At 43.3% G+C, this 115,343-nt stretch carries 105 protein-coding genes (2 of these 105 cut by a window edge); 50 read left to right on the top strand and 55 right to left on the bottom strand.

What is annotated here, in order from left to right; genetic code table 11:
* The 3 genes in view from lpxD to lpxA are tightly spaced (at most 48 nt apart) and all read left to right on the top strand, a layout consistent with a single transcriptional unit that may run on beyond the window.
* Positions 1–894, top strand: the 3' portion of a protein-coding gene (lpxD, locus tag FHS68_RS13455) for a UDP-3-O-(3-hydroxymyristoyl)glucosamine N-acyltransferase (protein WP_167270809.1). 147 nt of this gene lie to the left of the window's left edge; the window shows 894 of its 1,041 coding nt (coding positions 148–1,041); the start codon falls outside the window, past its left edge; the stop codon is at positions 892–894.
* 48 nt (positions 895–942) lie between these two features.
* Complete coding sequence (locus FHS68_RS13450) at positions 943–2,334, top strand: bifunctional UDP-3-O-[3-hydroxymyristoyl] N-acetylglucosamine deacetylase/3-hydroxyacyl-ACP dehydratase (RefSeq protein ID WP_167270807.1); 1,392 nt, start codon at positions 943–945, stop codon at positions 2,332–2,334.
* A complete protein-coding gene (lpxA, locus tag FHS68_RS13445; protein ID WP_167270805.1) occupies positions 2,331–3,143 on the top strand; it encodes an acyl-ACP--UDP-N-acetylglucosamine O-acyltransferase in 813 nt (270 codons plus the stop codon). The genes FHS68_RS13450 and lpxA overlap by 4 nt, the downstream gene beginning before the upstream one ends.
* On the opposite strand, the gene FHS68_RS13440 is transcribed toward lpxA, so the two are convergent.
* The 4 genes from FHS68_RS13440 to tsaD are packed head-to-tail and all read right to left on the bottom strand — an operon-like array spanning position 3,140 to position 7,930.
* Positions 3,140–3,937 (bottom strand): MOSC domain-containing protein, encoded by a 798-nt coding sequence (locus FHS68_RS13440; protein WP_167270802.1) that lies wholly within the window; start codon positions 3,935–3,937, stop codon positions 3,140–3,142. The two genes, lpxA and FHS68_RS13440, sit on opposite strands and share 4 nt — an antisense overlap.
* A gap of 14 nt (positions 3,938–3,951) precedes the next feature.
* Positions 3,952–5,280 carry an IPT/TIG domain-containing protein gene (locus FHS68_RS13435; protein WP_167270800.1) on the bottom strand — a complete coding sequence of 443 codons (1,329 nt, stop codon included), beginning with the start codon at positions 5,278–5,280 and terminating at the stop codon, positions 3,952–3,954.
* On the bottom strand, positions 5,277–6,908 hold the full coding sequence (locus tag FHS68_RS13430) for a T9SS type A sorting domain-containing protein (protein WP_167270798.1): 1,632 nt from the start codon (positions 6,906–6,908) through the stop codon (positions 5,277–5,279). The genes FHS68_RS13435 and FHS68_RS13430 overlap by 4 nt, the downstream gene beginning before the upstream one ends.
* 23 nt (positions 6,909–6,931) lie before the next feature.
* Entirely contained in the window at positions 6,932–7,930 is a 999-nt protein-coding gene (gene tsaD, locus FHS68_RS13425) for a tRNA (adenosine(37)-N6)-threonylcarbamoyltransferase complex transferase subunit TsaD (RefSeq protein ID WP_167270796.1), read from the bottom strand.
* A 69-nt stretch (positions 7,931–7,999) separates the two neighbouring features.
* Here tsaD and FHS68_RS13420 point away from each other — a divergent pair, with 69 nt between their 5' ends.
* Positions 8,000–12,595, top strand: coding sequence for a translocation/assembly module TamB domain-containing protein (locus FHS68_RS13420; RefSeq protein ID WP_167270794.1), 4,596 nt, complete (start codon positions 8,000–8,002; stop codon positions 12,593–12,595).
* On the opposite strand, the gene FHS68_RS13415 is transcribed toward FHS68_RS13420, so the two are convergent.
* The gene (locus tag FHS68_RS13415) at positions 12,585–13,112 is read right to left on the bottom strand and encodes an acyl-CoA thioesterase (RefSeq protein ID WP_167270792.1); all 528 of its coding nucleotides are present in this window, start codon (positions 13,110–13,112) and stop codon (positions 12,585–12,587) included. The genes FHS68_RS13420 and FHS68_RS13415 overlap by 11 nt on opposite strands.
* A 22-nt stretch (positions 13,113–13,134) precedes the next feature.
* The gene (locus tag FHS68_RS13410) at positions 13,135–13,527 is read right to left on the bottom strand and encodes a hypothetical protein (protein ID WP_167270791.1); all 393 of its coding nucleotides are present in this window, start codon (positions 13,525–13,527) and stop codon (positions 13,135–13,137) included.
* A gap of 211 nt (positions 13,528–13,738) precedes the next feature.
* Here FHS68_RS13410 and FHS68_RS13405 point away from each other — a divergent pair, with 211 nt between their 5' ends.
* The 3 genes from FHS68_RS13405 (at position 13,739) to pafA (FHS68_RS13395) (ending at position 19,979) form a co-directional block, all read left to right on the top strand.
* Positions 13,739–16,522: a M16 family metallopeptidase gene (locus tag FHS68_RS13405; protein WP_374757510.1), complete on the top strand. Its 2,784-nt coding sequence runs from the start codon at positions 13,739–13,741 to the stop codon at positions 16,520–16,522.
* Between the two features lie 126 nt (positions 16,523–16,648).
* Positions 16,649–18,313, top strand: a complete 1,665-nt coding sequence (gene pafA / locus FHS68_RS13400) for an alkaline phosphatase PafA (RefSeq protein ID WP_167270968.1) — start codon at positions 16,649–16,651, stop codon at positions 18,311–18,313.
* Between the two features lie 13 nt (positions 18,314–18,326).
* Positions 18,327–19,979 (top strand): alkaline phosphatase PafA, encoded by a 1,653-nt coding sequence (pafA, locus tag FHS68_RS13395; protein WP_374757509.1) that lies wholly within the window; start codon positions 18,327–18,329, stop codon positions 19,977–19,979.
* 25 nt (positions 19,980–20,004) lie between these two features.
* Here pafA (FHS68_RS13395) and FHS68_RS13390 read toward each other — a convergent pair whose 3' ends face one another.
* The 3 genes from FHS68_RS13390 to FHS68_RS13380 form a co-directional block, all read right to left on the bottom strand.
* Entirely contained in the window at positions 20,005–20,439 is a 435-nt protein-coding gene (locus tag FHS68_RS13390; protein ID WP_167270787.1) for an NfeD family protein, read from the bottom strand.
* A gap of 1 nt (position 20,440) precedes the next feature.
* The gene (locus FHS68_RS13385) at positions 20,441–21,355 is read right to left on the bottom strand and encodes an SPFH domain-containing protein (RefSeq protein ID WP_167270785.1); all 915 of its coding nucleotides are present in this window, start codon (positions 21,353–21,355) and stop codon (positions 20,441–20,443) included.
* A 124-nt stretch (positions 21,356–21,479) separates the two neighbouring features.
* Positions 21,480–22,646: an acyl-CoA dehydrogenase family protein gene (locus FHS68_RS13380; RefSeq protein ID WP_167270783.1), complete on the bottom strand. Its 1,167-nt coding sequence runs from the start codon at positions 22,644–22,646 to the stop codon at positions 21,480–21,482.
* Positions 22,647–22,859: 213 nt separating this feature from the next.
* Between FHS68_RS13380 and FHS68_RS13375 the strand changes: the two genes are divergently transcribed.
* Together FHS68_RS13375 and FHS68_RS13370 are read left to right on the top strand one after the other, a co-directional pair.
* A complete protein-coding gene (locus tag FHS68_RS13375) occupies positions 22,860–24,176 on the top strand; it encodes a UDP-glucose dehydrogenase family protein (protein WP_167270781.1) in 1,317 nt (438 codons plus the stop codon).
* Positions 24,177–24,213: 37 nt separating this feature from the next.
* Complete coding sequence (locus tag FHS68_RS13370) at positions 24,214–25,206, top strand: UDP-glucuronic acid decarboxylase family protein (protein ID WP_167270779.1); 993 nt, start codon at positions 24,214–24,216, stop codon at positions 25,204–25,206.
* A 57-nt stretch (positions 25,207–25,263) separates the two neighbouring features.
* On the opposite strand, the gene frr is transcribed toward FHS68_RS13370, so the two are convergent.
* From frr to dusB, 4 genes are all read right to left on the bottom strand, one after another.
* Positions 25,264–25,824, bottom strand: coding sequence for a ribosome recycling factor (frr, locus tag FHS68_RS13365; protein WP_167270777.1), 561 nt, complete (start codon positions 25,822–25,824; stop codon positions 25,264–25,266).
* A 30-nt stretch (positions 25,825–25,854) separates the two neighbouring features.
* Positions 25,855–26,574: a UMP kinase gene (pyrH, locus tag FHS68_RS13360; protein ID WP_167270963.1), complete on the bottom strand. Its 720-nt coding sequence runs from the start codon at positions 26,572–26,574 to the stop codon at positions 25,855–25,857.
* A 61-nt stretch (positions 26,575–26,635) separates the two neighbouring features.
* Entirely contained in the window at positions 26,636–27,169 is a 534-nt protein-coding gene (locus FHS68_RS13355) for an acyl-CoA carboxylase biotin carboxyl carrier protein subunit (RefSeq protein ID WP_167270775.1), read from the bottom strand.
* Positions 27,163–28,152: a tRNA dihydrouridine synthase DusB gene (dusB, locus tag FHS68_RS13350; protein ID WP_167270773.1), complete on the bottom strand. Its 990-nt coding sequence runs from the start codon at positions 28,150–28,152 to the stop codon at positions 27,163–27,165. The genes FHS68_RS13355 and dusB overlap by 7 nt, the downstream gene beginning before the upstream one ends.
* A 118-nt stretch (positions 28,153–28,270) precedes the next feature.
* Here dusB and FHS68_RS13345 point away from each other — a divergent pair, with 118 nt between their 5' ends.
* The 4 genes from FHS68_RS13345 to FHS68_RS13330 all read left to right on the top strand — a co-directional run bounded on the left by FHS68_RS13345 (position 28,271) and on the right by FHS68_RS13330 (position 31,167).
* On the top strand, positions 28,271–29,236 hold the full coding sequence (locus FHS68_RS13345) for a CPBP family intramembrane glutamic endopeptidase (protein ID WP_167270771.1): 966 nt from the start codon (positions 28,271–28,273) through the stop codon (positions 29,234–29,236).
* A 24-nt stretch (positions 29,237–29,260) separates the two neighbouring features.
* Positions 29,261–29,482 (top strand): putative signal transducing protein, encoded by a 222-nt coding sequence (locus tag FHS68_RS13340; protein WP_167270769.1) that lies wholly within the window; start codon positions 29,261–29,263, stop codon positions 29,480–29,482.
* Positions 29,454–30,287, top strand: a complete 834-nt coding sequence (locus FHS68_RS13335; protein ID WP_167270767.1) for a phosphatidate cytidylyltransferase — start codon at positions 29,454–29,456, stop codon at positions 30,285–30,287. The genes FHS68_RS13340 and FHS68_RS13335 overlap by 29 nt, the downstream gene beginning before the upstream one ends.
* A gap of 127 nt (positions 30,288–30,414) precedes the next feature.
* On the top strand, positions 30,415–31,167 hold the full coding sequence (locus FHS68_RS13330) for a carboxypeptidase-like regulatory domain-containing protein (RefSeq protein ID WP_167270765.1): 753 nt from the start codon (positions 30,415–30,417) through the stop codon (positions 31,165–31,167).
* On the opposite strand, the gene FHS68_RS13325 is transcribed toward FHS68_RS13330, so the two are convergent.
* Positions 31,168–31,971, bottom strand: coding sequence for a UDP-2,3-diacylglucosamine diphosphatase (locus tag FHS68_RS13325; RefSeq protein ID WP_167270763.1), 804 nt, complete (start codon positions 31,969–31,971; stop codon positions 31,168–31,170).
* A 156-nt stretch (positions 31,972–32,127) separates the two neighbouring features.
* Here FHS68_RS13325 and FHS68_RS13320 point away from each other — a divergent pair, with 156 nt between their 5' ends.
* Positions 32,128–33,510 carry an OmpA family protein gene (locus FHS68_RS13320; RefSeq protein ID WP_167270761.1) on the top strand — a complete coding sequence of 461 codons (1,383 nt, stop codon included), beginning with the start codon at positions 32,128–32,130 and terminating at the stop codon, positions 33,508–33,510.
* Between the two features lie 63 nt (positions 33,511–33,573).
* Positions 33,574–34,317, top strand: a complete 744-nt coding sequence (locus tag FHS68_RS13315; protein WP_229211879.1) for a hypothetical protein — start codon at positions 33,574–33,576, stop codon at positions 34,315–34,317.
* A 33-nt stretch (positions 34,318–34,350) separates the two neighbouring features.
* On the opposite strand, the gene FHS68_RS13310 is transcribed toward FHS68_RS13315, so the two are convergent.
* Complete coding sequence (locus FHS68_RS13310; RefSeq protein ID WP_167270759.1) at positions 34,351–34,857, bottom strand: DUF4494 domain-containing protein; 507 nt, start codon at positions 34,855–34,857, stop codon at positions 34,351–34,353.
* Between the two features lie 142 nt (positions 34,858–34,999).
* Here FHS68_RS13310 and FHS68_RS13305 point away from each other — a divergent pair, with 142 nt between their 5' ends.
* From FHS68_RS13305 to FHS68_RS13275, 7 genes are all read left to right on the top strand, one after another.
* The gene (locus tag FHS68_RS13305; protein WP_167270757.1) at positions 35,000–35,632 is read left to right on the top strand and encodes a hypothetical protein; all 633 of its coding nucleotides are present in this window, start codon (positions 35,000–35,002) and stop codon (positions 35,630–35,632) included.
* Between the two features lie 30 nt (positions 35,633–35,662).
* Complete coding sequence (locus FHS68_RS13300) at positions 35,663–37,486, top strand: hypothetical protein (protein ID WP_167270755.1); 1,824 nt, start codon at positions 35,663–35,665, stop codon at positions 37,484–37,486.
* A 16-nt stretch (positions 37,487–37,502) separates the two neighbouring features.
* Positions 37,503–38,267, top strand: coding sequence for an exodeoxyribonuclease III (locus FHS68_RS13295; RefSeq protein ID WP_167270753.1), 765 nt, complete (start codon positions 37,503–37,505; stop codon positions 38,265–38,267).
* Between the two features lie 98 nt (positions 38,268–38,365).
* Positions 38,366–38,971 carry a Uma2 family endonuclease gene (locus FHS68_RS13290; protein ID WP_167270751.1) on the top strand — a complete coding sequence of 202 codons (606 nt, stop codon included), beginning with the start codon at positions 38,366–38,368 and terminating at the stop codon, positions 38,969–38,971.
* Between the two features lie 48 nt (positions 38,972–39,019).
* Positions 39,020–39,580: a pseudouridine synthase gene (locus FHS68_RS13285; protein ID WP_229211878.1), complete on the top strand. Its 561-nt coding sequence runs from the start codon at positions 39,020–39,022 to the stop codon at positions 39,578–39,580.
* Positions 39,581–39,671: 91 nt separating this feature from the next.
* Entirely contained in the window at positions 39,672–42,335 is a 2,664-nt protein-coding gene (gene mutS / locus FHS68_RS13280) for a DNA mismatch repair protein MutS (protein WP_167270747.1), read from the top strand.
* A gap of 45 nt (positions 42,336–42,380) precedes the next feature.
* On the top strand, positions 42,381–43,571 hold the full coding sequence (locus FHS68_RS13275; RefSeq protein ID WP_167270745.1) for a nucleoside permease: 1,191 nt from the start codon (positions 42,381–42,383) through the stop codon (positions 43,569–43,571).
* Between the two features lie 140 nt (positions 43,572–43,711).
* Here the strand turns inward: FHS68_RS13275 and rbp are convergent, their stop codons facing one another.
* The 7 genes from rbp to FHS68_RS13235 form a co-directional block, all read right to left on the bottom strand.
* Positions 43,712–44,359, bottom strand: a complete 648-nt coding sequence (rbp, locus tag FHS68_RS13265) for an RNA-binding regulator (RefSeq protein WP_167270743.1) — start codon at positions 44,357–44,359, stop codon at positions 43,712–43,714.
* A gap of 39 nt (positions 44,360–44,398) precedes the next feature.
* Entirely contained in the window at positions 44,399–45,232 is an 834-nt protein-coding gene (locus FHS68_RS13260; protein WP_167270741.1) for an ATP/GTP-binding protein, read from the bottom strand.
* 90 nt (positions 45,233–45,322) lie between these two features.
* Positions 45,323–45,778, bottom strand: a complete 456-nt coding sequence (locus tag FHS68_RS13255; protein WP_167270739.1) for an RES family NAD+ phosphorylase — start codon at positions 45,776–45,778, stop codon at positions 45,323–45,325.
* A gap of 14 nt (positions 45,779–45,792) precedes the next feature.
* Positions 45,793–46,308 carry an Xre family toxin-antitoxin system antitoxin gene (locus FHS68_RS13250; RefSeq protein WP_167270737.1) on the bottom strand — a complete coding sequence of 172 codons (516 nt, stop codon included), beginning with the start codon at positions 46,306–46,308 and terminating at the stop codon, positions 45,793–45,795.
* A gap of 90 nt (positions 46,309–46,398) precedes the next feature.
* A complete protein-coding gene (locus tag FHS68_RS13245; RefSeq protein ID WP_167270735.1) occupies positions 46,399–49,839 on the bottom strand; it encodes a DUF1080 domain-containing protein in 3,441 nt (1,146 codons plus the stop codon).
* A gap of 73 nt (positions 49,840–49,912) precedes the next feature.
* Positions 49,913–51,187 (bottom strand): Gfo/Idh/MocA family oxidoreductase, encoded by a 1,275-nt coding sequence (locus FHS68_RS13240; RefSeq protein WP_167270733.1) that lies wholly within the window; start codon positions 51,185–51,187, stop codon positions 49,913–49,915.
* Positions 51,188–51,268: 81 nt separating this feature from the next.
* Positions 51,269–52,828, bottom strand: coding sequence for an acyl-CoA carboxylase subunit beta (locus tag FHS68_RS13235; protein ID WP_167270731.1), 1,560 nt, complete (start codon positions 52,826–52,828; stop codon positions 51,269–51,271).
* A 104-nt stretch (positions 52,829–52,932) separates the two neighbouring features.
* Here FHS68_RS13235 and FHS68_RS13230 point away from each other — a divergent pair, with 104 nt between their 5' ends.
* Positions 52,933–54,426, top strand: coding sequence for a PhoX family protein (locus tag FHS68_RS13230; protein WP_167270729.1), 1,494 nt, complete (start codon positions 52,933–52,935; stop codon positions 54,424–54,426).
* On the opposite strand, the gene FHS68_RS13225 is transcribed toward FHS68_RS13230, so the two are convergent.
* The 5 genes from FHS68_RS13225 to pyrF form a co-directional block, all read right to left on the bottom strand.
* Positions 54,427–55,920, bottom strand: a complete 1,494-nt coding sequence (locus FHS68_RS13225) for an ATP-binding cassette domain-containing protein (protein ID WP_167270727.1) — start codon at positions 55,918–55,920, stop codon at positions 54,427–54,429.
* 120 nt (positions 55,921–56,040) lie between these two features.
* Positions 56,041–56,592, bottom strand: a complete 552-nt coding sequence (locus FHS68_RS13220; RefSeq protein WP_167270725.1) for a type 1 glutamine amidotransferase domain-containing protein — start codon at positions 56,590–56,592, stop codon at positions 56,041–56,043.
* 209 nt (positions 56,593–56,801) lie between these two features.
* The gene (clpB, locus tag FHS68_RS13215) at positions 56,802–59,405 is read right to left on the bottom strand and encodes an ATP-dependent chaperone ClpB (RefSeq protein WP_167270723.1); all 2,604 of its coding nucleotides are present in this window, start codon (positions 59,403–59,405) and stop codon (positions 56,802–56,804) included.
* A gap of 136 nt (positions 59,406–59,541) precedes the next feature.
* Positions 59,542–60,771 (bottom strand): diaminopimelate decarboxylase, encoded by a 1,230-nt coding sequence (gene lysA / locus FHS68_RS13210; RefSeq protein ID WP_167270721.1) that lies wholly within the window; start codon positions 60,769–60,771, stop codon positions 59,542–59,544.
* Positions 60,772–60,781: 10 nt separating this feature from the next.
* Complete coding sequence (gene pyrF / locus FHS68_RS13205) at positions 60,782–61,609, bottom strand: orotidine-5'-phosphate decarboxylase (protein ID WP_167270719.1); 828 nt, start codon at positions 61,607–61,609, stop codon at positions 60,782–60,784.
* A gap of 108 nt (positions 61,610–61,717) precedes the next feature.
* Here pyrF and rfbC point away from each other — a divergent pair, with 108 nt between their 5' ends.
* Entirely contained in the window at positions 61,718–62,263 is a 546-nt protein-coding gene (rfbC, locus tag FHS68_RS13200) for a dTDP-4-dehydrorhamnose 3,5-epimerase (RefSeq protein WP_167270717.1), read from the top strand.
* Positions 62,264–62,272: 9 nt separating this feature from the next.
* On the opposite strand, the gene FHS68_RS13195 is transcribed toward rfbC, so the two are convergent.
* From FHS68_RS13195 to FHS68_RS13180, 4 genes are all read right to left on the bottom strand, one after another.
* The gene (locus FHS68_RS13195) at positions 62,273–62,953 is read right to left on the bottom strand and encodes a type 1 glutamine amidotransferase domain-containing protein (protein ID WP_167270715.1); all 681 of its coding nucleotides are present in this window, start codon (positions 62,951–62,953) and stop codon (positions 62,273–62,275) included.
* Between the two features lie 78 nt (positions 62,954–63,031).
* Positions 63,032–63,691, bottom strand: coding sequence for a response regulator transcription factor (locus FHS68_RS13190; protein ID WP_167270713.1), 660 nt, complete (start codon positions 63,689–63,691; stop codon positions 63,032–63,034).
* Positions 63,692–63,696: 5 nt separating this feature from the next.
* Positions 63,697–64,542: a sensor histidine kinase gene (locus FHS68_RS13185; protein WP_229211877.1), complete on the bottom strand. Its 846-nt coding sequence runs from the start codon at positions 64,540–64,542 to the stop codon at positions 63,697–63,699.
* 722 nt (positions 64,543–65,264) lie between these two features.
* On the bottom strand, positions 65,265–65,675 hold the full coding sequence (locus FHS68_RS13180) for a hypothetical protein (RefSeq protein ID WP_167270709.1): 411 nt from the start codon (positions 65,673–65,675) through the stop codon (positions 65,265–65,267).
* Between the two features lie 410 nt (positions 65,676–66,085).
* Here FHS68_RS13180 and FHS68_RS13175 point away from each other — a divergent pair, with 410 nt between their 5' ends.
* From FHS68_RS13175 to FHS68_RS13165, 3 genes are all read left to right on the top strand, one after another.
* On the top strand, positions 66,086–66,361 hold the full coding sequence (locus tag FHS68_RS13175; protein ID WP_167270698.1) for an Rdx family protein: 276 nt from the start codon (positions 66,086–66,088) through the stop codon (positions 66,359–66,361).
* Between the two features lie 249 nt (positions 66,362–66,610).
* A complete protein-coding gene (locus FHS68_RS13170) occupies positions 66,611–67,033 on the top strand; it encodes an Hsp20/alpha crystallin family protein (RefSeq protein ID WP_167270696.1) in 423 nt (140 codons plus the stop codon).
* 268 nt (positions 67,034–67,301) lie between these two features.
* Positions 67,302–67,637 (top strand): hypothetical protein, encoded by a 336-nt coding sequence (locus tag FHS68_RS13165; RefSeq protein WP_167270694.1) that lies wholly within the window; start codon positions 67,302–67,304, stop codon positions 67,635–67,637.
* A 3-nt stretch (positions 67,638–67,640) separates the two neighbouring features.
* Here the strand turns inward: FHS68_RS13165 and metG are convergent, their stop codons facing one another.
* Positions 67,641–69,713, bottom strand: a complete 2,073-nt coding sequence (gene metG / locus FHS68_RS13160) for a methionine--tRNA ligase (RefSeq protein WP_167270692.1) — start codon at positions 69,711–69,713, stop codon at positions 67,641–67,643.
* 163 nt (positions 69,714–69,876) lie between these two features.
* Here metG and FHS68_RS13155 point away from each other — a divergent pair, with 163 nt between their 5' ends.
* From FHS68_RS13155 to FHS68_RS13140, 4 genes are all read left to right on the top strand, one after another.
* Complete coding sequence (locus FHS68_RS13155) at positions 69,877–70,035, top strand: hypothetical protein (RefSeq protein ID WP_167270683.1); 159 nt, start codon at positions 69,877–69,879, stop codon at positions 70,033–70,035.
* Between the two features lie 105 nt (positions 70,036–70,140).
* Positions 70,141–70,887, top strand: coding sequence for a hypothetical protein (locus FHS68_RS13150; RefSeq protein ID WP_167270681.1), 747 nt, complete (start codon positions 70,141–70,143; stop codon positions 70,885–70,887).
* A 113-nt stretch (positions 70,888–71,000) separates the two neighbouring features.
* The gene (locus FHS68_RS13145; protein ID WP_167270679.1) at positions 71,001–72,005 is read left to right on the top strand and encodes an NAD-dependent epimerase/dehydratase family protein; all 1,005 of its coding nucleotides are present in this window, start codon (positions 71,001–71,003) and stop codon (positions 72,003–72,005) included.
* Between the two features lie 71 nt (positions 72,006–72,076).
* Complete coding sequence (locus FHS68_RS13140) at positions 72,077–73,483, top strand: tetratricopeptide repeat protein (protein WP_167270678.1); 1,407 nt, start codon at positions 72,077–72,079, stop codon at positions 73,481–73,483.
* 6 nt (positions 73,484–73,489) lie between these two features.
* On the opposite strand, the gene FHS68_RS13135 is transcribed toward FHS68_RS13140, so the two are convergent.
* A complete protein-coding gene (locus FHS68_RS13135) occupies positions 73,490–74,608 on the bottom strand; it encodes a glycosyltransferase family 4 protein (RefSeq protein WP_167270677.1) in 1,119 nt (372 codons plus the stop codon).
* An 88-nt stretch (positions 74,609–74,696) separates the two neighbouring features.
* Here FHS68_RS13135 and FHS68_RS13130 point away from each other — a divergent pair, with 88 nt between their 5' ends.
* Positions 74,697–75,989 carry a M16 family metallopeptidase gene (locus FHS68_RS13130; RefSeq protein ID WP_167270675.1) on the top strand — a complete coding sequence of 431 codons (1,293 nt, stop codon included), beginning with the start codon at positions 74,697–74,699 and terminating at the stop codon, positions 75,987–75,989.
* Positions 75,990–76,064: 75 nt separating this feature from the next.
* Here the strand turns inward: FHS68_RS13130 and FHS68_RS13125 are convergent, their stop codons facing one another.
* Complete coding sequence (locus tag FHS68_RS13125) at positions 76,065–77,321, bottom strand: M16 family metallopeptidase (protein WP_167270674.1); 1,257 nt, start codon at positions 77,319–77,321, stop codon at positions 76,065–76,067.
* 144 nt (positions 77,322–77,465) lie between these two features.
* On the opposite strand from FHS68_RS13125, the gene FHS68_RS13120 reads away from it, so the two are divergent.
* The gene (locus FHS68_RS13120) at positions 77,466–78,581 is read left to right on the top strand and encodes a tetratricopeptide repeat protein (RefSeq protein WP_167270673.1); all 1,116 of its coding nucleotides are present in this window, start codon (positions 77,466–77,468) and stop codon (positions 78,579–78,581) included.
* 3 nt (positions 78,582–78,584) lie between these two features.
* Here the strand turns inward: FHS68_RS13120 and FHS68_RS13115 are convergent, their stop codons facing one another.
* The 5 genes from FHS68_RS13115 to FHS68_RS13095 form a co-directional block, all read right to left on the bottom strand.
* Positions 78,585–79,718, bottom strand: coding sequence for an amidohydrolase family protein (locus FHS68_RS13115; RefSeq protein WP_167270672.1), 1,134 nt, complete (start codon positions 79,716–79,718; stop codon positions 78,585–78,587).
* 19 nt (positions 79,719–79,737) lie between these two features.
* Entirely contained in the window at positions 79,738–80,262 is a 525-nt protein-coding gene (gene ispF / locus FHS68_RS13110; protein WP_167270671.1) for a 2-C-methyl-D-erythritol 2,4-cyclodiphosphate synthase, read from the bottom strand.
* A 25-nt stretch (positions 80,263–80,287) separates the two neighbouring features.
* Entirely contained in the window at positions 80,288–80,425 is a 138-nt protein-coding gene (locus tag FHS68_RS13105) for a hypothetical protein (RefSeq protein WP_167270670.1), read from the bottom strand.
* Positions 80,426–80,602: 177 nt separating this feature from the next.
* Positions 80,603–81,055 carry a hypothetical protein gene (locus FHS68_RS13100; RefSeq protein WP_167270669.1) on the bottom strand — a complete coding sequence of 151 codons (453 nt, stop codon included), beginning with the start codon at positions 81,053–81,055 and terminating at the stop codon, positions 80,603–80,605.
* Between the two features lie 12 nt (positions 81,056–81,067).
* Entirely contained in the window at positions 81,068–81,529 is a 462-nt protein-coding gene (locus FHS68_RS13095) for an RNA polymerase sigma factor (protein WP_167270668.1), read from the bottom strand.
* A 242-nt stretch (positions 81,530–81,771) separates the two neighbouring features.
* On the opposite strand from FHS68_RS13095, the gene FHS68_RS13090 reads away from it, so the two are divergent.
* Positions 81,772–82,428, top strand: coding sequence for an HAD family hydrolase (locus tag FHS68_RS13090; protein ID WP_167270666.1), 657 nt, complete (start codon positions 81,772–81,774; stop codon positions 82,426–82,428).
* A gap of 7 nt (positions 82,429–82,435) precedes the next feature.
* On the opposite strand, the gene FHS68_RS13085 is transcribed toward FHS68_RS13090, so the two are convergent.
* The 3 genes from FHS68_RS13085 to FHS68_RS13075 form a co-directional block, all read right to left on the bottom strand.
* Complete coding sequence (locus tag FHS68_RS13085; RefSeq protein ID WP_167270658.1) at positions 82,436–84,100, bottom strand: DUF8832 domain-containing protein; 1,665 nt, start codon at positions 84,098–84,100, stop codon at positions 82,436–82,438.
* The gene (locus FHS68_RS13080) at positions 84,097–85,320 is read right to left on the bottom strand and encodes a hypothetical protein (RefSeq protein WP_310588550.1); all 1,224 of its coding nucleotides are present in this window, start codon (positions 85,318–85,320) and stop codon (positions 84,097–84,099) included. The genes FHS68_RS13085 and FHS68_RS13080 overlap by 4 nt, the downstream gene beginning before the upstream one ends.
* Before the next feature lie 107 nt (positions 85,321–85,427).
* The gene (locus tag FHS68_RS13075; protein ID WP_167270656.1) at positions 85,428–86,072 is read right to left on the bottom strand and encodes a C40 family peptidase; all 645 of its coding nucleotides are present in this window, start codon (positions 86,070–86,072) and stop codon (positions 85,428–85,430) included.
* Between the two features lie 205 nt (positions 86,073–86,277).
* Between FHS68_RS13075 and FHS68_RS13070 the strand changes: the two genes are divergently transcribed.
* The 8 genes from FHS68_RS13070 (at position 86,278) to FHS68_RS13035 (ending at position 93,006) form a co-directional block, all read left to right on the top strand.
* Positions 86,278–86,889, top strand: a complete 612-nt coding sequence (locus tag FHS68_RS13070) for a fumarylacetoacetate hydrolase family protein (protein ID WP_167270654.1) — start codon at positions 86,278–86,280, stop codon at positions 86,887–86,889.
* A 52-nt stretch (positions 86,890–86,941) separates the two neighbouring features.
* Positions 86,942–88,900 carry a M23 family metallopeptidase gene (locus tag FHS68_RS13065; RefSeq protein WP_167270652.1) on the top strand — a complete coding sequence of 653 codons (1,959 nt, stop codon included), beginning with the start codon at positions 86,942–86,944 and terminating at the stop codon, positions 88,898–88,900.
* A 2-nt stretch (positions 88,901–88,902) separates the two neighbouring features.
* Complete coding sequence (gene bcp, locus FHS68_RS13060; RefSeq protein WP_167270650.1) at positions 88,903–89,364, top strand: thioredoxin-dependent thiol peroxidase; 462 nt, start codon at positions 88,903–88,905, stop codon at positions 89,362–89,364.
* Positions 89,365–89,456: 92 nt separating this feature from the next.
* Positions 89,457–90,314, top strand: coding sequence for a transketolase (locus FHS68_RS13055; RefSeq protein ID WP_208408292.1), 858 nt, complete (start codon positions 89,457–89,459; stop codon positions 90,312–90,314).
* Between the two features lie 11 nt (positions 90,315–90,325).
* Positions 90,326–91,279: a transketolase family protein gene (locus FHS68_RS13050; protein WP_167270648.1), complete on the top strand. Its 954-nt coding sequence runs from the start codon at positions 90,326–90,328 to the stop codon at positions 91,277–91,279.
* 211 nt (positions 91,280–91,490) lie between these two features.
* Positions 91,491–92,033 carry an RNA polymerase sigma factor gene (locus tag FHS68_RS13045; RefSeq protein ID WP_167270647.1) on the top strand — a complete coding sequence of 181 codons (543 nt, stop codon included), beginning with the start codon at positions 91,491–91,493 and terminating at the stop codon, positions 92,031–92,033.
* 54 nt (positions 92,034–92,087) lie between these two features.
* Positions 92,088–92,528 (top strand): hypothetical protein, encoded by a 441-nt coding sequence (locus FHS68_RS13040; RefSeq protein WP_167270645.1) that lies wholly within the window; start codon positions 92,088–92,090, stop codon positions 92,526–92,528.
* A gap of 19 nt (positions 92,529–92,547) precedes the next feature.
* Positions 92,548–93,006, top strand: coding sequence for a hypothetical protein (locus FHS68_RS13035; RefSeq protein ID WP_167270643.1), 459 nt, complete (start codon positions 92,548–92,550; stop codon positions 93,004–93,006).
* A 62-nt stretch (positions 93,007–93,068) separates the two neighbouring features.
* Here the strand turns inward: FHS68_RS13035 and FHS68_RS13030 are convergent, their stop codons facing one another.
* The 3 genes from FHS68_RS13030 to hisB all read right to left on the bottom strand — a co-directional run bounded on the left by FHS68_RS13030 (position 93,069) and on the right by hisB (position 97,118).
* Entirely contained in the window at positions 93,069–94,640 is a 1,572-nt protein-coding gene (locus FHS68_RS13030) for a SulP family inorganic anion transporter (RefSeq protein ID WP_374757508.1), read from the bottom strand.
* Between the two features lie 51 nt (positions 94,641–94,691).
* Positions 94,692–95,339, bottom strand: coding sequence for a carbonate dehydratase (gene can, locus FHS68_RS13025; protein ID WP_167270639.1), 648 nt, complete (start codon positions 95,337–95,339; stop codon positions 94,692–94,694).
* Positions 95,340–95,993: 654 nt separating this feature from the next.
* Positions 95,994–97,118, bottom strand: coding sequence for a bifunctional histidinol-phosphatase/imidazoleglycerol-phosphate dehydratase HisB (gene hisB / locus FHS68_RS13020; RefSeq protein ID WP_167270637.1), 1,125 nt, complete (start codon positions 97,116–97,118; stop codon positions 95,994–95,996).
* 180 nt (positions 97,119–97,298) lie between these two features.
* Between hisB and FHS68_RS13015 the strand changes: the two genes are divergently transcribed.
* From FHS68_RS13015 to FHS68_RS13000, 4 genes are all read left to right on the top strand, one after another.
* Positions 97,299–97,892 (top strand): riboflavin synthase, encoded by a 594-nt coding sequence (locus tag FHS68_RS13015; RefSeq protein ID WP_167270957.1) that lies wholly within the window; start codon positions 97,299–97,301, stop codon positions 97,890–97,892.
* 68 nt (positions 97,893–97,960) lie between these two features.
* Entirely contained in the window at positions 97,961–98,758 is a 798-nt protein-coding gene (locus FHS68_RS13010; protein ID WP_167270635.1) for a PASTA domain-containing protein, read from the top strand.
* The gene (locus FHS68_RS13005) at positions 98,733–100,598 is read left to right on the top strand and encodes a T9SS type A sorting domain-containing protein (RefSeq protein ID WP_167270633.1); all 1,866 of its coding nucleotides are present in this window, start codon (positions 98,733–98,735) and stop codon (positions 100,596–100,598) included. The genes FHS68_RS13010 and FHS68_RS13005 overlap by 26 nt, the downstream gene beginning before the upstream one ends.
* A gap of 26 nt (positions 100,599–100,624) precedes the next feature.
* Entirely contained in the window at positions 100,625–100,924 is a 300-nt protein-coding gene (locus FHS68_RS13000; RefSeq protein ID WP_167270631.1) for a rhodanese-like domain-containing protein, read from the top strand.
* Between the two features lie 47 nt (positions 100,925–100,971).
* Here FHS68_RS13000 and miaA read toward each other — a convergent pair whose 3' ends face one another.
* Positions 100,972–101,895, bottom strand: coding sequence for a tRNA (adenosine(37)-N6)-dimethylallyltransferase MiaA (gene miaA / locus FHS68_RS12995; protein ID WP_167270629.1), 924 nt, complete (start codon positions 101,893–101,895; stop codon positions 100,972–100,974).
* A 247-nt stretch (positions 101,896–102,142) separates the two neighbouring features.
* Between miaA and FHS68_RS12990 the strand changes: the two genes are divergently transcribed.
* Positions 102,143–102,739: a hypothetical protein gene (locus FHS68_RS12990; protein ID WP_229211898.1), complete on the top strand. Its 597-nt coding sequence runs from the start codon at positions 102,143–102,145 to the stop codon at positions 102,737–102,739.
* Positions 102,740–102,808: 69 nt separating this feature from the next.
* Here FHS68_RS12990 and porN read toward each other — a convergent pair whose 3' ends face one another.
* The 8 genes from porN to sucD form a co-directional block, all read right to left on the bottom strand.
* The gene (gene porN, locus FHS68_RS12985) at positions 102,809–103,873 is read right to left on the bottom strand and encodes a type IX secretion system ring subunit PorN/GldN (protein ID WP_208408291.1); all 1,065 of its coding nucleotides are present in this window, start codon (positions 103,871–103,873) and stop codon (positions 102,809–102,811) included.
* Positions 103,874–103,910: 37 nt separating this feature from the next.
* Positions 103,911–105,503: a type IX secretion system motor protein PorM/GldM gene (gene porM / locus FHS68_RS12980; RefSeq protein WP_167270627.1), complete on the bottom strand. Its 1,593-nt coding sequence runs from the start codon at positions 105,501–105,503 to the stop codon at positions 103,911–103,913.
* Positions 105,504–105,602: 99 nt separating this feature from the next.
* Positions 105,603–106,418 carry a type IX secretion system motor protein PorL/GldL gene (gene porL, locus FHS68_RS12975; protein ID WP_167270625.1) on the bottom strand — a complete coding sequence of 272 codons (816 nt, stop codon included), beginning with the start codon at positions 106,416–106,418 and terminating at the stop codon, positions 105,603–105,605.
* A gap of 117 nt (positions 106,419–106,535) precedes the next feature.
* Positions 106,536–107,609, bottom strand: a complete 1,074-nt coding sequence (porK, locus tag FHS68_RS12970; RefSeq protein WP_167270623.1) for a T9SS ring complex lipoprotein PorK/GldK — start codon at positions 107,607–107,609, stop codon at positions 106,536–106,538.
* 356 nt (positions 107,610–107,965) lie between these two features.
* Positions 107,966–108,943: a PorP/SprF family type IX secretion system membrane protein gene (locus tag FHS68_RS12965; RefSeq protein ID WP_167270615.1), complete on the bottom strand. Its 978-nt coding sequence runs from the start codon at positions 108,941–108,943 to the stop codon at positions 107,966–107,968.
* Positions 108,944–109,076: 133 nt separating this feature from the next.
* Positions 109,077–109,859, bottom strand: coding sequence for a uroporphyrinogen-III synthase (locus FHS68_RS12960; protein ID WP_167270613.1), 783 nt, complete (start codon positions 109,857–109,859; stop codon positions 109,077–109,079).
* A 44-nt stretch (positions 109,860–109,903) separates the two neighbouring features.
* Entirely contained in the window at positions 109,904–111,085 is a 1,182-nt protein-coding gene (locus tag FHS68_RS12955) for a DUF4271 domain-containing protein (RefSeq protein WP_167270611.1), read from the bottom strand.
* A gap of 59 nt (positions 111,086–111,144) precedes the next feature.
* Positions 111,145–112,023, bottom strand: coding sequence for a succinate--CoA ligase subunit alpha (sucD, locus tag FHS68_RS12950; RefSeq protein ID WP_167270609.1), 879 nt, complete (start codon positions 112,021–112,023; stop codon positions 111,145–111,147).
* 103 nt (positions 112,024–112,126) lie between these two features.
* On the opposite strand from sucD, the gene FHS68_RS12945 reads away from it, so the two are divergent.
* Positions 112,127–112,729 (top strand): DUF6962 family protein, encoded by a 603-nt coding sequence (locus FHS68_RS12945; protein WP_167270607.1) that lies wholly within the window; start codon positions 112,127–112,129, stop codon positions 112,727–112,729.
* Positions 112,730–112,831: 102 nt separating this feature from the next.
* On the top strand, positions 112,832–113,329 hold the full coding sequence (gene azu / locus FHS68_RS12940; RefSeq protein ID WP_167270605.1) for an azurin: 498 nt from the start codon (positions 112,832–112,834) through the stop codon (positions 113,327–113,329).
* Positions 113,330–113,395: 66 nt separating this feature from the next.
* Here azu and FHS68_RS12935 read toward each other — a convergent pair whose 3' ends face one another.
* A complete protein-coding gene (locus FHS68_RS12935; protein WP_167270603.1) occupies positions 113,396–113,938 on the bottom strand; it encodes a TlpA family protein disulfide reductase in 543 nt (180 codons plus the stop codon).
* 198 nt (positions 113,939–114,136) lie between these two features.
* On the opposite strand from FHS68_RS12935, the gene FHS68_RS12930 reads away from it, so the two are divergent.
* On the top strand, positions 114,137–115,343 hold the 5' portion of the coding sequence (locus tag FHS68_RS12930; protein ID WP_229211876.1) for a tetratricopeptide repeat protein. The gene runs 137 nt beyond the window's last position; 1,207 of the gene's 1,344 nt are visible here — the first part of the coding sequence; the start codon lies at positions 114,137–114,139; its stop codon lies beyond the right edge, outside the window.

Here is a 115,343-nt window from a genome sequence, read left to right as displayed (position 1 = left end):
ATCTACTCAACACAATCTTCTGCGGTAATTGTTAGCAGGGATTTTGCTCCAAAAAAGGAAATATCTGCTACCCTCATCTACGTTGACAACGCCTACACTGCTTTCACTATCTTATTGGAGGAATACCAAAAACGCATGTCTAATAATAAATCTGGCATTGAGCAGCCCAGTTTTATAGGTGAAAATAGTCAGATCGGAGAGGATTGCTACCGCGGTGCCTTTTCTTATATAGGTAAAAACTGCCTGATCGGAGACGATGTAAAAGTATATCCGCACGTTTACATCGGCGACAATGTGACAATTGGCGATTATTCCATTATTCATCCCGGCGCCAGAATTTATGACAACACGGTCATAGGTAAGAATTGCTCCATTTTTGCAAATACTGTCATAGGAAGTGACGGATTTGGGTTTGCCCCTCAGTCTGACGGCACTTACAAAACCATCCCGCAGCTTGGTAATGTGATTATTGAAGACGATGTAAGCATTGGATCCAATTCCTCCATCGACTGCGCTACAATGGGCTCAACCATTATCCGGCAAGGTGTTAAAATTGACAATCTTGTACAAATAGCACATAATGTAGAGATTGGAAAAAATACCGTTATTGCGGCACAGTCGGGTATCTCAGGGTCAACTACCATTGGCGAGCAATGCATTATTGCGGGCCAGGTTGGAATTACAGGGCATATCACCGTTGCAAACAATACGAAGATCGGGGCACAAAGCGGATTGGGGAAATCCATTAAAAAAGAAGGCCTTTCCCTATCAGGCTCGCCGGCAAGAGACCTTAACGAACATTTGCGATCCATGGCCCTCACAAGAAGGCTTCCAGAAATGGAAGACAGGCTGAAAGATCTCGAAAGTAAGCAGGAAACCTCTGACTTTCAGTAATAAGACCGACAGCACCCAACGCGCCTTTACCTAGAAAAGGATTTTATAATGAACGAAAAACAACAAACCATTTCCAAGTCAGTATCCGTAACGGGAGTTGGTTTACATACAGGAGTAATTGCAACAATGACTTTTGTTCCTGCTGCGGCCAATCACGGATACAAATTTCAACGAATCGATTTACCAGGCCAACCTATCGTAGATGCTGATGTTGATAATGTAGTAGATCTTTCCCGCGGTACAACTATTGAACAGAACGGCGCCAGAGTGCACACAGTTGAACACACGCTGGCTGCCCTTGTAGGATTGCAGATTGACAATGTGCTGATCCAACTTGATGGTCCTGAACCCCCAATCATGGATGGCAGCTCTATCAATTTCGTGGATGCCCTTCTGGATGCAGGAATAGAAGAACAAAATGCCTATCGTAACTATTTCGAAGTTCCGGAATACGTACATTATATCAATAAAGAAAAGGATACCGAACTGGTAGCCCTTCCACTTTCCGATTACAGGATGACGGTAATGGTGGATTATAATTCCACCGTGATTAGCAGCCAGCATGCTTCCCTTAATGATATAACCTTATTTAAAGACGATATCGCGCGCTGCCGGACATTCGTTTTCCTCCACGAGCTGGAAGCATTATACGGACAAAACCTCATCAAAGGTGGAGACCTTACCAATGCCATTGTGATTGTGGACAGAGAAGTTCAGGATGGAGAACTGGATCATCTTTCCCAGCTTTTGAATAAACCGAAAGTAAGTGTCAACAAATCTAAAGGGATATTGAATAATGTAGATCTGCATTATCCCAATGAGATGGCAAGGCACAAATTGCTGGACCTTGTTGGTGACCTCGCCCTGATCGGACGTCCCATCAAAGCACAAATCCTTGCAGCAAGGCCCGGACACGCCGCAAATGTGGCTTTGGCTAAGAAAATCAAAAAGCTGATCAAGTCAGGAAAAGGCGATATCCCACAATACGATCCCAATAAAGCACCAGTTTTTGATATTAATCAGATTGGTCAATTGCTTGCGCACCGTTATCCTTTCCAGATGATTGATAAGATCATTGCATTGGACGAAAACAGTGTGGTAGGAGTGAAAAACGTAACCATTAACGAGCAGTTTTTCCTTGGGCATTTTCCTGGTAACCCTGTTATGCCGGGCGTTTTGCAACTGGAAGCGATGGCACAAACAGGCGGTATCCTGGTATTGACCAGCGTTCCTGATCCCGATAATTACTGGCCATATCTGATTGGTATCGATGCCTGCCGTTTCAGGAGGAATGTTTTCCCAGGGGACACGGTGATTTTTAAATGTGAATTTACATCTCCAATGAAAAGAGGAATTGTAAAAATGAGCGGCCGGGGGTATGTTGCCGGTCAACTCGTGTGTGAAGCGGATATGATAGCAAGCCTCGTAAAGAAAAAATGACTCAATCGTTAGCTTACGTTCATTCAAGCGCTAAGATCGCTCCGAATGTAGAAATTGAACCATTCGCAATGATACATTCCGATGTTGAAATTGGCGAGGGTACCTGGATAGGATCGCATGCAGTGATTAATTCCGGCGCAAGGATCGGAAAAAACTGTCGGATTTTTCCAGGCGCAGTCATTTCGTCCACCCCACAGGATTTAAAATACAATAATGAGTATACGCTAACCATCATTGGCGATAATACCACGATCAGGGAGTATGCGACGATCAGCAGAGGCACGGAAGAGCATTGGAAAACTGTCATCGGTTCGGATTGTCTGATAATGGCCTATGCCCACGTAGCGCACGATTGTCGCGTAGGAAACAGCTGCATCATCGGGAATAACGTGCAAATGGCCGGTCATGTCCATGTGGGCGATTGGGCTATTATCAGTGCATTGAGTGCGGTACACCAATTTGTCAAGATCGGGCCTCACGCGTTTGTTTCCGGGGCAACATTGATCCGGAAAGACGTTCCTCCTTTTACCAAAGCTGCCCGCGAACCGATTTCCTATGTCGGGATCAATTCGGTAGGTTTAAGGCGCAGGGGTTACAGCAATGAGAAAATTGTAGAAATTCAGAATATTTACCGTTATATCTATATGCGCGGGCTTAATAACGCTGAGGCATTACAGAAAATAGAATTGGAATTGCCACCTTCCAATGAAAGAGATGAGGTAATCAACTTTATCCGCAATTCGGAAAGAGGAATCATGAAAAGCCCATTCCAAACCAGCGGAACCACGGAATCAGAGGCGCAGACTTAATCCAAAACTTTAAGCAAATCACCTTCTTTCACTACCCCGAAATCCCTTGCAACAACGTTTTGGCCGAAGAGTATTTTGTTATTTACCTTCCGGAAGGTTGCTAGGGTTTTTAGTGGTTCCACACCCTTTTCAGCAGTTTCAGGATTAATTGTTGTCAAAACGCAGCGGGCGCAGGGTTTTAGGATTTCAAAGTGCAAGTCCCCGATAGTGATTTTTTTCCATTGATCTTCTTCAAAAGGCATTGTGCCCGTGATCACAAAATTCGGGCGAAAACGGGTCATGGTAATGGGTTCTGCCAGGCGGGAATTCAGGTTGTCCAATGATGCCTGGGAAATAATCAGATAAGGATATCCGTCTGCGAAACTCACGAATTCATCATTCTTGGCGTATTTTGTATCCACCAAACGGATGGATGTTTGCGGCATCATCACCAGGCGCAAGTCCTGGCCGAGTTCCCTGCTTAACCATCGATCCACCTCATCGCTGACCGTAACTGCCTCAACTGCATCGTTCCAAATGGTGACCATAACTGGTTTTGTTGTGATGGGCTCAAATGGCACCAGAACTTCGTTTCCTGGTTCCAGGCGGTTTGAGATTTTCAGACTATCTTCCAGCAAAGCCACATCGATCAATGCCATTTTAGTGAAAAATCGCTGGGTCACGAACCGATCGTTTTCGTCTATAATCAACCACCGGCGGTCGTATTGCAAACCTTTTTCCTCGGTTAAAGCTTCGTTAAGCCTAATCCCGCCAAGCGACTTTATAGGATATATCCAAATTTCTGAAAGTAGCATAGAGCGCTATTTTATCACTCAATAATTAGTTTTCTAACGCGATTGTTAAAAGAATCAGTCACAAACAGATGGCCGTCATTGTCAAAAGTGCTGCCTTGCGGATGGTAGAATTTGGCTTCCGGGCCGGTTCCTTCGGCGTAACCAAAGGTTCCTGGCTGACCGGCTAGTGTGGTTACCATTCCGTCGGGATAAATCAGTCTGATGCAATGATTGTATAAATCTGTGACATATAAATTCCCCACCTTATCAATCTGAACATTGCTGGGCTGATTAAACATTGCGTCTTTTGAAGTACCATCTTTAAAGCCGTTTTGTTCCGGTTTACCCGCAAATGTGCTCACAATGCCATTGGCACTTATTTTACGGATGCAGTGATTATGTTTATCTGCAATGTAAATGTTCCCGGCTTCATCAAATGTCATGTGAGCGGGAAAATAGAATTTTGCTTCCCGCAGTTTTCCATCGGCATACCCAGGCGTACTCCCCGCGAAAGTGGTAACCTGGCCGTCTGAAGATATTTTCCGGATGACCGCGTTTTCCGTATCACAGATCCATAGGATACCACCTTTATCCAATAATACGCCGTAAGGCCTTTTAAATCTTGCGGTTTTTAAATCTCCATCCAAAAGACCTTCCCGGTCAGGGTCACCTGTTAATGTGGTCAATGTGCCATCCGTCGCTAATTTTCGTATTGCATTGTTCTGATGATCAGCTACATATATGGTTCCATCAGCAGCCAATTCAATTCCGATCGGGAATTTCATAAGTGCCTGGTCGCCTTTTCCATCTTTGAAACCGGCGTGTGGCGCGCCGACAATGGTTGATGCAGTACCGTTCTGTTCTATCTTCCTGACCATGCAATTGCCCTGGTCGGTGAGGTAAAAGGTTTGTTTTCCGTCAAAAACGATTTTATATGGGCCTTCAAATTTTACAGAATCTGCTGGGCCATCTGCGTATCCCTTTCTACCCCCTGTGAAGCTGCTGGTCGTTGCTTTGTAGATGTATCTGAATTTTTCCGATGAAGTAAAATCCTTTCCCTTTACCGATAATGTCAATGCACCTAATCCGCATTTGTCCGGAACCACGGCGGTAATCTCCGTATCCTTTACAGATTTTATAGTTGCAGGCAGACCGTTTATTTTTAAAGAGATATCATTAGAAGAAGTGCCAAAGTTCTTTCCTTGAATAGTAATTAATGTTCCTTTTCCACCCGTCAGCGGTGCAAACCCCGTTAATTCGGTTAGAGGATCAGGGTCAGGAATGTTAATAGGATCGGGTTTGTCGCTGCACGAAAGACACGCCAAAAGAATTAGAAAGGTCAGTGAAATGACAAATGGCCTCATGGATTGACAAGAAATTTGGTGGTCATCAGTTGCGACTGCGATTCTATTTTAAGCATGTAAATACCCCCACCGAGGGAAGAAACATCCAGCTCCGTTTTACCATTTACAGCCTTTTTAGTTTCTTTGATCAATTGTCTTCCCAAGATATCCGTCACGGATATTTCAACGGATTCCTGATTTACTGGGCCTTCAATCACCATTCTGCCCTGGCTAGGATTGGGATAAGCTTTGAATTGACCTTTTGTTGCTGGCGAAACAGCTGTGACTACCTCTTTCGGAAATGTTAGCTCCCAGATCTGACCTTGTCCTTCCAATACATATAATTTGTTGCCGACAATATGCGCATCCGTGGGATCCTTGAAATTCGTAACAAGGCTATGCGCATTAAGCGTGTAATCGTCGCCCGCCGCATTCTTTTTCAAGTCCAGCATCACCAAATCTTGTCCTGGATCCTGCATAGGTCCATAAGATTCGGAGCCAGCCTGAAAATTTACGACAAAACCTTTACCTGTATACTCCCCGCCAAACCCTGATTTGGTATCGAACACCAGGCCTAATGGTGAACGATGGCCGGTAAATGTGCTGATGGTTTTTCCATTATCGCTGGCATCCATCACTTTGCCTGTGGCCGAGTCCCGGTATTTATCCGCATCCGGCCCGGCGTTTTGGATGGGTTTGCGGAATGTTAGGTTTTTTGGTTTTTGAGGAAAATTTTTGTCATCATGAAAAGCACCGATCTGGTAGGCAGAGTAGGCATGATTGATAAGCTTGTCTTCTTCCGCCTTATATCCCGTAAACTGCATAGGCGTATCATTTCCGCCCATTTCCCACGGAAAACCATAATGTGCACCCTGCCTAATCCAGTTCATCTCCTCGGGATCATCACGGTCTCCCGAATTCTCAACACTAAACAAATCACCGTTTGCCGCAAATGCAAGGCTGAAAGCATTCCTCACGCCCCTGACATACACGTAAGGTGCCAGCGCAGCAGAATCGTCGGGTAGCAAAAGTTTCTCAGTAGTCGCAGGGATTTTGAAAATAGTGCTCGTCAATGCGATCTCTCGCAAATTCGGGTAAAGGCCTTCATTATCCTTCACTTCGCCATGATCCGTCCGGGAACCGCTTGCAATAAACATATCCTTGCCATCCGGAGAAAAACAAATGGCACTGAATGCATGATCGAAAAGGGTTTTCGAAGAGGCGTGCTCAGCCGTTTTGAAAACTTCCGTCCAAATCATTTTGCCCGAAGTTATTTTGGCTTTCACAGCCTTGCCATAACCCGACACACCTTGCTGGATCACCACATTGCCGACCAGATAAATCGTGCCTTCATGCAATGCCAATCCTTGTAAATAGTTGATTTGGTGGTCGTCTGCGGAGGCTAATCTTTGAAGCGTATAACTGCCGGATGCTTCCGGAATCAAATGGAACAATTCGCCATTCCAGGCTATGGTATAAAAAGATTTGTCCGAGGCATCGTAAATGATCCTGGTCTGCGTATCGGTAAAGTCAATTTTAAAAAAAGGGCGTATGGTAATGTCGTTCCTCAGGCTTTTTGGAGTCTGTCCCGCAGCCAACTCTGCATTGGTCAGGCAAAGAAAGAACAAACAAAAGGAAAGTTGTCTCATATATCGGCGGTCAGATACTTATGTTAAAACTCCATTCTTGCCATCGGACTGACAGTCTGATCGCAAAAATCATTTTGAAGAAATTTGTAATGTGCTGCAATGGCGATCATGGCCGCATTATCTGTACAATATTCAAAAGCAGGAATGTACACGTGCCAATCCAGTTTTTCACCCAACTCTTTGATAGATCTCCGCAATCCAGAGTTTGCGGAAACGCCGCCTGCAATTGCAATTTCTCTGATACCTATTTCTCTGGCCGCTTTTTTCAGTTTTTTGAGCAGGATATCAATGAGGGTATATTGAATGCTCGCACATATATCGTCCAGATTTTGAGCAACAAATTCAGGCTCCAGTTGCACTTGCTTTTGAAGAAAATATAAAAAGGAAGTCTTAATCCCGCTGAAAGAAAAATCCAGTCCGGGCATTTCGGGTAAGGGAAACGGGTAGGCAAGCGGGTTACCATTTGCCGCGTGTCTATCAATAAGTGGCCCGCCGGGGTAAGGTAAGTCCAAAAGCTTGGCTGTTTTGTCAAATGCTTCACCCACAGCATCATCCTTGGTTTCGCCGATTATTTCCATTTCTAATGGCCCGCTAACCTTCACGATTTGGGTATGTCCGCCACTGACGGTTAGGCAAAGGAAAGGGAACGCTGGTTTGGGGTCATCGATGAAGTGCGCGAGGACGTGGGCCTGCATATGATTGATCTCAATCAACGGAATATTCAACCCAAGCGCCATTGATTTTGCAAACGATGTACCCACCAGTAACGCACCCAATAAACCCGGCCCTCTAGTGAAAGCAATGGCATCCAGGTCTTTTTTCGCTACTTTTGCATCATTCAATGCTTTATCCACAACTGGTAAAATATGTTGCTGGTGAGCGCGCGATGCAAGTTCAGGAACGACGCCTCCGTACTGGGCGTGGATGAGCTGAGTAGCAACAACATTAGAGCCGATTTTGCCGTTTGTAATTACGGCTGCGGAGGTTTCGTCACAAGAAGATTCAATGGCGAGAATGTTCATACTACTGAATGATTTCGCAAAATTAAGCATTAACAATAAGATAAGCAGTATCCCCCTGCGAAGCTATATATGTTAAAATTCCTGAAGGCGTTTGGCAATGGTCTGGTTGTAGTCATCATCTTTGCGCTCCTGGCGCTTGGAATTGCCACCATCGCGCTTCAGCTTCCATCCGTTCAAACCTGGGCAGTTCAAAAGGCCACTTCCTCCGTTTCAGAAAAACTTGGTTATCCAATCACCATTCAAAAAGTCAATATTAAATGGTTTGATGTCGTATCCCTCGAAGGTATTTCTGTAAAAGATATCAGCCAGAAGGATATGATCGATGTGGGCAGGATTGATGTGAATCTTAATGTTAAAAACATCATCGAAAACTCTGCAAAGGAAATTTATCTGGATGAGGTCAATGTTTTTCAGCCTAATGTTAAGCTATCCATCATTCCAAAATCGGGCGATCTGAATATTGATGGATTTATAGCGCGCATCAATGAATTAACTGCTCCAAAAGTGCGCCGCCCTGCAAATGCTCCCGAAAATAATACCCCTTTTGTTATTGGTAAATCAAAGGTCATCGACGGAACATTCAGTTATGATGATCCGCGCAAATCGAGGGATAGGGGTGCAAGGGTTTTCGATTACTATCATTTCAAACTGGATCACCTTAATGGGGACTTGAAAAACTTTCTGGTTCAGGGAGATACCATTTCTTTTTTGGCTAAAAACCTAAAAACCGTCGACAGGCAAACCGGCCTGGAAATGCATGAGCTCGAAACGCGGTTTTTATTCTGTCAGAAAAAGATGGAATTAAAGGAGCTGGATGCCCGGATAGGTCATTCCCGCCTGAAAGAAGAGGTTATTTTATACTATAACCGATCCGGAGAACTGGGGGATTTTAATCACAAGATCCAAATGAAAGGCCATTTAGTTGGAAGTCATATCGATTCCAGAGACCTGGGTTTGTTTTCCAGCTACGTCGACAACCTTCACGAAACCTGGAAGATATCAGGGGACTTCAATGGAAAGGTTGACGATTTTATGATAACCAATACGGATCTTTATTTTGGTAAAGGAAGCAGGCTGGTCGGTGATTTGGGATTTAAAGGGCTCCCTGACATTGAGGGTGTGCAAATGGACATCCGGCTTTCGCTTTCCAAAATCCAACCAGCCGACATTGTGCAGTACTATCCCGAGTGGGATATGCATCCTACATTGGCAAAATTCGGTCAGACCCTGATTGATGGCACATATAAAGGAACATTAGAAGATTTTGCGGTCAATGCCTCTGCTTCGTCACAAATGGGGGAACTGGCGGGTGACTTGGTTTTCCATATTGCGGATCCAAAAACCACTACATATTCTGGTGAAGTAAAAACATCAGGATTTGAACTCGGTAAGATCCTGGATGAGGAAGAAACTTGGCAAAAACTTGATTTTGACGGAAAGATCTATGGAAAAGGGCTGGAACTGCAATTTGCATCTACGGATCTGAATGCGACGGTAGGAAGGGTAGGGTTTCGAAATTATGATTATCGCAACATAAAATTAAAAGGCAATTTGCAGAATCAGTATTTCAATGGGTATGTCAGCGCGAGGGATAGCAATTTTGTAGTCAGTGTGGAAGGGGAATTTGACCTTTCAAAACCTCAGAATGCATTTAATTTACAGGGACTTATCGAGAAAGCTAACCTGAAAGAGCTGGGCTTTACGAGAGACCAGATCACATTGCGGACCCAATTGAATGTGAATGTGTCCGGAAATACATTGGACGAGCTCACTGGCGATGCAAAGTTGCTCAACACTTATTTGTTGATGACCAATAAGGAGCGCAACCTGGTGATTGATACGTTGGTTTTTTCTTCCCGCCAGGAACCGGATAGGCGTATTCTGCAATTGAAAAGTGAATTCTTGACCGCAAGGGCGGTGGGGAATTTTCTTCCGACACAAGCCTGGAAGGATGTTAGCCAGGTAATTGAAGAATATAAGCTCTACTTCCTTGAGAATGAAGCAAACCGTGCTGCATACTACGCCAAAAAGACCATTCAGCCTGAGAAAAAACAATACCAGATTGATTATCAGTTGGAAACAAGGAATCTTTCGCGGTTTCTGGCATTTCTCAGCCCTGATATTTATGTTTCAAAGGGCGCAAAAGCGGAAGGCATCTTTAAAATAGATAATACCGCCGTTCTCACACTGAACGTGATTTCGGATACGCTTCGTTATGGTACGAACCAATTTTTCAAGTCCGAGATCGATATCACCACTTCCAAATTTGTCAACAGCGCTGAGGTACTTGCCTCCGCATTGGTTACTTCCGAACAGCAAAAAATGAGTGTGCTGGTACCAACTGAAAAATTGGAAATGGAAGGAATCTGGGACATTGACCACATTGATTTTAATGGGGCTATTCATCAGGAAAAGAGTACCAACCGGGCAAATCTGGCTGGTGAAATTCGCTTTTTGCCAGCTGGGCTCGATATTGGTTTCAAAAACTCAAAAATGTACTTGCTGGATGAGGAATGGACGGTACCTTCTGAAAGTCTGATTTCTATTGAAGGCAAGAACGTTACCATGTCCAATCTGGGGCTGGTAAGTGGCAAGCAAAGAATATTCCTCAGTGGAACAGCTTCCGAGAATCCTGAAAAAAGCCTGCTGCTGGATATCAGAAACTTCAAATTGGGTAGCTTAAACCCGGTTTTTACTACGCAGCTGAGCGGTATCATGGATGGTACGGCGCGTGTAAAAGATGTTTACAACAGTGTGGTACTGGATGCGAGTTTTAATGTCGAAAGTTTAGGATATGCGACATATGAATTTGGAAACCTATCCGGAAGTGCAGACTGGGATCAGGTAAGGAGCGAACTGGAAATTGACGCGCAGCTAAGCAAAAATGCGAGACGGGTATTCAATTTGGTTGGTTCCTATCGTCCAAAACAGACTGCCAATACTTTAAATCTCAAAGCCATTTTCAACCAGATCGATTTCAAGGCACTTGAACCATTTGCGGAAGGGTTAATCTCCGAAGTCGGCGGAAAAGCGCAGGGTACTGTATTGATTAAAGGGCTGGTAAACGCTCCGATACTGGAAGGTTCGATCATGGTGGACAAGGGGCGAATGAGATTTGACTATCTGCAATCGGTTTTTACATTCAGCGACAAAATCAATTTTACAGAAAGTGAGATTACTGTAAATAACATTCTATTGACCGATGCGGACGGAAATACAGCTGCATTGCGTGGAGGGGTATTTCATGATGGTTTTAAATATTTTTCTCTCGGGTTTAATGCAGATCTGCGCAACTTTAAAATACTAAATACCACCACCCGTGACAATACCATGTTTTACGGTACCGCTTATGTGTCCGGCCCAGTTGCTGTTTTCGGTCCGATCGACAATCTGAACATTGAGGCGAATGTTACCAGTAATAAGGGTACCAAGATATATATTCCTCTGGACGGCGCGACGGAAGTGGCGACCCAGGATTACATTCAGTTTGTAAGCAAAATGCCGGTCGTCGACAGTACATTGATTAATCCGGCCGACTCAGCGAGCAGAAGCCAGGTGGCGGGAGGTATCAAAATGGATTTTAATTTCAACCTCACTCCCGATGCGACTTGTGAGATTATTTTTGACAGACAAACCGGAGATATTATCAGAGGTAACGGTACCGGCCGCCTGAACCTGAATATTGATACGCAGGGTGATTTTACAATGGCGGGAACCTACGAAATTGAGCGAGGGGAATACAACTTTACATTGCAGAATGTCATTAACAAAAAATTCAACATCAAACCCGGCAGCCGCATTGTTTGGTCGGGTGACCCATATGATGCGCAGCTTGATGTGAAGGCGGGGTATACGCAAATGGTTTCACTGGCGGGCGTTTTGCCCAATACTTCCACTTCCGGTTCAGGCAATGACGCGTTATCCAGGCGATATCCCGTGGAGGTAACAATCGGTTTGTCCGAAGGCCTGATGGCGCCTGTGATTCGTTATGACCTCAAAATTATTGATAATCCTTCATTAAGTGCTTACCGAGGCCAATTGGAGGCTTTTCAGAATAAGCTAAAATCGGATGAACAGGAATTAAGCAGGCAGGTGAGCAGTTTGCTGGTCGTGAATCAATTGCTGCCCGAAAGTAGTTTGGCGACGGTTGGAAGTCAGAATTTCCTGGGCAGCAGCATTAGCGAGCTCGTTTCCAACCAGATAAGCCGTTGGGCCTCGGGTATTAATGAGAGTCTTGAAGTGGGCGTTTCCGGTCTTTCTTTGGATCAGAATGCATTGAATAACCTGCAATTGCGATTTTCCTACCGTTTCCTTAATGATCGTTTTCGTGTAACGCGAGATGGTCGTTTTTCGTCAGGGACCCAGAACCAGACGGGCGCCACAGCTTACAATGCTGCTAGCTTACTTGGCGAATGGACTTTGGAATATTGGTTAAACAGCCGCGGTTCTGTGAAAGTGAAGGCTTATAATCGCAATATCCAGAACTCGTTGTATCCGACTACATTCACAACGGGCGGGGTAAGTATGCAGTTTACGCACAGCTTCAACCGGTTTATGCCCATGCCAAAACCTGTCGTCAAAATTCCCTATATCATTCCAAATGATTCAACCCGCCAGGATACGACAGGCAAGAAGATGATCTCAGAGAAAGATCCTACGCGTTAGAGCCAGTCGATAGGGCATATTTAATAGTGTGGATCCTATCGTTGAACTGCATGTTGGGAAAATCTAAACCTGGCACACAAGTAGCTCCCAGATAATCCATTACCTCCTTCGGGTGCGGCACTCTCTTACCATTGACGATACTGATATGCTTGGAAGTTGTCCAGAGCATTGTTTTTAATTCTGTCCTGAGATCGTTCGTCATGAAATACTCCGTAACCATGGTATCGTCATTATAAAAAATCACCCTCGAGGTAATCCTCACCCATTCGCTGATCAGCGCGGGCCTGACGTAAGCGATTTGGTGCTGGTAAACGACCCAGCTGGTTTTCAATTCCCGAAACATGGCCTCGAAACTAAAACCGTACAATTTGGAGACCTGGTCCTCGCGGGCATTGAAGAAATATTCGAAATATTTGCTGTTATTCAAATGCATCAGCGGATCACAATCCTGGAAGCGGATGATCACCCTCGACTCTGCCTCGACAGGCATATCGGATAAGTTGGCAGTAAAAAGCATGGTCTTAGGTTTGATTGGAGCGTTATTCTCCCCGGTACCTTACGGCAAGTCCGCTGAGCATATACCCTTCTTTTTTGACACTGGTGTAATACTTGTACTTAACATTAATCAGCGCATCGGCCCCGATCTTCTGTGCTTTGATCACAAGCCTGGCGGTTAACAACTCCTTGGTTTTGGCATCATTTCCCCTGTACATCATGCGTTTATCCTGCGTTTGTCTTTCAGTAAGCGAATCTTCACTGCTAATCTCAATTACACCGATTTCGGAATAAGGCCGTTCGAGCAGCTGATTTTCGTAAAGTACTTCAATGGGATATTTGGTATTGGTAGAAATTGGGATACCTCCTGAACAGTTCCAAAGCAATGCAGAAAGTAAAAGGGTAAATACGCGGGCGAAAAAGCGAACTGGTGTCATTGATTCAATTATGATATTTTAAAACGGGGCTTCCAGCAAAATCTAAGGCTTGCAAGCGGAATAAAGATAGCTTGTTTGAACCATTACATACCAAAATGCCCGTCTGTTGCAGGCAGTTTTGTTGACCATTTATCATGAAGTAATTGGTAAATGGGATATTGTGCGCTATTTTCAAGAATTAGAATCTAAAATAATCCACTTGATTATGGTCATGAAATTTAACAAGTCGAAGCTATTCAACCTGCTGTTGGCTGGGCTGATCGTCGGTCCTGCGATGGCGCAGTTGCCAAAGGGGGTTACAAAAGTCGCTTCCGTGGAAGGTATAACGGAGTATAACCTGGAAAATGGCCTGAAAGTGCTTATGTTTCCCGATCCGTCCAAGCCTACCATCACCGTGAATATGACTTACCTGGTAGGTTCACGCCATGAAGGATATGGAGAAACAGGCATGGCGCATTTGCTTGAACACCTTGTATTTAAAGGCTCTCCAAAGCATAAAGACATTCCCCAGGAGCTGACTTCGCATGGCGCGCGCCCGAACGGTTCAACCGGGAACGACCGCACCAATTATTTCGAGACGTTTACGGCGACTGAAGAAAACCTCAAATGGGCTTTAGACCTGGAATCGGACCGGATGGTGAATTCATTCATTGCCAAAAAAGACCTTGACAGTGAATTCAGTGTGGTGCGGAATGAATTTGAATCGGGAGAGAACAGCCCGTTCCGGGTGTTGATGCAACGTGTGATTTCGGGCGCCTATCTATGGCATAACTACGGAAAATCGACCATTGGAAACCGCTCTGACATTGAAAAGGTACCCATCGAGAATTTACAAGCTTTTTATAAGAGATTTTACCAGCCTGACAATGCAGTGCTAACTGTTGCAGGGAAAATTGATGAGGCCAAGACACTGGCGATGGTCAATGAATATTTTAGTAAAATCCCGAAACCAACCCGGATACTCCCCAAATCGTACACCTCTGAGCCAACTCAGGATGGGGAACGCTTTGTTGAACTGAAAAGAACAGGCGACGTACAAATGCTGATTGCATTGTACCATATTATGCCGGGCTCGCACGCCGATTATCCAGCTATGGAAGTACTGACAGAGTTATTATCCACTGAGCCAAACGGACGACTTTATAAAAATCTGGTAAATACTAAAAAGGCGTCATCCATCTTCGGATTTCCTTTTCAATTATATGATCCTGGATTTGTTTTGTTTGGTGCTGAGGTATTAAAAGAGAAATCGCTGGACGAAGCCAAGCAGGCATTTGCAGCTACACTCGATTCGGCTGCTGTACTAAAACCGTCTGCTGAGGATGTAGAAAGGGCAAAAACAACGATCCTGAAAAACTGGGACCTGGAATTTCGCAATGCGGAAAGGGTAGGGTTAAGCGTCAGCGAATCCATTGCAACGGGTGACTGGCGTCTTGCTTTTCTTTTCAGGGACAACGTTCGCAAGGTAACTCCGGAGGATGTTTTTCGGGTAGCACAATATTATTTTAAGCCTTCAAACAGGACATTAGGAACGTTTGTGCCAGAAGCTAACCCCTCACGCGCCGAAATTCCGGAGGCGCCCAATGTGCAGGATCTGGTGAAAGATTACAAAGGAGAAGCGGTTGTAGCAGAAGGTGAGGCTTTTGACCCTTCCCCAATGAATGTGGAAGGCCGGACTACCCGCATTGAAAAGCCAAATACGATTGAAACAGCATTGCTGCCCAAAACAACGAGAGGTAATGTAGTTGCGGCCAAGATAACATTGCGTTATGGGGATGAAAAAAGCCTGATGAACAAAGCGACAATCTCTGATCTGACTGGCTCTATGCTGGACAAAGGCACAAAAACAAAGACGCGCCAGCAGGTAAAAGATGAATTTGACAAATTAAAGGCAAGAGTAAGTTTCTTCGGTGCAAATAATCAGGCAGGTGCCAACATTGAAACGACAAAGGAAAATCTGCCAGCAGTTATCAAGCTGGTTGCAGAAGTGCTGAAAACACCTGCATTTGATGAAAGTGAATTTGAAAAACTAAAACAGGAAGAACTGGCTGGCATCGAGTCGCAGCGAAGTGAGCCTCAGGCGATTGCTTTCAACGAATATCGTCGGATTACAACGCCGTATCCAAAAAGCGATATCCGCTATGTAGGCACATTTGATGAAGATGTTGAAAGTGTAAAAGCCGCGACCATTGATCAGATCAGGCAGTTTCATAAAGATTTTTATGGTGCTAATGCTGCTTCGGCAACGGTTGTCGGAGACTTTGATAAGGCGTCAATCGAAAAGCTTTTGAATGACGAATTTGGTAGCTGGAAAAGTGAGAAGCCGTTTACCAGGATAGCCTCTCCTTACATTGCTGTTAAGCCGGAAACAAAGGCGTTGGAAACACCAGATAAAGCCAATGCGATGTTTGTAGCTGGTTTGGGTATGCCTTTGCAGGACACTGACGCTGATTATCCTGCATTGATCATGGGCAACTACATGCTGGGCGGGGGCTTCTTAAATTCACGTTTGGCGACGCGCATTCGTCAAAAAGAGGGATTGAGTTATGGAGTTGGATCGCAATTCTCGGCGAGCTCGCTGGATAAAAGCGGAACATTTATGTCTTACGCGATTTACGCGCCGCAGAATGCTGAGAAGCTGGAAGCTGCATTTAAAGAGGAAATCGATAAGGCATTGAAAGAGGGTTTCACTGCCGAGGAATTGAAAGCTGCCAAATCGGGATACCTGCAATCCAGGCAGGTTGGACGTTCGCAGGATGCATCGCTGGCCAATACTTTGACCAATAACCTTTATCTCAACCGCACCATGCAGTGGGATGCTGATTTTGAAAAGAAAATTGAAGCACTTACCCCGGAACAGATCAAGGCGGCATTTAATAAGCACATTGATTACAATAAACTGGTGATCATCAAGGCTGGGGATTTTGCAAAAGCGAAGAAAGGCGCTCCTGCCGAAGGTGCTCCCGCCCAAATAGGAGGTAGTCAGAAAAAATAAAGTTTAGGTAAACTCAAAATGGAAAACCGGTTGCAAATTGCAGACCGGTTTTCTGCTTTAACAACAGGACATCTATATATTTGCCGGTATCCCAACGCAAACCTTAACCACTCCATACTTCGTCTGATGAAACTGCTATACCTGCGATTAATATTTGCAATACTTCTTGTCAGTCCAATAGCCTACGCCCAAACCAAGAATAAACCCGCGGCCGCCCCTTCCAAACTCGCGAGGCCCAAATTGGTGGTAGGAATCGTCGTTGATCAGATGCGGTACGACTACCTATACCGTTATTACGACAAATACAAAGAAGGTGGATTGAAGCGGTTGATGAATGATGGGTTTAATTGCCGCAATAATCATTATCATTATGCATTAACTGTCACAGCAGCAGGCCATTCCGCGATTTATACTGGTTCGCTCCCAGCCATTAACGGGATAATCGGCAATGAATGGTACGACAATGCAACTGCCAAAACCGTGTATTGCACGGATGATAACAGCGTGGCAACTGTTGGAAGTGATAATGTGACCGTTGGGAAAATGTCCCCAAAAAATTTGCTGGTGAGTACCGTGACCGATCAACTCAGGATTGCGACTAATTTTCGCTCCAAAACAGTTGGCGTGGCGATTAAAGACCGGGCATCGATTTTACCAGCCGGACATGCTGCTTCCGGGGCTTATTGGTTCGATTCCAAAACAGGAAATTTTGTGACCAGTACATTTTATATGGAGTCATTGCCAACCTGGGTTTCTGATTATAACAATAAGAAGATGCCTGCCGAGTATATGCGTCGCGGATGGAATGCGGCTTTGCCTTTGGAACAATACACACAAAGTACAAAGGACGATGTAGTTTGGGAAGGAACATTATCAGGAGCTGCAAAGCCTGTTTTCCCGCATGAACTGATTGGGACAGCATCCGACGCATTCGGCGTAATGACCACGTCTCCGTGGGGAAACACTATGACCAAGGAGATGGCGATCGCTGCAATTAAAGGCGAAAATATGGGTAAGGGTGCGGATACAGATTTTTTGGCGGTTAGCTTCTCGTCGCCTGACCGCATTGGACATATGTTTGGGCCGAATTCCATTGAACAGGAAGACAATTATCTAAAACTGGATGCAGATTTTGCTGATTTGCTCACCTTTTTGGATGGCTGGGCGGGAAAAGGAAATTATACCGTTTTTCTTACAGCAGATCACGGAGCTATGGATGTTCCGGCTTTTTGGCAGGACCACAAATTACCCGCTGGCCTAATGAGCGCGACGGAACTGACCCGGACCGCTGTGAAAGCGCTTAATGAAGCATATGGTGAGGCAGAATATATTTCAGCGGTTGAGAACTATCAGATCTATTTTAACAAAGCATCACTAAAAGAAAAGAAGGTAAGTGTCGCGGATGCATATCAGGTGGTTCGTGAAGCATTGCTTCCCATGGACGGGGTTGCTGATGTGTTCAACTTGAAGAATATGAGTAAAGCTGCATTGACTACTTATCAATTGGAATTATACAAAAACAATGTCCACGCTCAAAGAAGTGGTGATTTACAGATCGTTGTACAACCCGGTTGGTTCGCAGCAACATATAAAACGGGTACTGACCATGGAACTCCTTACAATTACGATACACATGTTCCTTTCCTGCTTTACGGCTGGGGGGTCAATAAGGGTGAAACTCTACGCCGCACCAGCATTGCGGATATTGCACCAACCATTTCTGCGCTCTTGCATATTCTTCCGCCAAGCGGCAATGTTGGAAACCCTGTTGAGGAGGCATTAAAAAAATAAAAAACCCTTACACGTGAAAAAAATAATATTCTTCCTATCCCTGATTGTTTCCTATACAATCAATGCGCAGACCACCAAAAAGGCTGTTTCCAATCCTTCCACATTATCCCATCCGAAACTGGTAGTCGGCATTGTCGTCGACCAGATGCGGTATGATTATCTGTACCGCTATTATGATCTTTATACGGAAGGCGGTTTTAAACGCATGATGAATGAAGGGTTCAATTGCAGGAATAACCATTATCCCTATGCTTTAACGGTCACTGGTCCCGGACACGCTTCGGTTTATACCGGCTCGGTCCCCGCGATTAATGGAATTGTCGGAAACGAATGGTTTGACCGGGCTTCAAAAAAAGAAATTTATTGCGCAGAAGACAGTACTGTTAAAACCGTAGGCAGCGATAATGCCATGGTTGGAAAAATGTCACCCAGAAATATGCTGACCAGCACAGTGGCAGACCAATTGCGGATTGCAACAAATTTCAGATCAAAAACAATTGGAATTGCGATCAAGGACAGAGGATCCATTTTGACCGTTGGCCACTCAGCAAATGCAGCTTATTGGTTTGATTCCAAAACCGGGAATTGGGTTACCAGTACCTATTATATGAATGACCTGCCCCAATGGGCGAAGGATTATAATGCCAAGAAGATGCCTTCGGCTTATCTCGCAAAAGGCTGGCAACTGCTATTACCTGCAGACAAATATTCGCAAAGTTCTCCGGACGACGTGGCCTGGGAAGGGATACTTTCGGGTGCAAAGAAACCGGTGTTTCCTTATGAACTCGCAGGTACCGCGGGTGATCCGTTTGGTGTTGTGACTGACACTCCCTGGGGTAACACGATAACAAAGGAAATGGCAATTGAAGCGATCAAAGGGGAAAATATGGGAAAAGGCAAGGAGACCGATTTTCTGGCAATCAGTTTTTCTTCACCCGACAGGATAGGACACCGTGTTGGCCCAAATGCAATTGAGCAGCAGGATGATTTTCTTCGGCTCGATCGGGATTTTGCTGATTTGTTCAATTTCCTGGATAGCTGGGTGGGGAAAGGAGAATATACTGTTTTTTTGACGGCCGATCATGGTGTAATGGATGTACCTGGATTTGCAAAAGAGCACAAGCTGGCAGCAGGCTTAATTAGCGGGAGGCAGCTCAATGCAGCAATTGTCGGCGCATTGGATGAATCGTTTGGAAAAGATAAATACATCCTCAGCACCAGCAATAACCAGCTGTACCTTGATCATGAGATCCTGAAAAAGAAAAAGATGTCAGTAGCCTCTGTCACCGACGTGGTAAGGGAAGTTGCATTGACTGTGCCCGGAATAGCAGATGTGCTGGACCTTACCGACATGGGTAATGCTTCTTTAAATACTTATCAGCTAGGGTTATACAGAAACAACGTAAATGCCAAACGCAGTGGAGATATCCAGATCCTGTCCCAGCCAGGATGGTTTTACGGGACAGCCACAGGTACCTCTCATGGAACGCCTCATAACTACGATACGCACGTTCCATTCGTAATTTTTGGTTGGGGGATTAAACACGGGGAAACTTTGCGAAGGACTTATGTGTCGGATATTGCGCCGACCATTGCGTCACTTCTGCATATTCTGCCGGGAAGCGGCAATGTTGGGAATGCGGTGGAAGAGGCTTTGAAGAAATAGATTTGGCAAGAAGCCGACAGGATTGTCAGGACTCTTCGACGGTCAGGATGATCCCGTCGGCTTTTGTAATAACAACCTTACTTCCCGCTGAAATAGAATTTTCCTTCAAGGATATGGCCTTCCATTCGGCACCTCGATAGTAAATCTTTCCCTCGCCCTGATTCGGAATATCTTTAATCACCAATGCAGTTTCTCCAATAAACTCGTGGTACTCAGCGCCGGAAGTCCGGCTCAATAGGCTCCTCGCATTCTTTCTCAACACCATCAGGGAAATGAGGGAAATGGCAGAGAAGGCGAGGATCTGGCTTTCTGTGGTGGGTAAAAGCCCCAATGTTGTTAAAAGGGAAGTAAGCAATGCTCCGATGGCAAAAAATATAAAGACTAACATGACGCTGGCCAGTTCCGCCAAAAGCATTATCAATCCGACGATCAGCCATATTTGAGGTAGGGACAAGTCCATGCTATTTCTTCGGTTCGGATTTGATAATAGTTAAAGCCGTCGCAATCAGGGAACCCATATCCGTCAGATTTGCAGGAATAATCAGGGTATTTCCTGCCTTGGCCAGTTTGCCAAATTGCTCCACATAATTTTCTGCCACTTTAAGCTGAACAGCTTCTGCCCCGCCGTCCATTTGGATAGCCTGAGCGACCACCCTGATACTTTCGGCAGTCGCCTCCGCTACCGATCTTAATGCAGCTGCTTCACCCTCAGCCTCATTAATTTGCCTTAAACGCAAACCTTCTGATTCTAATACCGCTTTTTGCTTTTGTCCTTCGGCTACATTGATAGCAGCCTGTTTTTCTCCATCTGATTGCAGGATTACCGCCCGGCGCTCGCGCTCGGCCTGCATTTGTTTTTCCATTGCATTGAGTACGCTTTGGGGAGGGGTAATGTTCTTAATCTCGTAGCGAAGCACTTTTACGCCCCAGCCAATTGCCGCCTCGTCGATGGATTCAACAACCGCCCGGTTGATGGTCATCCTTTCTTCAAAAGTCTTATCAAGGTCCAGTTTCCCAATTTCGCTCCGCATGGTAGTTTGCGCAAGCTGGATTACCGCAAAAGTATAGTCAGCAATACCGTAAGCAGCTTTTTTGGGATCGATTACCTGGATGAAGATAACCCCGTCCATCCTTACCTGCACGTTGTCGCGGGTGATACAGATTTGTTCGGGGATATCAATGGCAGTTTCTTTGAGCGTGTATTTGTATGCAATCCTGTCGAAGAAAGGAATGATGAAATTGATACCTGGCTGCAGCACACCGTAAAATTTGCCGAGCCTTTCCATGATATAGGCGGTTTGCTGGGGAATGACTTTTACGGTCATCAGTATGGTAAAAACAACAAGTACCAGCAGTACCAATAGTGGGGTCGTCATAGCAAGTCGGGTTATGGTATATTACGAATGTAACCATATACTCCCTAGCTTGCAATTCTTCCTTTCTTAACGAGACAGAAATTTGCCTGTCGGTTTTTACGTCGGATGGATGGTTCAGAAAATGTTAATCTTTCAATATTTCCTTTGATATTACCATTTTCTGTATTTCGCTGGTGCCTTCTCCAATGGTGCAAAGCTTGCTGTCACGATAAAATTTTTCTACCGGATAGTCTTTTACAAACCCATATCCCCCAAATATCTGAACGGCTTCATTGGCTACGCGCACAGCCGTTTCTGAAGAATGGTATTTGGCTACAGCGCTCGCTAAGGTCACTTTATGACCTTCATCTTTCAATGCTGCGGCATGGAAAGTAAGTAATGATGATGCCTGAATATCGGTATACATATCGGCCAACTTGAATGCGATTGCTTGGAAATCGCAGATCGCTTTACCAAATTGTTTCCGTTCTTTTGAATAAGCCAGTGCGGCTTCGTATGCGCCCAGAGCCGTTCCCACGCCAAGTGCGGCTATGGATATACGTCCGCCGTCAAGTACTTTCAGGGATTGGATAAATCCATCCCCCACTTCGCCCAGACGCTGGCTGTCCGGAATGCGACAGTCCTGAAATATCAATTCAACGGTCTCCGAGGCGCGCATTCCCAGCTTATCTTCCTTTCTTCCAGAAGTATATCCGGCAGTACCCTGTTTTACGATAAATGCAGTAGCGCCGTGTTTATCCCCCGGCTCACCGGTGCGGGTGATCACCACCGTAACATCGCCGCTCATTCCGTTTGTGATAAAGTTCTTGGAACCGTTGATCACCCAATCATTTCCGTCTTTTACGGCCACCGTGCGCATATTGCCTGCATCCGAACCCGTGTTTGGTTCAGTCAAGCCCCATGCGCCGACAAATTCGCCGTTCGCTAGTTTGGGAAGATACCGGTGTTTTTGGTCATTATTGCCAAACATAGATATATGATTGGTACATAACGAGTTATGTGCAGCCATGGAAAGCCCCACGGAGGGATCTACTTTGGAGAGCTCGACAATTGCCGTAACATATTCTTTATAACCCAATCCTGAACCACCGAATTCTTCGGGTACCAGCATGCCCATGAGACCTAAATCACCCAAACTTCTGAAAAGATTTTTCGGGAATTGTTGTAGTTCGTCCCATGCCCGAATGTTGGGCTTGATGTGAATCGCTGCAAAGTCTTTGACCGTCTCTTTGATCAGATTGCAGGTTTCTTCCCTCTGGGTCTCAGTTAAACTTGAATTTGCTATGTGCATAGTCGTTGATGATTATATTTGTAATTCTCAATGATAAGTAGAATAGAATTCATTCACTAACTGTGAACGAACAAAACAGAATCCATAGCAACGAACATTCGGCTAAAAAAATTACTTTTGCAATCGTCAGTGCTTGAAGGACTTGGTTAAGTGCAATTTTAACTCTCTTGTAAAAAGTTACATAACGTTATATATCATTATTATCACATTTTTATGAAAATCGCAGTTGTAGGAACAGGTTACGTTGGTTTGGTTACCGGGACGTGTTTTGCCGAAACGGGCAACCAGGTAACTTGTGTTGACATTGACGTCAGAAAGGTGGAACGTTTGCAACAAGGCGACATTCCGATTTACGAGCCTGGTCTTGATGTACTTTTTGATCGTAATGTTGCGGAAGGCCGACTGGTTTTTACAACTAATCTCGCCGAGGGAATAAAAGACGCACAGGTTATCTTCCTTGCGCTTCCCACTCCTCCGGGAGAAGATGGTTCTGCTGATTTGAAATATATCCTTAAAGTAGCCGATGATCTGGGTTATATTCTTGAAACCTATGCGGTGATCATTGATAAAAGTACCGTGCCTGTTGGTACTGCCGAAAAAGTGCATAATGCGATTGCTAAAAATGCCAAAGTGGATTTCGATGTCGTTTCTAATCCTGAATTCCTGAGAGAAGGCGTGGCAGTGGAAGATTTTATGAAACCCGATCGCGTGGTTGTAGGTACATCTTCTGAAAAAGCCAAGAAGATGATGGAGAAGCTTTACGCACCGCTTGTAAGACAAGGTAACCCGGTTATTTTCATGGATGAGAGATCCGCTGAAATGACGAAATACGCCGCCAATTCATTCCTTGCCATGAAAATTACTTTCATGAACGAGATCGCAAACCTTTGTGAGAAAGTGGGGGCGAATGTGGATGATATCCGTCGTGGTATTGGAACAGACAGCCGCATTGGTAAGCGTTTCCTTTTTGCCGGTATTGGTTATGGGGGAAGCTGCTTTCCCAAAGATGTTCAGGCCCTTGCCAAGACCTCCAAGGACTATAATTACGATTTCCGTATCCTCGAATCGGTGATGGCAGTTAATTATGACCAGAAGAAAAAGCTTCTTCCAATGGTCAAAAATTATTTTGATGGCGATCTGAAAGGGAAAACCGTTGCTGTTTGGGGATTGGCTTTTAAACCTTATACCGATGACATCCGCGAGGCACCTGCATTGGAAAATATTGAGGCCTTGCTGGAAGCCGGAGCGAAAATTACCGTATATGATCCGGAAGCAATGAATAATGTTAAGGGTATTTTAGGTGACAAAGTTACTTTTTGCCATACGCCTTACGCTGCATTGGATGATGCGGATGCGCTGATGATCTTCACAGAATGGCCGCAGTTCCGCACACCTGAATTTGAGAAAATGGGTAAGTTGCTAAAAAACAAAGTGGTTTTTGATGGTAGAAACCTTTACGAACTGGATCAGATGCGTGAAATGGGTTATACCTATTATAGTATCGGCCGGGAAGTCGTGATTCCTGCATAACGAAACCTAGTATTTACATCTAACCTACCTCATTTTAATGAAACGTGTACTAATAACCGGAGCCGCAGGTTTTCTAGGCTCTCACCTTTGTGAAAGATTTTTAAAGGAAGGTATGTATGTAATCGGGATGGATAATCTCATTACAGGCGATATGCGTAATATCGAACACCTCATGCCCGATCCGAATTTCGAGTTCAATCATCACGACGTTACAAAATTTGTGCACGTCCCGGGGGAACTGGATTACATTTTGCATTTCGCATCACCGGCAAGTCCGATAGATTATCTTAAAATCCCTATCCAGACGCTCAAAGTTGGCGCAATGGGAACGCACAACCTGCTTGGTTTGGCGAGGGTTAAAAAGGCACGTTTTATCATTGCCTCTACTTCGGAGGTCTATGGTGATCCATTGGTGCATCCACAGACCGAAGAATATTGGGGACACGTGAACCCGATCGGGCCAAGAGGTTGCTATGATGAAGCAAAACGTTATCAGGAAGCGATCACAATGGCTTATCACCGTTATCACGAGCTGGAAACGCGGATTGTACGCATATTCAATACTTATGGTCCCAGGATGCGCTTGAATGACGGACGCGTGTTGCCGGCATTTATTGGTCAGGCATTACGGGGGGAGGACATTACCGTGTTTGGCGACGGTTCGCAAACCCGCTCATTCTGTTATGTGGATGATCTGGTTGAGGGTATTTTTCGATTGTTGATGAGCGATTACTCGCTTCCTGTCAACATTGGTAACCCGGGCGAAATTACCATTGGCCAGTTTGCTGAGGAAATTATCAAACTGACCGGAACAACTCAAAAAGTCGTTTACAAACCACTTCCGCAAGACGATCCAAAACAACGCCAGCCAGACATTACCAAAGCGAGGGAAATTCTGGGTTGGGAGCCAAAAGTTTCGCGTGAAGAAGGTTTGCGGATTACTTACGATTACTTCCGCAACCTGCCCACAGAGCGATTGTATGAAGAATCCAATCACCGGGGCTTTGAAGGTTTTAGTGCAACCAAATAATTTAAGTTAAAAAAAAACCCGCGAAAGCGGGTTTTTTGCTGTTAAGGGCTGGAATGTTCAAACTTCCATAATTTCTTTTTCTTTGGCAGAATAGATCTGTTCAACCTTGGATACAAATCCGTCCGTCAGTTTCTGGACGCGGTCTTCGCTTAGTTTTATCAAATCCTCGGCAACACCTTCCTTGGTCAGTTTTCTCAGCGAGTTGTTGGCATCCTGACGAATGTTACGGATATTGATCTTTGCGGTTTCAATTTCATTTTTTGCACGCTTGGCCAGCTCTCTTCTGCGCTCCTCGTTCAACGGAGGGACTGAGATCCGGATCATTTCACCGTCATTGGAAGGAGAAAACCCAAGATTACCATTGCGGATCGCCTTTTCAATATCATTAATAATTTTCCTTTCAAAAGGCTTGATGGCAATCGTTCTTGCATCGGGCGTATTGATCGTCGCCACATTTTGCAGCGGTGTCATTGAACCGTAATAATCAATCTGAAGGCCTTCCAGCATTTGTGGTGATGCTTTCCCGGCGCGGATCTTGCCCAATTCAATAATAAGGTGTTTGATGGCGCCTTCCATAGTGTCCTTGGCGTCTTCCAGATACAATTCTATTTCTTCCATTGGTGTTAAGGTAAAATATTACGGTTTCTGCTAATTAGATATCAAAGTACCAACATTTTCACCCATCACCAGATCATAAAGGTTACCTGGCTTGTTCATGTCGAAAACGATGATCGGGAGATTGTTTTCTTTACAAAGGGTAAAAGCGGTAAGGTCCATAATTTTGAGATTTTTGGACAGAGCTTCATCGAATGTCAGCTGCGAATACTTGGTCGCAAGAGGGTCTTTTTCAGGATCTGCCGTGTAAACGCCGTCGACCCGGGTTCCTTTTAAAACAACCTCTGATTCGGATTCAATGGCGCGAAGGCCAGCAGTCGTATCTGTCGTAAAATATGGGTTTCCGGTTCCTGCGCCAAAAATCACAACTCTGCCTTTTTCGAGGTGACGAACCGCCCGGCGGCGGATCAATGGTTCGCAAACCTGCTCCATTTTAATGGCCGACATCAGGCGCGTGTTCATGCCATGTTTTTCAAGAGAACTTTGGATAGCCATGCCGTTAATCACGGTGGCAAGCATTCCCATATGGTCACCCTGAACCCTGTCAATCCCTGATTTTTCTACCGAAGCTCCCCGAAAAATGTTACCTCCACCAATAACAATGGCAATCTGAACCCCGACGTCCGCAATTCTTTTAATTTCCCGCGCATAATTGTCGAGGATATTAAAGTCAATAACCTGACCCTTGTCTCCTCCATTTAGTGCTTCTCCGCTGAGTTTAAGTAATAAACGTTTATATTTTGGTTCGGGCATGATGGTGATGTAGGTGTTTTCGTGCGTAAAATAAGCCCGGGACATTCAGATTAACAAGTTTTTATTGAAACTCGAGCAATACCTGGTTTTTTTCAACGATTTCCCCGGGAGCTACTTTCAGGGATTTGATAACCCCGTTTCCCGAAGACTTAATGATGTTTTCCATTTTCATGGCAACCAATACCAGCAGTTTATCGCCTTTGTTGATTTGATCACCTTCCGCTACCGCTACCGATTGGATCAGTCCAGGCATCGGCGCTTTCACATTGTTGACTTTGTCGGCAGCATTGTTTTGCAAGCCCATTCCTTCCAGCAGAAGGTTGAGGCGGTCTTTTGCAGTTGTATAATAATGGACGCCGTTAATGAGCAGATGGATGGTTTTTTCTGCGATATTCTGTTCAAGTACCTCCACATTATAGGATTTGTTATTCCAGATAATGTGAAAACGTGTGTCACTCAGTCGTGCAATGTCGCCGTTAAATGGTTGATCATCGATGAACCAATCATTTTTTTCCTGCTTGATATCGATGGTTCTGGTAAAAGAAGCGTCTGAATGTTCAGAGGAGCCGGAATTGCTGACGGATACCTTCAACATGTTACTTCGTCGAAATTGTGCGAGATTTCTTTTAAAATGCTTTCGAGCTCTTCAAAAGTCATTGCTTCCACTAGTCGCATGCGATAGGGTTTGAAATGTTCCAAACCCTTGAAATAATTGGTGTAATGCCTGCGCATCTCAAATACACCAGCAATTGGGCCTTTCCATTTGATCGAAAATTCAAGGTGCCTGCGGCAAACATCGACTCGCTGCTCCATGGTGGGAGGGGCCAATTTTTCGCCCGTCTTCATATAATGTTTGATTTCATTGAATACCCACGGATTTCCAATGGTCGCCCTTCCAATCATAATGCCATCAACGCCAAAACGGTCACGGTATTCCAAGGCCTTTTCAGGCGTGTCCACATCTCCATTTCCGAAGATCGGGATTGTAATGCGTGGATTTTCTTTGATCCGGGCTATTAAAGTCCAGTCGGCCGAGCCTTTGTACATTTGAACCCTGGTCCTGCCGTGAATAGAGAGCGCCTGGATTCCAATGTCTTGCAGTCGCTCGGCAACTTCCTGTACATTTTTGGTACTTTCGTCCCATCCCAACCTTGTTTTCACCGTGACGGGCAAATGCGTTGATTTAATCACCGCTTCCGTCATCCTTACCATTTTGGGTACGTCTTGCAATAGTGCAGCGCCAGCTCCACGGCAGGCAACATTTTTGACCGGACAACCATAATTAATGTCGATCAGGTCGGGGTTAACGCGGGAAGCGATTTCGGAACAGGAACCCATTGTTTCAATGTCACTACCAAAAAGCTGGATCCCGACGGGTCGTTCGTACTCAAAAATATCCAGTTTTTGCACACTTTTGGCGGCATCACGTATCAATCCTTCCGATGATATAAATTCGGTATACATCAGATCGGCCCCGTTTTCCTTGCAAACGGCACGGAACGGCGGGTCGCTCACATCCTCCATCGGTGCCAGGAGTAAGGGGAAGTCGCCAAGTTTTATATTTCCAATCTTAACCATTTCAGTTTCAACGTGGGTTAAAAGGTCTTCCAGGCCACTGTTTCCATCTTCTCGTCCGCCCTCCGACTGTTAACCCCATATTTTTAAATTGATAATAAACTGTAAATTTACATCAATTATGCAAAATAGTAACCTGGATCATCTTGTTTCGCGCGTGCCTGGTACCTGGGGCAGTTTATTGGTTTTAATTGGCTTTGTGCTTATTGGGATGGCTGTCGGTAACATTTTGGCATTGATGATCCTAGCTATGTTTCTGTCCGCTGACGCGGAAAGTATATCCGGGCTACTCAGCCAACTAATCACCAATCCTGCGAAAGTACCAAATGGTTGGTACGCATTAATGATCCTCCAGGGCACGGTACATTTCTTCTCTTACCTGCTGCCGTCCCTCGTCTATTGGTTTTATATAGAACGCAGGGCGATTGGTGAATTTAATTTCAAGAAAAGCCCTTCCCTACAAATTTGGCTCCTAGCATTTCTCCTCGTCCTGATTTTTATACCTATCAACAGCAAATTCATTGAGTGGAATGCGGCTATGAAACTGCCCGATGCGTGGTCAGGACTGGAAATCTGGATGCGTGAAAAGGAAGATCAGCTTTCGGTATTGACTTCATTCCTAACAAGTTATACAAATTTTAGCCAGTTGTTAATCGCATTGTTTGTCGTGACACTACTGCCTGCCTTAGGGGAAGAAGTGTTATTTCGAGGCGTAATCCAAAATAAGCTTTTACAGCAACTAAGCAATCCGCATGTGGCTATCTGGATCTCGGCAGCTATTTTTAGCGCAATCCACTTTCAATTCTATGGATTTCTTCCTCGAATGATGCTTGGTGCGTTATTTGGCTATTTGTATTACTGGACCGGAAGCTTATGGGTGGCTGTATATGCGCATTTTGTCAACAATGGGTTTGTGTTGGTCATGATGTATCTCCATAATATTAAGCTGGTCAACATCAATATTGAAGAAACCAAATCAATGCCTTATCTGATGGTTCTGGGTTCTCTGGTGTTATCTTTCGGAATATTACGATTTATTCGGATGGCCAGTCCGCTGCAAAATATTCCGGCCACTGTAAAAGATTGAATTACTCATATTAATGATGTCATAATGGATGAAAATTGGGTTAAGGCGTATCAAAGCACACAACCGATCCGGGCCGAGATCGCACGGGAAATTCTCGAACAAAATGGAATAGCAGCGGTCATAGTAGATCGGAAAGACAGCAGTTACCCGATTTTCGGAATGTGCGAAGTTCATGTGCCAGCCGGCGATTTGTCCCGGGCCCAAACAATACTGACCGATGAAGACGCGATTAAGGACTCTGAATAATTTACAGCAACGAACCCTCACCGCACTTGCAGGCGTATTTGTTATCATTACTTGCATCGTTTACAGCGAACTCACCTTTTTACTACTCTTTTGCGCCCTCAGTTCCTTAACGCAGCTTGAGTTTTACAAACTGCTTGGTCTCGATGGAAATCAGCCATTGACATATTATGGCACCTTCTGTGGCACAATTATGATCTTACTTGCGTATCTGATAGAACAGGATATCGTGCAGTTTGAAAACTACTTTCTGATCAGTCCTTTATTGTCGATGATCTTCTTTATTAAGCTTTACAAAAAGAATGATCTGAAACCTTTTACCAACATTGGCTTTACGTTTTTGGGAATAATTTATGTCGCGTTGCCATTTGCCTTGATCATTGTTATGGCATTACGCGGAGGACATTACAATTATGAAATCGTACTGGGAAGTCTGTTATTGCTTTGGGCTTCTGACATTGGCGGTTATTTTGCAGGGACGAAATTTGGCAAGAGAAAGCTGTTTGAGCGCATTTCGCCAAAGAAATCTTGGGAGGGAGCGATAGGCAGCGCCGCTTTTGCAGCTTTGATTGCATTTGCTCTCGGACATTATTTCCGTACCTTCGAACCCTGGAAATGGTATTGTATAGGGGCTATAATTGTAGTTGTTGGCACTTACGGTGATCTGGTAGAATCCTTATTTAAGCGAAGCATTGCAATCAAAGATTCTGGAAGCAGCATACCGGGGCACGGTGGCTTTTTAGATCGTTTTGACGGATTACTGTTGTCGGCACCATTTATTGTTACCTTTTTAAAGTTATTTTCCTGATCAAAGTGCCTTTATAGTCTGGTGCAGGCAATGCCAATGTAACCAGCTCGTTCTAATCGGGAACAGCTTTTACAAGTGTTTTTTTGAATAGCTTTGAGAGTGAGCATATTATCTTGATTTGGAAGGAATGAAACGGAGTTTTTTAATACTTTTCTTGGCTGTGGCGGGAATATTGGGTGTCCGGGATTTATATGCTCAGGGTGAACAAAAAGCAATCATATTTTCGGGTGTCGTCGTCGGTGGAAAGTCGACCGAGCGGCTTCCGGGTGCTACAATTTTTATTGTGAATGCAGGTCGCGGTACCCTTGCAAAAGGTGACGGATCATTTACAATTCCGGTTTTTCCTGGGGATAGTATTGTTTTTAGTTATGTGGGGTTTAAAAAGCAATATCACATCGTGCCAAGAAGCTACAATTCGGATATTTACTCAGCTATTGTTGCGTTGAGGGAAGATGTGGTAACGCTGTCTGGTGTTACTATTTATCCGTATTCGACAGAAGAAGAGTTTAAAAAAGCATTTCTAGCCCTCAAACTGCCTGATCAGGCAGATCGGGATGCATTGGCGAAAAGTACAGATCCTGACTATATCAATAGAATGGCTGCGCAAGTCCCAAATAACGCGCAAACCAATTACCGCTATTCGATGGACCAATTGCTATTTGGTCGCGAGTCAGCTGCGAACAAGGGATTTGCGACAACATTTCCGTTCCTTAACCCATTTGCCTGGGCCAATTTTATCAAATCGGTTAAGAAAGGCGATTTGAAGCAAAAGGATTGGAGGAAAGACTTAAATACGGCTCCGAGAGAGAACATTACCAAGCAGGATTTTATCCCGCCAGTACCCGAAGCGGACGCTCCGAGGAAAAACGGCGGTAATTAATTATGACGAGAGTATACTTTTTAAGGTCAGATCTTCCCCGTCAAATACAGCGTAATGTTGCTGTGTCACCCACTCGCCCAAATTGATGTAGCGGCTTTTTGCATTAACCTGCAAGTCCAGGATTAAATGGCGGTGTCCGAAAATATAAAAATCGTGATGTTCATTGGCTTCGATCGTTTTGCAATACTGAAAAAGCCATTCATTATCTTCTCCCAAAAACCGCTCTTCCCCTTTATTAACATTTGCAATTCTGCTTCCCTTTGACCATTTGGTAGCGATCCATATTCCCAGGTCCGGGTGAGCCAGCCGAAAAAGTGATTGAAAAAACGAGCTTTTAAAAATCACTTTTAAAAACTTATAAGTCCTATCTCCGGGCCCTAAACCGTCGCCATGGCCGATGAGCGCCGTTTTGTGACCCCGCTCGGTTACAAAAGTAAAATGGATGGGATCCTGATAAATGTGGGCACCAATTTCTTTGGGGAGATAATCAAACATCCACATGTCGTGATTTCCTGTGAACAGGATGAGTTCGATTCCGTTGTCTGAAAGCTCTGCCAGCTTGCCCAGGAACCGCACAAATCCTTTGGGAATGACGGTATTATATTCAAACCAAAAATCAAAAATATCTCCTACCAAAAAAATCACCTGGGCATCGTGTCGAATGGATTCGAGCCATTGGATGATCAGTTTTTCGCGGTCCCTGCTGCTGGCTGGTGACGGGGCACCCAGGTGGAAATCCGACGAAAAGTAAATACGCTTTCCGGGCTGCAGGTTAATGGTTTTTTGATCGAATTGAGGATTCATGGAAAAGCTGCAATTGGGCCGCAATTTACAATCTTAAATGCTAAATGACGACCTTCCTTACCACACGATCATGTTATGCCTTATAATCAACTCCGATTCAATTAATTACCTATGTTTGTAAAGTAGTTATGGTAAAGTTTTATAAACAACTCAATCATGAAGATTTTAGACAAAGCAGTTTGCATAGCCGTAATGTTCACTTTTTGTTCAGCAATGTCATTTGCACAAATCCGTATCAATGATCCAGGTAGGGTTGTGGAGAGACAGGCAGAAAATAGGGCCAACAGAAAAGTAGACCAGGCCGTCGACAAAGGCTTCGATTCGGTGGAACAGGGGATAGGTAACCTTTTTAAGAAGAAGGAAAAAGAAAAAAAAGATGCCGAAAATAAAGGAAACGCAAGCCAGGACAATAAGAATGCCGACGCTTCAAATGCGGAAAAAGATAAGGGTAGCGAAACCGCGGAGACCCCGCCAAAAACGGGAAAGCCCACATTAAAGTCTTACAGCAAATTTGATTTTATTCCTGGTGAGAAAGTCGTCGCAGCGGAAGATTTTTCTCAGGATGCCGTCGGTGATTTTCCCGCCAAATGGAATACCAATTCTTCCGGAGAGGTTGTTACCATCGAAGGAACGGAAGGTAAGTGGCTGATGCTGGGCCCGGAAGGCGTCTTTTACCCAGAATTTGTGACCAGCCTACCGGAAAATTTTACACTTGAATTTAACCTGGCTTCTACTTCCGAGTTCAGCTTTTACACAGGTTATTTCCGCGCCGTTATCGCCGAAGTTGGCAATGCAGCAAAAGATTTTACAAAATGGAAATCATTCGACGGAGAAAAGGTAAACGGGATGGAAATCGCCCTGCATCCCAAGAACGCAGGCGGAACGGAAGGCTTATCTGCATACAATATCTTCTCGGACACGCCCGCGAATTCGCTTATGAAAAATGAAAAAAGTTTCCCCGCATTCCATGCCCCGGATCACAATGTGGTGAAGGTTTCGATCTGGAGACAGAAGGGACGTTTGAGAATGTATGTCGATGATTTCAAAGTTTGGGATTTGCCGAGAGCATTTAATCCGGAAACAAAATACAATTTCATTGCCTTTTCAAGCAAAGATTATCAAGCTGACGACAGATACTTCATTAGCAATCTGAGAGTTGCAGTAGGTGCACCCGACACCCGCAGTAAACTGATCACAGAAGGGAAATTTTCAACCACAGGCATTTTGTTTGACGTCAATTCCGCCAATATTAAGCCAGAATCGTATGGGGTACTTAAAGAAATCGCAGGCGTTTTGACCGAGAATGCAGCTGTAAAAGTGAAGATCATTGGCCATACCGATTCCGATGGCGAGGAAAGCAGCAATCTTGCATTATCAAAAAAGAGGTCTGAGGCGGTGAAACAAGCATTGGCAAAGGATTTTGGGATTGACGGCGGAAGGCTTGAAACGGATGGCAAGGGAGAAGCGGAACCTGCTGGGCTGAACACAACAATTGAAGGAAAAGCCAATAACCGGCGCGTTGAGTTTGTGAAAATGTAAAGGTTGTTTTAGAATTTTAATGAGTCTCTTTTTAGATTGCACAGGTTATCAACAGATGCAATCATGAAAAGGGACTCATTTTATTTGGTCGTGGTCTTGGCTTTTTTGGCTATTCCACAATGCGGTTTTGCACAGGTAATCAGCAAGATTGTTGCTGATAAGCAAAGGGCAACGCAGTGGAAACCTGAAAAGGGCCAATACTATTTTAGTCACGCATTGATTTTTGATTATCAGAATAAAGCAGAAAAAACAAACGGAAAAATAAAGATATATGTCGATCCTGTGACTGGCGCGATGTGTTTTAAAAAGGAAAGCAGCTATGGAGAGGGCGGCAAATCTTTTGATTTTGTAATTGGTTTTCCCGACGGCAAATACATTTTTTGCGGAACAGATGAGGACGGCAAGAAGATTAGGATCAATGAGGTAGTAAAGGAATTAAAGCCAGACGCGGAGGCAAAAGCCCAGCATAAAGAAGATTTTGACACTTATTGCATTCCAACCGGCAACAAACGAACCGATTTTGGTTTGGAGAGCCTGGAATATGATTTAGCTTATGCCACTTCAAATGTGAAAGATAAGATTTGGCTTACCAAAACGCCATTCAGCATATACCCGCTCTACGGCCTGGAATTTGTGGAGTCAGCAGTGAGCCTTCCCATTTCCTTTGACTATATGCATTTGCTGACACCCAATCAATTGCTTTCGGAAATCAATGCTAAAGACTTGATACTAAAACTAACTGAAGTTGTTCGTGAGCCAATGTTGGTGGTTACCAAAGTCTACAAGGAGATTAAAGTGAATGATTAAAAAAATCCGGTTTCAGAGAAACCGGATTTTTCATCATGCCATTTCTGCGGCGGCCCGTTCTGCTTTTAATTCCGAAAGTGGTCTCATATTGTCTGGAATAACAGCTTCCTCTTCCTCCGCTGTATAGGGGAAAACATCCAGGATTGGAGTGAGGTTAATATCAGTGGTTTCGTATGGGATCAGGAAGTTTCGCATGCTCTCGTTGATCCGGTCGAGTGCCTGCTGAATGCCGTCAGCGTTGACCAACATATAATTGACGATCTTTTTTTCCTTACCGCTTTTCTCGTCCACCGAAAAGTAAATTACCTTTGCTTTAAACCATTGTTCGCCCGCTTCATACGCAAATAAATCGGCCAAACGCATCCTCGTGATACTGCTAACGCTGAAATCGCTGGCGCCGGTAACGATCTGTTTGTATAACCTCGCTTCGGATTCTGTGTAAGAAACAGCATCCACCAGGTACACCTCATTAATCGTTTTGAGACTTCCCGCTTCATCCTCTTTTTGATACCGAATCTTTCCTAAATACCAGCTCGCCATAATAAATTGTGTTGTTAAATAAAGTCTGCAAATGTAGATGCTTGTGCGAAGGCTTGCAAAAAATATAGCTGGAAAGTAATAATCCTCAAACACAGTATGCGTTCTGGTACCTACTGTTTAACTTGCGAAAAATAACTTTGGAATGAAAAAGAACATTTGTATTGCGGCGATAATGCTGGTTGTGGTGGTGCTGACCGGTTGTGGCGTGGGCCGTCAGGTATCTGAGGCTAAAACATTCGGGGATTGTAAATATGATATCGGTTCCGTTGACAGTGTATACCTGGCTGGAATTGATGTTAGGGAATTTAAAAATATCAAAAGTTTCAGCGATTTTGAGCTGGCCAAATATCCCGGACTTGCGCTCGGACTGCTGAGGAAAAATGTGCCATTAGACCTTAGGGTTAATGTGGATATTACAAATCCCACCAAAAAGCGTGCAGCGATCAATCAGCTTGAATATAAAGTTTTGCTTTCGGAAAGTGAGATATTTAATGGCTATCTGAACCAACTGATAGAAGTTTTACCAGGAACAGGCAAAACACGGGTCCCTGTAAGACTTAGTGCAAATGCATATCAACTGCTTACAAACGATAAAACGCGTGATCAATTCGTAAATATGATCATGTCATTGACCGGTAAGTCAGATGCGAAGCCCACAAAGTTTACAGTGAAGGTAAGACCTACCCTTGACATTGCAGGAAAGCAGGTCAACTATCCCGGCTACATCACTTTCGAAAAGGACATTACAAGCCAGATGGTTTCAGGGACGCGGTAGTTCTAGCCCAACAAACATTTTTGCCAGATTTTGAAGCTATTTTTAGATAACCCTCATTTATTTGAATATTTTGGACTGGTCATTGTCCTGCTTCTGATTTTTTGCACTTCATTTTTTTTTAAACGATTGGAACTCCTAAGGAAATGTGCCGGGCTAGGCCTGATCCTCGTTCCAATTGTTTATTTTTATTTGCTTCTGGACGCTCATACCGTCAATATTCCGTATACGGACGATTTTGTTTTGCTTGAATCCGTATACCATATTCAACACGCCCCTGATTTTATAAGCGGTGTGAAAATCCTCTTCTCACAAGTCAATCAGCACCGTTTTGCTTTCGAAAGAATTGTGATGTTGATCATGGTTTTTTTGACAGGAACGGTCAACATTAAGACGCAGATTCTGTTAGGAAATTTATCCCTGCTCGGAATATCCTATCTGTTATTCGGTACATTAAAAAAGGAACAGGCCTCCTGGTATTATTTCATACCCATTCCATATGTGTTGTTCAACCTTGTTTATTTCGAAAACGCTTCTTGGGGAATTGCCGCATTGCAAAATACCCCATTAATCCTTTTCGCATTTTTGACGGCGTACTGTATTGGAAAAAGAGATGATAAAGGCTTTTATTTAGGTCTGACTGCCGCTTTGCTTACCACTTTTACCAGCGGCAGCGGCTTACTAACCTGGATTGTTGGGGCAGCATTACTGCTTTTTCAAAAACGATATAAGCTGTTGTCCGGGTGGGTAGCCGCAGCTGTTGCAATTATTTGCTTCTACTTCCTTTTTGACTACTATATCATTCCGGCATCGGGTGAGAAAGTATGGAAGCATCCATTATTCAATCTCATATCTCTTTTTGGTTTCTGGGGAAATGCGCTCTATCTGGACATCAGGCATCCAGTAGCATCCACTTTTTACACTGATTTGATCTGCTGTGTTCTATTGGGAGCCGGAATGGCTGTTTTATTTATTTCATGGTTCCTGCGGATCATTATTAAAAGGACATTGGTTTCGAGTGATTGGTTTTTGTGGGGCGCTATGATGTTTGTCATGGGTACCGGCGCCATGTTCGTAATCAGCAGGCCACTTACCAATTACCTCATGTACGGAGGAAACATATTTTCCAGGAGATATATGATCTTTGGCATTGCATTACTGGCAATTTCTTATGTATGTTTAATCATTTTTACCAAAGATTATAAGTTTTTAAAACGCACAGTAGCCGGTTTGGGAATGTTGGCTTTTCTGTTATTAAATTTCGTAAGCTACTATTTATCAATCGTTCAGGTGCGGAAGCTGCATGATGATCTGGTGATCGATAGCTATTTCTGGAAAAATTATAAAACCTTTTTGACTGCCGGAGAGAAATTTGGGGATATCCCTTTCTGGAACCATCCAACGAGGATGAAGGATTTGATCAATAACCTCGAAAAGAGTGGATTAAGTGATTTTTATCAATTCAACAACATCCCCGATCAGGAAAGGCTGATTGCCCAGACAGCGGATGATGACACAAAATTCAAAGGAAATTTTAATGCTGCATTTAAGTACCGAAACACCGATAATAATGTAATGTCCAAATATTATCGTTTTGAGCTGGGTTACGGAGATGTATCACAGAGGCCAAAATATTTTGTTCTTGCCTCGCCAGCCATTACCATTGTCTTACCTGCGGTTCCGGTACCCAATTCCTTTACGGAGTTCCTGAAGACGCGGACTTATTACAGTAACAATTATTCGTATTCTCTTTTTAAAACAAAGCTGCCAACTGGCAATTACAAAGCGTGGGCTATGTTTCCAAATGTGTCTCAATGGAAATCCATTTATACCGGAAAACAAGTTTCTCTTTACTGATTAAATCCTCCACTTAATGCAAATACTTACCTATAATCTGAATGGTATCCGCGCCGCGCTAAAAAATGGGCTGATCGAGTGGTTAAGCACAAAATCAGTGGATGTGCTGTGCTTTCAGGAAGTAAAGGCCACGCCGGATGTGGTGGATCTTTCCGGTTTTGAAACATTGGGTTACGAAATGGTCGGCTGGTATGCTGCTGAAAAGAAAGGATATAGCGGAGTGGCGATATTTTCTAAAATAAAGCCCGACCTGGTGAGGGCTGGCTGCTCAATTCCTGTATATGACATGGAAGGGCGGGTTTTGCGCGCCGACTTTGGAGATATCACATTGCTTAACTGCTATTTTCCATCCGGTACAAGCGGAGAAATCCGTCAGGCCGTGAAGATGAGTTTTCTGGCTGATTTCTATGATTGGGTCAATGAACTGCGAAAAGAAAGACCTAACCTCATTATTTGCGGCGATTATAATATTGCGCATACCGAGATTGACATTCACGATCCCTTTAGAAACAAAAAATCATCCGGTTTTCTGCCGGAGGAGCGAGCATGGATGACCAAATGGTTTGGAAGCGGTTACACGGACGCGTTTCGTTTCAAAAACCCAGACCTGCGTCAATACTCCTGGTGGACATACCGCGCTGGCGCAAGAGCCAATAACAAAGGCTGGCGCATCGACTACATCTCTGTCGCAGATACACTGAAAGACAGGATCATTGCCAGCAGGCAATACAATGATGCAGTACATTCGGATCATTGTCCGGTTTGGCTGGAAATAGCGTAATCCTTCAGGTGTTTTCCAGTCACAGGAAATCGCAATGCTATTTTCTTCACCTGATAAATTTTCGTATTTTTGATCAAAGCAGAATCAAATACTAGGTTATGAACATTGAAATGCCAGTGACTTTGAAAATGGGTGACCTGATGAGCGAGGAGGAGTTTTTTCAATTTTGCCAAATGAATGACACACTAGAGTTCGAAAGGGACTCGCATGGAAATATTATAGTTATGTCACCAACCGGAATATTTACAGGAGGCTTTAATTCAAGAATTTTGATTGAGCTGGGAATTTGGAATAAAGAAAATCAATTGGGTGAAGTATTCGACTCATCAACTGGGTTTACGCTACCTAATGGATCTGTTCGGTCTCCCGACGTGTCATATATACAGGAGGATCGTTTGAACCAATTACCCAAAGAACAGCAAGAGAAATTTGCTCTTATATACCCGGATTTTGTAATAGAAATCCGCTCCAAATCAGATGATTTGAAATATTTGCTTGATAAAATGAATGAATACCTCGAGACTGGCACCAGTCTTGGCTGGCTGATAGATAGGTTCGATAAAAAGGTTTACGTATACCAGCCGAATCAATCTGTTGTCGTTTACGATAGCCTTAAAATAATACTTTCAGGCGAACCTGTGTTGCCGGGCTTTACATTGGATCTTGGAGCTGTTGTTGAGAAAACAAACAAATCATTTCGTTAAGTACTTTTTCCATTGTTCCAATACTTCCTAATCTACAAGCCATTTGGCATGCTTTCACAATTTACCCGTGAAGGCGAGCACGCAACATTGGCCGATCTCGGAGTTGATTTTAAAAAAGACATTTACCCGGTTGGTCGCCTCGATACGGACAGTGAAGGCTTGCTGCTGCTGACAAACGATAATTACCTCAAAACAAAGCTGCTAGAACCCCGGAACAAGCATACCCGCACTTACTATGTCCAGGTGGAAGGTGCAGCAACAGACGAGGCTTGCGAAATATTAAATGCGGGCGTCAGTATTGCAATTGACGGAAAGAAATATATCACATTACCTGCTAATGCTCATTTGATTGATGAGCCATTTCTCCCGGAAAGGGAACCGCCTATTCGTTTCCGCAAAAGCATTCCCACATCCTGGATTTCGCTGACGTTGCGCGAAGGGAAAAACCGCCAGGTTCGCAAAATGACTGCTGGCGTTGGATTCCCCACACTACGCCTTGTACGATGGTCGATTGGAAAAATTTCTTTAGCCGACAAACAGGATAATTTTCCTAAACCCGGGGACGTATGGGAAGTTACGGCCGAAGAAGCAAAACAGTTTTACGAATAAGCAAAAAGGCGATTGATAAAAGATTTACGTGTTCTTGCCAAACCGGACAGAAGGCTTAATTTTGTAAATACCCAGTTTAAAAAAGCTTCTATTGGCAAAGGCATACAAAGAAACTCCGCTTAACAAACAATATAACCAAATAAAAGCAAAGTACCCCGGAGCATTGCTGCTTTTCAGGGTTGGGGATTTCTACGAAACTTTCGGGGAAGATGCGATACGAGCTTCCAAAATTCTTGGTATCGTTCTCACCCGCCGCAACAACGGCGGAGCGCATGAAGAACTGGCTGGTTTCCCACATCATTCACTCGATAATTACCTTCCAAAACTCGTACGGGCCGGAGAGCGCGTCGCCATTTGTGACCAGCTTGAAGATCCCGCGCTCGCCAAAGGCATTGTAAAGAGAGGTGTAACCGAGTTAGTTACACCTGGTGTTTCCTACAATGACAATGTCCTCGACATTCGCAAAAATAACTATCTCGCCGCTGTTCATGTGGGCGAAGGAGAAGTTTACGGCGTGGCTTTTCTGGATATTTCTACGGGGGAATTCATGACATCCCAAGGCAATGCTGCCTATGTTGATAAAATGTTGCAGGGATTTGGTCCGGCCGAAGTTCTATTCTGTAAAAAACACAAGCAGGAATTCAATCAGCTTTTTGGAGGGAAATATCATACTTTCCAGCTGGAAGATTGGTGTTTCGGATACGAATACGGGTACGAACAGCTTATCACGCATTTTCAGGCGACTACGCTCAAAGGATATGGCATTGAATTGCTCCCAATGGGTATCATTGCGGCAGGGGTTATCCTGCATTATCTGCGGGAAACCGAGCACAAAGAGATTGCACATATCAGCCGCATAACCCGCCTGGAAGAAGAGAAATATGTGTGGCTGGACCGCTTTACAGTACGCAACCTCGAACTGGTTTACCCGCAGCAGGAAGGCGGCGTGCCACTTATCCAAATCCTGGACCAAACGGTTACGCCCATGGGTGCCAGAATGCTGAGGAAATGGATGGTATTACCTTTAAAAGACAAATTACCTATTGAAGAGCGCCTCAACACAGTCGAGCATTTTATCAATCATGAAGATCTTCACGAATCGGTAATCCAGTATTTGAAGCAAATCGGTGATCTGGAAAGGTTAATTTCCAAAGTTGCAGTTCGAAGGATCAATCCTAGAGAATTGGTGCAGTTGAAAAAATCGCTCAAACAGATCGGTCCCGTTAAAGATATTTTGTCAAAACTATTAGAAGAGGAGGAAGCGAAAGTTTCAAAAGAGGATGGAGTGAAAAAAGCGTTAGCTCCTGCTTTGGCCATCTTGAAGAAATTTGCAGATCAACTGAACCCGTGTACTTTTTTGATCGATAAGATTGATAACGAATTAAGAGAGGACGCTCCGGTGCTTTCCAATCAGGGAAGGATGATCAAAAGCGGTATCGATCCTGAGCTGGATGAATTGCACGCAATTTCCTATGAAGGCAAAGATTACCTACTGAAACTTCAGAACCGTGAGATAGAAAGGACCGGGATAGGTTCGCTCAAAATCGCCTACAACAAAGTTTTTGGCTACTATCTGGAGGTCACCCACTCCCAACAAAGCAAAGTCCCCGTTGATTGGATCAGGAAGCAAACGCTCGTCAACGCCGAGCGGTACATTACCCCTGAACTCAAAGAGTACGAAGAGAAGATCATGAATGCCGAGGACAAGATCTCGGTGATCGAATTCAGGATTTTCAGTGAACTTATTTCCACGGCGGGTGAATATGTGGGCTGCATCCAGCAGAATGCAACCATCATTTCGACGCTCGATGCGCTAAGTTCTTTTGCTGTGACAGCTCGCAAAAACAACTATGTCAAGCCAGTAATGACAGAGGGAAATGAATTGGATATTAAAGCCGGGCGGCATCCGGTTATAGAGCAGCAGCTGCCTTTGGGCGAAAGTTACGTCCCAAATGATTTATATCTTGACGATTCCACACAACAAATCATCATCATCACCGGGCCTAACATGGCCGGTAAGTCCGCACTGCTTCGACAAACTGCCCTGATTGTGCTTATGGCCCAAATGGGAAGTTACGTTCCGGCAAAGTCAGCCTCAATTGGATTGGTTGACAAGATTTTTACCAGGGTAGGTGCTAGCGATAATCTTAGCCGGGGTGAAAGTACTTTCATGGTGGAAATGACTGAAACAGCCAGTATATTGAACAACCTCAGTGACCGCAGCCTGATCTTAATGGACGAAATTGGACGCGGAACCAGCACTTATGACGGCGTTTCCATAGCCTGGGCCATCACTGAATATTTGCATAACCAGCATGCCTGCAAGCCAAAGACCCTTTTTGCAACGCATTACCACGAATTGAACCAGCTCGCTGAGGACTTCCCAAGGATTAAAAATTTCAATGTGGCGGTAAAAGAAGTTGATAACAAAGTGATATTTCTACGTAAACTAAAACCGGGCGGCAGCGCGCACAGCTTTGGGATACATGTGGCTCAAATGGCCGGTATGCCACAGCCAATTGTGTTGAGAGCAAGCGAAATTATGCAGCATCTTGAAAAAGATCATGTAGCACATGAACACAAGCAAAGAATAAAGGAAGTGCCGAAAAATAATTTTCAACTTAGCATCTTTGAACCTGCCGACCCACGCCTGGAAGAATTGAGAGAGAAGTTGACACTTGTTGATGTAAACACCCTCTCGCCGATAGAAGCACTTTTAAAGTTGAATGAGCTTCAAAGAATGATTAAAAAATGACACCTGACTACATTCATTTTAACAATAAATTTCCTACTCCTTTTTATGAAAAATTCTACGCGATTTCAATTGATGGCCATGATGTTCCTCCTGTATTTTATATGGGGGTCTTGGTATGGGCAAATGAGCAAGTATATGTTTACTGCGCTCAACGCAACCGGCTCCCAGGTCGGTAATGCTTATGCCGCTTTTTCAATTGCGCAGATTATCGCCCCGTTTTTTGTCGGAATGATTGCCGACCGGTACTTTGCCGCGCAAAAGGTATTGGGAGTTTTGAGTTTAGCAGGTGCGGTACTTCTCTACTTTATTTCCGGCATTACCGATGCGGGCAATTTCTTTGGGATTATCCTGCTTTACTGCATTTCGTTCGCACCCATGATGTCCCTCACTACTTCCATTGCAATGCAGCAGGTTACCAATTCGGAGAAGGATTTTCCAGCCATTCGCGTAATGGGAACTGTATCCTGGATTGTTGTTTCAAATATTATCGGTTTTTATGGTTTTGGCGATAACGTGATGATTTTCAAGATTTCCATGGTCGCTTCGGTCATACTGGGAATTTATTCCTTTTTCCTTCCGAATACCCCGCCAAAGCCAAGCACGAAGACATCATTTTCAGATATTCTTGGTCTCGACGCCTTCACACTTTTCAAAGACCGCTCTTTCGCTATTTTCTTTATTTCCTCGCTGTTGATCTGCATTCCCCTATCCTTCTACTACGCAATGGCAAATCCATCGCTCACCGATTCAGGGATGACCAATGTTGAAAACAAAATGTCACTTGGACAAGCGTCGGAAGTTGTCTTTATGCTTCTAATTCCGCTTGCATTTACCCGATTGGGTGTGAAATGGATGTTAATTGTCGGTCTGATCGCCTGGATCGTCCGTTTTATTGGATTTGGATATGGGGATGCCAACAACGAATGGTTGTTATATCTTGCCATTATTCTGCATGGTATTTGCTACGACTTCTTCTTTGTTACCGGTCAGATTTATACGGACAGTAAGGCAGGCGAAAAGTATCGATCTTCTGCGCAGGGTTTGATTTCAATCGCAACTTATGGTATTGGAATGGGAATCGGCTCTTGGCTGGCTGGTATTGTAGCAGATATGTACACGGTGGGCGGGGTAAAGAACTGGACCAGCATCTGGATGGTACCTGCTGGAATTGCAGCAGTGGTTCTTGTATTGTTTATTCTGTTTTTTAAAGATAATAAAGTGAAAGCCGCTGCATGAAATTTTTTTTAACCATCGGCTTGCTTCAAAACCGAAACATTCCGCTGGAATCATCTGGTAGGGTTTATCTTTCTGGTGCTGGCTGTCTATTTTATATTCAGGAAATAAAAAAAACCTGTAAGCGATTACAGGTTTTTATCTTAATATCCTCCGTCGTCGTCACCGCGTCCCCAGATTTTCTTAGACCCGCCTCCTCCTTTTTTATGATCTTGTCCTCCGGCTTTCCCAAATCTGTTATTGTCTGACCTAGACTTGTCAGCATAGCCACCTCGGCCTCCGCGGTCATTTCCTCCGCTAAATTTCCGATCTCCTCCGCCTTTGGGTTTATCGTTACCAAATCCTCCGCCCCCAAATCCGCCGCCAGCACCACCTGGGCCTCTGGTTTCACCTCCGCCACCACCGGGGCTTCTGGTATCACCTCCGCTACTTCCTCCTGTTCCGGGACTGCTGCTCCTGGTGTCACCGCCTTCTGTTGGTCTCGGTCTGCTGAACCCTTCTCTGCTGGAATCCCCTCGCGGGGCACCTCCGCCTCCATCAGTCCGGGGCTCTCTCTTCTGCGATTCATTTACAACCAATGCTCTGCCATACATATCTGCTCCATTCAATGAACTGATTGCCAGCTTTGCCTCATCATCATTGGGCATTTCTATAAACCCGAAGCCTTTGCTTTGACGTGTAATCTTGTCAATTATAATTTTTGCGGAGCTTACTATGCCATACTTTTCAAAAGCTTCACGCAATTCGCTTTCCTTTAACTTAAAAGAAAGACTCCCAACAAAAATGTCCATGAAAACGCCCGTAGTTTAATTTTTAGGTTATAAATATATTTATTTTAGCTGATAAGCAACAACACTGTTTTTGGCAAATGTTGGGATATAGACAATTTTTTTCACAGAATCATACCCAATGTCGGCAGAATTGATTTTGTCAACACTGGTATCCAGCAATTTTTCAGCAGTTCCATCTGATTTTACATAATACACTACCCCGGCCCAGCATGAGACAATGTACTCGCCAGGCACAACCTGCTCGATCCCATCCGTGCTTTTATCCATACCTTCTGCCAAAATCTTAACTTCCTTAGTAGCACTCACTTTCTTCAGCATGCCTGCATCCGCTATAAGCAAATCCGAGCCGACTGCCAGCACACCATTTGGCCGGACAAGGTCTTCGAAATAAGTAGAAACTTTTCCATCTTTTATTAAATGCACTTTCTTTGTATCTGAGTCGGATACATAAATGCTGCCCTTGGAATCAATGGTCAGATCATTGAGGAACTTTGAACCTTCCACCGGATATTTTTGAAGGACTTTCCCGGTTTTTATGTCAATTTCCACTACTTCGGTAAGATCAGCAACAAATAGTTTAGTACCCATAACCCCCATACCTTTTGGCGCATTCAGGCCGGTCACCCAATCTTTGGCGATAACCTTTCCGTCCAACCCAACCTTCGCAATACCCCCGGTTCCATCTTTTTCACCTGGTTTGCCGTCAATCAGCGCAACGTATAGCAGCTTATCCTGGGCACTGTAAAAAACAGATTCAGGGATAGGAAGTGAAGCATCTGTCGCCCAGGTTTGGGTTAGTGTATGCTGAGCTTGGGAATTAGCAAGGGAAATAATGACCAGTAAAGCAGTGAAAAGAATGTGTTTGATTTTCATAAGGTTCAGTTTGAATGAAAGGATAAGTTGATTTGATAATAAAGCTAAATAAAATTGCCTTTAACTGCTCTAACCTGCACTTTTAATTTCTTAAAGTTTTAACCTGATGTCGTAAACAAAGTCACTAACATCGGTAATGCGATAGATCGATTCATTTCTGAGCATTGGGTTCAATAAATAATTGTATTCCTCAGGTAAAATTGCCGAAGGGACTTTTAGGATGCCAGATTCCGCCTTTTTAAGTAGACTTGTTCCAAAATCTTTTGTGGATGCAGGTGCCGGTGACGTGATCCAGTCACCCGGGAGGATGCGGACAGGAATTTCTAACACATGGGCTTCGGAAATTTCAAATGTAGTAATGCTCAAAGCACGTGGAATATCGTCCATATTAATGTTGGCCGTGTATTCCAGCAAAGCCAGTGCCCGGCTTTCTGAGGTGTAAATACATGGGGTAAATTTGTGGTTCCAGCGACCGCCAAATAGCCTGGCGCCCTCACCGGTAAGGTCACGAGCGAATTTAGTACGCCCGACACGGTATACGATCATAAAATTGTACGCTTTTATGAATACACACCGTAATCAATACGACCTATCAAATTTCTCACTTCCTCTCTGCCAAACTGGCTGTCCAGAATTTCAAAAGGACTTTTGCCTCCCAAAGCATGGTTCGCCCGGAAAATCCATTGATTAAACCGCTTCACATCCTCAAAAACCTCATAGCCATAAGAATATATATCGGCGATGCTTACGATTTTTTCGCTGACAGATGGGTTGAATTTTTCAGTACCCTTTTTATTGATTAAAGTGGCTCTGGCAACTGATAGTGCCGCAGCTAGCTGATCATAATCTAACCCGGTCTTATCTTTAAACCGCTCGAAATCAGTTTTGCTAATTCCCTGCCTGGCTATTGTCATTTTTTCAAAACCAGTCATTTGGCTTTCGGATTTGAGGGCTGAGGAACTGAAAATAAGGCTTGGAACTGTACCGTAATAAGCAACAGGCGGTTCAGACAAAATCTTCGGAGAGGCATCCTCATCTTCAGGGCTAGGATAGAGCTTTTGTGTGTGTTTTTTCATAAACAAATATAAAATTTTACTTTTGAAAATACAAATTTATACTAAACTTTTGAATCCATTCGACAGGTACCTTTGTTTGGCTTAATAAACTTATTTCTGCTTTTTACTTTTCTTCCTCGTTGTAACTACGGGCGTCTCCTTTACCTTACTCAAGTCCGCTATTCTTATATTTCGGAATTTCAGTTCTGAGCCATGACCCAGGAAACCCAGATAACCGCTGGTCCGGTTAAGCCCCGGATGTTCTTTTTTATCAACGGTTCCATTTTTACTGGCTTCCGCAAGGTCTCCGTCCAAGATCACCGTTCCATTCAGTGTTACTCTGACTTTAGAGCCCTGAACCCTTACTTCTTCATAATTCCACTCTCCCAGAGGTTTCAAGAAACCTCTTTTGGCGGGAATAATACCATAAGCCGAACCATGATACTGGTAATCATGCAGGTCTTTGTAAATATCCGCATCATTATCCAGGATCTGGATTTCTGTACCTACATAAGCCGCGTCACCCTGATTGGGCGCCCTTATCCCAAGACCATTGTTAGCGCCGGGTGTGAGTTGAAATTCAAATCGGAAGTCAAAATCGCTGTATTCGTCCTTGGTATAAAGATTTCCCTGCCCGCCTTTTTTGGGATCGACCACCAATTCGCCGTTTTCAATGAAATAGTCCGTCTTATTTCCGACCCATTCAAACATATTGGTGCCGTCGAACAGGATCTTGAAACCTTCCTTTTTCTCCATCTGCGATAATGTAAAAGGCTCTGGCCGAGGAATTTCGCGAACATATATGTCGCGGTAGTTGATCAGGTTTCCGTGCGCCTGAAGTTCCAGTTGCTCTTTTGCGAAAATGGGAAGACTGCGATCCCAATAGTTTTCTAAAACCACATTGTCCACCACATTTTCTCCATTCAGATCAACCGATACCCGGTCGCCCACCATGGTAATGTGAAAAGTATTCCATTCTCCAATGGCATTATCAGCCAGCTTTGTCGGTTTACCAGGGTTTTTCTCATTGTTATACAATCCTCCTGAACCAACCTGGGCGCCCACGTCCACACGCGAAGTATCCCATATCTGCACTTGGGGCGTTCCGCGAAGGTAAATCCCGGCATCTCCATCTTTCTGGATTTTCCAATCTACATACATTTCAAAATCCCCATACTGCTTCACCGTGCATAAGTTATCCCCGTGACCGGAAAAAACCAGCTCACCATCTTTGGCGTACCAGCCAGTTTTGGCCACTTTGTCCGCCTTTCTTTGCCTGGCAGCCAAAGTATCTGCACTCATTTTGCCACGTGCTATCGGATTTTCCACCAACCCCTTCCAGCCTTCAAGGTCTTTTCCATTAAATAAGGCAACAAAACCCTCACCCGCCGGAAGATCGGCCAGATGCCTGCGGATCGATTCCTTCTGATATTCGCTGTCCTTGCTGGTCAATATCGAAGCCGCCTTTGCAAGTAAGCTGCGTATTTCAGTACCGTAAAAGTTTTTGTTTGAAAGTCCGATGCTCATGACTGCCTGGGCCGCTGCTTGCTGAGTGGCCGGATTATCCAAATATTTTCCTGCAAAAAGCAATGCGTTGAATGTCCTGTACCGGGACAGTTCTTTTAATATTCCTTCTTTTTGTGCATCAGTTTTGGCAAGCGCCATTGCCTCCCGCAGCATAATTACTTTGATAGCAGGCGTTTTGGTCGATTTACCAGCTGCTGAAGCATATCCAGCTAGAGCCGCGCTGAAATCGTCTGCATCGATTGTTTTTTTAGCAATGGTAAGCAGGTCTTTTGCCGCACTTCCGTCATTCCAGGAAGACAGTGAGGCAATAGCTCCTTTCTTAATGGCTGCATCTCCGCTATTGTAGGCTGAGACAACAGTGCCAAGTGCTTTTTTATCCCCAATGCTTGAAAATATGGCAAGATAATGAGCTTGTTTATCAGCCGGTGATGCCTGCATTTGTTTCAGGATCAGGCCGGTTTGCGCAGTCGCATTGCCCGATTCCTTAATTCCCACTGTAATTGCTTTCTGCACCGCCGTAATTTCATCCGGTGCGGTTAATGAATTGAGTAATGTGAACAATTGGGGTAAATCGTTTCCCGTCACCAACGATTTTAATGCATTGAATGCAGATTTTTTGACATCCGGATTTGGACTTTTTAGTAATGCAGTTACAGCCGGAAGTTTGGAACTCGCGCCTCTGGCAGCTAGTACATCAACGACAGCAGACTGGGATGTGGGCGGTAAACCGGGTAAAGCAGCACTGATCTGATTGACCATTACAGTTCCCTTAGTCGTTAACAATGTGTTTTTTACAGCATTTACTTCATCAGCATTTCCAGTTTTCAATACTGGTAACAAGCTTGCAACACTGTTTTCCTGCCCAATTTTCCCAGCCGCCCAAACGGCCGCCATTTTGACTTTGCTATCCTTTGAATTTAACAATTTCAATATTTCTGGTAATGCATCCTTCGATTCCGCACGTCCAAGCATGGTCACAATCTCAGCCTGGGTCTCCGGTTTAGCTTTTTTCATCGCAGCTATCCACGGCTTGGCACCATCAGCCATTAGGTATTTTTGTCCAATTTTTAAAGCAGCTGCCCTGTATTGCACATCAGTACTTTCCATTGCACTCACCAAAATAGGAACTGATTCACGCTTTTTAATATCCGAATAGATTTTTAGCGCAGACGAACGAGTAGCGGTTTGCTTGGCATCCGGTGCATTTTTGATCAATGCCAATGCCGCTTTTTCTGCTGCGGCAGCATTACCGTTTTCAGCAAGTCGTGACAGATATTTGAGATATACGGTGGTAGCATCTGCCTCATCATATCCGAAAGCTACTTTTTGAGCCGCTGCAAGTAGAATTGGCTCAGAGGATGGGACGCCAATTTCCGAAAGTGCATATAAACTTACCTTGCGCAGATTAGGCTCTTGGCTAACAGCTGTTTTTTCTATGACAGGCGCAGCCTCTTTGTACCTGTTACCTCCCAATGCTTCTGTAATTGTGATCTGAATGTTGCCGGAAGTACCATTTAATGCTTGTAATAGTGCTGCACCGGACGTTGGAGTGCCAATTCTGGACAATGCTCTCGCGGCTGGGCCGGATAATCTTTCGTCTGTTAAATAGCTTTTCAGAATTTCGACAGACTCATCTTTACCAACTGTTTGTAATTGATAGATCAGGAAATTTTTACTGTCGGGATCATTTACGTTGCCGAGCGCTTCGCCGTACGCTTCCGCTGCATTTTTGCGGGCACTTTCTTTACCCGCTTGCGAGGCGTAATAAGTAAACCCGCCCAATGCATACTGAATTTTGGTATTGTCGCCTTTCCCGGGAGGAGTTAGCATGGAAGCAATCTGGACCAATCCGGGCGTTCCAAGCTGCTCCAGCGTTTCCATATTCTTTTTCAAGCCAGCTTCATTCTCAGAAGGGATCTTTGAAAATAATACCTCAATCTTATTCGTGAGCGAAGCCTCTGTTTGTGCCAAACCCTGCGAGATGACCAGGAAGGTGGCGAAAATTGTATAAAGTGTTTTTTTCATTGTTTATGAGCGGTTAGCTGTCAGCTTTTAGCTGTTAGCTTTTTTTGAGATTTGATAAACGGACCCCATTTTATTAGATCGTCCAGGGACCGCGCATGGGCTGGTTGACCAGGCGATTTGCACCCTCATCGTCAATGAACTCCTGTTTTTCAGGATCGAATTTCAGAGAGCGGCCGAGTCGCAATGCGACTAAACCCATATTGACAATGGTACAGGAGCGGTGTCCGTTTTCCTCGTTGAGCGCGAATTTTTTTCTGTTTTTAACCGCATCAACAAAGTCAGTAACCTGTGGTTCAGGATCGGGAAACGCGGCGAGTTTCTTTTCAAGATCCAGAATGTCGGATTTGAAATTAGGATAGAGTTTTCCTTTTGGGCCTTCAATGTAAGCTACTTTCTCATCTTTCGCTTCTCCGTCGAGCACGATCTGGCAGCCATCGGCATAAGTATATGTGATGCGTCTCCACGTTCCCACAGCTTCCGAATGTTGCTGAGGCGCATCGATTTCGACGCTCACAGGACCGGTATCATCTTTACCAAGGAAATATTGAATTGGGTCAATGTAATGCTGGCCCATATCTCCCAGACCGCCGCCATCATAATCCCAGTAGCCGCGAAAAGTCTGATGAACCCGGTGCTCACTATACGGTTTGTACGGAGCTGGGCCAAGCCACATGTCGTAATCGAGTTCCGCTGGTACTGGCTGAGGTGCATTGTTGGTTTTGCCAACCCAATAAAATTTCCAATCGAAACCGGTGTGCTTGCTTACGGTAACTTTCAGCGGCCAGCCTAGTAACCCACTCTGAACCAGTTTTTTAATCGGTTTTACGGTTGTTCGCATCCCGTAAAAATTATCTTCAAACCTGAACCAGGTGTTCAGGCGGAATATCCTGCCATGCTGCTGGACAGCTTCTACCAATCGCTTTCCTTCACCGATGGTTCGGGTCATCGGCTTTTCACACCAAACATCCTTTCCTGCCCTGGCAGCGTCCGCAGCAATGATCCCATGCCAATGCGGGGGAGTTGCAACGTGTACGATATCTATCTCAGGAAGCTGGATGAGCTCGCGGTAATCCGAAAAAGTTTTCACACCCTTATCGACCATACTTACGGCCGTTTCCAAATGCTTTTTGTCCACATCGCAAAGGGCGACGACTTTTGTGCCCGCATATGGAATATGTCCGCGTCCCATTGAACCGGTTCCAACAATTGCTTTCGTCAGCTGGTCACTCGGGGCAATGTAACCTCTGCCCAAAACATGGCGGGGTACAATTGAAAACGTGGCCAGCGTAGCAAGCGAACCTTTGATAAAGGTTCTTCTTGACGCAGAAAGGCCTATTTTTTCTTTCATTGGTTAAGTATGTTTAGGAAATGAAACTAATTACCAAGTGCTTGTAAATTATAACAATATTTAGAACGTAGCAACGCAAAGTCAAAGCGGTATGTTACCGTGTTTTTTCCGGGGCAACACATCCACCTTGTTTTCAAGCATTTCAAAAGCCCTGATGAGTTTCTTGCGGGTATCTTCGGGATAAATGACCTCGTCAATGTATCCTCGATGCGCTGCACGATACGGATTGGCAAATTTCTCGGTGTATTCTTTGACCTTTTCCTGAAGTTTTTCCTGCGGGTTTTCGGCCTGAGCAATTTCACGTTTAAATATAATTTCGGCTGCGCCGCTGGCACCCATTACCGCGATTTCTGCACTGGGCCACGCGAAGTTCATATCCGCGCCAATGTGTTTGGAATTCATCACATCGTACGCCCCGCCATAAGCTTTTCGGGTGATAACAGTGATCCGCGGTACAGTAGCTTCGCAAAAAGCATACAAAAGTTTCGCACCATTTGTAATGATTGCATTCCACTCCTGATCCGTTCCGGGCAAAAAGCCGGGAACATCTTCTAATACTAATAACGGCACATTGAAACAATCGCAGAAGCGCACAAACCGCGCTGCTTTCTGGCTTGAATGAATATCCAGTACCCCAGCCAAAACTGCCGGCTGATTCGCTACAATTCCAATGCTTCTTCCTGCTATCCTCGCAAAACCAACAACAATGTTCTCTGCAAAATGCTGATGTACTTCAAGAAAACTGTCCGCGTCCGATAGCTCGAAAATAACCTCCCGCATATCGTAAGGCTGATTGGTACTTTCAGGGATAATCTGGTTCAGGGCAGGTCTCGACTCGTCGGCCAATGAATAAGGATATCGGGGCGCATCGTCCTCGCAATTTTGAGGAATATAACTCAATAGTTTTTTGATCGATAAAAGGCATTCTACCTCATTGGCGGAAACGAAATGGGTAACGCCGGACTTCGAAGCGTGGGTCATTGCACCTCCCAGTTCTTCGGAGGTAACTTCTTCATGCGTAACGGTTTTGACCACATTAGGTCCCGTTACAAACATATAGCTGGTATTTTCAACCATCAAAATAAAATCCGTGATCGCAGGAGAGTACACTGCCCCACCGGCACAGGGACCCATTACCGCGGAGATTTGTGGTACGACACCCGAGGCCAGCGTATTTTTGTAAAATATATCGGCATAACCGGCCAGGGAAACAACGCCTTCCTGGATCCTGGCCCCGCCTGAGTCATTGAGACCAATTACCGGTGCGCCATTCTTCATGGCCAAGTCCATAATTTTACAAATTTTCTCGGCATGCGTTTCCGAGAGTGAGCCGCCAAAAACAGTAAAATCCTGCGCAAAAAGATAGACGATCCTGCCGCTGATCTTACCATACCCGGTAACTACGCCGTCGCTCAGATAATGTTCTTTGTCCAGGCCAAAATCGTTGCTTCGATGCAAGACAAATTTGCCTATTTCCTCAAACGATCCTTCATCCAATAAAACAGAAATCCGCTCTCGTGCCGTTAACTTTCCCTTTTGATGCTGCGCCTGAATTCTTTTTTCGCCCCCGCCCAAATCGGCCTCCTTGTTTTTTTCATCTAAGAATTCTTTTTTTAAATGCGCAGCAGAAACTGATTCCATGTAATACGTGCCGATATGGTTACTTTTGTCTTGAACAGTTTATAAATATAGCGTCAATTTACTGATTCGGGAAATTATCGATTTCTTATGAGGCAAACCTTAATATGAAAAAACCTTACCTGGTTAGAGGAAAAACCTCCATTATACTTATCATTTTTGGTTTTCTGATCATGGCTGGGTGCGAGAAGGATACCAACACGCCGCCCTCTCCGCCTGATCCGCCCGACCCTCCTGTTAATTTTGTCAAATTAGAAAACAGGTCCGTTACACCTGCATTGGTGCGGTCTCTTGTAGGTTTTGAAAGTTTGAAAATAACCACATTAATAAGCTCCGACGACACGCTTTCTGACTCAAAGTCTTTCATTTATGGCGCCCAGCCCGACGGAGCGGCATTGATGAAAGACCCAGCACGAGACGGATATGTGATGGTGTGCAATCATGAGGGCCTTTTCTCCGTATCGCGGGTTTTTATGAACAAAGAATTGAAACCGGTAAAAGGAGAATATATTCTGGACGCCGAGGGGGCTCAATGGCGATTGTGTTCTGCTACCTTGGCTACCCCTGCCGAGCACGGCTTCGGGCCGCTTTTTCTGACAGCTGGGGAAAGTGGGTCAGAATCCATGACACATGCGATCGATCCGCTGGCACCAGCGGATAAGAAGAACCATTCAAGAACGGTACCTGCATTTGGTAAGTGGAATGCTGAAAACGCAGTTCCGCTTCCAAAAGACGCTTTTCCGGGCAAAACAGTAGTGTTAATTGGCGAAGATCACGCCGACGGCCAGCTGGTTGCCTACATTTCCGATGTAGTAGGGGATTTGGTGAATGGCAAGTTGTATGCATTACGAAGGACAAATCAGGAAAGTGTAGAGACGGAAATGGTAAAGGGGCAGGTGTACGATGTAGAATTTGCGCCTTTTGACGATGTTAAGAACAGTACAGGAATGCAGTTGCAGACACAGACTGTTGAGAAAAAGATGATCCAGTTCGCCCGGGTAGAAGATTTGGACTACCGAAAAGGTGGAAATGGGGCTGGGAGAGAAGTTTATTTCACAGCATCCGGCATTAGTCAGGGGGATAAAGTTTCTCCGTTTGCGGGGAAGAATATGTGGGGTAGGGTGTATCATCTCAAATTAAATGAAGGAAATCCACTGAAAGGCCAGCTTAAAATTGCGATGGATGGGGAAGACAAGCCGGGTAGTTTTATTGTCAATCCCGACAATATTTGTGTGACAAAAAATTATGTCTACGTCCAGGAAGATGGCGATTCGCACTATCAGAAGAACGATCACGACGGCACAATCTGGCAGTACAACATGGGTACAAAAGAAAGCAAGGCAATGCTCCAAATGCATCACCGGCGTGAGGACACGGCATTTGATGCCAAATACAACACGACCAAAAACTATGCACTCAGTACCTGGGAGTACGGTGCAATGATAGACATTTCGAATATTATAGGTATTCCGGAAACATTCATGATTAACCTGCACATCCACACCTGGCAGGACGAAAGGTTCAAAGGCGCGGACGGAAGCGGCCTAAGCACCAATAAAGAGGGTGGACAAACGGTGATTGTGCAGGGAATAAAACAGTGATCATGAAATAACCCTACCATTTTCCAACTTCAAAAAGCGGGTGACACATTCCGGAATCTCATGCGGATAATGCGAAACGTAGATTAATGTCCTTTCCGGCGTATCACAAATTGCGTTTACTATTGATTTAAAATATTCAATAGATTCTGTGTCCAGGCCCTGGCAAGGTTCGTCAAGGATCAGTAACGGCGGATTTTTAACCAAAGCTCTTGCAAGCAATATCATTCGCTGCTGACCTTTTGAAAGCTGGGAGAAATCTTTTTCAATCAAATGGGAAACGTGCAGAAGCACAGCAACTTGTCTTACTCGTTGGACCTGAAATTCAGTTAGCTTTTTGAAAAAAACACCGGTTGCGTCGAAAAAGCCGGATGCGATGGTTTTAAATACCGTTGTATTTCTTGGAAAATACAGGTGAAGCTCGGGGGATACGTGTCCAATTTTCTGCTTTATGTCCCAGATTGACGCGCCACTACCGCCTCTTTTTCGATCAAATAAATCAAAATCGTTGGCTAAACGCTGTGGATTATCTGCTGTGATAATGCTTAAAAGTGTGGATTTGCCTGAACCGTTCGGGCCAGACAACGCCCATTTTTCTCCTTTTGTGATTTTCCAATTCACATTGTCTAATATGAGTTGATCATGATAGCGGACCGTAATGTTCCGAAGATCCACCGTGGATTGAAAATCAGTATGCTCCGGCTGCCCGAAATCGGCTAGTGCAATTGGATCGGGTTTTGGAAGATCGGCTGGTTCTATTGTTGCCTTAAAATGAGTTACCGACGAAGTTCTCCGGATTTTACCGGCATCCAGTTCCAGTACATGCGTAATGCAAGGCGGAATTTCGGAAGCAGTGGTTGCCATGATAATCGTTACTCCTGCGTCAGTTAAAGTGTTTAACGCATTTCTTAAAACTTCTCTGGAAATTACATCAAGACCGCTGAATGCATTATCCAGCATGAGCACTTTTGGTTTTTTAAGAAGCGATTTGGCCAATAACATCCGCCGCGTCTCGCCATTCGAAAGGGTCACAAAAGCGTGGTCGAGCAGGTGGGTGATTGATAGGAGATCAGCAACTTTTGCAAGATCCTGCTCATTTACTTTGGAAGGTTCCAGTTTAACGGATTTTTCATCAATGGTTCCCACCGGTTTGAGCTGATCGGTGAGAATGGCCCGCAAGGTTGGCGCGCGCTCTGCTTCGTAGGCGTAAAAACGCTGCTGATAATATTCGGCCCCTGCGCTGACAATGCGATTGAAGGAATAGTCATTTGAAACAAGCTCTATCGTTTCACGCAGCGGCGCATCCCAACTGTATGTAAGTTTTCCTGAAATTACCGGCCATTTTCCCGCAAGGATATCAAGTAAAATCGTCTTGCCTGATCCATTAGGCCCGATGATCGCCCAATTTTCCCCGGTTTGAGTTTCCCAATTAATATCTGAAAGAACAGTAACATCGTACTTGCGAACAGAAACATTGAGGAGCGAAATATGCGACATGGGGAGGCTTGCGTGAGACGGCAAATATTAAAACTTTGGAGGAGATATGGAAAATAAAAAAGCATCCCGGGGTCGGAATGCTTTAATATGTTTGTTGATAAGTGTCTTATTACATTATTCTTATTGATGAAACTCCATATTGAATTCTTTAATCATTGTGCTGGTAAAAACAGAAAGATCATCGGTTGTTCGACTGGTAATCAATCCATTATTGGTCACTACATCCTGGTCAACCCAAATTGCCCCGGCATTTTCCAGGTCGTGCCGGATCGAGAGAAACGAGGTGAGGGTACGTCCCAATACCACGTCCGCATCAATCAGTATTTGTGGGCCGTAGCATATAGCCGCAATAGGCTTACGCGACGAGAAAAAGGATTTTACGAATTCCACAGCATATGGGTTAATTCTTAAACAGTCCATACCCATTATCCCTCCCGGAAGCAAAAGTGCATCATAATATTCAGGACGTGCCATGGAAAGAGGCACATCCACCTTAAATTTTTCACCCCAATCCAGATGACTCCAGCCTCTGACATAGTTTTTGTTGGGGGAAATCAAATGCGTGGTCGCGCCATTTTGGTTTAGGACTTTTCTAGGGCAGGACATTTCAACCTGCTCAAATCCATCGGCAACAAGAATTGCAACTTTGAATGAATTTAATGACGGTTCCATGGATTTTGTGTAGATATAAGGGTTAGATTATTCAGTCAAATAATTGCACAATAATTATGCCACAATCGTATTCAATCGTTTGCATAGTACGGAAAGGTAAGTTGTTGAATGCAAACCCCAGGTGTGGAAACAGCATTTTGATGCTTATCAATCCAAAACAAAAGGAGCGGCTTTTGGCCGCTCCCTGGATTTATAACTATTTCCGGATATTAAATTTCAACGTTACCTACATTCTCAAATATCAGATCACCTTTGGAATTTAACTCCATCATGATTACTGAATCTTTCGCAACCTGACCACTAAGAATTCCTTTGGAAAGCTCATTCAGGATACGTCTCTGCAAAACCCGTTTAAGGGGGCGAGCACCGTAAGCAGGATCAAAACCGTCTTCGCCCAGCTTTGTCAAGGCTTCGTCCGTTGCATCCAAGGTAATGCCTTGTTCCTGCAGCATTTTTTGAATTCCTTTAAATTGAATGTCTACAATCTTGCGGATGTTCTTCAAGCTCAATGGTTCAAAGAGAACGATTTCATCAATCCTGTTCAGGAACTCTGGCCTTACGGATGCTTTTAGCAAATCAAGAACTGCCTGTTTGGCCTCCTCCACAATCAATGTATGGTTCCAGCCTTCATCCTCGGCAAATTTTTCCTGAATAATGTGGCTTCCCATATTAGAAGTCATAATGATGATCGTATTCTTAAAATTAGCAACACGACCTTTATTATCAGTCAAACGGCCTTCGTCCAATACTTGTAAAAGGATGTTCCAAACGTCGGGATGGCCTTTTTCAATTTCGTCCAGCAAAATTACACTGTAAGGTTTCCTGCGAACAGCTTCGGTAAGTTGTCCACCTTCGTCGTAACCCACATATCCCGGAGGCGCTCCCACGAGCCTGCTTACCGCGTGACGTTCCTGATATTCACTCATATCAATCCGGACCATCGCATTTTCATCATTGAAAAGATATTCAGCCAGCGTTTTTGCCAATTCAGTCTTACCAACACCTGTTGGTCCAAGAAAAAGAAAGCTTCCAATGGGTTTTTTTGAATCCTGCAATCCAGCCCGGCTGCGACGTACCGCATCAGATACCACTCCAATAGCCTCATTCTGACCAGCAACCCGCTGATGCAAATGCTCCTCCAATTGAAGTAACTTTTCACGGTCGCTTTGCAGCATTTTACTAACCGGAATTCCCGTCCACTTAGCAACTACCTCCGCAATGTCTTCCGGGGTAATCTCTTCCTGCATCAGACTATGTTGATTTTCAGAGTTTTGAAGCTCAGCCAGCTTTTGATTAACCTCCGGAATGCGACCGTAACGGATTTCCGCAACCTTTCCAAAATCACCGGAACGTTCAGCCTGCTCTGCTTCCAAACGCAATTGCTCGCTTTGCTCTTTCAGCGCACGCACCTCGTTCACTTTACCTTTTTCATTCTCCCATTGGGCCTTCAAAGTGTTCCTGTCCCCGCTTAGGTCGGCAATTTCCCTGTTCAGGACGGTTTCCTTGTCCTTATTATTTTCTCTTCTGATTGCCTCTCTTTCAATTTCCAGCTGCATGATCCGGCGGTTCAGTTCGTCCAGTTCTTCTGGCACACTATCCATCTCCAATCTAAGCTTCGAAGCCGCTTCGTCCATTAAATCGATGGCTTTATCTGGCAAAAACCGATCGCTGATATATCTGTTGGATAACTCAACTGCCGCAATAACCGCGTCATCCTGAATCCGTACCCCGTGGTGCAATTCATATTTTTCCTTAATACCCCGCAAAATACTGATTGCATCCGGTATGTTAGGTTCGTCCACCATCACAGCCTGAAAACGACGTTCCAGCGCCTTGTCCTTTTCCATATATTTCTGGTACTCCTTGAGAGTCGTAGCACCAATCGCGTGTAATTCGCCGCGGGCCAGGGCCGGTTTCAGCAGGTTGGCTGCATCCATCGCGCTTTCTCCTCCTCCCCCGGCTCCGATTAATGTATGAATTTCGTCGATAAACAGGACAATTTCACCTTCCGAGTCGGTCACTTCCTTGATCACTGCTTTGAGACGTTCCTCAAATTCGCCTTTGTATTTCGCACCCGCAATCAGGAGGCCCATATCAAGCGAAACAACAATTTTAGACTTCAGATTTTCAGGTACATCTCCCTGCACAATCCTTTGCGCAAGGCCTTCTACAATGGCAGTTTTACCTACACCGGGCTCGCCCAATAAAATGGGGTTATTCTTGGTACGGCGGCTTAGGATCTGCAAAACACGCCTGATTTCTTCATCTCGTCCAATAACAGGGTCAATTTTTCCGGCCTTTGCCAATTCATTTAAATTTTTGCTGTATCGCTCCAGTGAACGATACTTTGCTTCTGCATTTTGATCTTTCACAGGATTATTTTTTCCTCTAAGTTCCTTTATGGCGTTAATAAGTTCTTTTTCCTTAATCCCAACTTCTTTCATCAGATTGGCGGTGGTATCTTTTCCACCAAGGATGCCCAGCAAAATGAGTTCGATACTTATAAATTCATCTCCGAATTCCTTTAGGTAATTTTGCGCTTTTCCGCCTGCGGCAGCCATTTCATTACTGAGATAAGGCTGACCTCCACTCACCCGCGGATAGTTGTCCAGAATTTTTTGTAAACGATTATTGAGAATATCGGTACTGATATTCAATTTATTAAAAAGGAAAAGGGAAGTATTTGGGTCCTCCTCTAAAATGGATTTGAGAACATGGCCCGTCTCAATCGCCTGCTGCTGATTGCCCTGGACCATTTGCGCGGCATGCTGAATTAATTCCTGCGCCTTGATAGTATATTGGTTAAAGTTCACGGCGTTGATTTTATTAATGATGTATTGGACCACCAAAAATCATGTGCCTGGGAGTTAAACCGGAAATTTTGACATTATAATATCGCAAAGTGAAAATTGCCGGACAAAATGGCAATAAAGAGCATTCGCTGCATCATTACATTCCAAGTTGCGTTTGCAGCAAATCTTCCAATGTTTCACGTCTCCTAACCAGCCTCGCCTGGCCGTTATCAATCAAAACTTCGGCCGGTCTTAACCTTGCATTGTAATTGGAGCTCATCGTAAATCCGTAAGCGCCGGCATTGAGGAAGGCCAGGATATCGTCTTTCCGCACTTCCGGAAGTTCACGATCTGACGCAAAAGTGTCTGTCTCGCAGATATAACCTACGACATTGTAGGATTTGAGCGCACCGTCGGGATTAGATAGATTTAGAATGTGGTGATAGGACCCGTACATCATGGGCCTTATCAAATGATTAAGTCCGGAATCCACATGTACAAAATTCCGGGCCGGATCCTCTTTAACGACTGTTGTTTTTACTAATAGATAGCCTGACTCACTTACCAGAAATTTCCCTGGTTCAAACCAAAGCTGTAACTCCCGGCCATATTCTTTGCAAAACGTTTTAAATCGCTCAGAGATTTTTTCACCGAGCAAATCCATATCCGTAATGGCATCGCCAGGTAAATATGATACCTTAAATCCTCCTCCCAGATCGATGATTTCAAGATGTGGGAAGTGTTTTGCTGTCTCAAATAAAATATCAGCTACCTTCAAAAACGGTTCTGCATCTTTAATGTCAGAGCCTGTATGCTGATGTAGTCCAATGATTTTAATGTCGTATTTCTTTACCACTTCTAAAATCTGATCAAGCAGTAACACTGAAATGCCAAATTTAGAATCGGCATGGGCAGTCATAATTTTAATGTTTCCACCAGCTGCCACATTGGGTTTGATCCGGATCAGACAAGGTTTGGTATTGCCATACGTCTGACCGAACCATTCCAGCAGAGGCAGGCTGTCCACATTTACAATGGCACCCGTTTCTACGGCCTCCCTGACTTCCTCAAATGGCACACCGCTGGGTGTAAAGGTGATTTGAGATGCATTATATCCTGCAAGCTTTCCCATTTCGAGCTCTCCCGGAGATACAACATCCAATTCTACTCCAATTTCCCGCATCAATTTTAAAACTGCCAGATTGGTATTTGCCTTACAGGCATATTTAATCTTCATATTGATCCCGGCAAATGCATGCAGGAGTTCAGCTACCTTTCTCCGGATCGTTCCGCCATCATAAACATAGAGCGGACTTCCAAATTGTTCTGTTAATTGGATGGGATCGATTCCCTGGATTAAATAGTTCTGGGGTTCAGTGCGTTGCATTGGAGGTAACCTAATTACAATATTTGTCAAGATAAATTTCCATTTCTTTTTGAAGCGCCAACGCTTCCTTTTTTGCCTTTTCTGCGAAATCCAGACCGTTTCCTGCATATATAATGCTTCTGGACGCATTAACCAACAGCCCGCAACTCGAATTCATCCCAAACCGCGAAACCTCTTCAAGATTACCGCCCTGAGCGCCTACACCGGGAACCAATAAAAAATGATCCGGAATGATGGTGCGTATTTTCCGAAATTCCGAAGCCTGTGTTGCACCTACCACATACATCATCCGATCGGGGCCAGCCCAGGTTTGTGAAGTTTTCAGGACTTCCTCGTAAAGCGAGGAGCCATTAAAGCCTAACCTCTGAAAATCGAAACTGCCTGGATTGGAAGTCAGCGCAAGCAATATGACCCATTTCCCTTCAAATTCCAGGAATGGTTTAACAGAGTCACTTCCCATATACGGAGCTACCGTCACCGAATGAAAATCCAAACCGGAAGACTCAGGATCGAAAAATGTCCTGGCGTACAGTCCGGAGGTATTTCCAATATCGCCACGTTTGGCATCGGCAATTGAAAAGTGATTTTTAGGGATATATTCAACGGTCTTTTGAAGGCTTTCCCAGCCCTTCGGACCCAGCGCTTCATAGAATGCTATATTGGGTTTAAAAGAGACGCAAAAGTCGGCTGTAGCGTCAATGATTTGTTTGTTAAATTCAAAAATCGGGTCGGCTGCATTGCGCAAATGGGAGGGAATCTTGCGGATATCCGTGTCAAGCCCAACACACAAATAAGATTTTTTCAGTATAATTTGTTGAAAAAGCTCTTGGTAAGTCATGATTTTGGAAATAATGCGCCGAAATTACAACCTCTAACAATAGATTCATAAATTTGCCGGTAACATTAGTCTCAGCGCCTCCAATCCTTCGAAAAATTATATTCATACATGCAGATCCGAGAAACATCTATTGCCGGTTTAGTTGAAATTTTCCCCCGTGTCTTCGAAGACGACCGTGGAATGTTTTTCGAGTCATTCAATCAGCAGGTTTTTGATAAATTAGGTTTGCCTGTCAATTTTGTTCAGGATAATCAGTCCTTTTCAAAAAAGGGTGTAGTAAGGGGATTGCATTTTCAAAAAGCACCTTTTGCTCAGGGAAAATTGGTTCGGGTAATCTCAGGAAGGGTTTTAGATGTAGGCGTGGACATTCGTCCTGATTCTCCAACATTCGGCAAACATGAAATCTTTGAATTGCGTGGGGACCGCAATAATTTTGCCTACATACCAGAAGGCTTTGCGCATGGATTTGTGGCTTTGGAGGATTCTGTTTTTAGCTATAAATGCACCAACATTTACAATAAGGAATCAGAATCCGGGCTTCTCTGGAATGATCCGGATTTGGCTATCGACTGGGGAGTGTCCGATCCTTTGGTTTCAGAAAAGGATGAAATTTTACAAACATTTAAGGAGATGTTTGCAGATTTTCGGGTTTAGGCGGCTATTTTATTTTTCAAAAAGTTCTTCCAATGCTTTCGAGGCCACCTTTCGAGCGGAGCTAGGGTTTTGACCTGTGATTAGTCTCTCATCCATTTCAATAAACTCCATAAAGGGAATCATGGATTTTGTATAATGTGCACCCTGTTCTTTGAGTTTATCTTCAAGGTAAAAAGGCACTTCGCTTACAAAGCTCATAAGCGTTTCCTCAACATTCGAAAACCCTGTCAGATATTTGTCCTGAATCAGCGGGGAGCCATCTGTAAGCCTTACGTTTACAAGACCAGATACACCGTGACATACGGCAGACACCATTCCGTTGTGCTCGTAGATATATTGGGTGATTTTTTGAAGTTCACCATTTTCGGGGAAATCCCACATAGCTCCGTGTCCACCCGTAAAGTAGATGAGCCGGTAATCTGAGGCATGTATTTCGGATGGTTTGAGCGAATGCTGTAACTTTTCTTTAAAGGCCGCATTCTCCCAATAAAGCGCATTGCATTCGTCTTTCAGATCCATACTTCTTTCGTCAATGGGAATATGTCCTCCTAGCGGACTGACGAAATCCATCAGGATCTTTCTTCGGATCATTACATCGTAGAAGTGAGTGAGTTCACTCAGCCATAAACCCGTTTTAGAAGATTTGGTTGGGTAGGCGTCGTGATTTGTGCAAACAATCAGGACTTTCATAGTATGGTGAAGGTATGTACTTCGGGAAAGATACTATAAAATCTGTGTAGTTTCAGCGAAGATAGCTGCGGAATAATGTCAGGAAAGCAGCTGGTTTTTGTAGGCAAAGGACACTGCGGCAGCCGTACTTTTCGTACCGGTTTTTTCTAAAACGCGTAATCGGTGGCCTTCAACGGTTCTGACACTTATAAAAAGCTTATCGCCTATTTCGGAAGTAGAAAGTCCGTCACATATCAATTGGAGTACTTCTTTTTCTCTTGTTGATAAAGCGACATTGCAGGCATTTGGAAAAAAAGGATGCTTATTTACCTGCCTGTTCACCATTTTACGGTGCATGGCTTTGGACACGAAATCATTGTAGTAAAAGCCTTCCTCATCGACCCGACGGATCGCTTTCTCAACTTCATCGGGACTGGTATCTTTTAATAAATAACCCTGTACCCCTTTTTCAAGCATGTGGATCACGAAACGGTCCTCATTGTACATAGAGACTACAATGATCTTAATGTTGGGAAATTTTTCAAATGCTGCTTCGGTGGCCTGTATGCCATCCATAACGGGCATCTGCAAATCCATAAAAATAATATCCGGCGTATTTGCTGGGAGGCGGTCAAGCAGTTCCTGACCATTTGCAGCTTCAAGAATAAATTCGAAATCGGGAATCCCGCTCAGCATGGAGATGAATCCCTTTCTGAATAGTTCGTGATCGTCCGCAATTCCCAATTTCAGAGTTCTCATAAGTTTTAGATATTCACACGTTCCCTTCGGAATGGATGTAAAGGTTCAGGTTTGTTCTCTGATAGCGGCATGACCGGGATCTGCGCCAATGCGGACGAACCTCCTTTCAATGGTTTTTCATATTGAACCGTTCCGTTTACGATAGCAAGACGACTTTCGATCCCCAATAACCCCAGTCCTGCAAGATTATTTTCTTTGATTTTTTCGGGGTCAAATCCAACGCCGTTGTCAGTTACACGTAAACTCACAAATCGGTCATTTGTTTCCAGTACGATTTCAATTTTGGAGCAACTGGCGTGTTTAATGGCGTTATTGACCAATTCCTGCATGATCCTGTAAAGGGTAAGTTCCAGCTTTTGTCCCTGGCGCGGAAACTCCTCAGTATTGGCGTGGAATGAAATAATCAGGCTATTGTCTTCTTCGAGCTTATCAATAAATTCCTCAATGGCCTCAAGAAGCCCAAAGCGTTCAAGCGTGGTGGGTACCAGGTCTCGGGTAATTCGCCTCACATGTAAAATCGTTTCTTCAACCAGAGACTGCGACTTTTTCATGATCGACTCTTCTTTCTCATCCCCATTTTTACTGATCATCTTATTCAGCTGATTGAGGCTCAGTTTGGTAAGAGATAGCATGGTGCCAATGTCATCGTGCAAGTCCTGCGCGATACGTCGTCTTTCTGTTTCTTCTGAATTAAGCGCGGTGTCGAGGAGTAGGCGGTTGTAGTTTTTTTCGATGTCATTCAGCTTTTTCTCTTCTTCAAACCGCCTCTTTTGATAATACATAATAAACAGGATAACAAAAAATGACATAAGAATCATAGCCAGAGAGGCTATGAGCAGAACCCACTTCATTTGCTCACTGTTTTGCATAGGATTCGAATGAAAAATTCCAAAGACCAACGCTGATGAAAATTGCGCATACAATTTCAAAAATATACGGCACGTAATATACAAATCCTATGTCTAGTGGATTATTCCATTTTTCAGCATAGTGCAAAACAGGAGCAATACAAACAAGGCTCGAAAAATACAGCAGAAATCCCGAACATACCCAAAAGAAAGGAAAGTTCAGCAGGTTCGGGATTTTGAGTAGCAACATGATTTCATACAAGTACAACAAAATCCAAAATATCATTAGCAAACTCAACACCGTTCCAGAATAGAATACCAATTGTTGTTCGTGCAAATTTGAAAATTCTGGATTTATGTAAACCATATCCCAAATCGAGAACAGCGTAAATAATCCAATAGACCAAATTAGCCACTTTTTATACCGCGTTGTTTCAAATTTATGATAAAACATGCTACCGATTAAGGCATAGTACACAGGTATACTAATATTGTAATAAACAACCGTACTCTGTTTAATGGAGGCAAAGTGAAACATTGTCAGATCGATTACCAGCTTAGTGATCAGGTAGATCAAAAGAGACGAAAAACTTGCTTCACGATATGTCTTTTTGAACAGCGATACGATTAGAGGGATGAAAGTGATAAAAACGGCAATACATATAAATGTGTGTTTTTGACAAAAAGAGATGTAAATCTCAATCATTTAAATGATCGTTTAAATATTACCTACCACAGATATGTGGACATACTGGCCCATTACCCATCGCCTTTGCTTCCGCTGCCATATCCTTCAAACCTCCACCTACACTTACGAGGCCAGTCAAATCAACACCATGTGAATCAACCGGTACAATAATTAAACGAGGGGTTGGCTTACCTTTTTCATCAACTTCTGGTTCACCATCACTGTGAATTTCATTTCTTAATCCATAATATACGCGGAAACCAACAGGTTCACCTCCGCATTCATCCAGCAATTGCTTAAATGTTTCTAATCCAAAGAATTCGGCTTCTACATAGTTATTTGCCCCCTCTCTCTCGATGGCTTCTCTTTGCTCTTGATGGCGAGCAGTGAAAAGCTTGGCTTCTTTAACAGAAATTAGATCACCTTCTGTTCCCCTGTATTGTGGCATGGTCATAAAATTTTAGGACGGTTATATTAATGATATTGGTAAAGTTAGTCGCCAATCATATAGCGACCAAGTAGCGTTGTGCATATTGAGTTAACGGTCTAGTCGTAATCGCCTGGCAGTCAAAAGATACATAATCAAGCCACATTGAAATCGCGTAGTTTTACCTTGCATAATGCGGATTCTTACGAACAGGGCCCGCATTGTTACCTGTTTCGAAAAACAGGGATTTTCACTCTAAAAACCGGTTGTGGCCTGCTATACATTTGTAAAGCGTTAAGGAAGACTCACAAAGACTTTCTCATCAAGATTAAAGGGTTAGGTTAACATATGAAAGCCGTGAGGGATTCCTTCACGGCTTTTTTGACTTTTAAAACTTAATTTGGAGCATCTCAAGCGTATTCACAAATCTTATGAAACCTACAATAACAATAGAATATTGCCCCAAATGCGGTTGGTTGTTACGTTCTGCTTGGATGGCGCAGGAATTGCTGACCACTTTCACGGATGATCTTCACGCTATACAGTTGGTGCCTTCGGAAGTGAGTGGCAGGTATACCATCAAGCTTAACGAAGAACTGATTTGGGATAGGAAGCGCGAGGGGCACTTCCCTGAACCAAAGGAAATCAAGCAGAAAATCCGGGACATCATTGCTCCCGACCGAAGCCTCGGACACAACGACCGATAGTGCCCGGAATTTCAGGCAGACATTATGTCGTAATGGGTATATAGATACTGCTATTCTGTCCTGATTCACGGTTATTGTAATTTTCTTTTTGAAATATGGTATAACTTAAAAGTTAAGGTTAACCAACTGATTATAAATACCTTGTAATTGATCGTCAGTTTGCCGATCCTGTTTTTTTTCATAAATCCGATCTTTGGCACGCAGTTTTTCGTTAATGTTGAAAACTTGTGAACCTAAAACGCGATAGCTATGGAAAGCAAACTGAAAATACCACAGGAAATGTTGATGAACATCGATTTCATCAACACGATCAATGGTGGAATGAGTGAGCCCGCGATAAAGCTTGACAGAGGGTCAGATGGTTTCGAAGTTGTTGTAAAAATTCCTGGTATCGAGGTTGAGGATTTGCAATTGGAAGTAGTCAAAGGAAAGAGAAATACAAATAATCTTAAACTTTTTCATTTGTTACCTATATTTTCACAAGAAAGCCTTGCCGAAGATGAGCAGTGGAAAACAGTTCGATTCATCAATACTTTTGTCATTCCTGAGGGAGTAGACTTAGAACATATTTCAGCAAAATATGACAACGCATTAAGGCACTTGGTGCTGTTTTTGCCATATGGAAATGAGCAGGGCGACTTTCACCGGAAGGTTGAAATCGAACGCTGGTAATTCTCAAATTTGTATCTAACTAAGTTGCCTGGCAGTTTTTACTGCCAGGTTTTTTTATTTTAATGCCATTTTAATATAACACCTGATATTATAACTAAGGCCCATCCGGCTTCCAAACGTTGATTTGAATTACTTTACTACCAAATTGTATCCATCCAATAGATTATATTAAGATATAGTAAACATTTCGATTTTTATAAAAAAATGGGGGTTCATATCAATATCTTAGCATTGATATTTTATAAATTACCCTTACAAACTCAACGTTATGAAAAAATCCAATATTTTCGCTTACATCGAACTGACTAAGCTTGTGGACGAGCTAAAAGTATCAGCTGAAACAGGAAAACTTAAACAAAGATTAAAATCTCAATCTGCTTATTTCAATATTATTGAGCCGAGATATTTTTCAGAGGGACTGGTAAGTGAATGGGAGAATATTCTTAGCGTAATCAAACAAAAGGGTGCAAAAACCAACGAGGAGGGAAAGGTTGTGTCGAATGCCGTCAGCAATACCATTGACCATCTGAGTGACAAGGAATGCCAGATATTGGTTGATAAAATCCAAACTGTCTATGCTCAGGTAAAGCAGGAATTTCAGTAAAGTCTAGTTAACAGTTCCTCCGTTCCAAACTTCTTTGCCGGGCTGAACAAAAGCCAGGCTTCCGTCCCGATCCTCCGCCATGAGGATCATCCCATGGCTTTCCATTCCCATCATTTTGCGCGGGGCCAGATTAGCAAGATAGAGGACCTTATTTCCGATAATTTCCTCAGGTTTGAAATGTTCCGATATTCCGCTCAGAACTGTTCGCTGCTCCGATCCTATGTCTAAGAGCAGTTTTAGCAACTTTTTACTTTTTGGAACACTTTCTGCGGCAACGATTGTCGCGATACGGATGTCCATTTTCGCAAAGTCATCGTATTGAATTTCTGATTTAATGGGGGTAACCGTTTTGGTTTCCAATTCATTCATTTTTTTTGCCTGATGCAGTTTTTCAACTTGTTTTTCAATTACAGCATCTTCGATCTTTTCGAAAAGCAATTTAGCCTCAACTAACGGCTGTCCGGCAGGCAGCAAATCCGCTTTGCCGGCATTTTTCCAAAGACAATCCGTTAATGCGAATTGCGCTCGAATTTTTGCTGCGGTAAATGGTAAAACAGGCTCTGAAACAATCGATAACGAAGCGGATATCTGCAATGCAATGTTCAGGATGGTGTTCACACGCTCCGGATCGGTTTTGATTACATGCCAGGGCTGGGTATCCGCCAGGTATTTATTACCCAACCTTGCCAAATCCATAATCAACGCCAATGCTTCACGATACCTGTAATTTTCTATGGCATCTCCAATCCGCTTTGGAAAAGCTTGAAGTTCATTTAAAGCATTTAAATCAATGTCTTCCAGGACGCCAGCGGCCGGAACTTTACTATCGCAGAATTTCTGGGTCAGGACGACGGCGCGGTTTATAAAATTGCCGAAAATACCCACTAACTCGCTGTTATTGCGTGTTTGGAAATCTTTCCAGGTAAACTCGCTGTCCTTGGTTTCCGGTCCGTTTGCAGTAAGCACGTAACGCAGTACATCTTCTTTGTCCGGAAGTTCTTGCAAGTATTCGTGCAGCCAAACTGCCCAGTTTCTGGATGTAGAAATTTTATCTCCTTCCAGGTTCATAAATTCATTTGCAGGCACATTGTCGGGAAGGATATAATTGCCTTCGGCCATCAGCATGGCTGGAAAAATGATGCAATGAAATACAATGTTGTCTTTTCCAATGAAATGCACCAGCTTCGTTTCATCATCATCATCTCCTGTCGGCTGCCACCATTTTTTCCAACCCTCGTCGGTGCCGTTTTGCTGGATCAACCAGTCTTTTGTCGCAGAAATGTAACCAATAGGTGCTTCAAACCACACATAAAGCACTTTTCCTTCGGTATCGGGTACGGGTACCTTGATTCCCCAATCCAGGTCGCGCGTCATGGCTCGTGGTTTCAGACCATCTTTCAGCCATGATTGGCATTGTCCGAAAACGTTGGTTTTCCAATCCTTATGACTGTTAATGTAATTTTCAATTTGCGGCTGCATCTTATCAAGGGGCAGGTACCAGTTTTTTGTCGCTTTCAGGATAGGTTGTGCGCCGGAAAGTGTGGATCTCGGGTCTTTCAACTCAAGAGGGCTTAATGTCGAACCACACCTTTCACATTGATCGCCATAAGCATTTGGGTTTGCACAAACAGGGCAAGTTCCTACAATGTATCTGTCGGCAAGAAACTGTTGAGCCGTTTCGTCAAAATACTGCTCGGTCGTTTCTTCAATGAAGACATGTTTATCATACAAGTCTTTGAAGATTTCCTGAGCTGTTTCATGGTGGATTTTCCGGCTTGTCCGCGAGTAAATATCGAACGAGATGCCAAGGTCACGAAATGAATTATCAATTTGCGTATAGTACTTATCGACAACCTGTTGCGGTGTTAATCCCTCTTTTTTTGCACGGATAGTGATAGGTACCCCGTGCTCGTCGGTACCGCTGATAAACGCCACTTCTTTTTCATTGGAACGAAGATAGCGAACGTAGATATCAGCCGGAATATAGCATCCGGCCAAGTGGCCAATGTGAATAGGCCCATTGGCATAAATGAGCGCTGCGGTAACAGTATATCTTTTGGGATCGGAGATCGGCATTTGTCAAATAAAAGGATATCGAAATGCAAAATTAGCAAAAAGCCTTGCAGTACGCGATTGTGAAAGGCCGATAATTTACGACAGCCGGAATACCGCTACACTTCTTTTGGTTTGAAAGTATTTTTAATATACTTGTATCGATTTACACTGTACACTCACCTCCATGAAAGAACAATTCAAGACCCGCCAGCAGCTGGCAATTGAACTGGGCGTATCAACCCGCACGCTTTCCAGAAAGCTAATCGCCCTTCAGATCAGCATTCCGCCCGGGCTGATTCCTCCTAATTTGTACACGCAGATCTTAGAAAAAATTAGGGGTTGATTAGTAAGTCGGACTTTGTCAGGTTTTGTCGAATCTTATCTAATTATCGCTGTTGCCATTGTGGGGTATTTAAGGGATGTTTGTAAGGTACCAACTGACACCACTATGAAACTGAAAACACCAAAGTTTGCGGCTATATGCTGCCTTGTTTTCCTGATCTTCAGTTGCTCAGAAAATGAATCCAATGAAACAGACAAGGAATTCCAATTCAGGAAAGAGCAATTGGAATTTGACAATGAAATGTTCCCTGTCTATGATCTTGGCAACGTTAAGCAACATCAACTGGTGCGGATGGAGAGCGAGCAAAGTGCGAAAGAACGTCTTCGCAAATTTAATCCAATCGAAGTCCCTTCCACCATTTCAGGCACCTCGTTAATAAGTCGGTGGAAAGCGATAAATTTATACAAAGCGTTCGCCTACCTGCATAGTTCGGATACGATAATGATCCGTCAGTTTCGGTCCAATTATGCCAAGCTCGTTCTCACGACCTACGATGTGTTGGAAAAAGGCAACTATTCCGACATTACCTATTTTACCCGGGAACTCATTGAGTCGGAAACCGGCCGTTTTAAACTGATTTTGAAAGGATTGCAAAAGATAAAAGGGAACTGTGAGCCCAGAGTTTATGATAATCTGGTATTGACCACCCAAAAGCAAATTGACATAAACATTGAACATCTTAAAATTTCGAAAAGGAACTTGCCTGTCTTACTGCAAAAACTTAAAGATGGACAGCTTGATATAGGGGAAAATATGCGAAAAGAATTTATTGCGGCTATTTCTAGGGCAGACAATTTATCAACAAAATTAGCGAAACTAGAAAAGCACCATCAAGAGATAGCGAATCTCTAATTATTGTATTTGACCTAAGGTAAGTACCAGATTCCTTCTGCATAGCGGAAGGAATCTTTTTTTGTCCTTACTTTGAATGCCGAACTTTGGCCAACGCATTTTGTTAGAAATCTATGAAAGTTCTTATTACCGGTGCCACAGGTCTTGTGGGCAGTGCTGTTGCAAGAAGGTTTTTGTCGGACAATTATGAAGTGCTCGCATTGTACCGTCGGGGTGCTGATCGTAGTTTGCTATCGGATGTAGATTCCAGGGTAAATTGGGTAGAGGGGGATATCATGGATATCAGTTCATTGGAAAATGCAATGGAAGGCGTTGATTTCGTGGTACATACGGCGGCGGTTGTTTCATTTATTCCAAAGGACCGCAAGATAATGTATAGGGTCAATGTAGAGGGAACCGCCAATCTTGTTAATGTTTGCCTGAATTATCCAGTCAAAAAATTATGTCATGTAAGCAGTATTGCGGCCTTGGGCAGGCCCGATTCCCGAAAACTAATACCTGGAAAAACAACAATGCTGGACGAAAGCCAGCGATGGGAGGATTCGCCGGAAAATTCGGAATATGCCAAAACCAAACATCTGGCTGAATTGGAAGTATGGCGCGGGATTGCGGAAGGATTGAATGCCGTGATCGTAAACCCAACATTGATCCTGGGAGAGGGCGACTGGAACAAAAGCAGTACTCAGATCTTTAGGTATGTTTATCAGGAAAAGCCATTTTTCACCGAGGGTATAGCCAATTATGTTGATGTCCGGGATGTCGCGGATATCGTTTTTCGTCTCTTGCATTCAGAGGTGTCCGCCGAAAGGTTCCTGTTGAATGCGGGAAGCATTTCCTATAAAAATTTGTTCAGTATGATAGCCGTTGCCATGAACAAAAAAAAACCATGGCTTAGGGTTGGGCCAGGGCTGGCCGGCATAATTTGGCGGGTTGAAGCATTGAGGACATTTTTGCTTGGAACCAAGCCATTGATTACGAAAGAAACGGCCCAGTCGGCGGCAAGAAATATCAGTTATCGTAATGATAAAATCAGAAATATCTTGAATTTTGAGTTTCAACCGCTTGAAAAAACGGTGGCCAGGGTCAGCGAAAGTTTGCTGAAGCAGAGTTTGAATTAAGCGAAATATTTTTATAACTTTCTTTCAATATTAAGTGGTGCGTTAGCCCTCAAATCTAACCTGGCGTTCGTATGATGGAGAAAAATTTTGGGGAAAGAAAGGACTATATGAAGGAGACGCTGCTCAGGTTTGAAAGGATGTTAAAAACCAGTGAGCCGGTCTTTTTTGATTTAGATACATACGAAAAAGTTACGGTTCATTACATAGAAAAAGGGGAGTGGGAGAAGGCCTTCAAGGCTTGTGAATTGGGGTTGTTGGATTATCCTTACTCGCTGGATCTTCTGCTTAATATGGTTCAGCTTCATTCCAATCGGGGTGAGCATGAAATGGCCCAGGAAATTTTGGAAAGGGCTTCTTTATTCCATCCTGGTGACATTGAAATTTCTTACATGCAGGTTGCAATTTCCAACATGATGGGAGAGTATGAGGACGCAATCGAACTTCTTGAAAATCTCTTGCAACGTGTGGATGATCAGGACGAAATCTATTTTCAGATCGGACAGACTTACCAGAATTGGGGTAAGTATGAAGATGCAATCAAGTACTACAAAAAATCGCTTCGTAATAATCTCAATAATGAAAGTGCATTGTACGAGCTGGCTCATTGCCTCGACCTGGTAGGCCAGCTCGAAAGCCATCTCGATTATTACAACGAACTGGTTGATCGTGACCCGTTTTCGCATCATGCCTGGTACAACCTGGGTATCGCTTTCAGTAAGCTGGAGCGTTACGAGGATGCGGTGAATGCCTACGAGTACGCAACATTGGTGAAGGATGATTTTGCTTCTGCATTCTTTCAGTTGGGCAATTCGTACATGAACCTTGAACAATATGGCGAGGCAAAAGAGCATTACTTGAAGGCAATCGAGCTTGAAGGGGAGCAGCCTGAGACTTGCTGCTGCCTGGGTACGTGCTATGAAAAGCTCGGTGAGTTTGAAACGGCCATAAAATATTATCGCCAGACTGTAAAGCTGGACAACCAGTGGGATGATGGCTGGTATGGAATGGGGATTTGTTTCAGTGAGTTAGGACGTTGGTACGAAGCGGTTGGTTTTTTGAGAAAGGCCATTCAAATCACCGAATTAAATCCTGACTATTGGCTGGCACTTGCAGAAACTGAATTTAAGGTTGGCAACGTGGTTTCGGCTTTTGAAGCTTTTGAAAAAGCAGCTGAAATTGAGCCTTCTAATCCGGATATATGGCTTAAATGGTCACACGTCCTCTTTGAACAAGGTAACTATGCGCGTGCTTGTGACCTGCTTCAGGCCGCAATAGATGAAATGCCTGAGGAAGCTGATTTGTATTACCGGATGGCAGTGTATCAGATTCATGCTGGCGAATACCGTGAAGCACTGATTAATCTGGAAGTTGGATTAACATTGGATTATGATGCGCACGTGCAGCTTTTTGACTTTTTCCCTGATCTTGAAAAGCAAAAAGCACTTTTCAGAATTATCGAGCAGTATCGGGAGAAATAATCAGTATTAATATAAATTCTCATAAAGGTTCACCAGTTTTTTCGCGATTTTTTCTGCACTAAACGCGCTAATGTGGTTCTGACCAGCAGCTACCAAAGATTTTCTTAAACCGGCATCCGCAATCAACATTTCAAGTTGACTGCGGATGTCTTCTGTTTTATAAGGGTCGGCATATAAGCCGCCTGGTCCTCCTGCTTCTTCCAGACAAGATCCTTTGGCTGCTAATACCGGTGTTCCGCTGTGCAATGCTTCGAGTATGGGAATGCCAAATCCCTCATAAACAGAAATATAGGCAAATATGTCCGCTCCCTGATAGATTGCAGGCAAATGCGTTGTGGGGACATTTTCACGGATAAATACACGATTCCCAAGACCGTAATGCTGAATGGTCGCTCTGATTTTTTGAGTATATCCGGTCGGTTTACCAACTAATATCAAATTGAAATCATTATTTTTCAATCCTGCAAATGCTTCTACAAGCCGGTGCTGATTTTTCCTTTCCTCCAAGGTTCCAACACTTAGTATGTAAGGTTTTTCCAAACCGTAGTTATTTATAATCTGCTCTCTTTCCTGTACATCTATTTTCTGTTTAAAAATTGGATTGCAGTCCTGATAAATCACTTTGATCTTGTCTTTATCTATCCCATAAAGTTCTGTTAAGTCACGCTTGGTTTGTTCACTCACCGCCACGATTACGTCGGAATGCTTGCAGGCAGATTTGAATTTATGCCTGTACATAATCCGGTCTACAGGTTTATAAACATAAGGAAGTCTTTCAAAAATCAGATCGTGGATGGTAACAACTGACTTGATGCTCCGGCGACTTAAACCTTTTGGAAGTTCATTGCTAAGCCCATGGAAAATGTCGATCCCATCCTTGCTAAGTTGTTTTGAAATTGCAGCATAACGCCAGTAGGCTGAAAGCTTTTGATCAAACCAATTTTCAGGATAACGGATTGCTTTTTTGGGAAAATCAGGAAAGAGATTTCGATCGTTTTTGGGTGTATAGGCCAGGTATTCGCGCGCATTTTCGAAGTTGGCCAGGGCTTCAAGCACAAATCTGCTGTAATTACCCAAGCCGGTCTTGTTTGCAAAGGCTCGCTTTGCATCAAATCCAATACGCATAACTCACTGTGCAAGGTTTACGAGCAAAAGTCCGTATTTTTGCGGATACCACCGAAAATTATTGGCAGGTATTTTGTGTTAAAAAGGAATGAAGAGAAACAACATTCGCAAGCGGGGAAACCCGAAAGCTACCTCCCTTTCACTTACAGAAGAATATCAGATTCACACGCTGGCGAACGGTATCAGAATTGCCCATAAGCAAGTTCCTCACACGCAAATAGCACATTGCGGTATCATGCTTGACATAGGCAGCCGCGACGAACTGACTCATCAACAGGGTCTTGCGCATTTCTGGGAGCATATGGCGTTTAAGGGAACTGAAAAGCGGAGTTCATACCATATCATTAATCGTCTCGAAAATGTAGGAGGGGAATTGAATGCGTATACCACCAAAGAGAAAATCTGCTTTCATGCGTCCGTTTTAGATGATCATTTTGAGAAGGCGATGGATCTTCTTGCGGATATTACCTTTCATTCCGTTTTTCCCGACAAGCAAATTGAACGCGAGAGGAATGTAATCCTGGAAGAAATGTCGATGTACATTGATTCTCCGGAAGATGCGATTCAGGATGATTTTGATCAGCTCGTTTTTCCGGACCATGCATTGGGAAACAACATTCTCGGAACGGCTGAAACCGTCAATTCCTTTGGACGCCAACAGCTTCACGACTTTATAAATGAAAATGTTGATACCGAACGTATTGTCGTTTCTTCGGTCAGCCGCCTGCCATTTTCGAAAATAGTGAAGGTTGCTGAAAAGTATCTGGGTGACATTCCTCATCGAACCACAAGGAGAAAACGAATTGCCCCTCTTGCCTATATTCCTTTAAATCAGCAAAAAGAGCGATCTATCCAACAAGCACAATGTGCCATGGGCCAGCCTGCCTACTCATTGCTGGATGACCGTCGGTTAGCCTTTTTTATGTTAGTAAATTTGCTGGGAGGCCCTGGAATGAATTCAAGATTTAATCTCTCTCTGCGCGAAAAATATGGCCTGGTTTATTCCATTGAAGGAAATTACACGCCATATCTGGACACGGGTTTTATGGGCATCTTTTTTGGCACCGAGCAAAAGCAACTTAATAAAAGCATTGCTTTGATCCATAAGGAATTAAGGAAAGTCCGCGAAATGCCTCTTTCTGTTTTACAATTGCACCAAACGAAAGTTCAGTTGATGGGTCAATTGGCAATGTCTGAGGAGAGTAACATGAGTTTTATGCTAATGATGGCCAAAAGCTTGCTGGATACCGGCAAGGTGGATTCGCTGCCAGAGATTTTTACTGAAATAGAGCAAATTACCTCGTTGCAACTTCAAGAAATTGCCCAGGAAATGTTCAATGAGCAGAATTTCAGTTACCTCACTTTTTTACCCGAAGAATAAGGTAGTAAGATCAAAATACCGAATCTATACGACACATCCGGAAGTTTTTTTAAAAAAGCATCCTAACGTAACTTATTAAACCAGCGATTCCTGTTTGCTTTCTGCCCGATAATACAATGTAGAAGCATTCTCAGGCCTAAGAATATTTTTGGCGGCGGCATGAATGTCATCAACGGTCAGATTTCGGATGATCTCGGCGTCCTGATTGGCCCAATCCACATTCCCTGCATTTGCGGCAAAAGCCAGGTTCATGGCACGGTTCAGCAGTTCTACTTCTGAAAAGGCAAGCGACGCTTCAGACTGATTCTTCACTTTGGTAACTTCTTCATGGGTCGCACCGAATTCAGCCATTTCCTGCAATATTTCTTGAACTGCAAAATCAGCATCCTCGAGCGACACGCCTGGATTAAGGTTTCCTTTAATCATCATTAAACCCGGATCAAGTGATGAAGTTATGCTCGCGCTAATGCTGTTAAAAAGTGCTTTCTCTTTCAATAACTTCTGATATAATCTGGAAGATTTTCCCCTGCCCAAAACGTCACTTAACAAATCAGCAGCGTAAAATCCTTCCTCGTATCTGCCCGGCATGTGAAAAACTTTGATTAAAGAATCAAGAGGAACAGATGCGGATGTCTCAATGTGGCGGGCTTCAAATTGCTGGGGTTCTTTTGGAAGATTTCTTACATAAGACGGTCCGGCAGGGATATCTCCGAACCATTTCTCAGCCAATACCTTCACTTGTTCAAATGTAACTGCGCCTGCAACGACCATTAAAGCATTATTAGGCCGATAAAAGCGAAAGAAAAAGTCCTGCACATCATCCATTGTTGCTCTTTCAATGTGCTCAATGTCTTTTCCGATCGTCGCCCACCGATATGGATGCGCCTGATATGCAAGAGGTCTCAGTTTAAGCCACATATCACCATAAGGTTGATTGAGGTATCGCTGCTTAAACTCTTCAATAACCACTTTTCTTTGAACTTCCAGCACATTAGGATCAAATGAGAGGCTTAGCATTCGATCAGATTCCAGCCAAAAGGCCGTTTCCACATTGTCGGCTGGCAGCGTGATATAGTAATTGGTGATATCAGGCGAAGTGAAAGCATTGTTTTCTCCACCAACGGTTTGAACCGGAATGTCGTAATTAGGAATATTCTGAGAACCTCCAAACATCAGGTGTTCAAATAAGTGCGCAAATCCCGTCCGTTCTTCATCTTCATCGCGTGAACCAACGTTGTACAGGATGTTAACAGCCGCCATAGGAGTTGAAAAATCCTCATGGACAAATACTTTCAGGCCATTATCCAGGGTAAATTGCTTATAGCGAATCATATGATTAATCTGATGTCTTGTAATTGATATTTTGGTTCAAAATAAAGCCCGGGATAGAAACCCGAGACTCGAAATTGGGGTTGTAAACAAAGCTACTGTTCAGTTGGGATACCACCAAACCATTTTGAGTTAATAGTCACAGCCATGCCTTACACAATGAAATTGCTCTTTGCCTTTCTTTTGATTTTATCTTTTATTCCTTCACGCGCCCAATTGCTTAATGATCAAGCGTCGATAAAGAATATTCAGAGCAGTCTTGACAAAATTTATAATTACGAGTTTGAGGAAGCGCAGGTTATTATGGACCAGGTGGGGAAAAAGTATCCGAATCATCCTGTTTCTTACATTCTTGATTCATTTATTCTTTTTTGGAAATACCTTCCAATTAAAGATAACCCAGTCAAATCGAAGGAATACATTCAAAAGCTTAATCAATGCCTGGACGCTATAAACAAGAAATTCGGTAAAAATAGTCTGGATCCGGAAGCCGTCTTTTACACCATGGTGGCGAGGGGATATATGGCGATGATCTACAATTATAAGGGCGAAATGATGAATGCGGCTGGCGAAGGTAAAAAGGCGTATAATGCTTTTGTGGAAGGATTGAAATTGATCAATAAAAATCCGGAATTCTACTTCACTTCCGGCATGTATAATTATTATGTTGAAGTGTATCCTGAGGAGCATCCCATTGTAAAACCACTTCTATTATTTTTCAAAAGCGGTGATAAAGCATTGGGATTGAAACAAATAGATAATGCAACCAAGTTGGGCACGATTACCCGGGCCGAAGCCTGCTACTACATTTCTCATATCTATCTGAAATATGAAATGAAACCGGAAAAGGCCATTTTTTATATGGATAAGCTGGTTGACTTATATCCAAAAAATCCGATTTACCTGATGAAGGATATTGAGGCATTGCTATTGTCGGGCAAGTACGAGCCAGCGAGGAAGGAAATCATTAATCTGAAAAAAATCAACACCGGATTTTATCCGGCAGCATGGCGGACTTTCCAGGGAATTCTGGAAGAGAAAAGCGAAAAAAATGATGCTGCCGCGCAAAGAGAGTATAATCTTGCACTCAAAACACCTCACGATGACCAATATACCAAAGAATATCACGCCCTTGCTTACGCAGGTTTAGCGCGGATCTCTGCTCGCGCAGGCAACAAGTCCAAAGCAAAAGATTACTACAAGAAATGTTTGGGCAAGGCGGAATACAGATCGGTTATTAAGGAAGCGAAAGCATTCAAATAGGCATTATTTGGGAAAAAGGCTCTTATCCAGTCCTGGAATAATTTTCAGGGCGTTTTTGTAGTAAAGCTTTTTAAGCACCTCATCGGAAAGCCCCATTCCGTACATGCGCCAGAATGCGTGGTATTTTTTATGATAAGGGAAATACTCATCTTCCGTTTCTAAAACCCGAAAATACGTGGCATATTCTGAAGGTATCCAACTGTCTTTGCCAAATAAAACGCGATCCTGGTATTTTTCAAAAAACTTTTTGGCCGTTCTGGGTTGTCTGCCCAGCTCCGCAATCACAGCCCCAATTTCTACATACATATTCGGGAAAACAGTCATCAGGCTATCCAGTTTTTTGAGGTTATTGGGATACCAGCCCATATGTGCATTAATGAATGTTGTTTTGGGATTTGAACGAAAGATATGATGCTGCTCGGCAATAAGTGAATCAAATGGGATTGGGTCTTTTGTACCCCTACGACGGCCTGGATGCGTTTTTAATTCCAGCCATCTTTCGTTATAGCGGTCCATTGGGTCCCAGAATGATGGGACGTCCGCGGTATGGATCAGGACAGGAATGCCTAGTTCTCCACATTTTTTCCAGACAGGCTGCAAACGCGCGTCACTGACGGGAACACGGTTTCCTTTGTCATCCTTTATGCCACTAAAACCAAGGCTTTTGTAAATTTTAAGCCCTTTTGCACCCATTTTCACATCATCTTCCAGTTGCTTTACCGCCCTGGCGCTCCAATCCTTTTCTCCAAATCCTTTGAATTGCAAGTTTGTAAAAACAGCGATGCGTTTTGGCTCATTTTTTGCGACGTTTTCAAGCGAACCTTTTAATGTTGCCGTTCCTTCGCTCCATTCGTCTGTCCATCCTCGTCCACTTAAATTAACCATAATTCCCATGTTAAGGCTGTCCATCTGCGATGTAAGCGCTTTCAAATTCTGGGTTGGCATTTGGTATTGGTGATTATGAACATCAATAAAGGGGAATTTTGCTCGTCTCAGAATATGTCCGCTTACCTTCAATGTTGAGATAGGGTCGTACTCTTCAAACCCCAGAGGTTGTGTAACTTGTGAGGATTCCTGGGCTTTGCAACCCAGCGATACTGACATTAAGATAAGGGCGAAGAGTAATGGTTTTTTCATGAAAGCGGATCTCGGAGGATTATATTAACGGCTTTTGGGGTATATTAAAGTGGTTGGTTTTATAAATCAATGCGACGCAATGTGCTGCAATTCCCTCCTCTCTTCCTACAAATCCCAAATGTTCGGAAGTGGTCGCTTTGATCGCCAGGTCTTCTTCTGAAAGTTGGGTAACCCCGGCCAGGCAGGTTTTCATAGCTGGAATGTGTGGGTTCAGTTTGGGGTTTTGCAAGACTATGGTCACGTCCACATTTCCTACTTCATATCCTTTTTCACGGATCATTTCTATTACTTTGGACAATAAAACTTTGCTGTCCACGCCCTTCCACTGCGGGTCCTTATCAGAAAAATGGTATCCGATGTTTCTGAGATTTGCTGCGCCTAATAATGCATCACAAATCACATGACATACCACATCAGCATCCGAATGTCCTTTTGCTCCGTGCGTGTGTGGGATTAAAATACCTCCCAGCCAGAACGGGCGGCCTTCTTCCAATTGATGAACATCGTAGCCCTGACCTACGCGAAACGGAAATGTATCTGGCATTTTAAGGGTTTAGCGCTGTTTTAAATTATGAATATCCTCTTGCATGATTCCATCTTGACTGCCCTTGCATGAGGTTTTTTTGGCCATCCTCTAAAATATCCAATCGGATAAGACCCTCAGCCATTAACTCTTTCAGATTACTAATTCTTTCTCTTTCTTTCATGTGAATGTGCTTAAAACAAATATAATAATCTTTCTTAAGCTATACGGTAATGTCGGACCCAGGTAACATGGTTAGATTAAATTTTTTAGTCTGATATTTGGAACACTTGGCAAATAAAAAAGTGAAAGCCGGTATGTCTCAGGACATACCGGCTTTCACTTTTTTATATTTTTTTAATTACCTATTAACCTGTTCTATTTGAGTTTTAAGCCGCAAAAGCTCCTCCTGCTGACTAGCTGATTTGAAGTAATAATACAGTCCGGCAATGAGGAATATTTTGGAGAGCACAAATACTGCTATAAATGCAGGACGCCAAAATTTATGGACTTTGATATGCGTGTCATTAACTTCCACATCAAGATACTGCGTTCTGCCGGTGCGATTATCCGAATTGAAATTGTGCTTTTCTTTAAAGCTTTTCAATTCAATGAGCTCTCTCACTGCGGTTGGAGGAGATACCGATTCGCTGGTAAAATATTTCCTGATATCAGCTTCAAGATCAATCACATAATTCTCCAATGAACGATCGGCCAGCATCATCAGCCTCACCTGCTCTTTCTCTTCCTTGCTTGTCAGCCCGAGCAACTGAGATTCCAAAATTCCGCTTTCGATAAAATCCTGTGTTTTCAATTTGCCCGCTAATTATACGTTTCGATACGATTTGAAAAATTCATGAAAACTGCGTAGGACCTCCGATTTCGAGATATTAAGCTTTCCCGCTACCTCGTCCGGCGTAAATCCCTGACGGAAAGCAAGGTCAAAAATAGTTTGGGGGGACGAGGAATCCAAAGATGCAGAGTAATCGTCGTCCACAGGCACTAGGGCCGTCAGCTTCTTTTTGGCTTCCACAGCCTTCGATCTGGCCAGCTTGATCACACATACCGCGAAACTAAACGGATAACTATTGCATGACCGCAATTGGGGGGAAGAAAATACGCTTATTAAAACTTCCTGCGCAAGATGGGGCTGTGGGAGGATCTGTAAAATAATTCCATAAGCCATGGCGCCAAACTTGTCATAAACTTCCAGAGAAGAAAGATTGCTGTCCAGTTTAGCAACGGGTTGGGGGCCGGCACCATTGTTAATCCGTTCTAATTCATTCATACACTACAATTAATTGAGCAAGTATTGTTTAGGGAAGGTTGGATAAGTTAGTCTAGGATATTTACGAGCAGTTTGTCAATTCACAATGTCAGAGTAGTATTGTAAATTTAATATAATAACCTTTTAAATTACCAAACAAGCAAAAAAAGTTACAGCATCACAGTGTTACCAGTTTGGATATTCTCCGTACAAAACTGAAATGAATGTTTAAAGTAAGTTATTTCAATGTTTAAATTTGCCGAATGAAAGAAAAAATTGCAGTGATTTTTGATATGGATGGCGTAATCTGTCATACCAATCCCTATCATTCGAGGGCCTTCCGGGAATTCTTTTCCAGACGGGACTTGGCACCAACCGATGAAGAATTTGCCCAGCATATGTTTGGGAAAAGCAATAGCTACATACTCAGCCATTTTTTAAAAAGAGTGGTAGAAGGGGAGGAACTTTTACAATTGGAAGATGAAAAAGAGAGCCTGTTTCGTGAGATATACGAGCCTTATATTGAGCCAATTACTGGCATTGTAGCTTTCATTGAAGATCTTAAATCAAACGGCACGCAAATAGGCGTTGCAACTTCCGCCCCTTATGCAAACCTCGAGCTGATATTAAGTAAAGTGCAAATCAAAGAATATCTGGGCTCGATTCTGGCCAGCGAACATGTAAAAAAGCATAAACCGGATCCCGAAGTTTATCTGACGTCTGCACGAAATCTGGGTGTCAGTCCGGATCAATGTGTGGTTTTTGAAGATTCATTTTCCGGTGTTTCCGCCGGGCTTAATGCAGGTATGCGTGTGGTGGGTGTGTTAAGTTCCCATTCAAAAGATGAGTTACCGACTTGCAAACTTTATGTGGAAGATTACACGGAAATGTCTTTCGAAAAAATTAAAGCATTGTTTTAACAGAACTCTACAATGTTGCCGGATCAGTGACTTTTACGTCAAAGACTCCTGTCAGCACTTTTTCATTTCGCTTAACCTGCAGAAAAATGCGGTAACGTCCATTTTTAGGGAATGAATAGGGGAATGATATGCTGTTGCCGTGCTCCATACCCATCGTAACATTTCCTTTCGCATCATACATGCCCATTTCGGTCATCAGGAATTGTTCTCTTTCCAATGTCGGCATTGCCTTAAGTTTAGCAAGATGCTTATCCACACTATCCCTGAAAACAACAGGTAACGGCCTGTGCGCAATTTTAGCAGTATCTGACATTCTGTTTTTAAATGTCTGCCCGGCCGCCATAGCGAAAGTTCCTGAGGGGTGCAGGTGAATATAAACTGACCCGTCTGATCGTACGACCGCAACGTGTCCGCTCATTCCCAGGTAAGGTTCTGGAAAACAGGGACTTCCATCCGGATTGAAGATTTCAAAATTCAATGCATAAGGCTTGCCTACTTCCAAAGGACGATCGGGCTTGCCTTCCCAGATCGCATAAGAGCCGTCTTTGAAGACTGTTTTTGTTCCGGGCTTACCACAAATCACCACGTTTTCATCCATTGGAACCTTACCGGGTGTGTTCAATGGGTCAGTCACTACATAAGTGTCTTCTTCATTTGTCGCGTTTTGCGCATTCAACGCGGTTTTCTGAGCGGGTATCACCAGCGTGTCAACAATCGTCTCGGCAAAACCTGAATACTGGACAATGTCAGCATAAACCAGATATTTCCCTTCAGGTAATTTGGGTAAAATGGTTTTAAATGTCGTGCTGTCCATGCGTTCCGGATGGATGTGTGCAAAGGCGTCCAGGCCAGGAATCCTGACAAGGAAAGTGTGCATCAGTTTTCCGTGGTCGGGGATCAATGTACTTAGCATGCTACCGCGACGCATCGATGTCCAATTGGTTGTATCAATTTTTAATTGAAACACCCGCTGATCATTTTCAATATGTATGTCAGCTTTTCCTTGCATTGGTTTATATAACCATTCCTTATATTCCGCCGCCCAGCTGTCCCACCAGCTGCTGCCACCATACAATATGAGCGTGCACAATGCTGCCGCGATGGCCATATTGATCCGCCTTTTGCGTTTTTGAGCAATGGTCAATTCATCGCCTGGTTTTAATAACCCATCACTTACACTTGCCCCAATGGTGGTAATCATTAATAAAAACAAAAGAACGCCCAGTACACTCAAGACAATGCCTAATTCCTTTGGCATAGCCCGTTCAGCCGTGGATACTGCTACAATCGGGACAATGAGTTCTGCCTTGCCCTTATCTCCTTCAATGATGATCTGGGCACTGGAAGATCCCCAGTCCATCAACCAGACCACACCCGAAAATTGGCCTTTTTGCCCGGCTACTTGTGCAAGTTCATCTGCCGAGGGAGCTCCCTTATCTCCTGAATAAAAATAAATCGGCCGGGCAGAAACTTTGCTCGCAATACCGTCCTGAATAAAAATGGTGACCTTGGCGGTTCCAGGAATCACATCCGGCGGCTCTATGCTTACCATAACCCGGTATGAGCCAGCCTGGCCCTGCATCTGGACACCAGAGCTGCCGACGTGCGCATGCACCTTATTCATTGTGATACCGAAAATCACAAATAATGTAATAGTGAGAAGCTTTTTCATCTTTGAATTTTATGCATCCAATTTCCCCAAGCCAAACCAACTCTCGTGGATATCAGGGTAGCGAGAAGTGCTATTCCCAAGCCTTTCACCAACTCGGGTGTGCTTTCAATCATCCACGGCCCAAATTTAAACCGGTATTGCCAGTCGGGACTGTTCCCAAAATACCAGTAATGGCTCCCGAAAAACCAATTACGTGCATATGGAGATTCCATCAAAAATCCTCCGAAATACCATTGGACCGCGAGGAATATAAGCAAAAATGCGCCTCCCAGAATTGGCGTAAGTTGCCAGTCATTTAGATATCCGAAGCGATGTCTGAGCAAATCGATGGCAATAGCAGGTATGATGAGTAACAAAGGGAATTGGAAACCCTGATAATGGCTTATGTGGTTCAGAATTGGCCCAAGCTTAGGCTCTGCGGGGAAAAGTGGAATGATCCATAAAGTAGCAAGCATTAAAACGGTGTAGACACCTGCCACGGCTGTAATGGTCCATTTCTGGGCGGCTGCCTTACCAGTCGCCATCAGCAGAATGGGAAATGCTGCGCCTCCATAAACATAAAAGCTGGAACGGTGAGCTGACATTCGGCCCAGTTCTTCGGATAGTAGTGTATACCAAATGGTTAACAAGAAGCCAGCGGAGAGAGCAAAAAGCCAAAAAAGCAGCGAATCCAGGTTCTTTTTGGGGGGGACGACAGATTTTTTTGCAAGCCTGAAATGATTTTTAATGGATACCACACTGATCATTGCCCCAAACTGAATTCCAATGATGCCTAGGATCAGGACGGTATGAGGGGGTGAGAGAATGGTAACATCCAGTCCGTAGGTGTTGTGCCACCAATCATCGAACGGCGCCGAGGTGAGCATAGCCAGCGCACCCCAGACACAAAATAATGATCCGAGCGAACTGTAAAAAAATCCCCAGATCTTTACGCTTCTTGCTTTTTCCTCCTGCTTACCCCAGAAGGTTTTTCGCAGGATTTCGTATCCCGAAAACAATCCTGCTACCACAGCACCCAGATAAATAACAAGGTGTGGCGGTGATAACAATCCGTCACGACCAATGCTGAGGTGCCAGCATATGTCCCAGATTAGTCCGGTGATGACGCAGAAAGAAGCGAATACGGTGGCGAAAATGTAAACAGGGATAGCCGGACTTCCTTCAATGAAGGTTTTGTCTACGGTTATACTAGGAGGAGGTGGATTGAGTATTGCAGGCACGGGTTGGAAGGTATGATGTTCAATTATTAACACACTTATCAAGACAGTTGGCTTTCATAAAACCCCCATCTGTTTCAAATTATAGTGTACAAGATTGTCATTCATTGTCAGAAAGGCCTCATTGCCTTGACGAACCGGCCTTTAAAATACGAAGAAAATAGGTTATCCTCACGAACTCCCCGCGAGGTTGAGGCATGAATAAATATAATTTCCTGCAAATTCCGAACATCGGTGACGATTCCAGCATGAGAAACATAACCCTCCTTGCCTGTTTCGGGAACAAAAAAGAGCCAGTCGCCAGCGCGTATATCTTCCAGTTTTCCGATTTCGCGCCCAAACTCCGATTGCTGCCAGGAAATTCGGGGCACTTTGACTCCGATTTCTGAATAGACTGAGCAGATAAGCCCGGAACAATCGATGCCATCCTTATCATTACCGCCAGAACGGTAAGGAACGCCAGTATAAGTTCTGGCTACTTGCACAACTTGCGGAATATCTCTTGGGGATACAGCCGCTGATGAGCGGGAGTAGGAAGGCCTCGAAGCAGGAACAGGCTTTCTGGAAGCAGCAGTCGGTTTTGTTGTATTGGTTCTCGCAACGGGCCTTCGGGACATTAATGTGCTGCGTTTACCTGGTCTGGAAGCCGTTGATTTTTCGGGCGTCTTCCTGAACACTTCGCAGGAGGAAAGCAGCATGATAGATGATAAAAGGAAGACGAAATAGGAAATAGAAAAAGGAATTCGCTTCTTCATGCGCAAGCTTTGTATTGGAACAATTGGTTACTTCAAAAATAGTCAGAATAATTACTGAAAAGACAGAGTAGGGGAGAGGCAGCCAGCAATAACTGCTTATTCAACTCTGTTTGGGATGAAAAATTGTAACAAATATTATGCGGCTGACGGCTTAGTAATTAGTTTTGTCGCTGACATTCATCCTGTTTAACCTTTTTTGCTTATAATGAAAATCATATGTGTAGGCCGGAATTATACTGAGCATATCGCTGAGCTGAATAATGAAAAACCCGATGCGCCAGTTATTTTTCTAAAACCTGAAACTGCCCAGATCCGCCAGGGCGAACCTTTTTTCTACCCCGATTTTTCAAAGGATGTTCATTATGAAGTAGAATTGGTGGTCAAGATCAACCGGGTGGGCAAAAATATAGAAGAGCGGTTTGCACATAAGTATTATGACGAAATTGGTGTAGGAATTGACTTTACCGCACGTGACCTGCAATCGGAATTAAAAAGCAAAGGCCTACCCTGGGAATTGGCGAAGGCTTTCAATGGCTCTGCGCCTGTTTCGGAGTTTGTTCCAGTAACTGACTTTGAAAATATCCAGAATCTTAATTTTAGTCTGGAAGTGAATGGTGAGACGCGTCAGAACGGAAATTCTTCCATGATGCTTTACCAGATCAATTACCTTATCTCATTCGTTTCGAGGTACTTCACGTTAAAAAAAGGCGATTTGATTTTTACAGGCACGCCCAAAGGGGTTGGCCCTGTACAAATTGGCGATAAGCTCACCGCTTCAATCGAAGGCAAGAAGATGCTGGAATTATTCGTTAGATAATCCATATTTTCAAACAACGGTCCTGCATCGGACATTCATACACTTTTCTTTCATGCGAAATAATTTCCGGGCGATAGTCCGTTCTTTTTTGTTTGTTTTAGGCTTGGCCATCATTTCTCAAATTTCTTTTGCTCAAAAGCAGACGTATCCAAAAGGCTATTACCAGTTTCCTATCCGGCCAGGGCTTGCGAATTCGCTGGCTGGTGGTTTGGGTGATTTACGCACAAATCATTTTCACGCGGGATTGGATATCCGTACGGAGCAACGTGAGGGATTGCCTGTGTATGCGGCGGCGGAAGGATTTGTATTTAAAGTTGCTGTACAGAGAGGTGGATATGGAAATGTAATTTATCTCCGCCATCCGAATGGTCAGACAACGGTTTACGGCCACTTATTGAAGTTCAGCAACACATTGGCTTCCTATGTTCGGGAAGAGCAGTATAAAAAACAAAGCTTTGAGATTGAGCTATTTCCGGAACAGGGGAAATACACTTTTGGACAGGGGGAATTGATTGCACTTTCCGGAAATACGGGAGGTTCGGCAGGGCCGCATTTGCATTTCGAGATCAGGGATTCAAACAATAACTATCTGAATCCGCTCTATTTTGGTTTTAATGAGATCAAAGACGTTACGCCTCCCAAGTTTGTAAATCTGGCAATCAGACCATTGGATATTAATGGACGTGTAAATGGTCAGTTCGACAGGAAAGTGTACACGCCGGTGAAGCAATCGGATGGTTCTTACCGCCTGGCACATCCCGTTACTGCCACCGGATTGGTCGGCATTGATCTGGTAGCACACGACCAGATGACCGGAACCGGATTTCGGTACGGCCTCCAATGCATTGAAATAAAGGTGGACGGGAAAGAGATATTTTCCTATAACATGGAAATTTTCCCAAGCGCCCCAACCCGGGATTATAACAATCTCATTGACTACGAAACGGAGCAGCAGACAGGCCAGCGCTTTTTGAAATGTTATGTACCCGACGGAAATAATTTCAATTTGTATAAAACGGATTTTTACAAAGGCAAGTTGAATATTACGGACACATTGACTCATGAAGTCCGGATCCATATCTCCGATTCCTACGAAAACTCGTCCGAACTGATCTTCCATGTAAAAGGTGAAGCGCAAAAACAGCCGCTGCCAGTTTACGACATGGAGGTCAACCCGGAATGGATTGTAACTGATGTTCAGGAAAATACATTGGTAGTAAAGGCAAAATATTACCGTAGCTCCATTCCTTTTGCTACTTATTATGTGGAAGGGAAAGAGGTGAAAAAGCAGCCGGATCTTTATGCCAATGAGTCGGCAATTTTCCTCACGGACTTGAGGACATACAGGCCAGACTCTGTTAAAATTAATAATACGACCGTCAAAACTTATCTGAGAAGTCAAATATTCCCGGGGGCCGCTTCCAGTTTTAAATCAGAGCAATGGTCTGTGGATTTTAAGAACACCAGTTTGTTTGATACATTGTTTCTGACGGGTCAGAGGAATTTTAATGCATTAACCATTAATAATAGGGGAACTGCATTGAATGACAATATTGCTATCGCATTCACGCCGGGAAAAGTGCCTGAAAATAAGGCCAGGACGCATGCATATCGTTACTTGGATGGATATTATAGATTTTTAGGTGGAGTATGGAATGAAGATCGGATCCAGTTTGACACCAGAGAGCTGGGCACATTTGTGATCCAGGAAGATACATTACCTCCGAAAGTCCGATTGATCGAAAATAGTAAAAACAAAATCCGGGGATACATTGGCGACAGGACTTCCGGTATTGACCATTTTAAAGCGCTGATCAATGATGAATGGGTTTTACTCAATTATGATTACCAAAAAGGATACATATGGTCGGAAAAACTAGACGAGACCAAGCCATTTGAAGGCGAGCTCGTGCTGGAAGTGACAGACCGGGCAGGAAATAGTACTATCTTGCGAACAGAACTGGCAGATCCGGTTGTAGTAAAGAAGAAAGTAAAAAAACGTAGAAGGTAAGTATGGCATTAGAAGTCGGCGATCCAGCACCTGCATTTGCTGCAAAAAACGAGAAGGGAAAAATAGTAAAGCTATCGGATTTCAAAGGAAAGAAGGTAATCCTTTATTTTTATCCCAAAGACGACACACCGACCTGCACGACACAAGCCTGTAATTTGAGGGATAACTACAAATTGCTTTTAAAACGAGGTTATAAAGTATTGGGAGTGAGCGTAGATGATGAGAAAGCGCATCAAAAATTCATAAAAAAATATAATCTTCCTTTTTCCCTGCTCGCCGACACTGAACATGCTATGGTAGAGGCTTTTGGTGTTTGGGGAGAGAAAACGACTTTCGGGCACACTTATATGGGAATTCTGCGCACGACATTTGTTGTAGATGAAAATGGCATAATTGAAGAGATCATTCAAAAGGTAGAGTCTAAAAAACACACTGATCAAATTCTCGGAAATATTAACCAATAAACAGTCATGTTGAAATGGTGAATTACAGGACCTTTAACGGTAAAAAAGTATTTTAGAATAAAGGGATAAGAACCACTCAATAGAAAATAAAAATGGAAATTGAACAATTAGAAAAAGTTGCTTCACAGGTTCGACGGGACATTGTACGAATGGTACATGGTTGCCAATCAGGACATCCTGGCGGATCTCTGGGCTGCACCGAGTTATTCGTAGCATTATACTTCGAACGTCTGATGTTAAATGAACAGGATGGTAAGCCCGTATTCGACATGAATGGAACAGGCGAAGATCTTTTCTTCCTTTCCAATGGTCATATTTCTCCGGTATGGTACAGCGTGCTGGCGCGTAAAGGATACTTTCCTGTTCCTGAGCTAGCCACTTTTCGCAAACTGAATTCCAGGTTACAAGGCCACCCCACGACGCATGAGCATTTGGAAGGCATCCGTATTGCTTCCGGCTCATTGGGCCAGGGTTTATCCGTTGCACTGGGTGCAGCTCGTGCAAAGAAATTGAATGATGATAAGGGAATAGTGCATGTGCTGATGGGAGATGGCGAGCAGCAGGAAGGCCAGGTTTGGGAAGCTGTTACGTTTGCGCCCCACCACCAGGTCGATAATCTGATCGCATTCATCGATTTGAATGGTCAGCAGATTGACGGTCCGACGGTTAAAGTCATGAACAACCTGGATCTTGGAAAGAAATACGAAGCATTTGGCTGGGAAGTTATTTCAATTGAAGAAGGCAATGACATGACGGCTGTTTTGAAAGGTCTTTACGAGGCGAAAAGCCGACTTGGACACGGCAGACCTATTATGGTGTTATTGCATACCGGGATGGGTTTTGGTGTTGATTTTATGATGGGTAGCCATAAATGGCATGGTGTGGCACCTAATGATGAGCAATTGGCTGCAGCGCTGGCGCAATTGGAAGAAACTATGGGCGATTATTAATTATACTTATAATGAAAAAATACACCTTCACTGAAAAGAAAGATACACGTTCGGGCTTTGGGGCCGGAATGCAAATTCTTGGTCAGCAAAATCCCAATGTTGTCGCCCTCTGCGCTGATTTGGTAGGCTCCCTAAAACTGGAAGCATTTATCAAGGAAAATCCGGAGCGGTTTATCCAATGCGGTATCTCCGAGGCCAATATGATTGGTTTGTCGGCAGGATTAACCATTGGTGGTAAAATCCCTTTTGCGACCACATTTGCGAATTTTGCAACGGGCCGCGTCTACGATCAAATTCGCCAGAGCGTCGCTTATTCGAATAAGAATGTAAAAATATGCGCTTCTCATGCGGGTCTTACCCTTGGAGAAGATGGTGCAACACACCAGATCCTGGAAGACCTTGGCATGATGAAGATGTTGCCGGGAATGACGGTGATCAATCCTTGTGATTATAACCAGACAAAAGCAGCGACCATTGCGATTGCCGAATATGAAGGACCGGTATACCTGCGTTTTGGTCGTCCGGTTATTCCAATTTTTACCGATGCAGATCAAAAATTTGAGATAGGTAAAGCCTGGATGGTCAATGAAGGGACCGACGTCAGCATTTTTGCAACGGGGCACATGGTTTGGGAAGCAATCCAGGCCGGTGAGTTGCTGGAGGCCGAAGGTATCAATGCAGAAATTATCAACATTCATACAATCAAACCTCTGGACGAAGAGGCAGTCCTCAAATCCGTTGAAAAAACAGGTTGTGTGGTGTCCGCTGAGGAACATAACCGCATTGGCGGATTGGGAGACAGCATTGCCCAGGTTTTGGTAAAACACTTGCTGGCGCCACAGGAATACGTTGCGGTTAACGACAGCTTTGGAGAAAGCGGAACACCGACCCAGCTGATGGAAAAATATGGTTTGACAGCAAAACATATCGTAGAGGCTGCAAAGCGCGCTATTGCCAGAAAGTAATAGCTATTATTCAAAAATACCCGTCATCAAGGAAGGCATCAGGATACTAAGTCCTGCGGAAGTGAGACAATGGTTTTGCTTTCGCAGGACTTAAATTTTATTTGTCCCGAAATAAAAAATAAATTATTATTGGCTCGCGTCGATTTCGGGTTTAGGGTCACGGTAAGGGTGCGGTTTTACTGAAATCAGTTATCAGGTTAGTACGGATTAAATGTCTGACGAAGAATTATTATCCCTTTTTCAAAATACCGAAACGCGCAGGAACGCTTTCAATCAATTGGTACGCAAGTATCAGCAAAAAGTATATTGGCTGGTACGAAAAATGGTGGTCGATCACGATGACGCTAATGACATTACCCAGGACGTGTTTATAAAAGCCTGGACAGCGCTCGAAAATTTCCGGGGTGACTCGAAACTTTATACCTGGCTTTATCGGATAGCAAGCAATGAAGCCATCAACTTCCTTAATAAAAAAAGAAAGAGATTTTTCGTGCCTATGCACGACGTGGAGAATGAATTAAGCGAAAAGCTGGAAGCTGATCCGGAAGTGAGTGGCGATGCCATTCAGCTTAAACTACAAAAGGCGTTATTAAAATTACCAGAAAAACAGCGGCTGGTTTTTAACCTCAAATACTTCGAAGACCTGCCTTATGAGGAAATCTCAGAAATTACAGGAACGTCAGTAGGCGCGCTAAAAGCCTCATACCATTGGGCTACCAAAAAAATAGAAGATTTTTTAAATCAAACTGATTAAACCATTTGCCATTACTTTGGTCAAATTCCCGTAAACCTGGAAATATAAATAATCATGGATAAAGAACGGATACGATTGGATGATCTTAAAAGGGAAGTTCCCTTTTCTGTTCCTGAGGGTTATTTTGATCAATTGCCTCAGATCATACAATCACGAATTCCTTTGGAGCCTGTCCGTAGGCCGGTTATCAGCTGGTCGTGGCAACGTGTGACGGGATTGGTTGCTGCCATGGCGCTTATTCTGATGTTGGTTTGGGTAACTGTTCCGGAACGTCAGGGTTCATTAGGTCAGGAGCCGCTAAGTGGGGTAAGTAATGCGTCGATCATTGATTATCTGGAAGAGGAAAACATCAGTTATTACGATTTAAGCGAGCATAAGGTAGTTCAGAAGGCTTTTGATACTGATTCTACCGTGCTTTATTACCTTGATGGAATGGACGACGATGTGCTTCGTCAACAATTACAGGAAAGTGTCTCCGGATCGGAGAAGATATGACCCTAACAAGCTTAATAAGATGAACTTAAAACTTACAATCAGAAGATATCGTAAAATTTTTACCATTTTAATCATCGCATTTGCCGCGATAGGTTCAGCCAATGCGCAACGTCGCTCCGAAGAAGAAATTAAGAGGATACAGGACGCCAAGGTTGCAATTATTACCAACCGGTTGAACCTAACATCGGAACAGTCAGTGGGATTTTGGCCTGTTTATAATGAATATTCGCAGAAACGCAGAGATATCCACCGTGCACAGCGTAAAATAATTAATGATAAAAAGGCGGAAGGTCAAACCGATGATCAGGTGCTGGATAATCTCAAAGAGGTTCAGGATCTGCGTCAAAAAGACCTTGATCTTGAAAAGGAATATCAGAATAAATTTCTGAAAGTAATTACGGCCAGTCAGGTAATTGAATTGTACAAGGCCGAACGGACGTTCAATGATATGCTGATCCAACGTCTCAAACAACGATAATAAATCGACTTATTACAAAAGCTAATCCCACATCCCGCTTTCAGCGGAAATGTGGGATTTTTTTAATGTCCTCCTATTACCTCGACATCAGTGATTCCTTTGGTTTCAACAATAATGTTGCGCAATGGAGCCGAATGTCTTTTAAAATCCTGAATGATTTCCAGCACATCGTAATCGATATTCAATGATTTGCTTCCATCAATGACTACTGTGGAGCCCTCAGGCAGGTTTTCCAATGTAGCGCTGATACTGCCCTTATTCAAAAAAGTTACTTCTTCGGATAAAATCAAGGTAATGATCTCTCCGTCGCGATGTTGCTCTTTTATGTAATGGTAAGAGTGTTTGTAGTTCTTTCTGAGGATAAAATAAATGGCGACTACCATTCCTACCGCAATACCTTTAAGCAAATCGGTGCTGAGGATTGCGATAATGGTGACGATAAATGGTACAAACTGCTCTCTTCCCAGCCGATACATCCCTTTGTATAAAGAAAACTTGGATAGCTTGTAACCAACCACTAGAAGAATTGCCGCAAGCGAAGCCAGTGGTATAAAATTCAAAAACCTCGGTATGAATACGGCAGAAAGCAGCAGGATAGTGCCATGAACAATGGTACTCATTTTGGTCCTCCCCCCGGAATCAATGTTAGCGGAACTGCGAACGATTACCTGCGTAACCGGCAAGCCGCCTATCAATCCGGATGCGATATTGCCAAATCCCTGCGCAATCAGCTCGCGGTTGGTGGGCGTGTCTCTTTTAAACGGATCGAGCTTGTCCGTTGCTTCCACGGATAGTAACGTTTCCAAACTTGCCACAATGGCTAAGGTGACCGCTACGGTGTATACTTCAACTTTTGTAAATGCTGAAAAATCTGGCGTTTTGAAAAATCCGAAAAATTCGCTCACATCGGAAGCGACAGGCAACTGTACCAAATGGTCACCAGATAAAGTCCAAGCAGGCATAAATCCGGGAAAAGATAGATTCAGTAAGACCCCTGTTACCACCACGAACAGCGCACCAGGCACAAAACGAAACAACTGAATCTTTTTCATAAATGGCCTATCAAATAATATGAGTATGCCGAGAGATACAGCTGAAATGACAATAGCACCAGTGCTGCTATATTTAACCGAGTTATATAGTTCGGTGAAAGTGTTCTGTCCGTCCTTCTGATCAAATGCCTCATCTCCCATGAAGTCGGCGTCATATCCGAATGCATGAGGAATTTCCTTCAAGATAAGGGTGATCCCTATGGCAGCCAGCATGCCTTTGATCACCGACGAAGGAAAGTAGTAGCCAACAATCCCCGCTTTTAAAAATCCCGCAATAACCTGCAAAATCCCCGCGAGGACCACCGCGAGCAAAAATGCTTCAAAGCTTCCCAACGTTTCCAAAGCATTTAGGACAATGACCACCAGTCCGGCTGCGGGACCTGCGACGCCGAGTGAGGAGCCGCTGAGCGCTCCCACTACAATACCTCCAACAACACCGGCAATAATTCCCGAAAACAAAAGGTCGGACCTGCCGGTAGAAGCGAGCGCCACCCCGAGGCAAAGCGGTAACGCTACCAGATAAACGACTAATCCGGAAGGGAAATCGTATTTGATATTGGACAGCCAATTATTTTTTTTCAACGACATACGATTGACTCAAAAGGATCATGAATGGATTTGCTTAAAGGAATTTTAAACCAGCTGACGCGTTTCGAGACGGTAAACGTCTTCCACAACCGTTGTATCATCCACAGTCACATTCAGGTCATTCAGAATTCCATTTTTGATATCGTACACCAAACCGTGAACCTGAAGAGGCTGTCCTTTTGCCCAGGCATTCTGAACGATGGACGTTTTAGCGAGGTCATGCACCTGTTCCTGCACATTCAATTCAACCAGACGATCCGTTCTTTTGTGCAGGTCGGTAATCGCATTCAATTCAGTCTGATGCAGACGGTATACATCTTTGATATGCCTCAGCCAGTTATCTATCAACCCTACCTGCTTATTTCCCATTGCAGTTTGCACGCCGCCACAGCCATAATGCCCGCAGACAATAATGTGTATTACATTCAAGACATTTACAGCGTAGTCAAGCACGCTAAGCATGCTTATGTCGGTGTGAATCACCATATTGGCAATATTACGATGCACAAAAATATCACCAGGCTGTGTGCCAGTAATCTCGTTCGCAGGAACGCGGCTATCTGAGCAGCCGATCCAGAGAAACTTTGGACTTTGACCGTTTGCCAGATTCGTAAAAAAGTCGGGATTTTGAAGATTGGTTTCCTCAACCCATTTTTTATTATTTTCAAAAAGCTCTTGATATGATTTGATCATGATTTCTGTATAAATGATGGAATAATGCATGCCAATATGGTCGCAAGGACGAATGATAATACCATCCAAGCAAGTAATTACTGTCGAAAATTAACTAATCAGGAAGTCAAATCAATTCTGGGGGAGGGGATAGGAGATTGTAATGAATCTCGGTCCGGAATTGAATGGTAAAAGAGAAGGAGTTTTTGAGTGGAATGGACAAACAAAATTTACCAAAATCCACACTATTAGAGATCAAAAGCAGATCATCATTAATTTTTTCAATCTCAGTTTTCTCATTGTCACAAGTATCGGTCTCACAAACTACCTCAGATTTCTCCTTGGCTAGCAGAAGGCTGACTACATCTGTGGCTTTACAGATGAGGAAAGTCGTAAGCATTATGAGACACAGCTTTCTAAACAAAATGAACAGGGATTGACATTCGATTTAAGAAACGCCTTAGCGTTACGGAACGTTCAGTGCAATTTACTTATTGGTCTTCCAGCGTCTTTCATTGTTCTCCAGATACCGTCCAACAAGCAATGCAGAGCCTAAAAGAACAATATAAAAAACGATCATTACAATGGTCATAAACATAAAAATATCCAATTAGTTTTCAACTTTACGCAGACAAAAATAGCTAAAAAAGTCTTCGCTAGCTTTTCAATTAAAAATTAAAGTACGCCTTTGGTAGATGGCATAAAATCAAGCGCCTTCAAATCTCGTTTAACTGCCATTTTTATGGCTTTTGCGAAGGCCTTAAAAACCGATTCAATTTTGTGGTGCTCATTTTGTCCTTCAACCTTAATGTTGAGGTTGGATAACGAGGCGTCGGAGAATGACTTAAAAAAGTGGAAAAACATTTCGGTGGGCATTTCCCCAATTTTCTCCCGCTTGAATTCAGCATCCCATACAATCCAGGGCCTTCCGGAGAAGTCAATTGCAACTTGTGAAAGTGCTTCATCCATTGGGAGGAGAAATCCATATCTGCTGATGCCACGTTTATCGCCAATAGCCTGCCGGTAAGCTTCCCCAAGAGCTAGCGCAGTATCCTCAATGGTATGATGTTCGTCGATGTGCAGATCTCCCAAAACTTTAATGGACAAATCCGCCCCAGAATGCCTGGCCAGCTGATCCAGCATATGATCGAAAAAGCCGAGTCCCGTGTGGATATCGGATCTTCCGCTGCCGTCCAGGTTGAGGTCGACTTTGATCTGGGTTTCTTTGGTATTTCTTTCTACGGAGGCGATTCTTGAAGGCAATTTTAAATGCTCATAAATAGTATCCCAATCATCGGAAATCAGGGAGGTAGCCGCATTCATTTGGTTTGTAAGTCCAGATTCCGGCGATGCAGCAGCTATGAGAATTGCTTTTGCTCCAAGATTAACGGCTAACTGCACATCCGTGAGCCGATCACCAATGACGTAACTGTTTGCCAAATCATAATCATCTGAAAAATAGGAACTAAGCATTCCAATGCCAGGCTTACGGGTTGGTAGATTGTCTTCTGGGAAACTTCTATCGACATGGATGTTGGCAAAATGGATACTCTCTCCGGCTAATATGCCGAGCATTTTGTCGTGAGCAGGCCAAAATGTGGGCTCCGGAAATGAACTGGTACCCAATCCATCCTGGTTGGTGACCATAACCAGTTCATAATCTGTATCTTCTGCAATCTTGCGAAGATTGGAAATGACTTTTGGCAAAAATTCAAGTTTTTCGAGAGAGTCGACCTGAAAATCGATAGGAGGTTCAATGAGGATCGTTCCGTCACGATCTATAAAAAGGACTTTTTTCATGAATAATTATTGGAAATTTAACCTCTTGGCGGGTTGGTGATCACAACCCCTGGTCCTGCAAAGTTCGCAAACTATATGAAAATGAAAAGTAGTTCAATACTTAACCGGGCCGAAATGGATTTTTCTGCATTCCGGCTTACTCAACAAATTGTAACTTTGTCTTCCAAAATCAGACAAAGCATGTTTACAGGAATAGTTGAATCGATTGGCGAGGTCATTGAAGTGGAAGCCGAAGGGTCCAATAAGACATTTACTTTTCGCTCAAACCTCGCGAGAGAATTTAAAATTGACCAAAGTGTAAACCACAATGGCGTTTGCCTGACTGTTGTTGTGGTAAATGAGGATCTTTATAAGGTTACCGCGATAGAAGAAACGTTGCTAAAAACGAATCTGGGGACTTTGACGCCAGGTAATAAGGTAAACCTGGAAAGGTGTATGCCTGCCAATGGAAGGTTTGACGGCCACATCGTTCAGGGGCACGTGGATCAGAGGGGGACTTGCACTGGCGTTGAGGAAAGGAATGGCAGCTGGCTTTTCGATTTCACATACGACGCTTCGATAGGCAACATTACTGTCGAGAAAGGGTCTATATGTGTCAATGGGGTTAGTCTGACCGTATTCAATTCCTTTGAAAGCTCTTTCAGGGTTGCCATAATTCCTTACACCTATTCATTCACCAATTTCCATTCGCTTAGGAAAGGCGAATCGGTTAACCTTGAGTTTGATATCCTTGGAAAATATATAAAAAGAATTCTTGGCTCCTATAACTCTTAGTGTATTGGCTTACTGGAATATTACGTTTATTTTTACCGACTATCAAATTTTCGCGCACCAGTACATTCATGGCCAAAATAAGTACACAATCCCGAAAGGATCTCTTCACGCATATTGGAATAATCGTCTCATTGCTTCTGGTACTTTTTTTAGGGTTCTTTTTTGTTTACCTGCCTTTCACAACCAATCATGGAGAAGCGATAACCGTACCGGATTTAAAGAAAAAAAATGTTGAGGATCTGGAAGAATTCTTAGGAGATAGGGATTTGCGTTATGAAGTGGATTGTACGTTTGTTACCAATGTTCCCGCCCTGACAATTATCTCACAATATCCATTGCCTGGTTCAAAAGTAAAGGAGGGACGCAAAATATATGTCACCGTTGTGTCCCGTACTGCTCCACTTATCAAAATGCCGAAACTGACAGACATGACACATAAAAGTGCTCAAATGCTTCTTAGAAGTGTTGGTTTGGAAGAGGGTAATATTTCTTATGTGCCCGATATGGCTCAAAATGCTGTTCTAAAACAGATGTATGACGGGAAGGAAATTTTGCCCGGCCAGGCAATCCCCAAAGGATCGAAAATTGATCTCGAATTGGGAGAAGGCTTGGGTACCGCCCAATTCGAAGCGCCATCGGTGCTCGGGATGCCGTTGGATGAAGCTAAAATTGCCATTATCGGAGCGGGGCTGAAAATAGGACAGCAAATGGAGATTCCTGCGGAAGAAGGTCAGGCACCTGGATCAGTGGTCAGGCAAAATCCTGATGCAGGGAATAATGTAAGAATTGGGGACGTCATTGATCTTTGGGTGACGCCGCAGGCAGTTGAACCAGTTGAGAATGAAAGTGTCCAACCAGAACAATAGTATCTTTTTAATCCATAAAACTTACACACTCGTAATCTGGATGTTGATCCTGTTTCAGTGTTCTGTTTCATTTGCGCAAGTCAGTGTCGTGCCGCTGGATTATCCAGCGAATTTAAAGAATGAGGAAAAAAGCCCTGATCCTTCCCGTGCAACCGCCTCTCTTACATTACCTTTTTTTGACGATTTTTCAACTTCAAAGACCGATTCGCTAAACAGCGCCAATTGGATTCCTGGAAGTGGTGTTTACATTAATAACACGCTGAGTGGTTCACATCCTTCCATTAATATTGCCACTTTCGATGGCCTCAATGCCAGTGGCGTACCTTATAACCTGGTAAACCCGCTGACTCAGAATTTTACAGACACGCTTACTTCTCAACCAATAGATTTAGCTGGACAGGCAGGCGCGGATTCTATTTACATGAGTTTTTACTGGATGGCCAAAGGGTTGGGGGAATTGCCTGATTCGAGTGATTTTCTGAGACTTGAATTTCTAAATAAAACCGGTGAATGGATTACGGTTTGGAATCAGGTAGGATATGAAACAGATACTTTATTTCACCAAAAATTCATTGCGATTGGTGATTCGTTATTTTTTCACGAAGGATTTAAGTTCAGGTTCAGGTCTTATGGCAGAAATTCAGGAGGCTATGATACCTGGCATTTGGACTACATTTATATCAACGCAAAAAGATCGGTAAACCAACCCTATCTTTTCGATGTGTCGATGCGTATGCCTATTAGTCCATTTTTAAAAAAATACACTGCAATGCCTTTAAGGCAATATAAAGTGAATCCTGCTGAGGCAACGTCGGATTCGATCAGGACTGATGTGGTCAATCATTTTAATAATTTCAATATCTTAACCAGTACGTTAACAGTCTCGGACGAGCAAAGAGGAACCGAGTTTCAGAGGACAGTTCAGAGATCTATATATGTTGAATCCCTAAATTCAAAAACCTTTTCTGCCAAGCTTACAGCGCCGGCAATTAATGATACGTTCGATAGCGTCCGCTTACATACCAAATTTTATGTGATCACAACGGATACTATTCCTAATGTTAATCTTAAGAACAATGATACAATCACTTCGAGCACTGCATTAACTGACTATTATGCTTATGATGACGGCAGTGCGGAATATGGTGTACAGGTTAATCAGAAATTAGGAAGGGTGGGGGTTCAGTATGTACTTTCAAAGCCTGATACAATTGGAGGGGTCAGGATGGCCATGGTACGATTTAATAAGGACATTGCAGGCCAGAGCTTTACAGTTCAGATTTTCAATAATAAAAATGGTAAACCTGACCAAATGATTGCGCAGAGATCTGTGTCGGTTAGATATCCATCAGGTCGTAACGGATTTGTTGATTATGCCTTTACCAATCCTGTTGCGGTCGCAGATACCTTTTATGTTGGCTGGCTGCAAATCAACGAACAACCTGTGACTGTTGGCTTTGATCGCAATTCTATGTATGGCAAAGATGCTGTGTACTACAATCTTGGAACCGAGTGGGTAAAGGAAACTTCACTTGACGGAAGTGTAATGATCCGCCCTTATCTAGGAAAAAAAGCTCAAGGTATTATCACGGGAGCCGAACCGATACCTGATCGAAACGGTTCTTTCTTTCCCAACCCCAATAAAGGGGTTCTCAACTGGAAGAATGCTTCGTTCAAAAAAATTGACATTTATACCATCCAAGGCATGATGGTAGAGTCAATTCGGCCTGATAAAGGTCAGCAGGCTGTTTCCTTGGAACATTTAGTAAGTGGTATTTATCTACTAAAGGCCTCTGATGGGAAGCAGCTTTTTGTTCAAAAAATGCTGATTTCCAAATAGAATTAACGTTAACAAAATTTAAAATTATGGATATTACAGTTGAAGAACTAAAAGAACGTATTGATAAAGGAGAAGACTTGCATTTTTATGATGTTCGAGAGGAACACGAATTTGAGGAAGATAATCTTGGCGCAATTCTGATACCGCTTGGCGAACTGCCTGATCATTTGGCCGAACTGGAACCTTTCAAAGATGAAGAAATTATCATTCATTGTCGCTCTGGCGCGAGAAGCGGTAAAGCTGCAAAGTATCTTGAATCACAAGGCTATACCAATGTGAGAAACGTTCTGGGCGGAATTCTCGCCTATCGTGAATTGGAAGATTAATGTTCTCTGGCGTGTTCGGGTCAATATCCTGAGCATGCCAGATTTTTTTAAATAGAATTTCCTATTTTGGAATAAATATATTCCAGAATTTGGGTGAAATCCACCGCATTAAACCACTTGAAATTGCTTTGATGGCGAAACCAGGTTAATTGACGCTTCGCATATCGGCGGGAGTTTTGTTTCAATAACCGAACCATCTCGCCCTCATCATACAATCCGTCCAGAAAGCCATATACTTCCTTATAGCCTACTGTTTGAAGCGCATGATGTGACCTAAACTGTATCAGCTCTTTTGCTTCATTTACTAAGCCTTCGTTAAGCATCATATCCATTCTTTCGTCAATTCGGGAATATAATTCGGCCCTCTCCCGGTCTAGAGCGATACCAATCTCATCAAAGGATCTTCTGCGAGTTTCTCTAACTTGATATTTACTGATTGGCGTTCCTGTGGTGTAGTACACTTCCAATGCACGCAAAACGCGTTGTGGATTAAATATTTCCTGTGTTTCTGCGAACTGTTGGTCAAGTGCCCTGATTTCTTCCTGTAATAATGGAAGCCCGCTTTCCGAAAGCTTTTTGGTCAAATAATCACGCAAGCCAGGCAATGGTGCAGGCAAATCATCAAGGCCCTCTAAAACTGCTTTTATATAAAAACCGGAACCTCCAGTCATCAATACACAATCATGCGTTTGGAAAAGAACGTCAAGCAATTTCAATGTATCTCTTTCAAAATCTCCTGCACTGTAATTCTCAGTGATCGAATGGGAATTGATGAAATGATGTTGAACCTCAGCTAATTCCATCTGCGATGGTTTGGCTGTTCCAATATTTAACTCTCTAAAAAACTGACGGGAATCTGCGGATATAATTTCGGTTCTAAAGACTTTGGCTAATTGTATTGAAAGGTCTGTTTTTCCAACTGCTGTTGGTCCGGCGACAATGATCAGGTATTTTTTTTTGCTATTTGGCATTGTGCGGTTTTTATCAGAATTTTAATCACCCCAAAAATAATGATCGGATTCTCCGGCACAATCAAAGTCCATTCGCCGCCGGAAGGAATAATGATTTTTTTTGCATAATTTATGCTTTGAGATCCTATTCTCGTCATTTTACAATTTACGTGCGTATTAACATTTACTATTTAATTCATTTCAATTCACAATTTAACCGTTGACAGTTATGTTCAAAAGATTATTACTATTTGCTTGGGTAGGATTGATGGTTCTATTGGTGAGCAGTTGTAAAGGGCCGGAGGGGGATACTGGTCCAGCTGGTACGCCAGGAGTTGCGGGTCCTGCTGGGCCAGCGGGACCCGCAGGACCGGCTGGGCAAGATGGACAAGATGGAACAGGTAGTGGGGGTGGGGCTCTCATTATCTCGTCGGGAGAAGATTCATCGGATTCACTGGGTAACTACATAACAGGTATAACTGATTTGACTCCTGCCGAAGATAGTCTACTTTCTGCTTCTGCTGTTCTGGTATACATCAAGTCTTTGGATTCATATTGGCCCTTGCCGGGTGTTGTGAGTTTTGGGTCAGGTAAGCTTAGCAACTACACTTTCTTCCACGGCATCGACCAAGGCACTTTTTATGTACAAATTGTACAGACTGGTTGGACAGAAGATCAGGACGCCGCACCCGAGCGTGATTTTCAGGATGTTCGCATCGTGATCATCCCAGGTACGATTGTCGGCAGAATGAGCGCGGAAGTGGATTTGAAAAGTTATGAAAAGACTATTGCTGCTTTGGGATTGACAGACGACAAAGTTAAAATGAGCACAAGATTGAAATTGAGGTTGCCTAAAAGATTCTAAAAATCTTATAGAAGTTAAACGAAAAAAGCTCCGATAGGAGCTTTTTTCGTTTAACAAGTATTTTAATTCTCAATACTCCCAAAGACCGTGCTCTAATTCCATTAACTCCTGTTCGTAATTAAGAGATTTGATAAGTGCTTCCTTTTCTCCATTGTAAATGTCCAAAAACGCTTTATCGTTTGCATTGGAGAATTTAGTAATTCGTCCGTAAAATAAACGCAAATCAAAGGCATCAGCAAGATTTTTGTTTTGGGCAGTATTATGGGTATTGTACCAGATATATTTCTTAGGATCACTTCTGAATAATCTCTCAACATCTTTGTATCTGAATGAAGCAACCGGCAGTTCAAGACCAGTAGCTGTTTGTTCTGATGGGAGAATGATCGACAATGTTTGAATGTCATTGTACAATCGGGATCTTTTTTTATCAAAAGTCCAATCCTCTCTGATTTCAAGAATGCTCAACTGATCTGGGAAATATTCTTCGTCGGAAGCGGCAACTTGGTTTTCGAAGGCAGATGAATCTACTTTCGGCTGTTCCACAGGAACTTCTTGTTTAGCAATCTCAGTATTTTTTGCTCCTTTTTTGGTTGTTTTCTTTTTCGGTGGACCCCAACCATCATCTTCTACAACCGCTTCCTTTTTCGGATCTTGTTTTGCATTTAGTGCCTCTGTTGTGGAAGACGTCTGTTTAGTAGCATCTGCTTTCGGCTTAGCACCCCATCCATCATCAGTTTTGGTAGCTTCGCCAAAGCCTGCTGCAATCTCCTCTGCGGAAAGACCGGCTGTTTGATTTGGAATAAGAATGCGTTTATGCAACTCGTCAGACGTTATTTTTGTAACGCAAGAATCGTTCACATAAGCATCAATCAAACCAGCCTTAGCTGCTTCAAGCAGATAACGCGTGATCTCATTGTTTTTCGAGAACATTGAGACATTCTGTTTCTCTTTTAAATCAACCCGTCTCCATAATGTTCTCTTCATCATTACATCACCATCACTAATTGGACGGGATGAGAATTGATTAGCAGTCGAATCTTCCTTTTCCTGAGCAAAAGTGACCCCTGTTCCAAGTGACAAGGATATTAAAGACCATGCAATCGTTTTTCCGTTCATTCTTCTCATATCATACATAGGTTGTATTGTCCAATCAACGACTAAAATTGATGTATTAGTATAGTGTTACTTGTCTGAATTGGTTACCCATTTCCACTTCGTTAACAGCACCTTTAAAATTCTGACGTTCAACCTTTAGAACGGTAATTACATAGCGATCATTTGGCTGAGCTTGTTGGGCTAATGAGGATATGGATCCGCCCCCACCTTTGAGGGTTATGCCACTAATACGTCTGTTACCTCTTGCTAATGAAATTTCAACTTCCGAAACTCTAAACTTAGCGTCCTCGGGAGAGAAATTCTTAAAGCTTTCATCAGGAACCGCGATAACCGTGACACTTCTTGTTGAACTGGCAGGAGCACCTCTTCTCTCATCAAAAACTGCACCATTTACACGTACTTCCAACGATGGTTTCGGAACTTTGTTAACTTTAAAAGGCTCAGAACCTAATACATTTCCAGCATTGCTTACAGTTATATTCAGCTGCGCGCGGTTGGGAACAATTGTAAATTTACCTTTTTGTCCACTTTGAATAATCTCACCACCATCTGTAGAGAAGCTAGGAGCCCAAAGTGGTCCTAATGCTGGACTTTGAATGCTTAATTTATTAGCGCAACCCAGATATAGAGGAGGAAGTGTTCCGGTTTCTACCTGATAAGAGGGTTTTACTACAAAGTATTCCTGATTCATTGTATAAGTGGTATCCCTTCCTGATGGTGTAGGAATGGTAATCCTTCCCTGGAGCTGTCTTTTAGCTAGACCTTCAGCATTATAGCCACCACCTTGTGCTGTGAATTCAATCAAACCAACTCCGTTTTCAACCTTTACCGGAGCACCATTGAGGCTCATGCGAGGCGTAATCCCGGAAGCTGATGCTGCAATAAACATCTGACCTTTAAATTTAGTACCAGCAACAACGGTTTTGGCATCAGCACTTACCATTGCGAGTACTCGGTCGAATTTAATGTCAGCAGCTCCCACCTTACTTGCAAGGTAATTGAGCACTTCTCCTTCCATACGACGGATATCGGTCTGTTTCTGGCTAAGTACCGCTAATGCAGCTGCGACAGGGGTTGATTCGAAATTCAACTCAGCAAAATCTTTATTTCTTTGCTCCTTATTCCCTTTAATAATCGGATCTTCTTTACCATCTAACGCCAGCAGTTGAAACTGATTTGGAGATAGTTTGTTAAGCTGACTTGTGTAAGAATTAAGAGTCTGCTTTAACTTGTAAGCACGCCCATTCTTACCAATACCAATCATCATTTCAGCAACTTTGGCTTCTTCCTGAGGATTTTTTATGCCACCTTCCTCATTAAATCCACCACCTGCCTTATTAATAATTTCTTGTTTTAGCGCATTGATTTCGTTAGTAATATCAGAAGAAAACTTACGTACCTCATCTGCCTGTTTAATGACAGCTACGTCAGCAGCCCGGTTACCCGACTTTTCTACCGCCGCCCTAATTTTGAGTACAGTTTCCTGATTGATTTTATTTGCTGCTCCGGAGGATAGTTCCAAAGAATTGTTCAGAAGAATGAATTTTTCTATGATGGCTGAACTCACCTGCAACGCTAGCATTGCTGTAAGTACCAAATACATCATTCCAATCATCTTTTGACGGGGTGTTTCTTTTCCACCTGCCATATTGTTCTGTAATCGGTTTTCTGTGATTAAAAATTATTTAAGGGGAAGAACAACCAATTGCATAGTGAAATCGCCTTGCAAAAGAGTGTTACTAAATTTCTATGCGTTTCCCCCGCGCATGGCAGTAAGCATGTTGCCATAAATCCCATTTAAAGATGAAATGTTGGTTGTCAATTTGGACATCTCATTTTTAAATACTTGTGATTCTTTGGTAGCATCCGCCATATTTTCCATTGCTGCGGTAAGGTTACCATAAAATGCATTCATTGCTTTAAGGTGCTTGGTAGTATCCTGAAGTTCTAGTTCATAAACGGCATTCAGAGCTCCCATGTTCTTAGTGATCTGCTGAAATTGGTCACGGTATGACTGCGCATCTTTGGTAGCATCTGCCATAGAACTCATTGCGCTGATCGCAACGCCGTAAGACTTATTCATATCATTGATTGCAGTTGATGCATTTTTGACATTTTTCGCATAATCGTTCGTCGCAACAGTAGCATCGGTGAGATCAGATATTTTACCAACCGTATCAGAAAGGTTTCTGAATCCTTTGCCCAGACTGTCAAAAATTTCAGGCGAAATCTTGGCATTGTCGAGCATGTTGTCAAGCTTGGCAGTTATGTTGCTGCTCTGAGTGTTGCCACGGGTAATTGCAGGTCCATTATAGTCATCAGCAAGTTCAGGGTAAACTCTTGTCCAATCTGGATCTCTGTCGTCATTCTGAGTTAATGTTTGAAGAGCGTATAATAAGAAAATCAATACCTCTGTGCCAAGGCCAGCAGTAAGCAATGGTCCACCAAAGTCCCAGTGTTGAATTTTTGCCAAGGCTCCTAAAATTACTACGGCAGCACCCGCGCTATATATTGTTGGTACAAGTTTATCCCAAAAATAATTAGGTCCGCTATTCTTAGCCATACGAATTGAAATCGGTTACAGTGAAAAATTAAAGATTATTAAAGAGTTATTTGATTGAGGAGATCGTAAAAAAGAAGCAGAGTAGAAACACTGCTTCTTTCATCGATTAAATATTTTTTAGCGACGACGGGCACGGGCACCTCCACGGTCGTTTACATTATCCATCACGCAGCGGAAGCCAATAAATGCTCGGCGTTCGGTCTCGAATTCAAAGGTCCGAGTACCGGTTTGAAGATAGTAGGCAATGTCTTTCCAAGATCCGCCTTTAACAACTTTGCGAGGTTCATCAGGATTATTATACTGTGGGTTCATATCCCAAACAATAGCGGTAGCATTATCTGTGTAAGCATCGGATGTCCATTCTGCAACATTTCCAGCCATGTTATATAAGCCAAAGTCGTTAGGATTGTAAGCATTTGCAGGGCCAGTATATGGATAACCGTCAGCGTCGTAATTTCCACGTTGCGGTTTAAAGTTAGCCAGAAAGCATCCCTTGGCATTCATTGTATATGGATTTCCCCAAGGATACTTGGCAACTGCACGTCCACCTCTTGCGGCCCACTCCCATTCAGCTTCTGTTGGAAGACGGAATCCTGTGGAATTGAACTGACCCTCTTTATTCTGAAAATCGTGAAGTAGGTTAGTACGCCATTTTGCGAAATATTCAGCGCCTATCCAACTAACACCTACTACTGGATAAGTATCAAATCCTGGATGTTGATAATAATATTCTACAAATGGGTCACCGTTCGAATATGCAAAATCTTTCTTCCAAACAGTTGTATCAGGATAATACTTGGACATAATTTCTTCTTCGCCCAAAACAGAGACTGAGTCAACTAGAAGTGCGTTAACAAACTGGCGATATTCATTGTTGGTAATCTCAGTGTCGTCCATAAAGAAGGAACTGATTGTAACACGACGGTTCATATTATTCATAGATGAAGCAATGTCTTCATCCGCCTGTCCCATTACGAAAGATCCTGAAGGTATCACCACCATTCCCGCAGGTGTTGTTTGTTTAAAACCCTTACGGGCCGTTGCTGTAATTTCGCCATTAGCAATGCCGCTTTCTTCTTTTCCGCCCTTGCCAAACTTACTCTTGATAAATCCGCAACTCTGCATTAGCATAAGAGCGGATATCAAAAGTAGACTTTTGACCCCATCCCGATAGAACACTTTCACATTCATAGTGGTTTTGTAAAATTTGAGTAAGAAAATGATAGTCTGAAAACGTCGACCGTTGATATATATTATGCCTTAAAATAAAACTAAAAATCAATTCTGATAAGCGGCGATCTGACTAAAATTGGGATCGCAATATTCCTTGATCGCATTCCCATAACAAATATTTATCGTTTTAACGTACGAAAAATGGAAATGGTATAAGGCCCTATTATTTTACAAATATAAATTAAAGTTTGGCAAACTGACCTAAGTCATTTACCATCGGAATTATAAAAAAGGCTTATTAAGCACCAAATCGGCATTTTTTAAACGATTCTAATATTAAATGGTAATGTAAGCTGAGTCCTTAATCTAAGATCTTAGAATCGAAATCGAGGTGTTCGTATAATCGTTTTTTTGCCAAACTTCGGCTGTGGTAAAGCATACGATAACATGACCTCGAAAGATGAAGGCGCTTTCGATTTATCGCCTCCTAATACTAAGTCATACGCTCCTGAAAGGCGAAGCGATTGATCACTCAGAAGATAAATTCCTCCCATAATTATAAAGTAGGTGTCCTGTTGTCTGTAGGTTCCACCAATCCAGTAACGTTTGTTATAAGTAACAGTGGCACCTCCTTCAACAGAAATCGTGCTGATATCCGATTTAACCAAAACGATGGGTTGAATGTCAAGCAGATAGCCTAATTCAATATTTACTCCCGCATTGAAATATAAAGTGCGGGGCAGGGGATTTGTGCCGGTTTCGGATCCAAGCTGATATTTGGGCTTAAGGAAATGGTTGAGAGAAACGCCCGCATAGAATGTTTCATTCTCATATCGGGCACCAACCGCAAAATCAGGATTAATTTCGGATATAACTCCTGTTTGAATCAAAGGATCATCAGGATCACGGGCGCGTAACTTGCCATAATCAATTGCCTGACGGAATAAGCCGGCGCTGGCGCCTAACTGAAAATTTCCACCAGCAAAAGGAATATGATATGCAGCCGAAATTTTAAAATCCTGATCTGTCCTTGGGCCACTTTTGTCATTTAAAGCATAGAACCCTATCCCGAAATTTTTGAACGGCATGCTGAAAGAGAACAATTGGGTTGAAAGTGCGCCACCCGCATCGTCGATATTTGTGCCCTGATAACCAGCGTATTGAGTCCTGTGAGTAAGTTGAAATTTTGTGAGACCGTCAGAACCGGCAGCCGCGGGGTTCAGGTAAAGCTGATTTAAGGAAAACAAACTAAATTGAGCATCTTTTTGGGCAACTGCACTGAACGAGATGAAGAGTAAAAACGCAAATAGCCGGTTACATTTAATACTGCTGAGAGTAAACGTCAAAGTCATGCCACTAGATTAGTTTAAAGAACTTGCCGATAGCTTACGGATTTAATTCATAACGCATATTGCTCAAAAAAATTGATAAATGCATTAAAAAGCCCGGGAAAATTTCCAGGGCTTTTTAATGCATAATTATTACTTAAATGGTATTGGCTTTGCGGATATAAAGGTCCAAAGCACCCGTCATAGAAGGGGCATTGGGAAGCGGCGCCTGAATGTCAAGAACAAGACCTGCATCTTCTACGGCCTTCGCGGTAGTCGGCCCAAATGCGGCAAGCCGAGTGTCATTCTGCTTGAAGTCAGGGAAATTGTCGAAAAGTGATTTGATTCCGGAAGGACTGAAAAATGCGATGATGTCATAGTAAACGTTCTCCAGATCGGATAAGTCGGCGGAACCGGTTTGGTACATCGTTGCCTCTGTGAAGCTAAATTCTTCAAGATCCGCAAACTCAGGAATGTCATTCTTCCTAACGTCTGAACATGGGTAGAGAAACTTCTCCTTTTTATGCTTGCGCATCAGTTCAATCAATTCAGCGGCAGTTTTGGTGCCTGTGAAAATCTTTCTTTTGCGGATCACAATGTATTTTTGAAGGTAGTTGGCCGTCTGTTCAGAAATGCAGAAATACTTCATAGTTGCAGGAACCTCTATCCGACCTTCGTTACAAATGCGGAAGAAGTGATCAATGGCGTTACGGCTGGTAAAGATCACCGCAGAAAAGTCAAGGATGTTAATTTTTTGTTTGCGGAAGTCTTTGTAGGAAATGCCGTCGACTTGAATGAATGGGCGAAAATCGACTTTGATATTGTACTTTTTTGCCAATTCATAGTAAGGTGAATTCTCGTCGGCTGGTCTGGATTGACTAACTAGAAGACTGGTTACTTTCTTAAGTCTGTCCTGATCAAAATTGATAGTATCACTCATGTACAATCCTCAATTAGTTTTGTTCCCGAATATCTTTACCTGAACTACAATGCAAATTTTATACTAACAATAAGCGGGATAATCTCAATAACGCAAAGGTAAGAAAATAAATAGAGATTAATCAACGAGCCAGAGGGCTTCGTAACTATGTAAAGGGCAATAAATCTGGCCAGGTAAAACGTAAGGAATGGAAGAAGAATATAAGACCTTCCTGTTGTTATCCAAGGGATATGGTTGAAGCTTAATGTGAAAGCAAGTAGAAAAATTGCTGCATAAAATAGATATGTGGATTGTACTATTTTGATAAAGATGATATCGACTTGTTTGTCTAGATTAAGCATATTTCCTGCTAATACCATGAATATATACTTTGTATACATCAGCAAAAAAAAGATGGTTGAGAGGATGAAAAAATCACCTAAGATCAGTAGTGTGGTTGATTTTTCTGATAAAATGGTGCTGATTGAAAAGATGTTAAGTTTATTGGCTGAAAAATAGATAGCAATAAAACTCATCAGCATCGAGCTGATAACGACAAAGAATATAATGGTGTTGCTGTAAGGTTTGTTGATTTTAGATAGCTGGTCTCTGGGGTCGCTGTTGAAAAACTCGATTGGATTTATCAAACGTATAAAAGAGAGTGGGTTGAGGTTGAAAATCCAGGCATTAAGGATCAGGATGAGGATAAGGGCCAACACAGCAAAATTCCCGAATGGTGAAAATGAGATTGGCTTAATGTTGATAAAATTGGAGCGGGTATTCGAAATAACGCTTATTTCATTCCGCCTTTTTTCGTTGCAAAGCAAAACTGTTTTGTCTTCAATCCCTGGATTCCCATAAATAGTGAGCAGTAATTCTTCCTTCCCGTAGATTTTAAATAAGCTGTCGAGATTAAGCCTCTGCCACTGGTTCTGTTCAAGCTTGTTTTGGAGTGCACCTTCCAAAAAAAGGTAACTCTCGGTTTCGGTACTGATCAGCAATGAATATCTCCTGTTTTTAACAAGATCAATATATAAGGTTACAAATTTTGAGCCCTCATTGACACCCTGAGAAAACGGTACATAATTCTTGTACTGACTGTTATAGACCAGCCAGTCATTCTGATAATCGTAGATTGGTAGGAAGTTTCCCGGAGGTGTTGCCTTGGCTGCACCGTTGGCCCATATTCCGGAAAGCAGAAATGCCGTTAGAAAAGCCCAAAAAGTGATCGGGAATATGGACTTCATCTGTATGAAAAAGGGCGGAGTTTCCTCAGCCCTCTTATAATTTTACATGTGATTGGATATTACTTTCTTCCAAGAGCAATAAGCATCGTTTCACCAATGAGCGCAGGAGATTCGGCTACGAAAATTCCTGATTCCTTCATGATCCTGATTTTAGCTTCAGCAGTATCATCTGCGCCACCGATGATCGCCCCGGCATGACCCATACGACGACCTTTTGGAGCTGTTTTACCAGCAATAAAACCAACAACGGGCTTTTTATTTCCGGTTGACTTTACATAATGAGCAGCTTCCGCTTCCATGCTGCCTCCAATTTCCCCTATCATTACGATGGCTTCTGTCTCGGGATCGTTCATTAAAAGTTCAACCGCTTCCTTCGTAGTTGTTCCGATAATCGGGTCACCGCCGATACCAATTGCAGTGGTTTGTCCTAATCCTGCGCGAGTCAGCTGATCCACGGCTTCATATGTAAGTGTTCCTGATTTGGAAACTAATCCTACTGTTCCTTTTTTGAAGATGAAACCCGGCATAATACCTACTTTGCATTCTTCTGCGGTGATTACACCCGGGCAGTTTGGGCCAATCAGGCGGCAATTTTTATTCTTGATATATTCTTTGGCCTGCATCATATCTTTGGTGGGGATACCTTCTGTAATACAGACGATTACGCCAATACCAGCATCAGCAGCTTCCATTATTGCATCAGCAGCAAACGCCGGGGGTACAAAAATAATCGATACGTCGGCTCCGGTGGCACGAACGGCAAGATCAACTGTATTAAACACGGGTCGTTCCAAATGAGATAGTCCGCCTTTACCCGGAGTTACGCCGCCAACGACATTTGTACCATATTCTATCATTTGCTGGGCGTGGAAGGACCCTTCTGAACCGGTAAATCCCTGAACTATAATCTTAGAATTTTTATTAACTAAAACGCTCATGTTGGTAAATCAGTTTTTTTGGTAAAAGTAGAACGAAAAGGACGAAGTAGCAAAATGTACCCAGATTTTGTAAATTGCTTTTTTGACAATTTGACGTGTATTTATGGATATACTTCGCAATCCACACATATTTTCTAACCTCGTTTTAAGTTTCACCAGTTTATTCATTTTTTTCAGATATTTTAATCAGCAAACTGCGATTAACCGGTGGCTTTGGGGTATTTTTTTGTTCAGTATTTCATTGGTTGCAATTACCGATTTACTCTTGTACGCAGGTGTGGAAAGTCTGGAAGGTGTACATGAAATCGTGATTGCTGGTGAGATGACGCTGGGTGCCCTTTGCCTCGTTTCCGCTTCATGGTGTCTGATCATGCGTTATGACGGAGGTAGCTTTCTGCTATCTTCCACGGTAGCGATAGGACTGTTGTTATTTTACTGCATTACCTGGTTTCGCGTGGAATACGTTGGCCTCATTATCAAGTCCTTGTGTATTCTTGTTACGCTTCTGATCTCTTGTGTAGGTTTGGCCAGTAAACAGAAAAGCGCGCTGTGGGTGGTTTTCTCAATGATGTTACTGGCTTTATCGACCAAATCGGGAAACCTGCCCATCCCCATGGATCCCGTAGATATTAATCATTATATGATGGCCCTGGCGGTTGTTTGCGTTGGACGTGCGGTGAGGGATCAGTACAAGATTCTGTTCTGATACTTAGTTTCAAACAATTGTTAATGGATTATTTTTTTATAATACCGTATCGTAAATTGCAGAGGTTAATATTAAATAAACAAATTTATTAATACTCAGAATATGAAAAGGACCAAGTATGGCGTATTACTTCTTGCCTCAGTTTTGGCTTTTGGAGCTGGTACAATGAACCCGGTTGCTGCTGAATTATCTCCTGCCGGCTCCGTGGTAAGCGATGTAAAGCAAGCTAAGACCATCGTTATAAAAGGAAGCGATGCAATGCAATTCGACTTAAAAGAAATAAAAGTAAAAGCTGGTCAAAAGGTTAAGTTGACATTGACGCACTCAGGCAAACTGGCAAAGGCTGCAATGGGACATAATTGGGTTTTATTGAAACCAGGTGTCGATGTTGCTGCTTTTGGATCCAAAGCAGCAGCTGCAAGAGAAACTGAGTATATCCCTAAATCAGAAGAAGCGAGCATTCTCGCTCATACCAAGCTTGTAGGTGGCGGAGAAAGCGACACAATTGAATTTACAGCTCCGGCAAAAGGAACTTACACATTCATTTGCAGCTTTCCTGGCCATTATGCCTTGATGAAGGGTAGCTTTATCGTAGAATAAAGTATTTGCAATAAAAGTGAAAATGGCGTCAGGCTTAGCTTGATGCCATTTTTTTTACAGCGAAAATCAAATTTCTGCAAGCTGCTTTTCTATCAAATCGATGATTTCGGGCCGGTCCCACTGGGAAGCACCTATTTCTTGAGCCAGAATTTTACCCTTGTAAATGATATAAGTTCTTGGAATTGCATTTCCATTCAAGGCAGGCGGATAATTTCCTGCAAACTGAAAAAAAGGCAAATCATACCCTTTTCTTTCTATAAAAGGATTTACAATTTCGGCATCTTCATCTGAAATAATGTAAAAGGCCACTTTTTCGTGCGCTTTGTATTTATCATAAAGCTTCTGAATTCCAGGCATCTCTATATTGCAAGGCCCACACCAGGTAGCCCAGACATTTATAAAAATCAGCTTTTCCTGATCCATTGCCACCTGTTTGCCTTCAAGATCGTTTAATGAAGAAATGTATACAGAAGATTCCTTCTCTCGCGTAGAATCCGTTTCAACAGCATTGAGTACTTCCGGCACAGGCTTTAAAAAGGCATAATAAACAGCCGCTAATCCTACTAAGAACAAGATAATCAGCAGTATTTTCTTTGAAACCGAATTCATTATGACGTGAGTTATGTGGGAAATCAGGTGAGTTTTTGGATAGGGAAAGTCGTAAAAGTAACCATTATCTGATTAAAGATTTTTATAATGGGTTTTCAAAAAATAGCGCTTTTCTTTTATTGATGCTAATTCGGAATTTGAATACTTTTATAGATTAATTGTCAAAAAATAACTGATTTGAGGAAAAGGTTTACATTCATGAAAATTCTATTTTTCTGCATTACTTCGATCATTGCGCTTACACTATCTTTCCACACCTTTGCTCAACGTTCAGCAGCGGATTTTTTCGAAGAAGGAAATACAAAAGCCGGTACTGGTGATTTCAACGGTGCTATGCAGGCCTACACTACAGTTATTTCCATGAATCCTGATCACGCGCCGAGCTATTTCAACCGGGGCCTTGCCAAAGCAAATCTGAAAGATCACCGCGGTGCTGTTCTTGATTATGATAAAGCCATAGAGTTGAACGCCCGGGAGGCAATATATTATCAAAGTCGTGGTGTGAGTAAAAGTTTGCAGGAAGATTTTAGGTCTGCAATTGAAGATTATTCAAAAGCAATTGAATTAAGTCCCGATGATCCAAAGGCTTATTATAACCGTGGTGTTAGTTATGCCAAATTGAAAAACCACCGTAATGCACTGACGGACCTGGATCACGCACTTACTCTTAACCCCGATGAGCTTGCAGCACTTTACGCCCGAGGAAATTGTAAGCAGGATTTGCAGGAGTATGCCGGTAGCCTCGCGGATTTTACACGCGTGATTGAGCTAAGTCCAAAGAGAACAGGCGCTTACGCTGGACGCGGATTGGCTAAGCTGGAATTGGGAGATTATCAGGGAGCCGCGACGGACTTTACCAGGGCTATCGAACTAAGCCCAAATGATAGTGAATTTTACAATAACAGAGGATTTGCAAAAAATAGGGTAGAGGATTACACCGGCGCAATCATCGATTTTGATAAAACAATTCAGCTAAATCCAGACAATTTTCGCGCTTATTATGGCAGGGGCTTTTCAAAAGGTAAGCTTAATGATCCCAGGGGTGCGATTGCAGATCTCTCAAAGTCCATTGAATTAAAGAATAGCTATGTGGGAGATCCAAAGAAAATCACTTATTCAGGGAAGTTAAACAGGGAAAAACTGGATGAACTTCGGGGAGAGGTTCAGGAGCATATAAAAATCGAAACCTTAACCAATGAGCGTGCTGAGGCTTACTTTATCAGAGGTGTAAGCAAATCCAAAGTGGGGGAAATGAAAGGCGCTATCCAGGATTTGACCACTGCAGTTGAGTTAAACCCAACATATTCCAGTGCCTATTTCGCACGCGCCATGGTCAGATCATCAAGCGGTGATCAGATGGGCGCAGTGCTGGATTTTACCAGTTCAATCAAACTTCGCTCAGATT

It is taken from the genome of Dyadobacter arcticus, from assembly GCF_011762185.1.
Taxonomy (GTDB): Bacteria; Bacteroidota; Bacteroidia; order Cytophagales; family Spirosomataceae; genus Dyadobacter; species Dyadobacter arcticus.
Note: the sequence above shows the minus strand (reverse complement) of the source record. Positions and strands in the feature narration are given on the sequence as shown.

What these genes read in the sequence shown, in the direction of transcription:
- FHS68_RS12945 (WP_167270607.1), top strand. Translation starts at nt 112,127, where the DNA reads ATGGATATACTTCGCAATCCACACATATTTTCTAACCTCGTTTTAAGT.
- FHS68_RS13225 (WP_167270727.1), bottom strand. Translation starts at nt 55,920, where the DNA reads ATGTCGCATATTTCGCTCCTCAATGTTTCTGTTCGCAAGTACGATGTT.
- FHS68_RS13375 (WP_167270781.1), top strand. Translation starts at nt 22,860, where the DNA reads ATGAAAATCGCAGTTGTAGGAACAGGTTACGTTGGTTTGGTTACCGGG.
- FHS68_RS12990 (WP_229211898.1), top strand. Translation starts at nt 102,143, where the DNA reads ATGGTTCTATTGGTGAGCAGTTGTAAAGGGCCGGAGGGGGATACTGGT.
- FHS68_RS13295 (WP_167270753.1), top strand. Translation starts at nt 37,503, where the DNA reads ATGCAAATACTTACCTATAATCTGAATGGTATCCGCGCCGCGCTAAAA.
- rfbC (WP_167270717.1), top strand. Translation starts at nt 61,718, where the DNA reads ATGCAGATCCGAGAAACATCTATTGCCGGTTTAGTTGAAATTTTCCCC.
- FHS68_RS13275 (WP_167270745.1), top strand. Translation starts at nt 42,381, where the DNA reads ATGAAAAATTCTACGCGATTTCAATTGATGGCCATGATGTTCCTCCTG.
- can (WP_167270639.1), bottom strand. Translation starts at nt 95,339, where the DNA reads ATGATCAAATCATATCAAGAGCTTTTTGAAAATAATAAAAAATGGGTT.
- FHS68_RS12965 (WP_167270615.1), bottom strand. Translation starts at nt 108,943, where the DNA reads ATGACTTTGACGTTTACTCTCAGCAGTATTAAATGTAACCGGCTATTT.
- FHS68_RS13390 (WP_167270787.1), bottom strand. Translation starts at nt 20,439, where the DNA reads ATGGACTTGTCCCTACCTCAAATATGGCTGATCGTCGGATTGATAATG.
- FHS68_RS13145 (WP_167270679.1), top strand. Translation starts at nt 71,001, where the DNA reads ATGAAAGTTCTTATTACCGGTGCCACAGGTCTTGTGGGCAGTGCTGTT.
- FHS68_RS12955 (WP_167270611.1), bottom strand. Translation starts at nt 111,085, where the DNA reads ATGAAGTCCATATTCCCGATCACTTTTTGGGCTTTTCTAACGGCATTT.
- FHS68_RS13130 (WP_167270675.1), top strand. Translation starts at nt 74,697, where the DNA reads ATGAAGAGAAACAACATTCGCAAGCGGGGAAACCCGAAAGCTACCTCC.
- FHS68_RS13115 (WP_167270672.1), bottom strand. Translation starts at nt 79,718, where the DNA reads ATGAAAAAACCATTACTCTTCGCCCTTATCTTAATGTCAGTATCGCTG.
- tsaD (WP_167270796.1), bottom strand. Translation starts at nt 7,930, where the DNA reads ATGAACATTCTCGCCATTGAATCTTCTTGTGACGAAACCTCCGCAGCC.
- FHS68_RS13345 (WP_167270771.1), top strand. Translation starts at nt 28,271, where the DNA reads ATGCAAAATAGTAACCTGGATCATCTTGTTTCGCGCGTGCCTGGTACC.
- FHS68_RS13240 (WP_167270733.1), bottom strand. Translation starts at nt 51,187, where the DNA reads ATGAAAGAAAAAATAGGCCTTTCTGCGTCAAGAAGAACCTTTATCAAA.
- pafA (WP_167270968.1), top strand. Translation starts at nt 16,649, where the DNA reads ATGAAACTGCTATACCTGCGATTAATATTTGCAATACTTCTTGTCAGT.
- FHS68_RS13340 (WP_167270769.1), top strand. Translation starts at nt 29,261, where the DNA reads ATGGATGAAAATTGGGTTAAGGCGTATCAAAGCACACAACCGATCCGG.
- FHS68_RS13045 (WP_167270647.1), top strand. Translation starts at nt 91,491, where the DNA reads ATGTCTGACGAAGAATTATTATCCCTTTTTCAAAATACCGAAACGCGC.
- FHS68_RS13260 (WP_167270741.1), bottom strand. Translation starts at nt 45,232, where the DNA reads ATGAAAATCAAACACATTCTTTTCACTGCTTTACTGGTCATTATTTCC.
- FHS68_RS13305 (WP_167270757.1), top strand. Translation starts at nt 35,000, where the DNA reads ATGAAAAAGAACATTTGTATTGCGGCGATAATGCTGGTTGTGGTGGTG.
- FHS68_RS13310 (WP_167270759.1), bottom strand. Translation starts at nt 34,857, where the DNA reads ATGGCGAGCTGGTATTTAGGAAAGATTCGGTATCAAAAAGAGGATGAA.
- FHS68_RS13335 (WP_167270767.1), top strand. Translation starts at nt 29,454, where the DNA reads ATGAAGACGCGATTAAGGACTCTGAATAATTTACAGCAACGAACCCTC.
- FHS68_RS13010 (WP_167270635.1), top strand. Translation starts at nt 97,961, where the DNA reads ATGGCCAAAATAAGTACACAATCCCGAAAGGATCTCTTCACGCATATT.
- FHS68_RS13050 (WP_167270648.1), top strand. Translation starts at nt 90,326, where the DNA reads ATGAAAAAATACACCTTCACTGAAAAGAAAGATACACGTTCGGGCTTT.
- porL (WP_167270625.1), bottom strand. Translation starts at nt 106,418, where the DNA reads ATGGCTAAGAATAGCGGACCTAATTATTTTTGGGATAAACTTGTACCA.
- FHS68_RS13330 (WP_167270765.1), top strand. Translation starts at nt 30,415, where the DNA reads ATGAAACGGAGTTTTTTAATACTTTTCTTGGCTGTGGCGGGAATATTG.
- FHS68_RS13435 (WP_167270800.1), bottom strand. Translation starts at nt 5,280, where the DNA reads ATGAGGCCATTTGTCATTTCACTGACCTTTCTAATTCTTTTGGCGTGT.
- FHS68_RS13015 (WP_167270957.1), top strand. Translation starts at nt 97,299, where the DNA reads ATGTTTACAGGAATAGTTGAATCGATTGGCGAGGTCATTGAAGTGGAA.
- FHS68_RS13150 (WP_167270681.1), top strand. Translation starts at nt 70,141, where the DNA reads ATGAAACTGAAAACACCAAAGTTTGCGGCTATATGCTGCCTTGTTTTC.
- sucD (WP_167270609.1), bottom strand. Translation starts at nt 112,023, where the DNA reads ATGAGCGTTTTAGTTAATAAAAATTCTAAGATTATAGTTCAGGGATTT.
- FHS68_RS13135 (WP_167270677.1), bottom strand. Translation starts at nt 74,608, where the DNA reads ATGCGTATTGGATTTGATGCAAAGCGAGCCTTTGCAAACAAGACCGGC.
- FHS68_RS13065 (WP_167270652.1), top strand. Translation starts at nt 86,942, where the DNA reads ATGCGAAATAATTTCCGGGCGATAGTCCGTTCTTTTTTGTTTGTTTTA.
- ispF (WP_167270671.1), bottom strand. Translation starts at nt 80,262, where the DNA reads ATGCCAGATACATTTCCGTTTCGCGTAGGTCAGGGCTACGATGTTCAT.
- dusB (WP_167270773.1), bottom strand. Translation starts at nt 28,152, where the DNA reads ATGGTTAAGATTGGAAATATAAAACTTGGCGACTTCCCCTTACTCCTG.
- FHS68_RS13005 (WP_167270633.1), top strand. Translation starts at nt 98,733, where the DNA reads ATGAAAGTGTCCAACCAGAACAATAGTATCTTTTTAATCCATAAAACT.
- FHS68_RS13090 (WP_167270666.1), top strand. Translation starts at nt 81,772, where the DNA reads ATGAAAGAAAAAATTGCAGTGATTTTTGATATGGATGGCGTAATCTGT.
- FHS68_RS13380 (WP_167270783.1), bottom strand. Translation starts at nt 22,646, where the DNA reads ATGCACATAGCAAATTCAAGTTTAACTGAGACCCAGAGGGAAGAAACC.
- porK (WP_167270623.1), bottom strand. Translation starts at nt 107,609, where the DNA reads ATGAATGTGAAAGTGTTCTATCGGGATGGGGTCAAAAGTCTACTTTTG.
- miaA (WP_167270629.1), bottom strand. Translation starts at nt 101,895, where the DNA reads ATGCCAAATAGCAAAAAAAAATACCTGATCATTGTCGCCGGACCAACA.
- pyrH (WP_167270963.1), bottom strand. Translation starts at nt 26,574, where the DNA reads ATGCCCGAACCAAAATATAAACGTTTATTACTTAAACTCAGCGGAGAA.
- FHS68_RS13000 (WP_167270631.1), top strand. Translation starts at nt 100,625, where the DNA reads ATGGATATTACAGTTGAAGAACTAAAAGAACGTATTGATAAAGGAGAA.
- azu (WP_167270605.1), top strand. Translation starts at nt 112,832, where the DNA reads ATGAAAAGGACCAAGTATGGCGTATTACTTCTTGCCTCAGTTTTGGCT.
- FHS68_RS13140 (WP_167270678.1), top strand. Translation starts at nt 72,077, where the DNA reads ATGATGGAGAAAAATTTTGGGGAAAGAAAGGACTATATGAAGGAGACG.
- FHS68_RS13220 (WP_167270725.1), bottom strand. Translation starts at nt 56,592, where the DNA reads ATGGAACCGTCATTAAATTCATTCAAAGTTGCAATTCTTGTTGCCGAT.
- FHS68_RS13125 (WP_167270674.1), bottom strand. Translation starts at nt 77,321, where the DNA reads ATGATTCGCTATAAGCAATTTACCCTGGATAATGGCCTGAAAGTATTT.
- FHS68_RS13245 (WP_167270735.1), bottom strand. Translation starts at nt 49,839, where the DNA reads ATGAAAAAAACACTTTATACAATTTTCGCCACCTTCCTGGTCATCTCG.
- FHS68_RS13285 (WP_229211878.1), top strand. Translation starts at nt 39,020, where the DNA reads ATGCTTTCACAATTTACCCGTGAAGGCGAGCACGCAACATTGGCCGAT.
- FHS68_RS12960 (WP_167270613.1), bottom strand. Translation starts at nt 109,859, where the DNA reads ATGAGTGATACTATCAATTTTGATCAGGACAGACTTAAGAAAGTAACC.
- FHS68_RS13190 (WP_167270713.1), bottom strand. Translation starts at nt 63,691, where the DNA reads ATGAGAACTCTGAAATTGGGAATTGCGGACGATCACGAACTATTCAGA.
- FHS68_RS13175 (WP_167270698.1), top strand. Translation starts at nt 66,086, where the DNA reads ATGAAACCTACAATAACAATAGAATATTGCCCCAAATGCGGTTGGTTG.
- porN (WP_208408291.1), bottom strand. Translation starts at nt 103,873, where the DNA reads ATGTATGATATGAGAAGAATGAACGGAAAAACGATTGCATGGTCTTTA.
- metG (WP_167270692.1), bottom strand. Translation starts at nt 69,713, where the DNA reads ATGCCGATCTCCGATCCCAAAAGATATACTGTTACCGCAGCGCTCATT.
- porM (WP_167270627.1), bottom strand. Translation starts at nt 105,503, where the DNA reads ATGGCAGGTGGAAAAGAAACACCCCGTCAAAAGATGATTGGAATGATG.
- FHS68_RS13075 (WP_167270656.1), bottom strand. Translation starts at nt 86,072, where the DNA reads ATGAAGAAGCGAATTCCTTTTTCTATTTCCTATTTCGTCTTCCTTTTA.
- FHS68_RS13370 (WP_167270779.1), top strand. Translation starts at nt 24,214, where the DNA reads ATGAAACGTGTACTAATAACCGGAGCCGCAGGTTTTCTAGGCTCTCAC.
- pyrF (WP_167270719.1), bottom strand. Translation starts at nt 61,609, where the DNA reads ATGACTTACCAAGAGCTTTTTCAACAAATTATACTGAAAAAATCTTAT.
- FHS68_RS13055 (WP_208408292.1), top strand. Translation starts at nt 89,457, where the DNA reads ATGGAAATTGAACAATTAGAAAAAGTTGCTTCACAGGTTCGACGGGAC.
- bcp (WP_167270650.1), top strand. Translation starts at nt 88,903, where the DNA reads ATGGCATTAGAAGTCGGCGATCCAGCACCTGCATTTGCTGCAAAAAAC.
- FHS68_RS13230 (WP_167270729.1), top strand. Translation starts at nt 52,933, where the DNA reads ATGAAAAAACCTTACCTGGTTAGAGGAAAAACCTCCATTATACTTATC.
- FHS68_RS13430 (WP_167270798.1), bottom strand. Translation starts at nt 6,908, where the DNA reads ATGAGACAACTTTCCTTTTGTTTGTTCTTTCTTTGCCTGACCAATGCA.
- FHS68_RS13170 (WP_167270696.1), top strand. Translation starts at nt 66,611, where the DNA reads ATGGAAAGCAAACTGAAAATACCACAGGAAATGTTGATGAACATCGAT.
- FHS68_RS13325 (WP_167270763.1), bottom strand. Translation starts at nt 31,971, where the DNA reads ATGAATCCTCAATTCGATCAAAAAACCATTAACCTGCAGCCCGGAAAG.
- FHS68_RS13040 (WP_167270645.1), top strand. Translation starts at nt 92,088, where the DNA reads ATGGATAAAGAACGGATACGATTGGATGATCTTAAAAGGGAAGTTCCC.
- FHS68_RS13120 (WP_167270673.1), top strand. Translation starts at nt 77,466, where the DNA reads ATGCCTTACACAATGAAATTGCTCTTTGCCTTTCTTTTGATTTTATCT.
- lysA (WP_167270721.1), bottom strand. Translation starts at nt 60,771, where the DNA reads ATGCAACGCACTGAACCCCAGAACTATTTAATCCAGGGAATCGATCCC.
- rbp (WP_167270743.1), bottom strand. Translation starts at nt 44,359, where the DNA reads ATGGACATTTTTGTTGGGAGTCTTTCTTTTAAGTTAAAGGAAAGCGAA.
- FHS68_RS13420 (WP_167270794.1), top strand. Translation starts at nt 8,000, where the DNA reads ATGTTAAAATTCCTGAAGGCGTTTGGCAATGGTCTGGTTGTAGTCATC.
- FHS68_RS13185 (WP_229211877.1), bottom strand. Translation starts at nt 64,542, where the DNA reads ATGAAGTGGGTTCTGCTCATAGCCTCTCTGGCTATGATTCTTATGTCA.
- FHS68_RS13105 (WP_167270670.1), bottom strand. Translation starts at nt 80,425, where the DNA reads ATGAAAGAAAGAGAAAGAATTAGTAATCTGAAAGAGTTAATGGCTGAG.
- FHS68_RS13095 (WP_167270668.1), bottom strand. Translation starts at nt 81,529, where the DNA reads ATGAATGAATTAGAACGGATTAACAATGGTGCCGGCCCCCAACCCGTT.
- frr (WP_167270777.1), bottom strand. Translation starts at nt 25,824, where the DNA reads ATGGAAGAAATAGAATTGTATCTGGAAGACGCCAAGGACACTATGGAA.
- FHS68_RS13405 (WP_374757510.1), top strand. Translation starts at nt 13,739, where the DNA reads ATGAAATTTAACAAGTCGAAGCTATTCAACCTGCTGTTGGCTGGGCTG.
- FHS68_RS13320 (WP_167270761.1), top strand. Translation starts at nt 32,128, where the DNA reads ATGAAGATTTTAGACAAAGCAGTTTGCATAGCCGTAATGTTCACTTTT.
- FHS68_RS13070 (WP_167270654.1), top strand. Translation starts at nt 86,278, where the DNA reads ATGAAAATCATATGTGTAGGCCGGAATTATACTGAGCATATCGCTGAG.
- FHS68_RS13155 (WP_167270683.1), top strand. Translation starts at nt 69,877, where the DNA reads ATGAAAGAACAATTCAAGACCCGCCAGCAGCTGGCAATTGAACTGGGC.
- FHS68_RS12935 (WP_167270603.1), bottom strand. Translation starts at nt 113,938, where the DNA reads ATGAATTCGGTTTCAAAGAAAATACTGCTGATTATCTTGTTCTTAGTA.
- FHS68_RS13355 (WP_167270775.1), bottom strand. Translation starts at nt 27,169, where the DNA reads ATGTTGAAGGTATCCGTCAGCAATTCCGGCTCCTCTGAACATTCAGAC.
- FHS68_RS13450 (WP_167270807.1), top strand. Translation starts at nt 943, where the DNA reads ATGAACGAAAAACAACAAACCATTTCCAAGTCAGTATCCGTAACGGGA.
- FHS68_RS13035 (WP_167270643.1), top strand. Translation starts at nt 92,548, where the DNA reads ATGAACTTAAAACTTACAATCAGAAGATATCGTAAAATTTTTACCATT.
- FHS68_RS13290 (WP_167270751.1), top strand. Translation starts at nt 38,366, where the DNA reads ATGAACATTGAAATGCCAGTGACTTTGAAAATGGGTGACCTGATGAGC.
- FHS68_RS13235 (WP_167270731.1), bottom strand. Translation starts at nt 52,828, where the DNA reads ATGGAATCAGTTTCTGCTGCGCATTTAAAAAAAGAATTCTTAGATGAA.
- FHS68_RS13085 (WP_167270658.1), bottom strand. Translation starts at nt 84,100, where the DNA reads ATGAAAAAGCTTCTCACTATTACATTATTTGTGATTTTCGGTATCACA.
- lpxA (WP_167270805.1), top strand. Translation starts at nt 2,331, where the DNA reads ATGACTCAATCGTTAGCTTACGTTCATTCAAGCGCTAAGATCGCTCCG.
- FHS68_RS13180 (WP_167270709.1), bottom strand. Translation starts at nt 65,675, where the DNA reads ATGCCACAATACAGGGGAACAGAAGGTGATCTAATTTCTGTTAAAGAA.
- FHS68_RS13410 (WP_167270791.1), bottom strand. Translation starts at nt 13,527, where the DNA reads ATGACACCAGTTCGCTTTTTCGCCCGCGTATTTACCCTTTTACTTTCT.
- FHS68_RS13415 (WP_167270792.1), bottom strand. Translation starts at nt 13,112, where the DNA reads ATGCTTTTTACTGCCAACTTATCCGATATGCCTGTCGAGGCAGAGTCG.
- hisB (WP_167270637.1), bottom strand. Translation starts at nt 97,118, where the DNA reads ATGAAAAAAGTCCTTTTTATAGATCGTGACGGAACGATCCTCATTGAA.
- FHS68_RS13385 (WP_167270785.1), bottom strand. Translation starts at nt 21,355, where the DNA reads ATGACGACCCCACTATTGGTACTGCTGGTACTTGTTGTTTTTACCATA.
- FHS68_RS13440 (WP_167270802.1), bottom strand. Translation starts at nt 3,937, where the DNA reads ATGCTACTTTCAGAAATTTGGATATATCCTATAAAGTCGCTTGGCGGG.
- FHS68_RS13315 (WP_229211879.1), top strand. Translation starts at nt 33,574, where the DNA reads ATGAAAAGGGACTCATTTTATTTGGTCGTGGTCTTGGCTTTTTTGGCT.
- FHS68_RS13250 (WP_167270737.1), bottom strand. Translation starts at nt 46,308, where the DNA reads ATGAAAAAACACACACAAAAGCTCTATCCTAGCCCTGAAGATGAGGAT.
- FHS68_RS13165 (WP_167270694.1), top strand. Translation starts at nt 67,302, where the DNA reads ATGAAAAAATCCAATATTTTCGCTTACATCGAACTGACTAAGCTTGTG.
- FHS68_RS13195 (WP_167270715.1), bottom strand. Translation starts at nt 62,953, where the DNA reads ATGAAAGTCCTGATTGTTTGCACAAATCACGACGCCTACCCAACCAAA.
- FHS68_RS13255 (WP_167270739.1), bottom strand. Translation starts at nt 45,778, where the DNA reads ATGATCGTATACCGTGTCGGGCGTACTAAATTCGCTCGTGACCTTACC.